The organism is Macrococcus equipercicus, from assembly GCF_004359525.2.
Classification (GTDB): domain Bacteria; phylum Bacillota; class Bacilli; order Staphylococcales; family Staphylococcaceae; genus Macrococcus; species Macrococcus equipercicus.
In genome coordinates this window covers 1-115,343 of record NZ_SCWC02000001.1, presented here as the reverse complement: position 1 = coordinate 115,343, position 115,343 = coordinate 1, and the positions used below count along the sequence as shown (strand labels likewise).

At 42.7% G+C, this 115,343-nt stretch carries 116 protein-coding genes, 1 riboswitch and 1 other annotated feature (1 of these 118 running past the window's edge); of the genes, 29 read left to right on the top strand and 87 right to left on the bottom strand.

Going from position 1 to position 115,343, the window contains the following annotated elements; translation table 11 throughout:
* From ERX35_RS00575 to ERX35_RS00555, 5 genes are all read right to left on the bottom strand, one after another.
* Nucleotides 1–1,898, bottom strand: the 5' portion of a protein-coding gene (locus ERX35_RS00575) for a PTS fructose transporter subunit IIABC (protein ID WP_149457961.1). It extends 31 nt beyond the left edge of the window; only the first 1,898 of its 1,929 coding nucleotides appear in the window; it begins with the start codon at nucleotides 1,896–1,898; its stop codon lies beyond the left edge, outside the window.
* Nucleotides 1,895–2,821: a 1-phosphofructokinase gene (pfkB, locus tag ERX35_RS00570; protein ID WP_149457960.1), complete on the bottom strand. Its 927-nt coding sequence runs from the start codon at nucleotides 2,819–2,821 to the stop codon at nucleotides 1,895–1,897. The genes ERX35_RS00575 and pfkB overlap by 4 nt, the downstream gene beginning before the upstream one ends.
* A gap of 11 nt (nucleotides 2,822–2,832) precedes the next feature.
* Nucleotides 2,833–3,564 carry a DeoR/GlpR family DNA-binding transcription regulator gene (locus ERX35_RS00565; RefSeq protein WP_149457959.1) on the bottom strand — a complete coding sequence of 244 codons (732 nt, stop codon included), beginning with the start codon at nucleotides 3,562–3,564 and terminating at the stop codon, nucleotides 2,833–2,835.
* A gap of 130 nt (nucleotides 3,565–3,694) precedes the next feature.
* Nucleotides 3,695–4,585: an aldo/keto reductase gene (locus tag ERX35_RS00560; RefSeq protein ID WP_170234492.1), complete on the bottom strand. Its 891-nt coding sequence runs from the start codon at nucleotides 4,583–4,585 to the stop codon at nucleotides 3,695–3,697.
* A gap of 25 nt (nucleotides 4,586–4,610) precedes the next feature.
* Nucleotides 4,611–5,510: a CobW family GTP-binding protein gene (locus ERX35_RS00555; RefSeq protein ID WP_149457957.1), complete on the bottom strand. Its 900-nt coding sequence runs from the start codon at nucleotides 5,508–5,510 to the stop codon at nucleotides 4,611–4,613.
* A 197-nt stretch (nucleotides 5,511–5,707) separates the two neighbouring features.
* Between ERX35_RS00555 and ERX35_RS00550 the strand changes: the two genes are divergently transcribed.
* Nucleotides 5,708–6,148: a MarR family winged helix-turn-helix transcriptional regulator gene (locus ERX35_RS00550; RefSeq protein ID WP_149457956.1), complete on the top strand. Its 441-nt coding sequence runs from the start codon at nucleotides 5,708–5,710 to the stop codon at nucleotides 6,146–6,148.
* Between the two features lie 20 nt (nucleotides 6,149–6,168).
* Here ERX35_RS00550 and ERX35_RS00545 read toward each other — a convergent pair whose 3' ends face one another.
* From ERX35_RS00545 to ERX35_RS00535, 3 genes are all read right to left on the bottom strand, one after another.
* Nucleotides 6,169–7,020, bottom strand: coding sequence for a DegV family protein (locus tag ERX35_RS00545; protein WP_149457955.1), 852 nt, complete (start codon nucleotides 7,018–7,020; stop codon nucleotides 6,169–6,171).
* Between the two features lie 61 nt (nucleotides 7,021–7,081).
* Nucleotides 7,082–8,701, bottom strand: a complete 1,620-nt coding sequence (locus ERX35_RS00540) for an amino acid ABC transporter ATP-binding/permease protein (protein ID WP_149457954.1) — start codon at nucleotides 8,699–8,701, stop codon at nucleotides 7,082–7,084.
* Entirely contained in the window at nucleotides 8,698–10,290 is a 1,593-nt protein-coding gene (locus tag ERX35_RS00535) for an ABC transporter ATP-binding protein/permease (protein WP_149457953.1), read from the bottom strand. The genes ERX35_RS00540 and ERX35_RS00535 overlap by 4 nt, the downstream gene beginning before the upstream one ends.
* Before the next feature lie 136 nt (nucleotides 10,291–10,426).
* On the opposite strand from ERX35_RS00535, the gene ERX35_RS00530 reads away from it, so the two are divergent.
* The 4 genes from ERX35_RS00530 (at nucleotide 10,427) to ERX35_RS00515 (ending at nucleotide 13,089) form a co-directional block, all read left to right on the top strand.
* On the top strand, nucleotides 10,427–11,269 hold the full coding sequence (locus tag ERX35_RS00530) for an undecaprenyl-diphosphate phosphatase (RefSeq protein ID WP_149457952.1): 843 nt from the start codon (nucleotides 10,427–10,429) through the stop codon (nucleotides 11,267–11,269).
* A 162-nt stretch (nucleotides 11,270–11,431) separates the two neighbouring features.
* Nucleotides 11,432–11,854, top strand: coding sequence for a MarR family winged helix-turn-helix transcriptional regulator (locus ERX35_RS00525; RefSeq protein WP_149457951.1), 423 nt, complete (start codon nucleotides 11,432–11,434; stop codon nucleotides 11,852–11,854).
* A gap of 120 nt (nucleotides 11,855–11,974) precedes the next feature.
* Nucleotides 11,975–12,637 (top strand): hypothetical protein, encoded by a 663-nt coding sequence (locus tag ERX35_RS00520; protein ID WP_149457950.1) that lies wholly within the window; start codon nucleotides 11,975–11,977, stop codon nucleotides 12,635–12,637.
* On the top strand, nucleotides 12,637–13,089 hold the full coding sequence (locus ERX35_RS00515; protein ID WP_342779899.1) for a YaiI/YqxD family protein: 453 nt from the start codon (nucleotides 12,637–12,639) through the stop codon (nucleotides 13,087–13,089). The genes ERX35_RS00520 and ERX35_RS00515 overlap by 1 nt, the downstream gene beginning before the upstream one ends.
* On the opposite strand, the gene ERX35_RS00510 is transcribed toward ERX35_RS00515, so the two are convergent.
* Nucleotides 13,081–13,545, bottom strand: coding sequence for a GNAT family N-acetyltransferase (locus ERX35_RS00510; RefSeq protein WP_170234491.1), 465 nt, complete (start codon nucleotides 13,543–13,545; stop codon nucleotides 13,081–13,083). The two genes, ERX35_RS00515 and ERX35_RS00510, sit on opposite strands and share 9 nt — an antisense overlap.
* Nucleotides 13,546–13,596: 51 nt before the next feature.
* On the opposite strand from ERX35_RS00510, the gene ERX35_RS00505 reads away from it, so the two are divergent.
* The gene (locus tag ERX35_RS00505; protein WP_149457948.1) at nucleotides 13,597–14,133 is read left to right on the top strand and encodes an LOG family protein; all 537 of its coding nucleotides are present in this window, start codon (nucleotides 13,597–13,599) and stop codon (nucleotides 14,131–14,133) included.
* Nucleotides 14,134–14,161: 28 nt separating this feature from the next.
* On the opposite strand, the gene ERX35_RS00500 is transcribed toward ERX35_RS00505, so the two are convergent.
* From ERX35_RS00500 to ERX35_RS00465, 8 genes are all read right to left on the bottom strand, one after another.
* On the bottom strand, nucleotides 14,162–14,614 hold the full coding sequence (locus ERX35_RS00500; RefSeq protein WP_149457947.1) for a 2-thiouracil desulfurase family protein: 453 nt from the start codon (nucleotides 14,612–14,614) through the stop codon (nucleotides 14,162–14,164).
* Nucleotides 14,611–15,150, bottom strand: coding sequence for a GNAT family N-acetyltransferase (locus tag ERX35_RS00495; protein WP_149457946.1), 540 nt, complete (start codon nucleotides 15,148–15,150; stop codon nucleotides 14,611–14,613). Before ERX35_RS00495 ends, ERX35_RS00500 begins: the two co-directional genes overlap by 4 nt.
* A 172-nt stretch (nucleotides 15,151–15,322) precedes the next feature.
* Nucleotides 15,323–17,707 carry an immune inhibitor A domain-containing protein gene (locus ERX35_RS00490; RefSeq protein WP_149457945.1) on the bottom strand — a complete coding sequence of 795 codons (2,385 nt, stop codon included), beginning with the start codon at nucleotides 17,705–17,707 and terminating at the stop codon, nucleotides 15,323–15,325.
* 189 nt (nucleotides 17,708–17,896) lie between these two features.
* The gene (locus tag ERX35_RS00485) at nucleotides 17,897–19,594 is read right to left on the bottom strand and encodes an immune inhibitor A domain-containing protein (protein ID WP_149457944.1); all 1,698 of its coding nucleotides are present in this window, start codon (nucleotides 19,592–19,594) and stop codon (nucleotides 17,897–17,899) included.
* 12 nt (nucleotides 19,595–19,606) lie between these two features.
* A complete protein-coding gene (locus tag ERX35_RS00480; RefSeq protein WP_149457943.1) occupies nucleotides 19,607–21,043 on the bottom strand; it encodes a motility-associated ABC transporter substrate-binding family protein in 1,437 nt (478 codons plus the stop codon).
* An 87-nt stretch (nucleotides 21,044–21,130) separates the two neighbouring features.
* On the bottom strand, nucleotides 21,131–21,388 hold the full coding sequence (locus tag ERX35_RS00475) for a hypothetical protein (RefSeq protein WP_170234490.1): 258 nt from the start codon (nucleotides 21,386–21,388) through the stop codon (nucleotides 21,131–21,133).
* A gap of 98 nt (nucleotides 21,389–21,486) precedes the next feature.
* Entirely contained in the window at nucleotides 21,487–22,314 is an 828-nt protein-coding gene (locus ERX35_RS00470) for a DUF5068 domain-containing protein (RefSeq protein WP_170234489.1), read from the bottom strand.
* 108 nt (nucleotides 22,315–22,422) lie between these two features.
* Nucleotides 22,423–24,459 (bottom strand): cation:proton antiporter, encoded by a 2,037-nt coding sequence (locus ERX35_RS00465; RefSeq protein ID WP_149457940.1) that lies wholly within the window; start codon nucleotides 24,457–24,459, stop codon nucleotides 22,423–22,425.
* A 113-nt stretch (nucleotides 24,460–24,572) separates the two neighbouring features.
* Between ERX35_RS00465 and ERX35_RS00460 the strand changes: the two genes are divergently transcribed.
* A complete protein-coding gene (locus ERX35_RS00460; RefSeq protein ID WP_149457939.1) occupies nucleotides 24,573–25,073 on the top strand; it encodes a cupin domain-containing protein in 501 nt (166 codons plus the stop codon).
* 55 nt (nucleotides 25,074–25,128) lie between these two features.
* On the opposite strand, the gene corA is transcribed toward ERX35_RS00460, so the two are convergent.
* The 4 genes from corA to ERX35_RS00440 all read right to left on the bottom strand — a co-directional run bounded on the left by corA (nucleotide 25,129) and on the right by ERX35_RS00440 (nucleotide 28,640).
* Complete coding sequence (corA, locus tag ERX35_RS00455; RefSeq protein ID WP_149457938.1) at nucleotides 25,129–26,076, bottom strand: magnesium/cobalt transporter CorA; 948 nt, start codon at nucleotides 26,074–26,076, stop codon at nucleotides 25,129–25,131.
* Nucleotides 26,069–26,509 (bottom strand): GNAT family N-acetyltransferase, encoded by a 441-nt coding sequence (locus ERX35_RS00450; protein ID WP_170234488.1) that lies wholly within the window; start codon nucleotides 26,507–26,509, stop codon nucleotides 26,069–26,071. The genes corA and ERX35_RS00450 overlap by 8 nt, the downstream gene beginning before the upstream one ends.
* A 449-nt stretch (nucleotides 26,510–26,958) precedes the next feature.
* Nucleotides 26,959–27,441 (bottom strand): DUF456 domain-containing protein, encoded by a 483-nt coding sequence (locus ERX35_RS00445; protein WP_149457936.1) that lies wholly within the window; start codon nucleotides 27,439–27,441, stop codon nucleotides 26,959–26,961.
* Entirely contained in the window at nucleotides 27,438–28,640 is a 1,203-nt protein-coding gene (locus tag ERX35_RS00440; protein WP_149457935.1) for a sugar efflux transporter, read from the bottom strand. Before ERX35_RS00440 ends, ERX35_RS00445 begins: the two co-directional genes overlap by 4 nt.
* An 80-nt stretch (nucleotides 28,641–28,720) precedes the next feature.
* Here ERX35_RS00440 and ERX35_RS00435 point away from each other — a divergent pair, with 80 nt between their 5' ends.
* Complete coding sequence (locus ERX35_RS00435; RefSeq protein WP_149457934.1) at nucleotides 28,721–29,383, top strand: MOSC domain-containing protein; 663 nt, start codon at nucleotides 28,721–28,723, stop codon at nucleotides 29,381–29,383.
* Between the two features lie 4 nt (nucleotides 29,384–29,387).
* Here the strand turns inward: ERX35_RS00435 and ERX35_RS00430 are convergent, their stop codons facing one another.
* Together ERX35_RS00430 and ERX35_RS00425 are read right to left on the bottom strand one after the other, a co-directional pair.
* A complete protein-coding gene (locus ERX35_RS00430; protein ID WP_149457933.1) occupies nucleotides 29,388–30,245 on the bottom strand; it encodes a LysR family transcriptional regulator in 858 nt (285 codons plus the stop codon).
* Nucleotides 30,232–31,011, bottom strand: a complete 780-nt coding sequence (locus tag ERX35_RS00425; protein WP_149457932.1) for a TatD family hydrolase — start codon at nucleotides 31,009–31,011, stop codon at nucleotides 30,232–30,234. The genes ERX35_RS00430 and ERX35_RS00425 overlap by 14 nt, the downstream gene beginning before the upstream one ends.
* 137 nt (nucleotides 31,012–31,148) lie before the next feature.
* Between ERX35_RS00425 and ERX35_RS00420 the strand changes: the two genes are divergently transcribed.
* The gene (locus tag ERX35_RS00420) at nucleotides 31,149–32,018 is read left to right on the top strand and encodes an SDR family oxidoreductase (RefSeq protein WP_149457931.1); all 870 of its coding nucleotides are present in this window, start codon (nucleotides 31,149–31,151) and stop codon (nucleotides 32,016–32,018) included.
* Between the two features lie 43 nt (nucleotides 32,019–32,061).
* Here ERX35_RS00420 and ERX35_RS00415 read toward each other — a convergent pair whose 3' ends face one another.
* The 3 genes from ERX35_RS00415 to ERX35_RS00405 form a co-directional block, all read right to left on the bottom strand.
* Nucleotides 32,062–32,601: a ribonuclease FAU-1 family protein gene (locus tag ERX35_RS00415; protein WP_149457930.1), complete on the bottom strand. Its 540-nt coding sequence runs from the start codon at nucleotides 32,599–32,601 to the stop codon at nucleotides 32,062–32,064.
* A gap of 85 nt (nucleotides 32,602–32,686) precedes the next feature.
* Nucleotides 32,687–34,540 (bottom strand): DHA2 family efflux MFS transporter permease subunit, encoded by a 1,854-nt coding sequence (locus ERX35_RS00410; RefSeq protein WP_149457929.1) that lies wholly within the window; start codon nucleotides 34,538–34,540, stop codon nucleotides 32,687–32,689.
* A 12-nt stretch (nucleotides 34,541–34,552) separates the two neighbouring features.
* The gene (locus ERX35_RS00405; protein WP_149457928.1) at nucleotides 34,553–35,203 is read right to left on the bottom strand and encodes a biotin/lipoyl-containing protein; all 651 of its coding nucleotides are present in this window, start codon (nucleotides 35,201–35,203) and stop codon (nucleotides 34,553–34,555) included.
* A gap of 148 nt (nucleotides 35,204–35,351) precedes the next feature.
* Between ERX35_RS00405 and ERX35_RS00400 the strand changes: the two genes are divergently transcribed.
* The 4 genes from ERX35_RS00400 to ERX35_RS00385 all read left to right on the top strand — a co-directional run bounded on the left by ERX35_RS00400 (nucleotide 35,352) and on the right by ERX35_RS00385 (nucleotide 39,308).
* Nucleotides 35,352–35,900: a TetR/AcrR family transcriptional regulator C-terminal domain-containing protein gene (locus tag ERX35_RS00400; RefSeq protein WP_149457927.1), complete on the top strand. Its 549-nt coding sequence runs from the start codon at nucleotides 35,352–35,354 to the stop codon at nucleotides 35,898–35,900.
* A gap of 78 nt (nucleotides 35,901–35,978) precedes the next feature.
* Entirely contained in the window at nucleotides 35,979–37,355 is a 1,377-nt protein-coding gene (locus ERX35_RS00395) for an N-acetylglucosaminidase (protein ID WP_149457926.1), read from the top strand.
* Between the two features lie 170 nt (nucleotides 37,356–37,525).
* The gene (locus ERX35_RS00390) at nucleotides 37,526–38,338 is read left to right on the top strand and encodes an alpha/beta fold hydrolase (RefSeq protein ID WP_170234487.1); all 813 of its coding nucleotides are present in this window, start codon (nucleotides 37,526–37,528) and stop codon (nucleotides 38,336–38,338) included.
* A 64-nt stretch (nucleotides 38,339–38,402) separates the two neighbouring features.
* Complete coding sequence (locus tag ERX35_RS00385; protein WP_149457924.1) at nucleotides 38,403–39,308, top strand: nuclease-related domain-containing protein; 906 nt, start codon at nucleotides 38,403–38,405, stop codon at nucleotides 39,306–39,308.
* Nucleotides 39,309–39,488: 180 nt separating this feature from the next.
* On the opposite strand, the gene ERX35_RS00380 is transcribed toward ERX35_RS00385, so the two are convergent.
* From ERX35_RS00380 to ERX35_RS00360, 5 genes are all read right to left on the bottom strand, one after another.
* On the bottom strand, nucleotides 39,489–40,718 hold the full coding sequence (locus tag ERX35_RS00380; protein WP_149457923.1) for an aminopeptidase: 1,230 nt from the start codon (nucleotides 40,716–40,718) through the stop codon (nucleotides 39,489–39,491).
* Between the two features lie 110 nt (nucleotides 40,719–40,828).
* Nucleotides 40,829–41,668 (bottom strand): MetQ/NlpA family ABC transporter substrate-binding protein, encoded by an 840-nt coding sequence (locus tag ERX35_RS00375; RefSeq protein WP_149457922.1) that lies wholly within the window; start codon nucleotides 41,666–41,668, stop codon nucleotides 40,829–40,831.
* Between the two features lie 14 nt (nucleotides 41,669–41,682).
* The gene (locus tag ERX35_RS00370; RefSeq protein WP_149457921.1) at nucleotides 41,683–42,348 is read right to left on the bottom strand and encodes a methionine ABC transporter permease; all 666 of its coding nucleotides are present in this window, start codon (nucleotides 42,346–42,348) and stop codon (nucleotides 41,683–41,685) included.
* Nucleotides 42,338–43,354 (bottom strand): methionine ABC transporter ATP-binding protein, encoded by a 1,017-nt coding sequence (locus tag ERX35_RS00365; RefSeq protein WP_425463245.1) that lies wholly within the window; start codon nucleotides 43,352–43,354, stop codon nucleotides 42,338–42,340. The genes ERX35_RS00370 and ERX35_RS00365 overlap by 11 nt, the downstream gene beginning before the upstream one ends.
* Before the next feature lie 68 nt (nucleotides 43,355–43,422).
* A riboswitch (SAM riboswitch) is annotated at nucleotides 43,423–43,527 on the bottom strand.
* A 56-nt stretch (nucleotides 43,528–43,583) separates the two neighbouring features.
* Nucleotides 43,584–45,149, bottom strand: coding sequence for a phospholipase D family protein (locus ERX35_RS00360; RefSeq protein ID WP_246143093.1), 1,566 nt, complete (start codon nucleotides 45,147–45,149; stop codon nucleotides 43,584–43,586).
* Nucleotides 45,150–45,237: 88 nt separating this feature from the next.
* Nucleotides 45,238–45,443 (top strand) — a binding site (T-box leader).
* Nucleotides 45,444–45,488: 45 nt separating this feature from the next.
* Here ERX35_RS00360 and ERX35_RS00355 point away from each other — a divergent pair.
* Complete coding sequence (locus ERX35_RS00355) at nucleotides 45,489–46,583, top strand: 5-methyltetrahydropteroyltriglutamate--homocysteine S-methyltransferase (RefSeq protein WP_149457919.1); 1,095 nt, start codon at nucleotides 45,489–45,491, stop codon at nucleotides 46,581–46,583.
* Nucleotides 46,584–46,628: 45 nt separating this feature from the next.
* Here the strand turns inward: ERX35_RS00355 and ERX35_RS00350 are convergent, their stop codons facing one another.
* The 14 genes from ERX35_RS00350 to ERX35_RS00285 form a co-directional block, all read right to left on the bottom strand.
* A complete protein-coding gene (locus ERX35_RS00350; protein WP_149457918.1) occupies nucleotides 46,629–47,408 on the bottom strand; it encodes an SDR family NAD(P)-dependent oxidoreductase in 780 nt (259 codons plus the stop codon).
* A 146-nt stretch (nucleotides 47,409–47,554) separates the two neighbouring features.
* Nucleotides 47,555–47,932 (bottom strand): GNAT family N-acetyltransferase, encoded by a 378-nt coding sequence (locus tag ERX35_RS00345; RefSeq protein ID WP_149458331.1) that lies wholly within the window; start codon nucleotides 47,930–47,932, stop codon nucleotides 47,555–47,557.
* A gap of 1 nt (nucleotide 47,933) precedes the next feature.
* Nucleotides 47,934–48,347: a VOC family protein gene (locus ERX35_RS00340; RefSeq protein WP_149457917.1), complete on the bottom strand. Its 414-nt coding sequence runs from the start codon at nucleotides 48,345–48,347 to the stop codon at nucleotides 47,934–47,936.
* Nucleotides 48,348–48,424: 77 nt separating this feature from the next.
* Nucleotides 48,425–48,892, bottom strand: a complete 468-nt coding sequence (locus ERX35_RS00335; RefSeq protein WP_149457916.1) for a cupin domain-containing protein — start codon at nucleotides 48,890–48,892, stop codon at nucleotides 48,425–48,427.
* Nucleotides 48,893–48,983: 91 nt separating this feature from the next.
* Nucleotides 48,984–49,703 carry a YebC/PmpR family DNA-binding transcriptional regulator gene (locus ERX35_RS00330; protein ID WP_149457915.1) on the bottom strand — a complete coding sequence of 240 codons (720 nt, stop codon included), beginning with the start codon at nucleotides 49,701–49,703 and terminating at the stop codon, nucleotides 48,984–48,986.
* Between the two features lie 81 nt (nucleotides 49,704–49,784).
* A complete protein-coding gene (locus ERX35_RS00325) occupies nucleotides 49,785–50,417 on the bottom strand; it encodes a Bax inhibitor-1 family protein (protein WP_149457914.1) in 633 nt (210 codons plus the stop codon).
* Between the two features lie 83 nt (nucleotides 50,418–50,500).
* Entirely contained in the window at nucleotides 50,501–51,868 is a 1,368-nt protein-coding gene (locus tag ERX35_RS00320; protein ID WP_149457913.1) for a gluconate:H+ symporter, read from the bottom strand.
* 18 nt (nucleotides 51,869–51,886) lie between these two features.
* On the bottom strand, nucleotides 51,887–53,440 hold the full coding sequence (gntK, locus tag ERX35_RS00315; protein ID WP_149457912.1) for a gluconokinase: 1,554 nt from the start codon (nucleotides 53,438–53,440) through the stop codon (nucleotides 51,887–51,889).
* A gap of 1 nt (nucleotide 53,441) precedes the next feature.
* Entirely contained in the window at nucleotides 53,442–54,134 is a 693-nt protein-coding gene (locus ERX35_RS00310; RefSeq protein WP_149457911.1) for a GntR family transcriptional regulator, read from the bottom strand.
* A 148-nt stretch (nucleotides 54,135–54,282) separates the two neighbouring features.
* Nucleotides 54,283–55,281, bottom strand: a complete 999-nt coding sequence (locus ERX35_RS00305) for an inorganic phosphate transporter (RefSeq protein WP_149457910.1) — start codon at nucleotides 55,279–55,281, stop codon at nucleotides 54,283–54,285.
* A 12-nt stretch (nucleotides 55,282–55,293) separates the two neighbouring features.
* Entirely contained in the window at nucleotides 55,294–55,911 is a 618-nt protein-coding gene (locus ERX35_RS00300) for a DUF47 domain-containing protein (protein WP_149457909.1), read from the bottom strand.
* Between the two features lie 297 nt (nucleotides 55,912–56,208).
* A complete protein-coding gene (locus ERX35_RS00295) occupies nucleotides 56,209–57,114 on the bottom strand; it encodes an NAD-dependent epimerase/dehydratase family protein (protein WP_170234486.1) in 906 nt (301 codons plus the stop codon).
* A gap of 58 nt (nucleotides 57,115–57,172) precedes the next feature.
* On the bottom strand, nucleotides 57,173–58,153 hold the full coding sequence (locus ERX35_RS00290) for an alpha/beta hydrolase (protein WP_149457907.1): 981 nt from the start codon (nucleotides 58,151–58,153) through the stop codon (nucleotides 57,173–57,175).
* A gap of 26 nt (nucleotides 58,154–58,179) precedes the next feature.
* Nucleotides 58,180–59,253 carry a YkvI family membrane protein gene (locus ERX35_RS00285; RefSeq protein WP_149457906.1) on the bottom strand — a complete coding sequence of 358 codons (1,074 nt, stop codon included), beginning with the start codon at nucleotides 59,251–59,253 and terminating at the stop codon, nucleotides 58,180–58,182.
* Between the two features lie 191 nt (nucleotides 59,254–59,444).
* Between ERX35_RS00285 and ERX35_RS00280 the strand changes: the two genes are divergently transcribed.
* Nucleotides 59,445–59,819, top strand: coding sequence for a hypothetical protein (locus ERX35_RS00280; protein ID WP_149457905.1), 375 nt, complete (start codon nucleotides 59,445–59,447; stop codon nucleotides 59,817–59,819).
* Between the two features lie 29 nt (nucleotides 59,820–59,848).
* Here the strand turns inward: ERX35_RS00280 and ERX35_RS00275 are convergent, their stop codons facing one another.
* The gene (locus ERX35_RS00275) at nucleotides 59,849–60,346 is read right to left on the bottom strand and encodes a hypothetical protein (RefSeq protein WP_149457904.1); all 498 of its coding nucleotides are present in this window, start codon (nucleotides 60,344–60,346) and stop codon (nucleotides 59,849–59,851) included.
* Nucleotides 60,347–60,530: 184 nt separating this feature from the next.
* On the opposite strand from ERX35_RS00275, the gene ERX35_RS00270 reads away from it, so the two are divergent.
* Nucleotides 60,531–61,445, top strand: coding sequence for a metallophosphoesterase (locus tag ERX35_RS00270; RefSeq protein WP_149457903.1), 915 nt, complete (start codon nucleotides 60,531–60,533; stop codon nucleotides 61,443–61,445).
* Between the two features lie 30 nt (nucleotides 61,446–61,475).
* Here the strand turns inward: ERX35_RS00270 and ERX35_RS00265 are convergent, their stop codons facing one another.
* The 4 genes from ERX35_RS00265 to ERX35_RS00250 are packed head-to-tail and all read right to left on the bottom strand — an operon-like array spanning nucleotide 61,476 to nucleotide 63,944.
* Nucleotides 61,476–62,618, bottom strand: coding sequence for a DUF418 domain-containing protein (locus tag ERX35_RS00265; protein WP_149457902.1), 1,143 nt, complete (start codon nucleotides 62,616–62,618; stop codon nucleotides 61,476–61,478).
* 36 nt (nucleotides 62,619–62,654) lie between these two features.
* On the bottom strand, nucleotides 62,655–62,984 hold the full coding sequence (locus tag ERX35_RS00260; RefSeq protein WP_211359956.1) for a CHY zinc finger protein: 330 nt from the start codon (nucleotides 62,982–62,984) through the stop codon (nucleotides 62,655–62,657).
* Nucleotides 62,977–63,483: a methylated-DNA--[protein]-cysteine S-methyltransferase gene (locus tag ERX35_RS00255; RefSeq protein ID WP_149457901.1), complete on the bottom strand. Its 507-nt coding sequence runs from the start codon at nucleotides 63,481–63,483 to the stop codon at nucleotides 62,977–62,979. The genes ERX35_RS00260 and ERX35_RS00255 overlap by 8 nt, the downstream gene beginning before the upstream one ends.
* 11 nt (nucleotides 63,484–63,494) lie before the next feature.
* The gene (locus tag ERX35_RS00250) at nucleotides 63,495–63,944 is read right to left on the bottom strand and encodes a GNAT family N-acetyltransferase (protein ID WP_149457900.1); all 450 of its coding nucleotides are present in this window, start codon (nucleotides 63,942–63,944) and stop codon (nucleotides 63,495–63,497) included.
* 118 nt (nucleotides 63,945–64,062) lie between these two features.
* On the opposite strand from ERX35_RS00250, the gene ERX35_RS00245 reads away from it, so the two are divergent.
* Nucleotides 64,063–64,755: a type 1 glutamine amidotransferase domain-containing protein gene (locus ERX35_RS00245; protein WP_149457899.1), complete on the top strand. Its 693-nt coding sequence runs from the start codon at nucleotides 64,063–64,065 to the stop codon at nucleotides 64,753–64,755.
* Between the two features lie 46 nt (nucleotides 64,756–64,801).
* On the opposite strand, the gene ERX35_RS00240 is transcribed toward ERX35_RS00245, so the two are convergent.
* Both ERX35_RS00240 and ERX35_RS00235 read right to left on the bottom strand, forming a co-directional pair.
* Nucleotides 64,802–65,497, bottom strand: a complete 696-nt coding sequence (locus ERX35_RS00240) for a C40 family peptidase (RefSeq protein WP_149457898.1) — start codon at nucleotides 65,495–65,497, stop codon at nucleotides 64,802–64,804.
* A 330-nt stretch (nucleotides 65,498–65,827) separates the two neighbouring features.
* Nucleotides 65,828–66,283, bottom strand: a complete 456-nt coding sequence (locus ERX35_RS00235; RefSeq protein WP_149457897.1) for a C40 family peptidase — start codon at nucleotides 66,281–66,283, stop codon at nucleotides 65,828–65,830.
* A gap of 187 nt (nucleotides 66,284–66,470) precedes the next feature.
* On the opposite strand from ERX35_RS00235, the gene ERX35_RS00230 reads away from it, so the two are divergent.
* Nucleotides 66,471–66,920, top strand: a complete 450-nt coding sequence (locus ERX35_RS00230) for a DUF4385 domain-containing protein (RefSeq protein WP_149457896.1) — start codon at nucleotides 66,471–66,473, stop codon at nucleotides 66,918–66,920.
* Nucleotides 66,921–66,966: 46 nt separating this feature from the next.
* On the opposite strand, the gene ERX35_RS00225 is transcribed toward ERX35_RS00230, so the two are convergent.
* Nucleotides 66,967–68,403, bottom strand: a complete 1,437-nt coding sequence (locus ERX35_RS00225) for an NAD(P)H-binding protein (protein WP_149457895.1) — start codon at nucleotides 68,401–68,403, stop codon at nucleotides 66,967–66,969.
* A gap of 228 nt (nucleotides 68,404–68,631) precedes the next feature.
* Here ERX35_RS00225 and ERX35_RS00220 point away from each other — a divergent pair, with 228 nt between their 5' ends.
* The gene (locus tag ERX35_RS00220) at nucleotides 68,632–69,114 is read left to right on the top strand and encodes a DUF805 domain-containing protein (protein ID WP_149457894.1); all 483 of its coding nucleotides are present in this window, start codon (nucleotides 68,632–68,634) and stop codon (nucleotides 69,112–69,114) included.
* Nucleotides 69,115–69,151: 37 nt separating this feature from the next.
* Here ERX35_RS00220 and ERX35_RS00215 read toward each other — a convergent pair whose 3' ends face one another.
* The 6 genes from ERX35_RS00215 to ERX35_RS00190 all read right to left on the bottom strand — a co-directional run bounded on the left by ERX35_RS00215 (nucleotide 69,152) and on the right by ERX35_RS00190 (nucleotide 79,790).
* Nucleotides 69,152–70,189: a family 20 glycosylhydrolase gene (locus tag ERX35_RS00215; protein WP_149457893.1), complete on the bottom strand. Its 1,038-nt coding sequence runs from the start codon at nucleotides 70,187–70,189 to the stop codon at nucleotides 69,152–69,154.
* Between the two features lie 136 nt (nucleotides 70,190–70,325).
* A complete protein-coding gene (locus tag ERX35_RS00210; RefSeq protein ID WP_149457892.1) occupies nucleotides 70,326–71,840 on the bottom strand; it encodes a malate:quinone oxidoreductase in 1,515 nt (504 codons plus the stop codon).
* A 183-nt stretch (nucleotides 71,841–72,023) separates the two neighbouring features.
* The gene (locus ERX35_RS00205; RefSeq protein WP_149457891.1) at nucleotides 72,024–72,848 is read right to left on the bottom strand and encodes a class C sortase; all 825 of its coding nucleotides are present in this window, start codon (nucleotides 72,846–72,848) and stop codon (nucleotides 72,024–72,026) included.
* Entirely contained in the window at nucleotides 72,848–73,723 is an 876-nt protein-coding gene (locus ERX35_RS00200) for a class C sortase (protein ID WP_246143092.1), read from the bottom strand. The genes ERX35_RS00205 and ERX35_RS00200 overlap by 1 nt, the downstream gene beginning before the upstream one ends.
* Before the next feature lie 66 nt (nucleotides 73,724–73,789).
* Nucleotides 73,790–75,283, bottom strand: coding sequence for a SpaH/EbpB family LPXTG-anchored major pilin (locus ERX35_RS00195; RefSeq protein ID WP_149457890.1), 1,494 nt, complete (start codon nucleotides 75,281–75,283; stop codon nucleotides 73,790–73,792).
* A gap of 52 nt (nucleotides 75,284–75,335) precedes the next feature.
* Entirely contained in the window at nucleotides 75,336–79,790 is a 4,455-nt protein-coding gene (locus tag ERX35_RS00190) for a SpaA isopeptide-forming pilin-related protein (RefSeq protein ID WP_170234485.1), read from the bottom strand.
* Between the two features lie 548 nt (nucleotides 79,791–80,338).
* On the opposite strand from ERX35_RS00190, the gene ERX35_RS00185 reads away from it, so the two are divergent.
* On the top strand, nucleotides 80,339–81,349 hold the full coding sequence (locus ERX35_RS00185) for an NADP-dependent oxidoreductase (RefSeq protein ID WP_149457888.1): 1,011 nt from the start codon (nucleotides 80,339–80,341) through the stop codon (nucleotides 81,347–81,349).
* Nucleotides 81,350–82,210: 861 nt separating this feature from the next.
* Here ERX35_RS00185 and ERX35_RS00180 read toward each other — a convergent pair.
* Both ERX35_RS00180 and ERX35_RS00175 read right to left on the bottom strand, forming a co-directional pair.
* Nucleotides 82,211–82,726: a DUF805 domain-containing protein gene (locus tag ERX35_RS00180; protein ID WP_149457887.1), complete on the bottom strand. Its 516-nt coding sequence runs from the start codon at nucleotides 82,724–82,726 to the stop codon at nucleotides 82,211–82,213.
* 75 nt (nucleotides 82,727–82,801) lie between these two features.
* Complete coding sequence (locus tag ERX35_RS00175; RefSeq protein ID WP_149457886.1) at nucleotides 82,802–83,326, bottom strand: DUF805 domain-containing protein; 525 nt, start codon at nucleotides 83,324–83,326, stop codon at nucleotides 82,802–82,804.
* 268 nt (nucleotides 83,327–83,594) lie between these two features.
* Here ERX35_RS00175 and isaB point away from each other — a divergent pair, with 268 nt between their 5' ends.
* Entirely contained in the window at nucleotides 83,595–84,167 is a 573-nt protein-coding gene (gene isaB, locus ERX35_RS00170) for an immunodominant staphylococcal antigen IsaB family protein (RefSeq protein WP_149457885.1), read from the top strand.
* Between the two features lie 107 nt (nucleotides 84,168–84,274).
* Here the strand turns inward: isaB and ERX35_RS00165 are convergent, their stop codons facing one another.
* Entirely contained in the window at nucleotides 84,275–84,748 is a 474-nt protein-coding gene (locus ERX35_RS00165; RefSeq protein WP_149457884.1) for a DUF805 domain-containing protein, read from the bottom strand.
* 2 nt (nucleotides 84,749–84,750) lie between these two features.
* The gene (locus tag ERX35_RS00160) at nucleotides 84,751–85,107 is read right to left on the bottom strand and encodes a hypothetical protein (protein ID WP_149457883.1); all 357 of its coding nucleotides are present in this window, start codon (nucleotides 85,105–85,107) and stop codon (nucleotides 84,751–84,753) included.
* Between the two features lie 167 nt (nucleotides 85,108–85,274).
* Between ERX35_RS00160 and ERX35_RS00155 the strand changes: the two genes are divergently transcribed.
* Both ERX35_RS00155 and ERX35_RS00150 read left to right on the top strand, forming a co-directional pair.
* The gene (locus tag ERX35_RS00155) at nucleotides 85,275–86,285 is read left to right on the top strand and encodes a GTP-binding protein (protein ID WP_149457882.1); all 1,011 of its coding nucleotides are present in this window, start codon (nucleotides 85,275–85,277) and stop codon (nucleotides 86,283–86,285) included.
* A 175-nt stretch (nucleotides 86,286–86,460) separates the two neighbouring features.
* Nucleotides 86,461–88,107, top strand: a complete 1,647-nt coding sequence (locus ERX35_RS00150; RefSeq protein ID WP_149457881.1) for a peptide ABC transporter substrate-binding protein — start codon at nucleotides 86,461–86,463, stop codon at nucleotides 88,105–88,107.
* A 52-nt stretch (nucleotides 88,108–88,159) separates the two neighbouring features.
* Here the strand turns inward: ERX35_RS00150 and ERX35_RS00145 are convergent, their stop codons facing one another.
* The 8 genes from ERX35_RS00145 to ERX35_RS00110 form a co-directional block, all read right to left on the bottom strand.
* Complete coding sequence (locus tag ERX35_RS00145; RefSeq protein WP_149457880.1) at nucleotides 88,160–89,179, bottom strand: HoxN/HupN/NixA family nickel/cobalt transporter; 1,020 nt, start codon at nucleotides 89,177–89,179, stop codon at nucleotides 88,160–88,162.
* 78 nt (nucleotides 89,180–89,257) lie between these two features.
* Complete coding sequence (locus tag ERX35_RS00140) at nucleotides 89,258–90,070, bottom strand: urease accessory protein UreD (RefSeq protein ID WP_246143091.1); 813 nt, start codon at nucleotides 90,068–90,070, stop codon at nucleotides 89,258–89,260.
* Between the two features lie 11 nt (nucleotides 90,071–90,081).
* Nucleotides 90,082–90,693 carry an urease accessory protein UreG gene (gene ureG, locus ERX35_RS00135; RefSeq protein WP_425463242.1) on the bottom strand — a complete coding sequence of 204 codons (612 nt, stop codon included), beginning with the start codon at nucleotides 90,691–90,693 and terminating at the stop codon, nucleotides 90,082–90,084.
* Nucleotides 90,694–90,706: 13 nt separating this feature from the next.
* On the bottom strand, nucleotides 90,707–91,396 hold the full coding sequence (locus ERX35_RS00130; RefSeq protein WP_149457878.1) for an urease accessory protein UreF: 690 nt from the start codon (nucleotides 91,394–91,396) through the stop codon (nucleotides 90,707–90,709).
* Nucleotides 91,389–91,841 carry an urease accessory protein UreE gene (gene ureE / locus ERX35_RS00125; protein WP_149457877.1) on the bottom strand — a complete coding sequence of 151 codons (453 nt, stop codon included), beginning with the start codon at nucleotides 91,839–91,841 and terminating at the stop codon, nucleotides 91,389–91,391. Before ureE ends, ERX35_RS00130 begins: the two co-directional genes overlap by 8 nt.
* Nucleotides 91,842–91,853: 12 nt before the next feature.
* Nucleotides 91,854–93,569, bottom strand: a complete 1,716-nt coding sequence (gene ureC / locus ERX35_RS00120; RefSeq protein ID WP_149457876.1) for an urease subunit alpha — start codon at nucleotides 93,567–93,569, stop codon at nucleotides 91,854–91,856.
* Between the two features lie 44 nt (nucleotides 93,570–93,613).
* Nucleotides 93,614–93,946, bottom strand: coding sequence for an urease subunit beta (gene ureB, locus ERX35_RS00115; RefSeq protein WP_149457875.1), 333 nt, complete (start codon nucleotides 93,944–93,946; stop codon nucleotides 93,614–93,616).
* A gap of 12 nt (nucleotides 93,947–93,958) precedes the next feature.
* Nucleotides 93,959–94,261, bottom strand: a complete 303-nt coding sequence (locus tag ERX35_RS00110; RefSeq protein ID WP_149457874.1) for an urease subunit gamma — start codon at nucleotides 94,259–94,261, stop codon at nucleotides 93,959–93,961.
* Nucleotides 94,262–94,525: 264 nt separating this feature from the next.
* On the opposite strand from ERX35_RS00110, the gene ERX35_RS00105 reads away from it, so the two are divergent.
* Nucleotides 94,526–95,431: an urea transporter gene (locus ERX35_RS00105; protein ID WP_149457873.1), complete on the top strand. Its 906-nt coding sequence runs from the start codon at nucleotides 94,526–94,528 to the stop codon at nucleotides 95,429–95,431.
* A 194-nt stretch (nucleotides 95,432–95,625) separates the two neighbouring features.
* Here the strand turns inward: ERX35_RS00105 and merA are convergent, their stop codons facing one another.
* From merA to ERX35_RS00090, 3 genes are all read right to left on the bottom strand, one after another.
* On the bottom strand, nucleotides 95,626–96,954 hold the full coding sequence (merA, locus tag ERX35_RS00100) for a hypothiocyanous acid reductase MerA (RefSeq protein WP_149457872.1): 1,329 nt from the start codon (nucleotides 96,952–96,954) through the stop codon (nucleotides 95,626–95,628).
* Nucleotides 96,941–97,372 (bottom strand): redox-sensitive transcriptional regulator HypR, encoded by a 432-nt coding sequence (gene hypR / locus ERX35_RS00095; RefSeq protein ID WP_149457871.1) that lies wholly within the window; start codon nucleotides 97,370–97,372, stop codon nucleotides 96,941–96,943. The genes merA and hypR overlap by 14 nt, the downstream gene beginning before the upstream one ends.
* Nucleotides 97,373–97,715: 343 nt before the next feature.
* The gene (locus tag ERX35_RS00090; protein WP_149457870.1) at nucleotides 97,716–99,170 is read right to left on the bottom strand and encodes a glycoside hydrolase family 1 protein; all 1,455 of its coding nucleotides are present in this window, start codon (nucleotides 99,168–99,170) and stop codon (nucleotides 97,716–97,718) included.
* 98 nt (nucleotides 99,171–99,268) lie between these two features.
* On the opposite strand from ERX35_RS00090, the gene ERX35_RS00085 reads away from it, so the two are divergent.
* Nucleotides 99,269–100,021 (top strand): arylamine N-acetyltransferase family protein, encoded by a 753-nt coding sequence (locus ERX35_RS00085; RefSeq protein ID WP_149457869.1) that lies wholly within the window; start codon nucleotides 99,269–99,271, stop codon nucleotides 100,019–100,021.
* A gap of 31 nt (nucleotides 100,022–100,052) precedes the next feature.
* Here ERX35_RS00085 and ERX35_RS00080 read toward each other — a convergent pair whose 3' ends face one another.
* Nucleotides 100,053–100,877: a S1 family peptidase gene (locus ERX35_RS00080; RefSeq protein WP_149457868.1), complete on the bottom strand. Its 825-nt coding sequence runs from the start codon at nucleotides 100,875–100,877 to the stop codon at nucleotides 100,053–100,055.
* A 246-nt stretch (nucleotides 100,878–101,123) separates the two neighbouring features.
* Entirely contained in the window at nucleotides 101,124–101,684 is a 561-nt protein-coding gene (locus ERX35_RS00075) for a hypothetical protein (RefSeq protein ID WP_149457867.1), read from the bottom strand.
* Between the two features lie 157 nt (nucleotides 101,685–101,841).
* On the opposite strand from ERX35_RS00075, the gene ERX35_RS00070 reads away from it, so the two are divergent.
* The gene (locus tag ERX35_RS00070) at nucleotides 101,842–102,255 is read left to right on the top strand and encodes a hypothetical protein (protein WP_149457866.1); all 414 of its coding nucleotides are present in this window, start codon (nucleotides 101,842–101,844) and stop codon (nucleotides 102,253–102,255) included.
* A gap of 95 nt (nucleotides 102,256–102,350) precedes the next feature.
* Here ERX35_RS00070 and ERX35_RS00065 read toward each other — a convergent pair whose 3' ends face one another.
* Entirely contained in the window at nucleotides 102,351–102,905 is a 555-nt protein-coding gene (locus ERX35_RS00065) for a hypothetical protein (RefSeq protein WP_149457865.1), read from the bottom strand.
* 360 nt (nucleotides 102,906–103,265) lie between these two features.
* Nucleotides 103,266–103,946, bottom strand: a complete 681-nt coding sequence (locus ERX35_RS00060; RefSeq protein WP_246143090.1) for a FusB/FusC family EF-G-binding protein — start codon at nucleotides 103,944–103,946, stop codon at nucleotides 103,266–103,268.
* 154 nt (nucleotides 103,947–104,100) lie between these two features.
* On the opposite strand from ERX35_RS00060, the gene ERX35_RS00055 reads away from it, so the two are divergent.
* The 3 genes from ERX35_RS00055 to ERX35_RS11690 all read left to right on the top strand — a co-directional run bounded on the left by ERX35_RS00055 (nucleotide 104,101) and on the right by ERX35_RS11690 (nucleotide 105,267).
* Nucleotides 104,101–104,523 (top strand): hypothetical protein, encoded by a 423-nt coding sequence (locus tag ERX35_RS00055; RefSeq protein WP_149457863.1) that lies wholly within the window; start codon nucleotides 104,101–104,103, stop codon nucleotides 104,521–104,523.
* 149 nt (nucleotides 104,524–104,672) lie between these two features.
* Nucleotides 104,673–105,086 (top strand): hypothetical protein, encoded by a 414-nt coding sequence (locus tag ERX35_RS00050; protein WP_170234484.1) that lies wholly within the window; start codon nucleotides 104,673–104,675, stop codon nucleotides 105,084–105,086.
* Complete coding sequence (locus tag ERX35_RS11690; RefSeq protein WP_149457861.1) at nucleotides 105,058–105,267, top strand: integrase core domain-containing protein; 210 nt, start codon at nucleotides 105,058–105,060, stop codon at nucleotides 105,265–105,267. The genes ERX35_RS00050 and ERX35_RS11690 overlap by 29 nt, the downstream gene beginning before the upstream one ends.
* 23 nt (nucleotides 105,268–105,290) lie before the next feature.
* On the opposite strand, the gene ERX35_RS00040 is transcribed toward ERX35_RS11690, so the two are convergent.
* The 9 genes from ERX35_RS00040 to ERX35_RS00005 form a co-directional block, all read right to left on the bottom strand.
* Nucleotides 105,291–107,594: an ATP-binding cassette domain-containing protein gene (locus tag ERX35_RS00040; RefSeq protein WP_170234482.1), complete on the bottom strand. Its 2,304-nt coding sequence runs from the start codon at nucleotides 107,592–107,594 to the stop codon at nucleotides 105,291–105,293.
* Nucleotides 107,584–108,675, bottom strand: a complete 1,092-nt coding sequence (locus ERX35_RS00035; protein WP_149457859.1) for a HesA/MoeB/ThiF family protein — start codon at nucleotides 108,673–108,675, stop codon at nucleotides 107,584–107,586. The genes ERX35_RS00040 and ERX35_RS00035 overlap by 11 nt, the downstream gene beginning before the upstream one ends.
* A gap of 2 nt (nucleotides 108,676–108,677) precedes the next feature.
* On the bottom strand, nucleotides 108,678–109,763 hold the full coding sequence (locus ERX35_RS00030) for a HesA/MoeB/ThiF family protein (RefSeq protein ID WP_149457858.1): 1,086 nt from the start codon (nucleotides 109,761–109,763) through the stop codon (nucleotides 108,678–108,680).
* Nucleotides 109,756–110,211, bottom strand: coding sequence for a JAB domain-containing protein (locus tag ERX35_RS00025; RefSeq protein WP_149457857.1), 456 nt, complete (start codon nucleotides 110,209–110,211; stop codon nucleotides 109,756–109,758). The genes ERX35_RS00030 and ERX35_RS00025 overlap by 8 nt, the downstream gene beginning before the upstream one ends.
* 78 nt (nucleotides 110,212–110,289) lie before the next feature.
* Nucleotides 110,290–110,478: a hypothetical protein gene (locus tag ERX35_RS00020; RefSeq protein ID WP_149457856.1), complete on the bottom strand. Its 189-nt coding sequence runs from the start codon at nucleotides 110,476–110,478 to the stop codon at nucleotides 110,290–110,292.
* 275 nt (nucleotides 110,479–110,753) lie between these two features.
* Nucleotides 110,754–110,894, bottom strand: a complete 141-nt coding sequence (locus ERX35_RS11370; RefSeq protein ID WP_170234481.1) for a hypothetical protein — start codon at nucleotides 110,892–110,894, stop codon at nucleotides 110,754–110,756.
* Nucleotides 110,895–111,163: 269 nt separating this feature from the next.
* Nucleotides 111,164–111,433: a hypothetical protein gene (locus tag ERX35_RS00015; protein ID WP_149457855.1), complete on the bottom strand. Its 270-nt coding sequence runs from the start codon at nucleotides 111,431–111,433 to the stop codon at nucleotides 111,164–111,166.
* 293 nt (nucleotides 111,434–111,726) lie between these two features.
* On the bottom strand, nucleotides 111,727–113,484 hold the full coding sequence (locus ERX35_RS00010) for a nuclease domain-containing protein (RefSeq protein WP_149457854.1): 1,758 nt from the start codon (nucleotides 113,482–113,484) through the stop codon (nucleotides 111,727–111,729).
* Nucleotides 113,468–115,343, bottom strand: a 1,876-nt coding sequence (locus ERX35_RS00005) for an McrB family protein (RefSeq protein ID WP_149457853.1), incomplete at its 5' end; no start/stop codon positions are given. The genes ERX35_RS00010 and ERX35_RS00005, both read right to left, overlap by 17 nt.

The following is a 115,343-nucleotide window of genomic DNA, read 5'->3' as shown; positions in this document are numbered from 1 at the left end:
TCCTGTGCCAGCTCTTCTTCAGATAACTTCGGCTTAATCAAGCCGTAAATAACTGCTGAAATCAGTGTACCGACTACTAAGGAAACAAGGAAACCAAAGAGATGGCCTTTATCAAGTCCTGCGACCCATAGACCGCCGTGCGGTGCCGGAATACGGCAGCCGAACGCCATTGCCATCGCGCCTGCTGTTGCACTGCCGGCAATCATGGACGGGATGACGCGCAGCGGGTCAGCTGCTGCAAACGGGATCGCGCCTTCTGTGATGAATGAAGCTCCCATAATTAAGTTCGACACTATAGAACCGCGCTGAGTTTTCGTGTATTTACGTTTGAATAACATCATCGATACCGCAATCGCAAGCGGCGGTACCATACCACCGATCATCGCTGCTGTAATCGGTGCGTAGTTGTTCCCAGCAATCGCTGCAATACCGAATGCATAGGATGCCTTATTAATCGGTCCACCCATATCTATTGCCATCATGCCGCCTAAAATCAGCCCTAATAACACAATGTTGGCACCGTTCATGCCGCTGAGCGTTGTATTCATCCAGTCATTCAGCCACTTTGTCGGCGGATTGATAATATAGTACATAATGAGTCCTGTACTCAATACACCGAGCAATGGATAAAGCAGTGTCGGCTTAGTCCCTTCAAGTGCCCGGGGCAGAAAGCTCAGTAATTTCTTAATGCCCTGCACTAAATAACCCGCAAGGAAACCGGCAATCAGACCGCCGAGGAACCCTGAGCCGCCGCTCATTGCCAACATACCGCCGACCATACCCGGTGCAAGACCTGGACGATCTGCGATACTCATCGCGATGAATCCTGCTAAAATCGGAATCATCAGCGCAAAGGCACTGCCGTTACCAATTGTCCATAACGCTTGTGCAAACGGATTGTAATCACTCTTTGTTGGGTCAAATGATGTAATACCGAACATGAACGCAATCGCCATTAAAATACCGCCGGCTACAACAAATGGCAGCATGTTGGATACACCGTTCATTAAATGCTTATAAAATCCTGTTTTTTCGCTGCCTGTGCTGGACGTGCCTGCACCGCCTTTAGCAACGAATTTAGGACGCGACTCATCCTGAGCCATAGTGATTAGTTCTTCCGGCCGCTTAATGCCGTCTGCTACCGGCACCATGACGACATTCTTGCCATGGAAACGCGCTGTATCCACATTGACGTCAGCTGCGACGATAATGCCTTTTGCACGTCTGATTTCGTCAGCAGTCAGTTTGTTTTTAACGCCGCCGGAACCATTTGTTTCAACTTTGATCGGTACACCCATTCTCGCCGCTTTATTTTTCAGTGAATCTGCTGCCATATACGTGTGCGCAATACCAGTTGGACATGCAGTAACCGCCAGGATAAGATTTTCATCCGGCTCCTGCGTAGGGGCTGTCACTACCGCCGCTTCTTTATGGCGTTCCTCCGGTTCGTCGTGTGCATCAATAATAGCGAGCACTTCTTCTTTGGAGCGTGCGTCAAGGAGCTGACGGCGGACGTCTTCATTCATCAGCATTCCTGAAAGCTTTGCCAGCGCGTCGAGATGCGTCTGTGCACCGCCTGCCGGTGCCGCGATCATGAAGAACAAGTGTGCGGGAGTGCCGTCAAGTGACTGATAGTCTACACCTGGTTTAGATTTACCGAAGGCGATGGCCGGTGTTTTAACGGCATCAGTCTTCGCATGAGGGATGGCTATTCCTTCGCCGATTCCTGTCGTACTTTGAGCTTCACGTGCGTGAATCGCCGCGTGATATTTTTCTTTATCGTTTAGTTTCCCTGCTGACCACAACGTGTCAACCAGTTCGTTGATTACTGCATCTTTCGAGGATGCTCTTAAGTCCAGAGCGATGGTTGACGCTGTCAGTAAGTCTGTTATTCTCATTCTTTAGCCTCCATTAAAGTCGTTATTGTGATCTGTTCCATTATTTTGTCTATATCATGCTGCTGTGCTAAATCTTCTGTAAATGCTGTTGCAGTACCTGATGCTACGGCGCGTCTGAAACTGTCCTCCAGTGATTCATTGTTCGCGAGTCCAGCAATCATTCCCGCTACAGTCGAGTCACCTGAGCCGACTGTATTGATGACCCGGCCTGACGGCACAACTGCTTTCAGGACCAATGTATCAGTGACAAGAAGCGCGCCGTCGCCCCCGAGTGAGACGAGTACTTGCTTCGCACCTTTAGCCATTAGTTTGCGGGCGCACTGCGTAATTGAAGTATCGTTATCCAGTGTCTCACCGAACATTTCTTCGAGCTCCACTTTGTTAGGTTTGACGAATTCCGGCCCGTATGACAGGACAGAGTCAAGCAGTTCTTTCTCTGCATCAACGACGAACTTAACATCGCGGTCTGTGCAGCGCTGTGCAATCTTGCTGTAGATAGTCTGGTCAAGCGTCCCTGGCACACTGCCGGAAATAATGACGAGATCATCACCTGTCAGCTGCTCCAGCTGTGCCAGAAACGCTGCTTCCTGTGCTTTTGTCACCTCTGGTCCTGGTGCATTGATTTCTGTCTCGCTGCCCCCTTTTAATTTCACGTTAATACGCGTGTCTCCATCAACATTCACAAATGCGGTCTGAATGCCGCTCTCTATCAGCTCGTGCTCAATGAATTTCCCGGGAAATCCACCGGTGAATCCTAATGCCACAGAATCAACGCCATGTTCTTTCAGCACTCTTGAGACATTGATGCCTTTACCGCCGGCAAACTTATAAGTCGCTGCCGCCCTGTTTAACGCACCAAGCTCAAACTGTGATGTGAACATGACATAGTCAATGGACGGATTTAATGTCACTGTGTAGATCATATCGTTCCTCCTTATTTAATAAATGCTTTGTACTCTGAATAGTATGGATTGCTGCTGTTAGTAATTAACTGGACATCTTCAAGATCACATATTTTAGCAAATGTAATTTCGTTGAACTTTGAGTCGTCGACAAGGAAATAGCTCTTCCTGCTTTTCTTGATGGCTGACGACTTGATCGCTGCTTCTTCGAGGTCTGGTGTCGTCAGTCCCTGCATAAGATCGACGCCATTCGCACCGAGAAATGCTTTGTCAAAACTAAAGGCGTCAAGCATCAAACGCGCCTGGACACCGACGTGAGCATAAGTACTGCTCTTGACATAGCCGCCGACCATGTAGACTTCTATCCCCTGCTCGACGAGCGGCGGTACATGAGTAAGACCGTTTGTGACGACTGTAATATGCTGCTGATTCAAATACGGAATCATAGCAAGCGTCGTACTTCCTGCATCAAGATAAATACAGTCATTGTCCTGCACGAGTGCCGCCGCCTGCTTTGCAATATCATTTTTCTCCGCGACAAATTTCGTCGTCTTAACTGCAAGCGCCATATCGCGATGCTTCTCAACGACACGCTTCGCCCCGCCGTGGATACGGATGAGCTTCCCCTCATCTTCTAAACTGGATAAGTCCCGTCTGATCGTTGATTCACTGCTGTTCGTTTCATCCATAAGCAGCTGCAGCGATACAACATCATGTGTGCTGAGCAGGCTCAGAATCATATCATGTCTTTCAATCGTCAGCATAAAATCAGCTCCTTTATTCCTCTATATATTAATGTCAACGCTTTCAAAAGTCAACCACAAACATTCAAAAACGTTCAATTACGATTATGAAAAAAGAAGCAGTGCGTATTTTCAGCATACTGCTTCGTTATTATAATATATCACGGCCGAGACACCGCTTGTAAATTTCGAACCATTCATTGTCAGTCAACTTGACGTGCTTTGCTTGCAGCGCAGCCTCTGCACGTGCTATCGACCGTGAGCCGACAATCGGTCTGATACGATAAGGCATATGATAGAGCCAGGCATAAGCAATGACATCTGGTGTCGTTTGATGTTTTTGAGCGATTGCTTCAAGTTCTTTCCGCACTGCAGCGGTCGGCTTATGCTCAGGATCAAACAGTCTGCCTCCCCCGAGAGGACTCCATGCCATAATAGTCACATCATCCTGCAGCATTCTGTTCACCGTCCCATCTTCCAGGTTTTCAAGTTCAGCTGCTGAAATTTCCAGCTGATTGACTTTAACGGCTAACTTTTGACGAGTCATCGCTTCTTTAAACGGACTGTACTGATGCAGTTTAAAGTTAGAGACACCGAATTGTCTCACTTTCCCTTGCTGCTGCAGCATTTTTAAAGTATGTGCCACTGCTTCCGGATCCATCAATGGTGACGGCCGGTGCAGAAGCAGCGTATCTATCTCATCAATCTGAAGTTCTGTTAAACTTCTGTTGACCGACGCCGTAATATGCTCCGCTGAGTAGTCATATTTGTGATAGTCGAAACCCATTTTGTCTGAAGGAAGGACAATGCCGCATTTTGTAATGATATGCATATCTTTTCTCAACTCAGGTGTCACACTCAGCGCTTCACCGAACAATGTCTCACAGCTGTAGCCGCCATATATATCGGCATGATCCATCGCAGTGATTCCTCTGTCAATCAGCTGATGCAGCAGTGCATTCGTTTCTTTCTTCGTATAGTTCCAGTCCGCAAGACGCCAGAACCCTTGAATAACATTTGACATTGGTACCATTTCACTCATCATAACACCTCATTGTTATATTTTTTCAACCGAACTGCAGCTGATCCAGCTGGTCCAGCAGACGACTCTTATCCAGTGCCTCTCCAATAATCACGAGCTTGAGCGGCAGATTCATCGCTTCAGGTTCATATTGAGGAATGCCGTAAGCATACTGGAAGAGAACGACCTGTTCTGGATTCTCCTGAAATTTAATAAATCCTTTCACTCTTAGTATAGAAGATGGCATGCTTCTAAGCCAGTCAACGAACCTTCTGCTGTTGACCGGCCCTGTGAAAGTGTAGACCAGTGACTGAATACCGTGATGGCTGTGTGGACCTGCCTCAAAAGCTGCTCCCGATGCTGCAAGCTGAACAGCGTCCACTTGTGAGTAAGTAGTCATTATCAACTCAGCCCGTTGATTGATGGCCGTGATGTCACTTTGCAGCCGGCCGACTTCTTGTTCATCCAGCAGGTCACACTTATTCAGCAGCACAATATGGGCGTACTGCACCTGCTCCTCCATCAGCCGTTTTGTCATTACACTCAACTTGCCGCGGTCAAGGAACCTGGGACCGTCTACAAGTGTCACAACTGCCTGGATGTCAAGTATCTCTGTCAGCGACGGCGCCGAACAGGCATCATATATTTCCACAGGATGCGCTACGCCTGTCGCTTCAATGATAATAATATCCGGTTGATACCGATGTTTCATGTCATGAAGCTGCACTTCAACGTCGCTCTTTAAATCGCAGCAGATGCAGCCGTTCAGCAGTTCATGCGACGGCACAGCGTCGCCCAGTATTTTGGAATCGACGTTGAATCCACCGTATTCATTCATAAGAATCGCTACTTTCTGATCCTGCCACTGCTTGATCAATTGAACGAGTAATGTTGTCTTACCACTCCCGAGAAATCCACTAATAATATAAAGCTGTATTTTTTTCATCTCAATCCCCACTTTTATTCGCTGAATTTTCTTGCACATAAAATGCTTCACTTTTATAAATGATATTACTTGAAATGTCTACCTTATTATAATATGTTAAATAAGTGACATGTTTTGCACAGTATAATTTCGTAAAAAATTTCCATCATTATCATTTTTTATATGATTTCATATATAATTATTATCGGAGGAACCATATGACCAACAATTTAAAGCTTGATAAACAGCTTTGTTTCAGTCTATATAATGCACAGCGGCAGATGAACCGTTATTTTTCGAATAAAATTTTCAAGAAACATAATCTCACTTATCCGCAGTACCTTGTGCTGTCTATTCTATGGGAAACATCACCGGTCAACGTGAAGACGCTGGTCAATGAACTGGCTCTTGATACAGGTACTGTCTCTCCTCTGCTGAAGAGAATGGAATCCAATGATTTAATCAAGCGTGAACGCTCTGAGCTTGACCAGCGGGAAGTGTTCATCCATCTGACGGATAAAAGTCAGCTGATACAGCCTGAACTGGAAGACTGTACAGAAGTCATCCAAGAAGCAGCTGACCTGACAGATTCAGAGTTCTCCACACTTAAAGAGCTGCTGGACAAGCTGATCCACAATATTTCAAACACAAAAAATTAAACCCTGGCATAAGCCCGGGTTTAATTTTTTGTGTCGAGCCAGCCGATACCGACTGTGCCGTAACCTGTATGGACTCCCGCCACAGGAACAAGCCGCTCTTCATGAATGAGCAGCTCAGGATGAAGGGCTTGTAACGCTTCTACATACTTCTTCGCCTGTTCCAGGTCCCCGGCATTCATAACAGCAATTTCTGTCAGCTGGTGATTCTCAATATTTTCGCTCGCAATAGCAATCAAGCGTTCAAACACTTTCTTTTTAGTGCGCATTTTTTCGAATGGCGCTACTTTCCCTTCTTCAAAATGCAGAATCAGCTGTATATTGAGCAGCCCTGCCAGGAAACTTTGAGATGCAGTCACACGTCCACTTCTTTTCAGCTGATGCAGGTTTTTTGGCTGCAGCAGCAGCTGGGCCTTCGGTGGAAATGATTCAACCAGCTGGACAACGTCGTCGAAGGACCGGCCGTCTTCTGCCGCTTTCATTCCTTCCAGCACCATCTTTTTGTATGGATAAGCGCCAATCTTTGAATCTATGACAGCTGACTGAATATCAACTTCCTTGCTTGCAGCGACTGAATTCTGGTAGGAACCTGTCAGTTCACTTGATGGATGCACTGCAATGACCGCATCATAGCCCTCCTGTTTAATCGCTTCATAGGCTTCAAGCATCGACTGGAAATTAGGTTGTGATGTCTTTGCACCTTCGCCGTATTCATTCAGCAGTTCATAAAACCGCTCAGTCGACAGCTCCTGCTGGTCGACGTAATGTGTACCATTGATAATGACACCCATCGGCACGACAAAGAGAGGATACTGTGCTGTCTCTTCTTCTGTGAAACCTGCCGCCGTGTCAACTAACCATGCTAGTTTAGTCATTTTCTACCCCCATTATTTTTTTTATCATATCATATTTTATTTGTGATGAATAATACTATTTCTATAGCATGTGCTGTTCAGCCGTCTTGAATCGACCAGTACTATGCAGCTGATGATAGGAGCCTTTCGCGGTCAAGCGGCCTTCCTCCATCACATAGATGATATCAAAGTCTTTCAGCACATTAACATCATGACTGATCAGTATAACAGTGGCATCGAGTGTCAGCAGCTTGTTAAGCATTATACTTCTGTTGAGTACATCTACGCCATTGAATGGTTCATCGAGCAGCCAGAGTCTGCTCTCTCTCAGCAGCATTCTAATAAAATGCAGGCGTCGTCGTTCTCCGCCTGACAGCTGTGCCCCGAATTCATTGAGTTCACTGTCTGCTGTAAAAGAAAGATTGAGCATTTTTAAATAAGTGTTCACTTTATCTTGATCAGCGCTGAATAAGTTCTCCTGCACGGTCCCTTGAAAGAAATGGTTATGCTGCTGCATGACATTCAGCTGCTTGAAATAAGCTTCACGGTCAAGCTGACTGAGTGGCACGCTTGCTGCTGTCATATCACTTTCATATAACCCGGCCAAAAGATGCAGTAATGTAGTTTTGCCGGAACCACTGCTGCCGATGATGCCGACTTTCTGCCCGGCAGTCACTTTCAGCGAAATATCTTTTAACGTCGGCCGCTGCTGACCGGCATAAGTAAATGATAGATGATCCAGTTCCAGCGGCAGCAATTCAGTCGGCACCAGTCCTGCGTGCGGCTCGTGCTCAGCTAATGAGCTGACATTCATCAGCGCCCGCTTAGTTTCCTGATGATAGAACGGAAAGTTGGTCATCGGAATCGCCAGTTCAAACAATGTGATCGTCACCATGACGACACTTGCATACATCATTGTATTTGTATTTCCGGCCATGACATAAAGGACACCCCATATCGCAAGCATACTCATACTGTTCAGCAGAAAGTCATAGAAGACGACCGCCCGTTTTTCCTTGACGACTGACCGCTCATAATGCAGCTGATTTTCCTCGAGCAGCGTCAAATAACGGCCTGTCTGATCGAACACATCAATATCTTCACGACCCAGCTGATAATCGGCCAGCCGCTTCATGAACGCTGAACGGGCCGCTTCTGACTCAGTGGTCAGGCGCGCCATATAGCGGCTGAAAATAAACGGCAGCACACCGAGTATAATCCCCATAGCGGCTATGATGACGAGCACGGCTGCGATACTATAAAACGCGTAGATGATACATACAATGATTGTCGTCAGCAGTGCGACGACAGGCGGATAGATGACTCTCAGCAGTATATTCTGCAGTTTTTCTATATCGTTGACTGTGCGTTCAAGCAAAGTCGACAGCTGCCACTTCGCATGCAGATTGACGAAATCGCTGACAAGCCGTTCAAACGTCTCAACGCGAATGTCCTTCAGCATTGTAAACGTCGCTTCATGGCTGACGAGCCGTTCGAAATAACGGGCAAATGCGCGCAGCACACCGAACAGCTTGATTGTCGCAACGAGCACCATCAATGTATAGAGCGGCACTTTAAAGGCACTTCTGGAAAGCATGAGACCGCTTAAGCTGAACATGCCGATAGCGGTCAGTCCACCGAGCGTCCCGATAATAATCGCTATCATGAGCGCTTTCTTCGTGTCTTTGTTGATTATTTTCATTTCATCACCGCCTTATAAAATGGCTCCTGTTTCATCGCGCTGTGCGTCCCCTGCACGACTATCCCCTTGTTAAAGATCATTAAATACGGTGCCTGCCTGATCGTCTCCGCCTGGTGAGCGACTGTCCAGACGACAGCAGTCTCTTTCAGCTGTGCAATCGCTGCTTTGATCAGCTGCTCAGTGTCATGGTCAAGCATTGCTGTCGGCTCATCAAAAATAATGAGCTTCGCTGGATTTAATAACATACGCATCAACATCAGCCGATGCGTCTCACCGCCTGACAGCTGTTCGCCGCCTGCACCAATCAATGTATCATAGCCTTCTTTAAAGGCCATAATACGGTCATGCATATTCACTGATTTGGCGACTGCCACTATTTCTTCTAATGAATGGTCATTGAACATTGTAATGTTGTTCATAATTGTGTCACTCATGACAAACGGCTCCTGGGCCATATAGGCGATGTCGTGATGAAAAGCTTCAGGAATTTCCACTGCCCCATGACCGCTCTCAATGACGCCTGCAATCACTTTGGCAAATGTGGACTTCCCGGCGCCGCTCGGACCACAGATGACTGTTTCTCTTAAAGAGAAGGCATCATCCACTATTAGCTTGAAATGACCGTAGTCCACAGAGAAGTCAGCGTTAATTGTCGGCACACGTTCATACTGCCTCACTATTTTTTCAGCCGGCTTATAATCGAGCAGCTCTGCATAGCCTTCTGACTGCTTGCCTGTATGAAAAGCCATCCCGAGATCTTTCAGCGCATTATAAAATTCAGGTGCGAGCATCAGCGTGACGACCGCCGTATAGAAAGAAATTTTATTCAGGACAATGAGCCCGATTCCGATTTCAAGGGCGATAATACCAATTGACAGCATCGCAATGAATTCCAGCATCAACGTAGAAAGAAACGCTGTTTTTAAGATGACCATCGTTTTATCTTTGAACTGCTGTGACTTGTCACCAATAGCCTGTTTCACTTTATCTTCATGACTGAACAGCTTAATCGTCACGATACCGCGGACTGCATCAAGAAAATAAGCGGAGAACTGATTCAGCACAGTCATCTGTTCAGCCGCTTTTTTTGACGTGTTGATTCCGATGATAATATAGAAAATAGGGATAAATGGTGCAGTGATAAGCATGATAAATGCTGCGTTACGATGAAAGAACAGCAAAAAAACAATGATCAGCAGCGGAATGAAAGTTGACCGGTACACTTGCGGTAAATAGTCACTGTAGAAGCTGTCGATACCTTCAATACCTTCTGTCGATAAATTAAGTGTTTCAGCAGTGTCCCGTCTGTCGCTCAGCAGCTGACGGCGAAGCAGTGACTTCACTTTTCGGCTGAGCATGACACCGATGCTCTTCAGCAATGTCTGCAGCACACTCCGCACGATTAATATAAGCAGTACTGTCGCTATAACGAAGCCGAAATTTATATGATGATTCAACAGCACGCTATCGATGATTTTACCGATCTGTACACTCTGCATGATGATGATGCCTGCAAGCAGTACAGCCGAGACAACCATCAGTATATGGAAGTAAAAATAGCGCCCTGATAACTTTGTTAAGTATTTCACATTATCACATCCTAACTAGTATTATATAGTATTTCGCTGAAAACTAAAGGAATATGTTTGATGATTAGGCAAGAGAATTTTAAGTACATATGCTATACTTTTGGAAGTATTTTATTTCATATAAGGTGGTAACATAATGGAACTGTTTGAACTAGTAAAAGCGTTTATTCTAGGCATTGTAGAAGGGCTCACAGAGTTCGCTCCTATCTCTTCAACTGGTCATCAAATCTTAGTGGATGACATGTGGCTGCACTCACAAGCAGTGTTAGGCTCAAAAGAATCAGCCAACACATTCAAAGTAGTCATTCAGCTCGGGTCAATTTTCGCAGCAGCATGGATATTCAGACACCGCTTTGTCGACATGCTGAGCGTTAAAAACCAGAAAACTGCTCATCGGCTTAAATTATCTCATGTTTTTATCGGACTGTTACCGGCAGGTATCGCAGGACTGCTGTTCAACGACTTTATCGACGAGTATTTATTCTCTGTCCCTACTGTACTGGTCGGCCTTGCACTCGGTGCCCTATTAATGATTGCCGCTGATCTATATGCCAAAAACGTCAAACATCCAATCAGCGTCGACAGCATTACGCACAAGCAGGCTCTGATTATCGGTCTGACGCAAGTACTTGCTTTATGGCCGGGCTTCTCCCGCTCAGGCTCCACTATTTCAGCGGGCGTGCTGACTAAAATGTCTCATAAAGGAGCGTCTGATTTCACGTTTATTATGGCTGTACCGATTATGGCAGCAGCGAGCGCGAAAAGCCTGCTGAGCAATTATCACTATATTACCCATGATACTTTATGGTTTTATATAGTCGGCTTTATCGCTGCCTTTGTATTCGGCTTATTGTCCATTAAATTATTCCTTGAACTGATCAGCCGGGTTAAGTTGATACCTTTCGCGATTTACCGACTTGTGCTCGTCGCTATTATCGCTGTCCTGTATTTTGGCTTCGGAATCGGCAGACATATATAACAAAAAAAGTGTAAAGGAATTTCCTTTACACTTTTTTACATTGATTGTAGCTGGTGAAAATTGAATGATGACATAGTTACTCAGATATAACTTTATATTCATACTTCTGCATGGTATCATTAAAATATTATTTAAAATGCATAAATACATAAAGGAGTGCTCATGACAATAGAAACCAGTGTCGCCTATAAGATGTATCTCGTTCAACGTGAAGTGATTAAACATTATAACAGAAATAAATTAAAACCTTATAATATTAGCTATCAGCATTATCTTGTACTTATGGTACTGCTTGAATCAGGCCCTCTTCCAGTCCTCAGACTCGGCGAAAAACTGGCATTTCAATCCGGGACCATTACCCCGATCATCAAAAAAATGGAACTGCGCGGTCTGATTGAACGTGCCCGTGCACAAGAAGATGAAAGAATTGTTCATGTGCTTCTGACAGCGGAAGGCCGTCATTTAATTGAGCAGTTGAATCATGTGCCTGAAGAAATGCTCGCTGTCGCTAAATTGACGCCCCGTGAATTTGCATCGCTTATGCACATTTCCCGGAAGATAGTCAACAACATGCGGTATTACTAGCAGTAAAGCTCTTCTCCATGAAACAAAATCAGACAGTCTTTCGGGGCTTTTCGGTCTCGTTTATAGTATATATAATGAGGGTACAATTAACTATTCAGTCATCACTAAGGAGAGGTTACCATGAACCAGAAAATCAAGACGGCAGTCAATGTCGGTGCTATTGTTCTTGTACCATTAATTACCGAACGTCATCGTCTGACGCATAACAAGGACTATATCAGAATGCGCAACAGAACGATGCACACATTATCAACGACTAAAGATCTCGCTGCCATGACTATCGACAAAACAACTGCGACCGGCCGTAAGCTGTCCGATAAAGCAGGCAGCGCTAAAGATAAGACAGTCAGAACAGCTGAATTTATCTCTCATACCACTCACCAGCTGCAGCATAAAACAGCCGCCTACCAGCATGACCATGCAGAGAAGAAGAAAGAACACGAGGACCAAAAAATGATTCAGACATTGTCAAAAGAAGTCGAGAGACGTCATGCTCAGGAAGAGAAAGCACTGAAACAGCGCCAAAAAGAAATGAAAAAAGCACTGAAAGCTGCAGATAAGCGCGAGCAGCAAATTCCTGCGGCCCATAAGCAGGCCACACAGTTCCTGCATCAGCAGATCGCAAAACAGCAGACAGAACATGATGCTTTCCACGATGTCAATGACTACATAGAGAATCGTGTACTCGCTCATGAATATGAGGACAATACAGCCAATGCGCCTTTATTTAACCGGCACCGGCTTGAAATGGCTGAACATCTCAGAAGACTCGGCAAGTATTAATGATCAAGCGCATTATCATCGATGCTGATGCTTCACCTGTCATCAATGAAGTAATCGATACAGCACAGCAAAAAATGATTGAAGTTCTGCTCGTCAGAAACTTCAATCATTTTTCTCATCATACCTATCCAGATTTTGTCACTATTCAATATGTCGATGACGGTGCTGACAGTGCCGACTATAAAATTGTTCAGTTGTCCCGGCCAGGTGACCTGGTTGTCACACAGGATTACGGGCTGGCAAGTCTGCTGCTGAACAAAAACATCATTGTCATGCACCATAACGGCAGCGCCTATACTCATGATAACATCGACCAGCTGCTGATGATGCGACACCAGTCCAGCCAGCTGCGTCAGGCAGGAATACGTACAAAAGGCCCTGCTAAATTCACGGCCCAACATAAGAAACAGTTCAAAAAAGCTTTGCTGGCACTGATCGAGACATCACAATGATTTTGACAGTACTTTAAGAGTGACCAGACTTTGCTTCACTGTTTTCTGCCGGTCAATAAACCCTGATTTGATGAAGGCATAGTAGCCGTTGTCGTTGTTGACGTTGACCATTAAATAAAGGTCAGTAATGTCAGGATCCTGTTCGTTAATATAGCGTTCTAATTCCTGCAGCACTTTTCTGAAGTAACCTTTCCCCTGATGACGGCTGTCTAAAGACAGGCCTCGGAGATAGATAGCAGTTTTCGGTGCATCCATGACTGAGAGTATGGCACCACGTTCAAGAGCGAACGCGCCGATAATTTCGTCGTCCTTCAAAATGACGAAAGGAAAGTAGTTGGAACGCTTACGGTTAATAATATAGGCCGGATGACCCGCAAAGAACATCTGCTTTAACGACAGCTGATAATGACGGAATGAAATTTCCATCGAAGGGTCGACCTGCATAATTCTGAGCATTGTAACACCTCGTTTCAATAATCTTATCATATCATATAAAGGAGAGTTAATATGAAAACAGTCGCTGTATTCTGCGGATCCCGCACCGGAGCCCCCATTTACGAGGAACATGCGAGACGTCTCGGGGCACAGCTTGCTGCAAGAGATATCACTTTAGTCTACGGCGGCGGCAAAGTAGGATTGATGGGTGCGATCGCAGACAGCGTTATGACTCATGGCGGCAGCGCCATCGGTATTATACCGAGCTTCCTGCATTCTAGAGAAATCGCTCATACCGGCATTACTGAGCTGCATATTGTAGAGACGATGCATGAACGCAAGAAAATGATGGCTGACCTCGCTGAAGGGTTTATTATGATGCCGGGCGGTGCCGGAACTTTAGAAGAATTTTTCGAAATATTCACGTGGGCACAGATCGGCCTTCATCATAAGCCGGTCGGCGTGCTGAATACCCATGCCTTTTATGAGCCGCTGCAGAACATGCTCCGTCATATGAATCAGCAGGGATTTATTGATACACCGCAGCTGGACATCGCCGTGTTTGACGATGATCCGGTTCGACTTCTCGATCATTTGACACAGCAATAAAGCGGTATGACTTAATCGTCATACCGCTTTATTTGTTGATGAAATTTTTCTCACTGTAAACTTTGATGCCGTTAGCAAGCAGCAGGGCAGTTGTCACGCCCTCCCCCGCAATTTTTTCGCCTGAGAACGTGCCGTCGTATATCGCCTGGGATCCGCAGCTTGGACTGTTTTCTTTTAAGATGACTGTTGTGATATGGTGTTGCAGACATATTTCAAGGAAACGTTCAGCACCTGCCTTGTAGTCAGCAGTGACATCTCGACCATCGCGTGTCATCACTTGTGCTGTCCCCTGCCAGACATCTTCTCCTGCACCCCCGATAATCTCAGCAGGTGTACGCGGCACTAGCAAACCCCCCATGAGTTCAGGACAAGCAGCGATGGCTTTCCCGTCATCAACGAGTGTCTTTAAGCTGCTATTCAATTGGTGCCTGCCATCATATCTGACTTCTTCGCCGATCAGACAGCTGCTGACTAAAATCATTGTGCCACATCCTTATAGAGCACCTGGAGACTCATCGGATGTCGTGGATCGACTAGCGGGTGCTTGAATGTCGTCACTTGCTTCAACCCTAACTTCTCCATCACTTTCATGCTCCGCTTATTATCAATGCTTGTAAAACTATAGATCGGCAGGTCAATTCGCGGCCGGACATAGTCGAGCACGGCCCGTGCCCCTTCTGTCGCGTAGCCTTTTCCCCATGCTGATTTAATGAGACGCCAACCAATTTCGTAGCACGGCATAATATCAAGTGAATACATCGGTGTCGCTTCCATATACTGGACACCGATGAAGCCGATGAATTTCCTGCTCTTCTTCTCTTCTACGGCATATAAGCCGAGACCTGTGGCATCAATCTCCTGCTGCATATGCCGGAATGCCATTTCCGAGCGTTTAAAACTCATAATGTCCGGAAAATATTGACGGACATCAGGATCCACATTCATCTCTTTGAATGGCTGCAGATCTTCCGGCACGAAATCCCGCAGCTGTAATCGGTCAGTCTCCAAATAAATCATCTACCCACCCCTTTTTTACTATTATAGCAAAAAGACACCCGTCAAAAACATTCCCTCGTCAGTTTTCTTATGAATGCAGCTGTTCTCACAAAAAAACACCTTGAACTCATACGGACGAAACGAAGTTAACTTCGTTTCGTCCGCAGGAATTTCAAGGTGTGGAATGCTCATATTACTTGTAGATGACTATTTTACCTGTCGATTTATCTTTAGATTCGCTTACGACCTGTACTTTAAGCCCTGTATGAGGCAATACTCTGCCCGCATGAGGCTGTGCCGGGTCTGAGTAATCTTTTGAGTCGTCGAACAATGGATTAGACTGCAAGTTTTTGTCGACTAATGTTGAACCATCTGCAAGTTTCAGGCTGACTGGATCCTGTGGTGTCAGACTGAATGCTGCATCGCGTACTTGATACTGTGTAAAAGCGACTGAAGGTACTGTGCCTTCCCACTTCACTGCATTCTGGTCCGCATCAACGATTCCGATGAAGCCGTAACCTGGGTGCTTACCTACATGGTTGTCTGTGTAGCTATTGTCAACATAGTAAACGTTCAGGCCAGTATTGAAGCTCATTAATGACCCGTTTCTTAAAATATGTGCCAGTCCTTGGTCTACTTTATTATGGCTTCTCCATTGCAGCAAGTAGTAGTTTTTGGCATACGTCTTACCATCGCTTACTGAGAAACCATTCAGTTCAAGTTTTGATGCTCCTTCAGCATTATCAGCAAATACAGTAGCACCGTCTGCTGTCACTTTAATATCATCAGCATAAAATCCAGGTGCTGTATAACCACCGTCAGTTACATAAAGGTAACGTAACTGTACTTTTTTACCTGCAAAGGCATCAAGGTTGAACTTAGCGTCGACCCAGCCGTTGCTCTCGCCGTCAATACCATTGCCGGTGTTAGCCCCTGTACCTTCAGAATCATCATTATTAGTAATGTTACCTGCGATATTTGTCCAGTTTTTACCATCTGTTGATGCTTGAACATATGCATAGTCATAGCCTTTTTCAATGTTATACCATGCTTTAAATGTCAGGTCAGCTGTTGTTTTTCCTGTTAAATCAACTGATGCTGTCGCTGTGTTCGTTAAATCATCGCCGGCACCACTGAAGTAAGCTTTTTCTCCTTCAGCCGGTTTCAATACTTGAGTGACTTTGTCTGGAAGATTGATACGGACTGCATCATTGTTTGTTCCTTTAGTTGCTGCTTCGTCCAGCAGGAATTCCTGCGGTGCAGCAGTGACATCAGCGGCATCGATTTCAGTGCCCGTCTGCCAGTTACCACCGTGCATTTCCTGCAGCTGCTCTTTCATGTAAGCATCGAATCCAGACGGCTCTGTCCCCGGGATTTTACCTGCCCAGCTGCCGCTTGACATAATAGACCAGTAAGATACAGGCTCACCTTTCCCTGAGTAGATTGTATCGTATTCATCAGGTAGTCCTAGATCATGACCATATTCATGGGAGAAGACACCGGCCGCTCCATCTTCAGGCTGGATTGTGTAGTCGATGACTGCCAGTTTACCGCCGAACTGCTTCTGGCCGGAGTTCGTGCCCGGGATTGTATAAGGCTCACCTGTATTCGTGAAGTCCAGGCTCCATCTGTGAGACCAGATAGCATCTGGTCCTAATTTACCGCCGCCTGCTTCTTCACCTGGAGAGGCATGGATAATCATCACGTGGTCAACGATACCATCTTTTTCGTGCAGCACGCCGTCACCATCAAGGTCGTAGCGATCCCACTGGTCGTAGTCTGCCAGGTTAAGACTCGGGTCTTTGGCAGCCTGCTCCAGTGCTTCTTTGACGAGCGCTCTGGCGTTAACATCTTTACTCGAACCGGCATGACCGCCGTAGTATTTTGCAGGGTATTTGGCTTTGTACCAGCCATGCACTTGACCGTCAATATCATAGCTGCCGCCTGACTGATTCTGGTAGAACTGCTTCATGCTGATCAAGTTCTCGCCGTTCGGCCCTTTATAGCCGTTTTGTCCGAACACCATGTCCTGGAAGTGACTCACCGGATAATCCTCATAGAACATATCCGTCTCTTCTTTTGTAATGGTTGAGTTCTGATAATCCGGGAAATCAATCGCGAGAATCAGCACTTTGTCCGTGCGTTTTTCTCCTGTATAGTTTTCTTCAACAACAGGTTTCAAGTTGCCGGCATGACCTTTTTTCTTGCCCTGGCCTTTTGTATATTTGTTTAGTTTGCCCTTGCCATTTTTAGCATCGACTTTTTTATATTTCTTAACGAATTTGCCTTCATTCTTTACTTTTCTATCTGTTGTCTCCTGTTTGCTGTTCAAATAATCAGAGACTGCCTTTTCTGCTTCGGCACGGGTTGCATTTTTGCTGATGATTCCTTCATCTTTCAGCATCTTAATCAGCCGCTCTTCATTAGCGATGACGCGGTCAAAGCTTTCCCCTGTAAATGCATCAGCAGACTTCACTTTCAGCGCTTCGTCAGCATAAGCTGCGCCGCTCGTCAATCCTAGACCCGATACCCCTAGACTCAATGCCAGTAACGATGACACTACTGCTTTTTTCTTCATTGATTTTCCCCCGTTTTGATAGTGTTTAGCTTACTTAATCCCATTATGTATAGAAAATGGAAGAATGTAAATAACTATTTGAATTTTCTGATATTAATATTGTGTTACAAAAATGATTAAAACGGTATATTTATTCATTAGAAATATGCACATTATCATAAAAGATAATGTGCATTAATGGCTGCCGGCTTATTTATATATTTTGATTTTTGCTACAGTGCCGTCGCTATTCTGATCGACCACTTTAATTTTCAGGCCGAGCTGCGGCAGGACTCTCCCTGCTTCACGCAATGTTAAGTGGTTTAAAGCGGTCTGTGTGTAGTTGCTGTCACTGAACAATGGTTTAGGAGCTGTCGTTGGTTTTTTGAAGAAGTAATTTGGATTTGAATTATAGTTTCCATAATTCCGTGTGTTAAATGCGGCGTCATATATTTGGGTATCTGTCACAGGGCTGTAGCCATCTTTACTTCTTATCGACTGAGGATTGGCATCGACAACGCCGAGCAGACTTTTTCCGGGATGTTTAATGATATCGCCGTTATCCCTATAGGATTCATTGACATACCAGATGACCAGCCCTTTGCCATAGCGGTTTTTGCCGAACGGATCGTATATATAACTAAGTCCTTTATCGAGTCCGTTATGACTGCGCCACTCCAGCAGATAATATTGATTATAGCGCATGACTTTGCCGGCCTGTATTTTTTTTATAGGCGGCAGGTTCACTTTGACTACATCATTATTTGAGCCTTTAATGCCGGCCTGATCCAGCAGGAATTCCTTGCCCTTTGCAGTGATTGTCCCGTAATTGATCTCACTGCCGAGCGTCCAGTTACCACCATACAGCTGCTGCAGGTCAGATTTTGCCAGAGGGCTCAGACTGACCGGCATCGTTCCGTGAATTTTACCGGCATCTGCACCGTAACTCATCAATGACCAGTAACGTACCGGTTCGCCGCCGTGTTCCACGGCACTTGAAGAAACATCATATTCATCAATCAGCCCGAGCATATGTCCAAACTCATGAGCAAGCGTTCCTACAGTGCTGTCTTCAGCCATTATCCCGTATTCAGCAACTGCCAGACGTTTTTTATAGAATTTTGAGTAGTTGCTCGTTGTACCGGTAATAGTCTGGGGATGGCCCGGACTTGTGAACGGGACTTCACTGACGTGTTCCCATATAGAGCGGCTTCCAAGTCTGCCTCCGCCTTCACTTTCACCCACACCGCTGAATATAACTACCATTTTATCGATAATACCATCAGGCTCATAAATATTGCCGTCTTTATCCAGATCATAATAATCATAACGGTCATATTGCTTCATATTGACCTTCGGATCTGTTGCTGCTTTTACTGCAGCTTCCATGATCAGTTCACCTACATTTTTATCGTTGGCATCACCATAATATTTCAGTGGATGTTTCGCACGATACCAGCCGGTGACCTGCCCCTTAATGCGCAGACTGCTGCCGGAAGCTTTTTCGTAGTAAGTCTTCAGTGTATTGTAATAACTGCCATCTGGTGCTTTATAAGTATTGCCGAAGAACAGTGTGTTGTAATACGCCTTTGTGTAGTTATCATAATAGTTCTGCGTATCACCTTTCGTCAGTGTCGACTGCGGACTATCCGGGAAATCCATCAGTACAACGAGAACATTCTCCTCTCTCACTTTACCCTTGTATGTTCTCGGTTTAAAAGCAGGCACTGAACTTGTCCGCGCCATCTTATGGATATTGACGACCGACTCGTTAACTTTCAGTTTTTCACTGCTTTTCAGCTCTACTTTGTCACCGTCAGCCTTTGTCTGCATGTAATCTCCCTCAGCATGAGCTGCATTCCCGGTCAGAGGAGAGAGCAGCAGGGCAGCTATCACTATTTTTTTCATAGTCAAAAACTCCTAATTTATATTCAGCATTTGAGTAGCAACGACTTTTTTATTCTGAATCACCTGAATCGACAGCTGACCGTGTGCTTCTCTGGCAATCCTGCCATTAAAATAACACTCATAATCATTATTAACACGTCTCGGCGTATATATATTGGACACACCTGGCGGCCTGCCGCTGAAAAGTCCGACCTGCTGACCGTCCGACATAACTAAGGCGATGCTTGTCGGCACTGCCCGGCTTGCTCTCACTTTGATCTGGAAATTTTCTGACGGCGCGGCACTGTCCGGGCTTATGATCTGAACGTCATCCTGTGCTGCATCGGATGCAGAAATATCGGACCCTTCAGCCCCGTAACTGCCTTCTGCAAATGTCGTCCGGTCGTACCATAAATAACCTTGTTCAGGACGCGCCCACGGTTCTTTCCGGGGCTCAACAGAAGCTGCCGGTTCCTCATCGCGATGGAGCGGCGTTTTCTTATCCTGTTCCTGAAATGACGTATAGTCCTCCTGGCGTGCGAGCCATGCTGTCAAATTCATCAGCAGTGTCTCATGGTCCGCCTCATCAAAGCCGTCATGAGTCTGCTTCGTTCTGCCGTTATCTTCACGACGGTACTTCGGTGTCGCATCTTCAACGATGGAAGAGTCGCCGATAAAAGCAGCTTTCCCTTTCCCCGCCTTACTGATCGCGACAACCGGCCCTTCGTCCTGACCGCCGCCGTTATAGACACCTTTATCTACTGCATGAGACCAGGCATCCCGATGCGTTAATTCAGGCAGATAGACAAGCCCTCTGGCTTTCGACGGATCCGTGATTGCCATCGTTGAACCCGCATGCATCTCTACTTTCTTCACGCCGTCCGTAATATTGAAGACATCTTTCATTGTTGTCATCGTGACATTATCAATGGCATTATAACGAAACCTGACACCAAACGTTTCACTTAGGAAGTCACTGGATGAGACACCGGACATCATCGCAGAATGCCGCTCACCGTCTGTCATTCCTTTCGCCGGGTCTTCATAGGCACCCCTGCGATAACCGTTCAATACTTCTGAAGCATCGAACCGGTTCAAGTTGCGGTCAGCGTTATAATGATCACTGATGAACAATATGCTGCCGCCATTTTCAGCATATTGTTTAAGCGCCGCCTGTTCGCTTTCTTTCAAAGGAATATTAGGTTCCGGCAGCACAAAGATATCATGTGATTTAAGTGTCTTATAAGTGATCAGTGCATCAGCCTTACTCTCGTCAAGGCGGTAGCCAGCACGCTTCAAGGCGTCAGCATAACTTGAAAATGCACCGTCAATGACCCAGTCAGCTTCACCGGCTGTTTCTTCGTGTGCTGTATCAAATAATATTGTTGCGTGAGACGTTGATGCGGTAAAATGCTGCTGTTCACTACAGCCACCTGTTAATAATAAGCTGAGCATCCATAGTTTTTTCATTCATCTTCTCCAAATTGACTGCCATAAAAAAAATTAACACTTTAATTAAACAACCACCTCTGTTTAAAGTAAAGTGTTAAATGATAGTTACCGCGATTTATAAGATAGCAGCCGCAATTTAACTTCTGCTATTTTTAAGTCTATATTTTCGTGCCGCGGCGTTGTGATGGTCGCATCCACAATATCATCAGACTCATTAAACTCGTAAGTGACTAGAAAACTTTCAAAATCATCATCGAAATTAGGTTTCTGTGCCACGATACGGTTCACATCGCCAAAGCTGTCTTTAACTGTATAGCCGGTAATCGCTTCTAACTCCTGAGCGATCTCATTTAATGTCATCATCTGGTTCTCAATTAGAACAAACTTTTCCTCATGCATCACTATCAACCTCTTCTCAATTTGTTTCTTATAAATTCCCAAACACTCATTTGTACAAACATTTATTTAAAGGCGTACGGTTCAGATGTTGTCCCCGATTTATCTCTGAATAATTTATCAGCAGATATTCCGCCTTGAATGACTAAAGTCGCCTGCCCTGCTTTCAGCTGGTCATAATCATCCGTTGAAATCGCCAGTGACTTGTAGCTCGTCGTTTTTTCATGGGGGGAATATTCGTTGAAATTGGTCCTGCTCTTCTTCATGCTCATTTCCTGATAATCACTTGGGATGAATGATGCAAAATCTGAGAACTTTGTATGATCTCCCGCTGTCAGTTTCGTATTGTTATTGTAGTACAATGTCTGATCTGACGTATTTTCAGCTGTCACCTGATAAATGATGACGTAGCCTTCAGTGGCGCCGTCAAACAGCAGCACCTGCCCCTCAGGCATGTCTTTAACATTAAAAATCTGAAGCTGTCCGATATCCACTTTCATCCCGCTGTCGTCAAGTTTCAACGGCACATCATCTTTCTTCATCACAAGTTTGGTCGTACCATTCGTTGACGCTTCGATTGTGTTAGGCATCACCGCTTTGACAGCTGAAGCAGTTTTTGCCTGTGCAGCCGCTTTTTTTGTCTCTTCAGCCTGTCGTTTCTCGGCCTCTGCTTTTTGCTTCTCTTCTTCAGCTATCTGCTTTTTCAGCGCTTCTTCTTTAGCTTTTTTAAGCTTTGCCAGCGCTTGCTGTTTATTCTGTATCTCTTTATTTTTTTGTTTGTTCTGCTCTTTTAATGCTTTATATTCCTTTTTTGCTTCAGCTTGTTGTTTTTCGAGCGTTTTAATGTTCTCTTTGATTTTTTCACTGTCGCTGTTTCCACATGCTGTAAGCATGAGAGATGCTGAAACTAGGCTTATCATTAGTCGCTTCACTGCGTTTCTCCACCTTCTATTTCTTTAATTTAATTTTATCATAGAAGGCATGTTTCAACTAATGATACATCAGCGCTCGTTTGAACTTAACATCACCATCTCATCATAGTTAATCGATTGTCTGAGCTCAACTGCGACTTCTGATGAGATCTTCTCCTTGTCGACCAGCTGATGAATATAATCGCGTTCTACATTCAGCACTTCGAGCGCTAGTAATGTTTCACTGTTATTCATGTCCTCTGTCGTAGCATTTCTTTTCAGCTGAATCATGCGGTTCAAATAGCTGTCAGTCACCATTGCCATTTCAATTTTGTTGCTTTTCACCAGTTCTCCTGACAACCGTTCTACAATTTTATAGTGAACGACTTGCGCTACCTTTTCTATTTCAAGCAGATTATTTTTGAAGGAAAGTGAGCTTGCGGCATTCACTTGATTCATAAACTGCGTCCTTCTTTTCCGCATTCTAAAAATAAACGTTAGCTTCGCAAAAAAACTTAACGAAGCGAAATTTCTTGTGCGTTCTGTATAGGTGATGTAATTGTTGAACGTGCTTTCAGTAATTTTACCGGTCTGAGTTAATTCCTCCAGCGTCTCCATCTCTGTCTGAAGCGCAATGGACTGTAATCTTGAAAGCTCCTTCAAACTCTGCTCGTTATCGTCTGCTTCCTTGAAGAAGCTGATCTGTGTGGCATATTGGTGGGTGAGACTGCTGGCTGCCACACTGTTTTCCGGGCCGGAATTACGCTGGATATAGAACAGGCCGTGCTCTTTCATCATCATTCGCGCTTCCCGGAATGACAGCTTCGAGACACTGACGCGTTCTTCAAATGTCGTTAACAGCGGCAGAACAATCTGCGCTATAATCAGACTGATGACGACGACACCTGCTGTGATAAAGAGCATATCATCTCTCGTCGCAAACGGCTGATCATGAAAGACTTTCATCGGCAAGGTCAACGCAATGGCCATCGAAATCGTTCCATGAACACCGCATACGGATGCCAGCAGTGCATATTTAAAGCGTGAAGGTCTTTTCTCGACATTTGCAACAGATTCATTGTTCAGTATACGTTCGAACCTGCTCTCCGGAATAAAGAAACGGTCGTACAGCAAGTAGACCCAGACAAACCTGAATATATAGACAAAAAGTGCAATCAGCAGTGTATAGAAAATAATCCTGCCGAGATGGCCTGACTCAGTATTTATCATATGAACGGTTACTTCCGGGATAATATATCCGAGTATCGTGAAGACAAAGCCGTTCAGGACAGTGGATAACAGCCCCCACGTATTGTCGTAGCCCAGCTGCAGCCGTGTTGTCGCCTGGCTCAGTCTATCGCGTTCCATTCCGTGGATGATCCCGCCGATGACTGCCGCTATGACACCCGATACGTGAAAAGATTCAGCAGTCATATATATAATGAATGGTGTCAGCAGCTGAATCAATATAAAGACGAACTCATTGTAGAACCCGGTGCGGATGAGAAACATCCGGAACTGCACAAAAGCAACGCCGATTATCGCACCGACTATAAGACCGCCGAAAGTCGACATGACGAACTGCAGTACTGCATGAGTTGCACTGAATTCACCTGTCGTCAGTGCCACTAATGCAATATTGAAGCTTAAAATTCCGGCGGCGTCGTTCAGCAGAGACTCTCCGCTAAGAATCGTCATCAGTCCTTTAGGCAGTTTCCGCCCTTTGGCAATAGCCTGCACAGCGACAGCATCTGTCGGACAGATAATGGCAGCGAGCGCGAAACAGGCTGCAAAAGGAATGACAGGAAGCATCCACTGGATAATATAACCAAGTCCGATAACAGTCGTAAATACGAGCCCGATGGCCATCAGTATGACCGGCTTCAAATATTTCAGCAGGTTGATCCGTGAGACGTGATTGCCTTCCAAAAACAGCAGCGGTGCAATGATACCGATGAGAAACAGTTCCGGTTCAAACTCCAGTTGAATCGGGAGGGGCGTCAGAAAAATCAGCATGCCGATACCAATCTGAATAAAAACAAGCGGTATTTTGCTGAAATAATGATGGATGACAGCTGATATAATGACAGCTACAATAAAACTGATGATTACGATAAAACTTTCCATAGTTCACCTCTCCAGTGTTTTCTTAATCATCTAATAGAGTTAAGTCATAAGTGGTTAATTAATAATTGATCAGGGAATAGTTTTTATTATAACAATAAACGGGAGGTTTTTTTATGTCCTACAAAATTATTCATGCCCCGGTGTCCCCCTCTGCACCTAATCACATCATCTATCCAGCCATCGTCTATTCACAGGCAGTGACTGATCCCGCTGAGACGTTTAAGAATAACGGCTGGCAAGGGATATGGGAGAACGGCGTATTTGATTACCATCATTTCCATCCGAACGCCCATGAAGTGCTCGGCGTCAAATCGGGTGATGCTGAACTGATGATCGGCGGGGAGAACGGCCAGAAGCTCAAAGTTCAGACGGGTGACGTCATACTGCTGCCGGCGGGTTACGGCCATAAGCTGTTAAGCCGGTCCGACGACTTTAAAGTAGTCGGCGCTTATCCAGAAGACAAGAAAATAGAGCTGCTTACTTCCTATGACAACTTAACAGCCATACAAAGCAGGATTAATCAGGTGATGATTCCACCAACCGATCCTGTCGAAGGCAAGAGCGGTCCGATGTTCAAAGAATGGGCAGGCATTTACCACTGCAGCACAGTATAATACAGCAATACAAAACACTTTGCATATTTGCAAGGTGTTTTGTATGGAAAAATATTTAAAACCACTTCTTCTTTTTGAAATAATAAATCATCCCAAGCGATATACCGATCATCAACAGCCAGACTGCAAGATAACCATATTTCCAGTGCAGTTCAGGCATGACATCAAAGTTCATGCCGTATATTCCCGCAATCAACGTCAGCGGCATGAATATGACAGAATAAATGGTCAATATTTTCATAATATTATTCATTTTAAATGAGTTGAGCGATATGTAGTTATCTCTTATGTCCGCTGTCATCTCCCGTGAAGAATCAATCATCTCCGCCTGCTTCACAAGGTGGTCATTAATATGATGCAAAAAGATTTTCTGCTTCTTTGACAGCTCCATAATACGTCCTTCAAGCAGCCGGTAGACCAGGTCTTTCATCGGCAGCACGGTCCGCCGGATGATGAGCAGGTCTTCTCTTAAATCGAATGTCTCTTCAATCAGCTCCTCCGTCGAGATATCAACAGAGTGCTGGTCCTCGAAGGAAAACACTTTGTCCTCCAGCTCATACACAAAAGGAAAATAGTTATCGACAATTGCGTCCAGCGTGCGATACATCACTTCAGCCGTCGTCAGCTTTTCATTCGCCCGCTTACAGATGACCGAGTTCCATACTTTATCTACTTCTTCTGAATGTTCCTTATGATAGGTCACAACCATGCTACTGTTGATGAAGACATCGATCTCTTCAGGAAGCATTGTTTTTAAGTCAATGGCATGAAAGACAAAGAACAAGTAATCATCATATTCCTTATACTTCGGACGCTGTCTGACTGATACTGCATCTTCTATCGATAATGGATGGAAGTGAAAGTACTGACTCAGCAGCAGATTTTCATGGGCCGTCGGTTCCGACAGATCGACCCATAACCATTTTGCGGTCCCCTCCATATCATACGGGGAGTCACAAGTCCTCAGTTCATTCAATTCATCGATATATAGCGTTCTAATCATTGTGCACCTCTAACTTATAGATCATTTCGTTCCCCCGGTGGCTGTAGCCGAGTTTTTCATTCAACTGCCGCATCTTACTGTTAAGCGGATGGACATGACTTCTGATGACTGTTACTCCAGCAGCCAGTGACTGCTGTCTGACATAATCCTTCAGCTCTGTCGCAATGCCCTGTCTTCTTCTTGCAGGCGTCACCCACAGTGACTTAATCATTGTCTCGTCATTAATAACATACCAGATAAAAGCAATGACGTCTTCTTTATCGACGACGGCTATAATTTCATCGCCGTTATGCATCATTAATAGTTTCATTGATTCAAACCGCAGTGCTAAGTCCATCGAACTGACATGCCATTCTTTATAGCCTGATGGAATCGACTCATGAATAGCAGCGATTGTTTTCAGCTGTTCATCTTCTATAGTAAGCTTCTTCATGGTTTCACCTGTCATCTGTTTATCGTTCTGTACACAAAAGCTTAAAGCATCTGCTTTAAGCCTGTATTTTAACTATTCTGCATCACGGGACCGCCCGTAGATCGAAGGCACATGCAGTCCTGACTGCCGCATCAGAACAGTCATCCCCGGTGATGCGTCTAGTGAAGAATAGTGGCAGACAGCAGTGCGCCTCTTTGTATCGACCGGCCAAAGAACCAGCTGTCAATTCCTTTAAGCATGACCACGTTAACTCACCTTCATGCCAGAAAACTTTCTTTTGCCTGGACCATCGTGTGCCCTCTTTCATTAACTCCTTTTCTAGTTTAGAGTATTAATTGAACACTTCGCAACTGATTGACATTATATTTGAAGGTTATGCTCCGTTTATTGTTTCTCTTACATCTAACTGCACCCACCATAAAACCCCTTCACCTAACAGGTGCAGGGGTTTATACGTTGATAGCTATTAAGAACCAGATGACCATGATCAGCAGTATTAAGAATTTGGCAAGTGTACTCGCCAAAAATCCAAACAGTGAACCGATGCTTGCCTTCACCGCACGTACAGGGTCTTTTAACATAATGAGCTCTATCAGCAATACAGCAATCAACGGCACGATGATGACGCCAAACGGCGGAATGACGAAACTCCCGACGATGACACCGACTGCTGCGGTGATTTCCCCGGCTTTACTGCCGCCGTAACGTTTAACGAAATAGCTTCCAGCGACATAGTCACTCACTAAAGTGGCGATGGTGAGTATCATCATGACTATCCAGAAAAACCATGATAACTTACTGTCATCAATCATAAAGTGATAAAGAAAAAAGCCAATCCACATCAATAATATTCCTGGTATCACCGGCACTACGAGTCCGACAAAGGCCAGTATAAATGCAGCGATAATCAGTAGCCAGATGATAGCGCTCATAGCATATCCTCCCTTGTCACAGGTTTTGTAAAGCTCAATAGAACGAACGCGATGGCGATGAATGCCGCGGATACATAGAACACATTGCCTAAACCGACGATATCACTCATTACGCCGCCGAGCAGATTGCCGATCAACTGTCCTGCAATCATCGCATTTGAAAACAGTGTTGACGCATAGCCCGGGAAATCAGGAAGTATATCCTGGAAATAACTGATGCCGAGTCCAAGCAGAATCGCGAGAAAGAACGCCAGTGCCAGCTGACCGACGAGCATGGCTGCGACAGAGTTGAAGACACCGATTGACAAGAAGTAGCCGCCGCCTAAAACCGCACCGAGCATCAGCAGTGTTCTTGTCTGAAACTTACTTGCCAGAATACCGAGAATAATCATAAAAGGCACTTCCAGTCCTGCACATAAACTCGCCAGGTAGCCGACGTTGTTCTCTGATTCATGCAGGTGCTCTGTCACAAAGAGCGGCATATTCAGTGTATACATCCATTGCCCGACGTGCAGCATGACAAATCCGAGAAATGGGATCAGCAGCTGGCTGTCCTTTAATAAGTTAGGGGCGACTGGTTCAACGTAATTCTGCGTTCTCGCCGGCTGCACCGTCACTATATCGCGGAAGAAGATGATCATTGACATCAGAACGATCAAATAAAGAACGATTGTGCCGCCGAACAACCCATCATAGCCGAAACGACTGAGCAGTACAGTCCCGACGAGCGGCCCGAACAAAAACCCGAGGCTGAACATTGAGCGGAGCACAGTATTTGCGAATACTGAATTTTTACTTGATGCAGATGCATTGATGCTTTCGCGGGCTGACGCGTACATCTGCGGCATAGCCGGGGCCGCGAAACCAGTGAAAATAGTATAAAGGACAATAAACCACAGCACGCTATGGACATAGAAATAGACACCGAACGCCATACTCGCCATCAGCAGCGAGAAAATAATCAGCCATTTCCGGTTAACTCGGCCCGTATCAGAAATACGACCGATCAATGTGTTCATCAAAAAACCTGCCAGCGCAGCTGATGCCATCAACAGCCCATACTGCCCTTTCGTCATGCCGAGCTCCTGCGTGGCATAAAGGATAAAGAACGGAACGGTCACAGCAAGGCCCATGCCGAGCAGCGCCATATTGACGAGGAATAACTTGTAGTTTTTAATACTCAACAGCTGCCTGAACATAGTTTCACAAACTTTCTATTTAATGATATTGTTTAATTATATAAGAACTCACTGAATTGCAAAAGAGCGGAGGAATAATTATGGAGTATGAAGTCATCAATATATGCACCGGTAAAATCAAAACCGAAATTTTCGGCTCGAACCGTCCTAAAAAGACAGCTGTCTCTAAATATCCTATCCAGCAGCCGACGTTCCTGTCTTTTCTCGGGCTTGAAGGCGATGAACATGCGTACCAGGGTCACGGCGGCCCGAACAAAGCAATCTGCCTTTACGACAAGCTGGACTATGATATGTGGCGGCCTTATATTCAAGACATGCCGGAATATGCCATGTTCGGTGAGAACATTACAACTATCGGACTGACGAAAGACCAGCTTGCCATCGGCGATCAGTTCAAATTCGGTGAAGCAGTCATTCAAATCACTGAAGGACGCGGCCCGTGCAACACCATCGCAAAGAAGTATGATGTCCCTGACCTCGTCAAGCTCATGAGTGCCGCCCATGCAACCGGCTGTTACTTCAGAGTGCTGCAGGAAGGCATCGTTACACCAGACAGCCGACTTGAGCTGCTGGAGAAACATCCAGCGCAGTTTACACTGAACGCATTCAATGCACTTAAATATACGGATAAGAAGAACAAGGCACTGCTCGAAAAGGCACTGACTGTAGATGCACTGCCTGAAGAACATCAGCTCAAATTCACAAAGCAGCTGCAGAAGCTTACCGGGCGGATAAATTATTAGCCGATTAAACAGCCGCCTCCATCTTCATTAAATCAATAAATGCCTTGACCTGCGGCAGAGCCAGCACATCATTCTCATAACTGATATACGTCTCCCGCAGCAGCTGATGATGATTGACTTCAAGCAGCTCCACTTCAAACTGCTCACTGTCAATATCACCGATGACAATCTCAGGCAGCACAGTGACACCCACCCCTGACAGCAGCAGCTCCTTGCACGTTGCAATCTGATCGGTCTTAATCTGCGGGGCATAAGTTTGATTGAACTGCTCGGTATACCACAGTTCAATCTCCTTCAGATAGACGGGGTCCGCCTGGAATTCAATCATCGGTAATGTCTGCAGCTGGTTTTTCTTTGCCTTCGGATAAATGAAATAATGTTTATCCGTGAGCAGTACGTCATTATTCATGTTCATGATCTTCATACCGCGGATAACTGAGATATGAAAATCATGTCGATTTGCCATAATCCGGCTGCTTGAACCGACCTGCAGCTGGATTTTCACTTCTGGATACAGTTCTACATAATGTCCAAGTACGCGTGGCAGTATCGTGTGCCCGATCAATGACGATACACCGATAGACAGCTTGCCGTTGACAATTCCTTCAGAAGACTGAATCATTTCCTTCAAGTTGGTCTCTTCTTTCAGCATTTTACGGGCATGCTGAAGAATAATCTCTCCGTTCGTTGTCACAATCAGCTTTTTCTTTGTCCGGATGAAAATATCAGTCCCCCATTCCCGCTCAATGGATTTCAGGCGCTGACTGACAGCCGGCTGGGAGATGTAAAGTGTATCAGCAGCTTTTCTTAATGTTTCCTCATCCGCCAGCGCTACAAGCAGGCGGTAGTCATCGATTTTCATTAATAACCTCATTTCCATAGAACAGCACAGTGTTACGCGTCACTACTTCACGCACAATGGCTGGTTCCAGCTGTTTGATTACTGCTATTTCATCTATTATAACAGATAACATTCCAGGAATATCAGTCGCTTCAAAACCTGCATGCGGCCATGGCCCGTCCGTTTCAAACATCAGCTGACTAAGCGGCGCTGCAGTCAGCACACGCCTTGTCTTGTCATTCCACAAAACGTCCGGTGTTACACTGACCATGTAACCGGACTGGATGACAAGCCGGATGACGTCGTCACTTGCCTTAAACCAGTGGAAGTGCGCTCGTGTCACTCCATGTTTCTGCAGTAGATCCACTGCAGTTCCTGCATCTTCATAAACCGCATGAAGAACGACTGGTAGGTCATAGCGCTTCGCTATGATGATCATTCTTTCCAAAAGATAGACATAACGGCTCATATCGTGCACTTTACCTGCCCGGTTCAAATAGTGCGGCAGACCGACTTCACCAATCGCTGAGAGTGACTCATGATGTTCAGTTAGCCACTGCTCAAGCGCACCCAGTTCTTCATCATCAGGAAGCTCCTGTTCCGGATGAAATCCAGCCGCTATTTGAATGGCAGGAGCTTGCTGCTTCAACCTCAGCAGCTTAACCGCACTATCCAAGTTCATGCTGACCGCAATAACACTGTCTAATTTCCCGTCGTCCAGCTTATTTAAAATAGTATTAATATCCTCAGTATCAAACTGTTCAAGATGAATATGACTATCTATCATAATATCCTCCTACTTTCCAGCCAGCTTAACTTCTTTATCATGTCATTAATGATTACCCGATAATAGTAGTACACATTGTTTTACATATAAAAATTGAGGTATAGAACACTAACAAATCATTTAAATGAGGTGTCATAATGGATAAATTTGAAAAGATTGATCAGGAGATTAAAGGCTATACTCAGGATAAACAGCCCGGTAGTGAGCGCGATATGAATCCACGTCCGATTGCTGAAGATGACGACTATAAGGCCGGCGGTAAGCTGACAGGCAAAATCGCTTTAATTACAGGCGGCGATTCTGGTATCGGCCGTGCCGTAGCGATTCTTTACGCTAAAGAAGGCGCTGATGTTGCTATCGGTTACTACGACGAGACAGCTGATGCTGAAGATACCGTAAAACGTCTTGAAGAGCTCGGTGCTAAAGCGAAGGCTTACGCATTTGATTTAAAGGACGTTGAGCAGTGCAGAAAATTAGTGTCGGATGTAGTGACTGACTTCGGCGGGCTGAACATTGTTGTCAATAACGGCGGGGTTCAGTTCCCGCAGGAAGATTTTCTGGCGATTACGCCTGAACAGATTCAGACGACGTTCTCGACTAATATTTTCGGAATGATGTATGTCTCGCAGGCTGCCATTCCTCATCTGTCTGCAGGTGACACCATTATCAACACAAGCAGCGTGACCGCTTACCGCGGCTCTGAGTCACTTATTGATTACTCAGCGACAAAAGGTGCTATCACAGCGTTCACCCGCTCTTTGGCACAGAATTTGGCACCGAAGAAAATCCGTGTGAACAGTGTCGCGCCGGGTCCTATATATACCCCGTTGATTCCTGCTACATTCCCTGCTGAAAAAGTAGAGAAGCATGGACAGGAAACAGCGATGGAACGCCGTGGTCAGCCTAGTGAAAATGCTCCAGCCTATGTTTTCCTTGCCTCTCAGGATTCTACTTACATTACGGGTCAGGCTATTCACATTAACGGCGGAGATTATCTTTCAAGCTAAATCATCTTGACTGTTAATATAGAATTAAAATAACACCGTCCGGCTACTCGCCTGACGGTGTTATTTGTTGTCTGCAGTAATCGATTGTCTTCTTGAAAGTCTCAAAATCCTGCTGAATGATAGTCATAATATAGTGCGCTGTCTGATAGGCTGAATCATACTGCTTTTTTGTAATGCTGCCTTTTTTCAGCGCAAACTTCAAGTCCGCTTCATCTACAAGCTCATATTCTCCAGTCGGCAATACAAGGACATCCAGAAATAAGTCGTTCGCCCGCGCTTCACCGAGTTCAATGAAATTGTGATCATTGACGTCAATATAGTACTGAACTGGGCGGCCGTAGTTGTCATACATCGCTGTAATGCTGTAAAGTTTGTCTTTCGGCAGCAGCTGCAGCCACTGGTAACCTGCGTCTGCCACTGTAATACACTTTCCTACTACTTCAACTTGTAAGGGAGATTTGACTTTCTGCATTGTCACAAGACCGACGATTCCATCAAACCGCGTGTCTTCCAGTCGTATTTCCTTGTAGTCACGTCTTTGCAATCTACGCCAATGCCTTTTATCGATATATTTTATCTTCAAGTCGCCCAACTCCTCACAAATCATTATATAAAAATAAACAAGTTGAAGAAATACTTAATTTCAACTTGTTTATAATTATACTTATTTAAGCTTCATCTGAACGATAATGGTCTTTCCCTTTCAGGAAGAACGCCAGGATGAATGCGAGCAGACTGAAGGCAGTAGCTAACCAGAAAGCATCTGTAATACCATTCACTGTTGCCAGCTGCTGCAATTTGCCCATTAAGACCTGGATTCCTGCTGTGCTTGAGCCGAGTGACTGGCCAAGCTGATTCAGCTGAGTCGCAGTCGACGGCAATGTTTTATCCATTGCGTTAGTCATATCACCGATATGAGCAGTCGTCTGCTGCGTCATCACCGTTACAAGGACTGCTGTACCGATTGAACCGGCAAGCTGACGTACTGTGTTACTGATCGCATTACCATGAGGAATCATACGCCCAGGCAGTGCGTTCATACCTGCTGTCATAATCGGCATCATAATGAATGACATACCGAATGAACGCAGAATGTAAATACCAAGAATCGTTCTATAAGATGTATCAAGATTAATACGTGTCAATTCCCATGTTGCATAAGTCATAATCGCCAGACCAAAGATGGCAAGTGGTTTAATACCATATTTGTCGAATAATCGTCCGGCAATCGGTCCCATAATACCCATCAATAGTGATCCAGGCAGTAATAACAGACCAGAATCAAGGGGTGAGAAACCGCGGATTGACTGCAAGTAGATCGGCAGCAGAATCATACCCCCGAATAAACTCATCGTTACAATGATGTTAATCAGTAATGGGAATGAGAAGCCGGAATACTTAAGAACATGTAAGTCCATCATCGGATTGTTCATCGATAGCTCTCTTGCCGTAAATGCTGCGATGAAAAGCAGTCCAATGATAATGGTTGAAACAACGACTGGTGAATCCCAGCCTTTGTTTCCTGCTTCACTAAAGCCGTATAAAACACTGCCGAAACCGAGTGTACTGAAGATAACACCTGGCACATCAAGTTTTGCTTTGAATGTCGGCTGCACAATCTTAAACCAGAACATACCAACGGCTAAAGAAATTAAACCGACTGCGAACATCCCGTAAAACATCACATTCCAGTGATAGCTCTGAATAACCCAGCCTGTCAATGTAGGACCGATCGCTGGTGCCAGGATGAAGGCGATACCCATCGTCCCCATCGCTGCCCCGCGTTTATCAGGCGGGAAGATCGTCATAAATACGTTTGTTCCAAGCGGCATTAATATCCCTGCGCCGACTGCCTGCACGACACGTCCGGTCATCATCATCGGGAAGTTGCCGGACATAGCACAGATCAATGAACCGATTGTAAAGAAAGTCATCGCTGATAAGAACAGCTGACGATAAGTAAACCGTTGAATCATGAATGCACTGATCGGTACAAGAATACCATTTACCAGCATAAACCCGGTAGTCAGCCACTGCGCAGTTGATGTTGAGACATTGAAGTCACTGATCATGACCGGCAGGGCGACGTTGATTAACGTCTGGTTAAGAATTGCGACGAACATCCCGATCATTAATGCCGTGACGATTTTGCCTGTCGTAATCCCTTTGCCTAACGTATGTGATGGTTTAGTCGCTTTATGATGAACCGCTTCTTTCTCAAGTTCTTCTTCATAAGGCTGCTCTACAACAAGGTCTTCTTGCTCATCATTGTTATAAAGATCTGCATCTTCACGATGTGCTTCGCTGTTGTAAATCACTTCGTTGTCAGTGTGATGTTCAGGTCTTGGTGCTGGTTCTGGACGAACTGATCGTTCAGGTTGACGTTCATATGTTTCGTGTGTCTGAGTTGTCTCTACTTCGGGTTGGACCGCTTTTTTACCTCTGCGATTAAGCAGGAAGCGGTTCAATAGGAAGAAGATGACCAGTGACAGAAGGACATAGCCTATAATCATTGAGGTCATACAAAAACCTCCTTAGTTTTTATGAATGCGTACAGTTACATTCATTCCTGGAATAACGTCTAAAGATTTCTCTTTTGATAATTTGATTTTTACTGGAACGACTTGAGTGACTTTAGTGTAGTTAGCGTTACCGTTAGATGATGGTAGTACTGAGAAGCTTGAAGCAGTCGCTAAACCGATTTTATCTACTTCACCGTCAAGTGTTGTATCTTTGTAGCCGTCAACATAAACATCGACATCTTGTCCTTCTTGAATGCCGTCAAGTTCTGTTTCTTTAATGTTAGCTGTAACATATAAGTCATCCATATTATAAGCGTAAGCAACAGGAATGCCTGCTCCAACAAAACCATTTTCAGTTGCCTGTGTTTTAACGATTGTTCCATCTTGAGGCATAGTGATGTCCATTTTAGCTGGTTTACCATCTTGGCCCATACCTTCTACTGAACCGATCACTGAATCTTGAGAAACTTTGTCTCCCGCTTGCTTTTTAAAAGAAGTTAATTTACCTGCAACCGGGCTTGCGATTGAGATTTGTGTACCGTCGATCTTTGCATTGTCTGTTTTTACATAATTCGTTGCTTCATCATAGAAATGAAAAGCAGCAATACCGGCGATAGCCAGAATAACTAATGTAAGGATGTTGATTAAAAGTATTTTCTTCATTGTGATTCCTCCATTTAATTTTTTTCACATAAGCTATATTATAGTTCCCCTATGAAAACTTTCAACCAACAATATTTGTTTAAATGTCGGTTTTACTTTAAAATAATGCTAGCAGTGACAAATAAATTAATAAGAAAAGTGATTACTTATGAAAGATAAACATTTAATAATAGAAGCAGAATTTTTAAATTTGCTTGAAAAACATCGATTCAGAGAAATTACTATTAAGATGATATGTGAAGCGGCCCATATTAACCGCTCTACTTTCTACGCCTATTATTTAGACAAATATGATCTGCTGGACCGGATGATTGATACGCATCTGACAGCTATCGGTCAGTTTGTGGAACAGACTTCAAATGATATGCAGCATACAGAAGATATAAAACCTTTGGTTAAGAAATACTTTTTAAATCTCTGTCATTATATTTATGCTCATCAGCAGTTTTTTAAGACATTAATGACGGTCCATCCGGCACAGAACTTCACCCAGAAATTAATTGAAACGCTGCGCTCAAATTATTTGGCATCGATTGAAGCAAATAGCTCTTCTTTAAGAGAACCGAAATACTTCGTGAATTATACGCTCGGAGGACAGTTCGGCATTCTCTTCTTCTGGCTGCAAAATGACTGTTTGGAACCGCCAGAACTAATGGCAGACATCATTTACCACAATATTCTCCGCTCCAACAGATAATATTAAAATCTTGTAAATCGAATCAAAAGAAGTAACGATTCATGTATAATACAGATAACGAGCTGATGGAGGGGAAACATGAAGTATTTAAAAAGAACATTAGGCGTTACCGCAGTAGCTATGATGCTGTTATCAGATTATGCCCATGCTGCCGAACAGTTAAGAATCGGCACTATAAAGAGCAGTAATGCTGTCATTATTACAAACAAAACGATGATGGCAAAGAAAGTAGCAGGCGATTATGCAAATTACACATTATATGTTAACGATAAGGTGATGATTGAAGGTCAGCCTTACTATCGCGTGCAGACATCAGAAAATATCGATAATGCAATCGGTTATGTCAAAGCAGGCGATTTAACCATTCAACCTGTAAAAACAGTATCCCCTGCTCAGCAGACAGTGACATTTAAAACGACGACTAAATTTTACAGTTTCCCGGGCGGAACAGAGCGTCAGGTGATTGACCGTGCTGCCAAAGATGAATCGATGACGGTCGATGCTGCACTGAAAATCGGCAGCAGCACCTACTTGCACGGCACATTGGTCACAGGTGCCACCGGCTGGGTGGAGGCACCTGTCACAAAAGCTGAAGTCACTCCCCCTGTTCAGCCGCAGAAAAAAACTGAATCAACGGTGCAAGTAAAAGCAGCGGTCAAACCGACTGTGCCGGCACCACAGCCTACAGCACCACAACCAGCCAACCCCGCTGTGCCGGCACCAAAGTCTACAGCTTCAGCTGCTGTTACTCACACTACAGTCAATGCCACTCTGCAGGATGCTGTGAACCGTCAAATGCAGCTATCACCGAAACCGCAAGTTTCTGATGGTGTGAAATGGAAAAATGCTCCTACTGATTTAGTGAAACGTTATATAGATATTGAACCGTTAATCAATGATGCAGTCGGAAAATATCAGTTCCTTGTCCTTAACGAGCCGCAAGGTTTAACTGCTGATCAGCTGAACATCCTGCTCCAGGGCAAAGGGATTCTTGAAGGCCGCGGACAGGCGTTTAAAATCGCCAGCGAAAAATATCATATCAATGAAATTTATTTGATTTCGCATGCTTTTCTTGAAACGGCTGAAGGCCGAAGCAAACTCGCTAATGGTGTAACAGTTAAAGGTGAGCCGACCGGCAAACGCTTCTACAACATGTTCGGCGTCGGTGCATATGACCACAACGTATTGAAGTACGGCGCTCAGTACGCAGCCAACGTCGGCTGGGATACGCCTGAGAAAGCAATTATCGGTGGCGCTCAGTTTATTTCACAGGGCTATCTGTCAGAATCACAGAACACCCTTTATTCGATGCGCTGGAACCCGGCATCACCTGGAAACTCACAGTATGCGACTGATATAATATGGGCTTCTTCCAATGCGAGCTACATCGCAGGCTTTTACCAGCAGTTAGGGATTGAAGGCGGAAAATACCACTTCATCCATTACGCGAAATAACAGCTTATGACCGTTATATGAGTGCAGCTTCCTAGTCCATCTTTTATCATTACATCAGCTGCAGCAGTTTCTTGATTTTTTTGACAGAAGTCGTTTTGAGAAGAAACGAAGTTCTGCTAAACTGATGAAGTAAGAACATCATAATGACAATTTATGATATGGAGGTAGAGATGTTTATAGAAATTGACGGTCATCAAATTTACTACGAGATAATCGGTCAAGGGACACCCGTATTATGTCTCCATGGATACGGCGTCGATCACCGAATTATGAAACACCCTATAGAATCAGTTGTTGCTCAGACAGACTATGCTTATTCAAGAATTTATATCGATCTTCCCGGGATGGGTCGGTCAGAAGTAAACCCAGCCATCATTAATGCTGATGATATGCTGGATGTACTGATGAAATTCATTCGGAAAGTCATTAAGAAACAGCAGTTTCTTATCATCGGCAACTCGTATGGTGCCTATTTATCAAACGGCGTGAATTATAAGATGGACGGCTGTATTAACGGCATGTTTTTCTTCTGTCCTGTCATTATTGCTGACAGTGAGAAACGTAAGCTGCCTGTCCACCAGCATATTTTACTTGAGGATATCCAGCCTGATGATCATCAAAAAGAGTTCAAAGAATTTTTAAATACCAATGTCATCATTACGCGGAAAAACTGGCAGCGCTATCTGGATGAGTTAGTGACAGGCATGACACTTGCTGACAACGAATTTAAAAAGCGCTACTTTGATGATGGTTATTCTTTCAGTTTTGAACGTCAAATGCTTGCTGCCCGGCATGATTGCCCGATGACAGTGCTTGTAGGCAGACAGGATTCCACTGTAGGTTATGACGATGCCTATAATTTAGTGAAAGATAATGAGTCCGGCAGCTTTATTTTGTTAGATGAAGCAGGACATAATCTCCAGATTGATCAGCCAAAATTGTTCGATGCTCATTTACTGCATTTCTTCAAGATACATCAATAACAAGCTGTCACTATGGTGATGGCTTTTCTTTTGGCAGTGATTAAATTCTTTTATGAGGTGAAAGATGCTGCTCAAGACACGGTCTATTCCTCAGAAAATTCACTATTACAATGCTCTCCATAATCGTACTCCGTTATCTGACAACCAGCGTGAAGACTATCACACCCATTTTAAAGGTTACGAAGGAGAGAAACAGTTTATCAGACTGCTGAGTGAGTTTCCTGACGCAGTAGTGCTCTGGGATTTAACGTTCCGCTCTAAATATAAAGGAATGGCCCAGTTTGACATCATTGTCATACACGGGAATACAGTCACTCATTATGATATCAAGAACTATAAAGGGATATTCACTATGAATGACCGGCTGCTCGTCAATAGCTACGGCCGTAACTTCAAAAATCCAGATGACCAGTTATCTCGGGCTCATCATATTTTAGAAGACGTTATCGCTCAGTCCGGTGAACGTTATATAATTGAGAGTTACCTTGTTTTCATCAACGAGTACTTTCATCTGCGTAGCAACAATGACAATCCACGCTGGTTGTTCCGCAGTATGGTGCACAGTCACCTCAAAAAGTTCCGGGAGCCGAATTTATTAATTGAGGACAATAAGTCGCTCGGCAGTTACTTCCTGGCAGCTAATATGCCAGAGCTTGATTTTAACCCCATCGAACGCAGTGAGTTTTCTATGCAGATGAAAGGAATGAAATGTCTCCACTGTAACTACATGATCAAGGCAATCACCAGCCGGACAAAATATCATACATGTACTAACTGCGGCAGCTCAACTGCCATCAAGCGCATTACCTTTCACAATTTAAGAGACTTGTATCATTTGAAAGGAGACGCTTTTACAATCAATGAAGCAATGGAATGGTGCTGTGGAATAAGCCGTGCCTCTATTTCACGAGTTTTGGCTGAACACTTCAAGAAAACCGGATTGAGTAAAGCGACTAAGTATTATCTATAGAGAGTCGTTCCCTCTCACGTTTATCTTTTCTTGAGAGGCAAACGTTGTTCCCTCTCACGTTTATCTTTTCTTGAGAGGCAAACGTTGTTCCCTCTCACGTTTATCTTTTCTTGAGAGGCAAACGTCGTTCCGACTCGTTTTAAATAAAGAATCCCTTTCGTCGAGAAAGGGATTCTTTATTTATTCGACCCACCGGCCTTGTCTGAAGATAGGTTCGCACCGGTCATCTGCATAAACACCATCTATATCAAGTGATTCGCTTCCTATCATAAAGTCCACGTGAGTCAGACTGTCATTGATGCCGAGTGCGACCTGCTCTTCTATTGATTGATCTTCAGCACCATTTATCACTTCAGCAAATCCACTGCCGAGTGCGATATGACACGATGCATTCTCATCGAACAACGTATTGTAAAACAATAAGCCGCTTTCATAGATCGGTGAGTTGACCGGTACTAGCGCAATTTCGCCGAGACGTTTTGCGCCGTCATCAATCTCCAGTAAATTCTTCAAAGTTTCATAGCCTTCACCCGCTTCAAAATCAGTCACTACTCCGTCCTTGAAAGTCAGTTTGAACTGATCGACTATTTTACCGGATAAGCTGAGCGGCAGTGTATTTGATACATAGCCGTCCACACGTCTGAAGTCAGGTGTCGTATAGACTTCCTCGGTCGGCATATTGACGATAATCTCTGTCCCCTGCTTATTGACTTTTCCTGCCTTCAGCCAGTTACCGCCCTGATGAAGTCCGACTGTCAGATCAGTGCCGGGAGCTGTATAGTGAAGCTTGTCAAAGCCTTTCTCCGTCAGCCAATTGGCACGCTGGTTAAGATGTTCAATATGAGATTTCCATGCGGCAACAGGGTTCTCCTGATCAGCCCGGACCGCTTTAAATATAGCATCGAACAAGGCATTCTGTGCTGCTTCTCCGCTCAGTTCCGGAAAAACAATCTCTGCCCATTCAACAGATGGATAGGCGACAATACACCATGTCTGTCTGAAGTTACCGAAGCTGTCTGAAAGGCTTTCATGCGCTTTCATCATGACTTTTGCCCTGGCGTTGATCTTTTCCTCAGACTGATTTTTCAGCGCTTCCGGCGAAACACTTACAATGCTTAAAAGTGCTGCTTTTTCTTCTTCGTAGTATTTCAGTTCCTGCTTCAAATATTCAGGCACTTCCTGCAGTGTCTCAACTGACTGATAATCATATGTATATTTTGCCACTTCACTATCAGAATAATTGACGATGACTTTTTTGGCTCCTTGTTTATAGGCAGCTTCTACAACAGGTCTGACTAAAGGTGCGGTATTAATGTCTGACTCGATAACTAAAATTTCATTGTGCTGGATGTTCAATCCTATTTTAACAATGACATCTGCGTACTTCTTCAATAAATGATGCTGACTCATTCAAACATCCCCTCTCTTAATTTTCTGACTATTTAATCATACCGAACTCCCCGTTATTTTCCAACTGAATTAACATATAAAAAATAACCACCGCACGGGTGGCTATTTGACTACTTCAAGCTTTTCTCGATGTCATTGATTTGTTTTTGTGATAGTTTCTTTACAATCTCACCATCATTTGAATCTTTTTCGATGGCTTTCACTGCTTCAGCTGAATGGTAGTATTCCACAATTTTTTTGTAGTCTTTATTGTCTTTTTGGCTTGTTTTAGCAGCAATGACGTTGATGTATGGTTTAGCAGCTTCAGAATTCGGGTCTTCCAGATAAATAGGGTCATCTTTCGGATTTAAACCTGCTTTACCTGCTACACCGTTGTTAATGATTGACAGAGCGACGTCAGGCAGCACACGTGGTGTCTGCTGTGCATCGATTGCTTTGATTTTTAAGTTCAGTTTGTTTTCTGTGATTTTTGATGGGTCTCCGAATAATCCGAAGTCATCGGCTAACTTGATGACACCTGCTGATTCAAGCAGTCTTAATGCACGTGCCTGGTTTGTCACATCATTTGGAATTGCGATTGTATCGCCTTTTTTCAAGTCTTTAATATCTTTAATTTTATTTGAGTAAGCGCCAAGCGGTGCAAATACTGTTGTACCGATAACTGATAATTTTAAGTGATGGTCTTTTTTGAACTGATCTAAGAATGCGAAGTGCTGGAAGGCATTCAAGTCGATATCACCTTCGCTTAAAGCGTTGTTTGGTGCTGTATAATCCTGGAATTCAACTAACTTCACTTTAATGCCGTCCTTTGCCGCTTTCTTTTTAACAACATTCCATACTTTGCCATCGACACCAGTGACCCCGATTTTAATTGTTTTATCGTCCTTCTTGTTGCCGCATGCCGCTAATACAAGTAATGCACTTAATACGAGTAATAATAATCTTTTCATCAGTTGTTCTCTCCTTATAATCTGCCTGTATATATATTTGCAATCTTATTGCCGATAAACTGGGTGATCTGCACGAGGATGATGAGTATGAGTACAGTGACAAACATCACAGCCACGTCAAACCGCTGATAACCGTATGTAAATGCCAGATAACCGATACCGCCTGCGCCGACGAGTCCTGCCACTGCAGAAAACTCTATCAGTGAGACCGTTGTAAACGTCAGGCCGAGAATCAATGAGCCGGCCGCTTCCGGTACAAGCACTTTAAATAAAATGTCAAACTTGGATGATCCCATCGCTTCAGCCGCTTCGATGACGCCTTTATCCACCGAGATGATGTTGTTCTCAACAACACGGGCGATTGATAACGATGCTGCAAGCGTCATCGGGAAAATGGCCGCCCAGATACCGATCGTCGTCCCGACAAGAAATCTTGTGATCGGGATTAACGCGACTAAGAAGATAATGAACGGAATCGGCCGGATGGTATTGATGAAGAAGTTCAAAATGACATTGACCGCCTTATTTTCGAGTACATGACCCCGGCCTGTCGCGTAGAGAATGATACCGAGCGGCAGTCCGATGAGTACTGCCAGCACCAATGTAATGCTGACCATAATGAGCGTATTGATGGTCTCCTGAATAAGCACAGGATAAAACTCCGTTAAATCAGTTTTCAAAGCCATTGACCTCCTTAATTTGAATACCGTGACTGAGTAATGAATCAAGTGCTGCATAGATGCTGCTGTCACTGCCGACTGCTTCAATCAGTAAATTACCGAAAAGTTTATCGGTTAACTCAGTTATTCCGCCGTACAAAATATTGAAATCGACATTGAACTGTCTGCCGACTTGACTGAGCACCGGGCGCAGTATTTGCTGATGGTTGAAGATGAAGCGGTAAATTTTTCGGGCTCTGACATCGACTTCGCCCGGAATATCATCATTCAATACTGAATGCACAAAACGTTTTGTCGTCGGGTGAACAGGATTTGTGAACAACTCGAACACTTGATTCTGCTCAACGATTCTGCCCTTTTCCATGACGGCTACTTCGTCACAGATGCTTTTGACGACTTCCATTTCATGAGTGATCATCACAATCGTAATGTTCAGCTCATCGTTGATGCGTTTCAGCAGTCTCAATATTTCATCGGTTGTCTCAGGGTCCAGTGCAGAAGTGGCTTCGTCACAGAGCAGTATATCAGGATTAGTCGCCAGTGCTCTTGCGATACCGATACGCTGCTTCTGGCCGCCGGACAGCTGACTTGGATAATCGTGCTTCTTATCCTGCAGTCCGACGAACTGCAGCAGCTCGTCCACCCGCTTATCAATCTCAGCTTTCGAATATTTCTTTGTCAGCTTGAGCGGGTACTTGATGTTGTCTTCCACCGTCTTTGCACGGAACAAGTTAAACTGCTGGAAGATCATGCCGATGTTCTGACGACGTCTCCGTAGTAACTTCTGACTAAGGCGCGTGATATCCTCACCTTCAATAACGACTCGGCCGGACGTCGGTTTTTCCAGTTTGTTGATCAGCCTGACGAGTGTTGACTTACCCGCACCGGAATAGCCGACAATACCGAAGATCTGCCCTTTCTCAATGGTCAGTGAAACATCTCTCAATGCTTCGACCACACCTTTTTTCGTCTGGAACTGCTTGGTCACGTGCTCGATTTCAATAATTGCCATAATTCCCTCCCGAATATAAAAAAAACGACTTCTTAGCAAGCGCTAAAAAGTCGTTTTACGTCCCTTTATCTGCCAAGCTAAGCTTGATGGAATTAGCACAGTGCTCATAAATGAGTCCGCTGCTGAGATGTCATCGGGCCATATCCCTCAATCTCTCTTGATAATTTTTTTATTAAGTTAACTAAATTATTGCAGACGTCCATACAACCTGTCAACGATTTTTTTAAAAACTTGATAATCCCGTGAATTCCTGCACGCGGTACAGCAGTGTTTTCAAGAATGATGCGTCTTTTTTCACTTCGTAGTGATCCGTGACATGACTGTACTCATTCGTCCATTTGGCATCGAAGTCAGCCGCTAATTCCCGGAAGACCGGAAGAGTCGATTTCCCGGTGATAATGGCATCGGTCTCCATGTTGTAGTCACCGATATTGCGGCGCGTCAAGTTGGCACTGCCGACAAAGAGCGTCGCCTGCTGCTTACGGTCATCAGTGATCAGCACATATTTCGCATGGAACTGCTCGCCGTGGGAAACAGCCCATTTGATTTGAATCCTATCGTCACTTTTTGCGACCAGTTCGTGTGCCACTGGTTTATTCGGCACACCCGGCTTCTCTTTGCCGAACGCTTCTTTGTTCACATCGAGAATCAGTTTAATCTTAACGCCCCGGTCTGCCGCATCAAGCAGCGCACGAATGATATCGCGGTCTGCAAGATAGAACATCCCCATCTTCAGTTCATCTTTGTCGTTGGTCCGATTGATCGCCTGAAGAAGCGTCTCTTTAATCCTGCCTTCAGTGACAAGCGTCGTCCCGTAGTCCATCATGTTGTTATAAGCATGATGATTGATTGGAAATTCCTCATGGTCGAGTTTACCACCGCTCATGTTGATCGCTGCCACTTCACTCCGAATTACGTCCTCCTGCAGCTGACCGCTCACTTTCACGGCGATATTCTGATGGTGGCCGCTCGGGTCATGGGGATTACTGCTGGCAATAATCGCTGCTTTTTCTGATACAATCGTCTTCCGGTGATTCGCCTTGAAGTTCAGCATACGGGCGTATCCCCTTACAGTAACATCCGGGGCATTTTTTGAGAAGATGTTAGGCAGTGAACCGTTCTCACTGTTCCCCAGCCAGCGGACAGTCGAACGCCATAAGCCGGAATAAAGCGGATTGGAATCGCGCAGTTTCGTCAAGTCCGTCTCGTAGACTAATATGCCGTTGTCACGCAGTCTTTTATAGTTATCCGGCGTATAGCTGCCGTAAAACGAATTGATCGGGTCGGTCAGCACATAAATCGGCATGTCCGGATGCTGCCTTTTCTTCGCGATCAGGTGATTCGTAAGCTCACTTGACAGCTTCGGAAACTGGATGCTGCCATCATAAGCATCATTGAACAAAAACATATCCATGATGATAAAGTCATCCGCCTCATCAATCAGCCGGTATATTGCCGGAAAAATAGTCTGCTCATAATGCATCCCGCCCTGCTCATAGCTGTTGTCGAGCAGCAGCTTGACATCATTTGTCCTGCTCGGTTCGTAGCGCTTCGAAATACCGGCAGGCAGCGGCTTAAAGACATTCCATATGGACACGAGCAGTACGATGAAAAATAGTATACCACTGACCCATTTAATATTGATCCTCGTCTTCTTTGGTTGTATTTTCTTAGAGCTCATCTGTTTGACGGCTGTTTTTTTCACCGGCTGTTTTTTAGGTGCTGTCTTGTTGACCGTGCTTTTTTTTACAGGTTGTTTTTTTCGCGCTTTTGTTGTCGTCCGGGCCACTGTCATCCCTCCATTTCTTTAATTATAACAAATTGATTTGACAACTTCTCATGATGGTGATAAATTTATAGGCAATTCAATATACGCAATTTTCACAATAAAAAGAAAAGTAGTAAAACGTTCTTTTGCAGCGAGCTTGTGGCCGGTGAAAACAAGCACTGAACTTTTATGAAGATGGTCTTTTTGTGATGTCAGTGTGAGTCATCGATAAGCACTGCACGTATCCGTCGTTACCGGTCAGAGGTGACTTTCAGTCATGAATTAAGGTGGTACCACGAAACTTTCGTCCTTGTTAAGAGGAGAAAGTTTTTTTATTTTATAAAGAAAAGAGGAACATCCATGTCAACGATTCCATTCAAAGCAGATCATGTCGGCAGCCTGCTCCGTCCGACAGAATTATTGCAGGCAAGAGAAGATTTCAAAAAGCAGCTGATTTCAAGAGACGAACTGGCTCGTCTTGAGAACAGGCTGATTCAGGATATCGTAAAGAAACAAGTGGACACGGGCTTAAACAGCATTACAGACGGAGAGTTCCGCCGCGCATGGTGGCACTTCGACTTTCTCGAAGGACTGAACGGTGTGACCGGCTATATTCCTGATGAAGGACTGCAGTTCAGCGGCGTGCAGACGAAAGCATATGATGTCAAAGTGACAGAACAAGTAACAGCGAACTTGAACCACACCCACTTTGAACATGCTGATTTTCTGCTGCAGGCAGTCGGCAGGCAAGGGACAGCGAAAGTCACGATTCCAAGTCCTAACCAGCTGTTCCATCCGAATATTTTAAATCATGATATTTATCCTGACATCAATGATTACCAGCGCGATGTCTCTAAAGCTTATAATGCCAGCTTGACTGCACTCTATGACCTCGGCATCCGCTATGTGCAGCTCGATGATGTTTACTGGGCAGGACTGGCAGCGACTGAGCATAGAATTAAACGCAGACTGCGCTCTCAGGCAGAGAAGCAGGCAGCAATCAAGCTCGCAGTGAAGACCGTGAACGATGCGATTGCCGGACTGCCCGATGACCTGCATATCACGACCCACATATGCCGCGGCAACTTCCGTTCAAGCTGGGCGATGAAAGGCGGCTACGGTCCGATTGCAGAAGATTTGTTCAAAGAAAATCTTACCGGTTTCTTCCTGGAATATGATGACGAGCGGTCAGGCGATTTTGAGCCGCTTCAGCACTTCAAGCGTGATGACTCCAAAGTTGTGCTCGGCCTGTTCACATCAAAGCACGGTGCGCTCGAAAATAAAGAGACAATCATCGAACGCGTCGAAGAAGCAAGCCGGTATGTACCGAAAGAGCAGCTGGCACTCAGCCCGCAATGCGGCTTCAGTTCAACCGAAGAAGGCAACCTTCTGACAGAAGACGACCAATGGCGCAAACTGAAATACGTCGTCGATATTGCCGAGGAAATACTGTAGGTGACTTCGAATAAATAAACCTGACAGCAGTCAGGTTTATTTTCGTTATAAGGACGGTGCACTGCCGCCGTCGATATTGACGGCAGTGCCTGTAACGTAGCTTGCAGCGTCTGATACTAAAAATGAGATCACGTTCGCCGCTTCTCTTGTATCGCCGATGCGCCCGAGCGGAATGTTGAACTTCGGATCACGCGCATAGTCTTCCCATGACTGCTCCGGCGCCTCTGCCTGCCAGCGTCTTTCGATCTGACCGCTGCGGATAAGACCGATGCAGACGGCATTGACGCGGATGTTGTAAGGGGCAAGGTCTTTACTTAATGTGTTCGTCAGAGCGAGGCCTGCTGCTCTTGACACAGAAGTCGGAGACGTATTAGCGGGCGGTGTCTTGCCTGCCACTGCTGTTAAATTCAAGATGGCCCCGCCCTGCTTTTTAAGTTCCGGGAGTGCTGCATGAATCATATGGATCCAGCCGAACAGTTTCAAGTTCAAGTCGTTCTGCCAGTCATCAAGCGACACATTCTCAAAGTTTTCAGCGAAGGCAGAGCCTGCGTTGTTGATCAGTATATCAAGATGACCGTACTTTTCAGCGGCAAACGCGATGACTTTCTTCGCATCTGCTTCGTTCGTAACGTCTGCTGTGACGTAATCGACTGTCCTGCCTGTTCTGTCTTTTATATACTGCACGGCGTCTTGTAAGCTTTCCTCGTTACGGGCAGTGAGTATAACGACTGCGCCCTCTTCCGTCAGGACGGCTGCTGTTTCTCTGCCGATCCCTTTACTTGAACCTGTAATGACTGCTACTTTGCCTGCTAACTTTAAATCCATCTCAATCACTCCTTTTACTTTATTATAAAGAAGCAGCGCACAAATTTTAAACTAAAAGGAATCGTCGAATGTATATCCAGAAATATATGAACCACTGCATAAAGATTTAGCGCCATCAAAAAATCCGCAGACGAAGGTCTGCGGAGTTATTCATGATATGTTCTTCTGAACCCGTAAAATGGTCTGAACCGGTTCTCGTAATAGCTTTTGGAGCTGCTTGTCGCCAGGAGTTCCATACGGGTCGTCGGATATAAGCTGTGAATGTGATCAAGCAGCATTCTGCCGTACCCTTTTCCCCGCTGATCATGCCGGATGATTAATTCACATATATATAAAGACACATGACCGTCTGTCAGCGCACGGATGCAGCCGATGACGTCTCCTGCCTCTTCGATGACATATGCTTCACTGCCAAGCCAGCTGTTCAATGTCTGCTCATGACGCACGACTAAATTATCCCAGCCTTCGTCACGGTTCAGCTGCTGGATAGTCTCAATATCAGCAGCTTTAAACTTGCGGATCATTCTACTCACCGAATGATGGCAGATTCAGCTGCCAGCTGATACCGAAGCGGTCTTCTACCCAGGCGAACTTTCGTGCGATCGGCTCTAACGGTGCGAGTTCCATCAAAACTTTGCCGTTAGTCGACAGCCGGGCATACAAATAGTCGATTTCTTCTTCACTGTCGCAGTTAATAGCAAAAGACATGGCAGGAGTGAACGGAATCGCTGTACTATCCGCATTATCAATCGCCATGAACTGCTGGTTATTCAATGTAAATATACTGTGATTCACGGTTCCCGGTGCACCCGGACCTTCTTCGCCGTATTTATTGATCGAGATGATCTGACTGTTTCTAAATATCGTCGTGTAAAAATCGACCGCTTCTTCCGCCCGGCCGTTAAACATTAGAAAAGGCACTACTTTTTGCATTCTCATTGTTTAGTCCTCCTTCAGTGTAATGAAATGTCAGGGAAAATGCGACAGAAACGCACAGTCACTCAGACCGGCGTTTCTTAAAGTGCATAACGTCTGATCACTGCTTCATGCTTAGGATAGAGCGGCAGCAGCTCTTCAGCTTTAAAGAGCTCGAAGTCATCGAATGTAAAGCCGGGTGCCACCATACAGCCGACAAAGCTCCAGGCTGCATCTTCTACCGTTGATGCAAAGATCGTGCGGGCAGGCACTAGAAACTGCGGCACTTCGCCTTGTTCAAGGTTCATACCCAGCTTGACCACCTCGTAGCGGCCGTCCGGATGGATCATGTGGATTGTAATCGCATCGCCGCCGTGATAGTACCACAGTTCATCAGAAGTGAGCCGGTGAAAGTGTGAGATGTTGCCTGACTCGATCAAGAAATAAATACTGGTGAACAGCTGTTTATCTCCAGTGGTTTCGGCTGAAGCATAGGACTGATGAAAGTATCCGCCCTCAGGATGAGGCTGCAAGTTGAGCCGGTTAATAATCTCTTCTTTTGTAGTCATAAAGACCTCCTAAAGTACTGATATATAAAGATGAATGAAACACGTTATGCTCCATTCATCAGTAAGCAGACTATTTAATCAATAAGTTTAACTACTCAGGCAGTGCGACGTTATGGTGCACAGTCTGGACATCTTCTAAGTCTTCAATCGCATCTACCAGCTTCTCAAACACTTCAAGATCCGCTTCAGACAGCTCTAATTCATTTTGAGCGACCATTGACAGTTCAGCGACCGTGAACTCTTCAATCCCTGCATTTTTAAGTGCCGTCTGCACCGCTGCAAACTGGTCGGGTTCTGCATAGACGATTGTCTGCCCGTCTTCTTCCAGCACGTCACGGACATCGATATCTTCTTCCATGAGCAGTTCGAGTGTTTCGTCGGCAGACTTACCTTCAAAGCCGAAGATCGCCGTGTTGTCGAACATATAGGCAACAGAGCCTGATACACCCATGTTGCCGCCGTTTTTACCGAACGCTGCACGGACATCACTTGCTGTCCGGTTGACGTTGTTGGTCAGCGCATCAACAATCAGCATAGAACCGCCCGGACCGAAGCCTTCGTAACGCAGTTCATCGAAGTTCTCCTCTGCGCCGCCTTTTGCTTTTTCAATCGCACGGTCAATGATGTGCTTCGGCACTGAGTATGTTTTTGCGCGCTCTAAAGTGAATTTCAAGTTCTGGTTGGATTCCGGATCCGGTTCGCCAGATTTAGCAGCCACATAGATTTCACGCCCGAATTTCGCATAAATCCGGCTTGTATTTTTATCTTTTGCAGCTTTTTTCTCTTTAATATTGTTCCATTTACGACCCATAATGTCATCCTTCTTTCAACTAATATAGCTCTATTATACACCAAATATACAACAAAAAAAGAGACGGTGTCACCGTCTCTGTTAATCCTTCAATATACTTGCAAGTCTCAATACATCCATGATGATGTTGAGCAGGTTGATAAATAAGTTGAAGCCCATTTCCCGTGCCGAGAAGTTACCCCGCTTCATTCTGTTGAAGTCATAAATCGTATACAGCAGGAAGATCGCAAGACCTGCAATCGTCAGCACTAGCTGGAACATCGGAATGTGAATGAACAGTCCCGCGAAACTTGCCAGTACGAGGACAATCAGCGCCGGGAAGAGCAGTCTGCCGAGATTCGTCGCATCACCGACAACAAAGTAGCCGAGAAATCCGAATGCAAAGAATGAACCGACTGCAAGCCCGATGTTCTGATAAAACGACATGGCGCCTAAGTCAGCGATATAGTACGTAAATGCCGTATAGCTGACGACACCGAGCAGAAATGCCAGTACATTCGACAGCAGGGAATCAAATTTTCTAGAAGCTTTGACAAACAATGAAATCATAATAATCGCAAAGATCAACATGGTAATTGGAAATCTCAAAGCATCCGGTACAAACTGTCCGACAAATGTTCCTGCTAAAAAGACCACCCAGTAATAGACGAAGTAAAGCCAGGCTTGTTTAACGCTGCTTGAGCGTGAATTTGAATAGGTTGATTGATAGTTCATAGCATAACCTCTTTAAAGTGAATTCATCCGGTAGGATTAATTCATATTTTACATGGTCAGCCAGACAATTACAAACTTTCAAATTAGACGAACATGCTGAGCAGCAGAATGAAAATCAGACCTGTGACAGAGATGATTGTTTCAAGCAGTGTCCATGTCAATAATGTCTCTTTAACAGATAGACCGAAGTACTCCTTGAACATCCAGAAGCCGGCGTCATTGACGTGAGAGGCAATAACACTGCCGGCGCCGGTCGCAAGAACGACCAGTGCCACATTGACATCACTTGCCGCCAGCAGCGGAATGATAATACCGGTCGTAGAAATCGCTGCGACAGTGGCAGAACCAAGTGCAATCCGCAGTACAGCAGCGACCAGCCACGCTAAAATAATCGGAGAGAAGTCTGAATGTGTGAACAGTGTCTCAACATGCTTACCGACACCGCCGTCAATCAGCACTTGCTTAAAGGCGCCGCCCGCTCCGATAATGAGCAGCATCATGCCGATCGGATAGATGGCGTCAGTGACTGACTGCATGACATCTTTCATCGGACGTTTACGTCCAAGACCCATCGTAAATATGGCAAAGATAATAGACAGCAGCATAGCAGTCGATGCATCCCCTAATAAGTAGAGCGCTTTAATGCCATTGCCCGGTGTTATATTTTGTGCGCCGACAATCAGTTTAACGATTGTCGCCATAAGCATTAAGATGACAGGAAACAATGCGGTCAGTGTACTGATACCGAATCCCGGTGTGTCTTCAAGCTTGAAGTGGACATTCTTTCCTAATGACGAAATATCCCCTTCTTTCGTGAAAGCAGTTGGTGCGATTTTCTTCGCGAGCTTATTGAACACGGGACCTGCGATAATCGCGACCGGAACACCGACGATGAAACCATACAGCAGCACTTCCCCTAGATTCGCACCGTATTCCTTGGCGATGAGCACAGGCCCTGGATGCGGCGGCAGGAAACCGTGAGTGACAGAAAGAGCAGCCGCCATCGGAATACCGAGATGAAGCGCCGGTAGTTTTGTTTCTTTCGCGATTGTATAGACAATCGGAATCAGTAAGACAAGACCGACTTCGAAGAATAAGGCGATACCGATAATGAACGACGCAATGACAACTGCCCACTGGATATTTTTCAGGCCGAAGCGGTTAATCAGCGTGTTGGCGATACGGGTTGCACCGCCGCCGTCAGCCAGCAGCTTACCGAGCATGGCACCAAGACCGAAGATCAGTGCGATATGACCGAGCGTCCCGCCCATCCCCGTTTCAACTGTGACCACGACTTTATCAAGCGGCATCCCGAGTAATAAAGCAGTGGTGAAAGCTGTGATGATAAGAGCGATAAAGGTGTTGAGTTTGAACCCCATAATTAATACAAGCAGCAAAATAATTGCGATAGCTACTGTGATCAGCGGCCACTGTTCTACAAAAAAGTTCATTTAATAGTCCTCCTGTTTTCAGTTCTCTTCGAGCAGCTGTTCATGACGGCGCTGGAAGGCGGCGATTGCCGCGTAGTTCTCTTCCAGGCTCTGCGTCAAGTTAATATAGAGCGGAAGTATTTCCCGGTAAATCTTTACGTTGTCAAATGCCGGCGTATGTTCGAACGAAGCACCGACCATGTCGCTGATATGAGAGAAATCCTTTTTCATGCCCAGTGCGACCTGGCCAAGTGCCATCGCACCGAGACATGAGCTCTCATGGCTTTCCGGCACGATCAAGTCGTGCTCGAAAATATCCGCCATCATTTGACGCCACAGTTCACTTTTAGCAAATCCACCGGTCGCCTTCAATGACTTGACCGGCTCATCCATCAAAACATTCAGCGCGATGAACACGGAATACAAGTTAAAGATGACACCTTCCAGTGCTGCACGGATCATGTGTTCTTTCTTATGGGACAATGTCAGCCCGAAAAATGAACCTCTGACGTCAGCGTTCCAGTGCGGCGCCCGTTCTCCTGCCAGGTATGGATGAAAGAGCAGACCGTTACTGCCCGCAGGTACGCGTTCAGCAATCTTCATGAGGACATCGTAGCTCTCAACGCCGAGGCGTTTTGCGGTCTCTGTTTCGCTCGCTGCAAACTCATCGCGGATCCATCTGAGGACGATGCCGCCGTTATTCACCGGCCCGCCGATAACCCACTGGTCTTTCGTCAGAGCATAGCAGAACAATCTGCCCTGCTTATCCGTCTTCGGCCGGTCAATGACTGTGCGGATCGCACCGCTTGTACCGATAGTGACCGCAACTTCACCCGGTTTGAAGGCATCGACACCAAGGTTGCTGAGGACACCGTCAGAAGCACCGATAACAAACGGTGTTCCGGCATCGATGCCCATCACATCCGCAAATCGTCTGTCCATATCTTCATAATACGTTGTCGTATCCACAGGTTCAGATAACTGTGAGTCATCGATGTCCAGCAGCTGCAGCACGTCCTTGTCGTAGTCAAGCTCATGAATATTGAACAGCCCGGTCGCTGAAGCGATGGAATAATCAATGACGTAGCGGTTGAACAGCTTGTAGAAGACGAACTCCTTAATGCCGATGAACTTCTTCGCCCGCTGGAACAGTTCAGGCTTCTCTTCTTTCAGCCACATGATTTTAGAGAGCGGGCTCATCGGATGAACGGGCGTCCCGGTCCGGTGGTATATATCAAGCCCGTTATATTCTTTATTGATCTTCTTCGCATACTGATAGCTTCTATTATCCGCCCACGTGATGCTGCGTGTAATGGGTTCATTATCATCATCCATGACAATCAGACTGTGCATCGCACTTGAGAAACTGACAAAAGCAATCTCGTTTTTAGCGGCACCTGCTTCCCTGACAACATGCTTGATCGTCATTAACACCGCATCAAATATTTCATTCGGATCCTGCTCAGCCGTATCAGCAGTCGGTGTATGCAGCGGGTATTCTACGTGATGGACGGCTTTAATCGTCCCCTCGTCATCGTAAATGACAGCTTTCGTACTTGTCGTACCGATATCGGCACCGATCATAAACTTCATGTTACTCACCCTTCCTCTGTTTACTGGAATGCCATAAGGCGTCAATGTGACTGTCGACATCATCAAAGTTCAGATGCATCGCCTGCTTGAATAATGCTCTGTCCTTCGTGACAATCGCCTGGATATATAACAGATGATTATCAATCACCCGGGCAAAATCATGCGCGTCCTCAGTCATCCGCTTCCTCATCGAAATCAGGATGAGCGTCTCCATGATCGGCTTTAAGTTCTGCCATAAATAAAGGACCTGCTGATGATTGACGAAGCGGATGACGGTCTGATGGAACAATATGTCCTGCAGACTGAACTCATCAGCATCCTTGAACTTAACGGCCACTTCCATCATCGCGATAATTTTGTTCAGCTGATTCAACAGTTCAGCTGACTCGAGCTTCATCAGCTTTTCAAAAACGAACCCTTCAATCAGCAGTCTAATATCATAGATCTCTTCAATATCTTTCGAAGACAGCCCGATGACTGTCACGCCCATCCGTTCGCTGCTGATTAAGTTATCAGAGGCGAGCATCTTAATAGCATCTCGTATCGGCGACCGGCTCGTTCCATACATTTGTGCCAGCTGGTTTTCAGTCAACTTATCACCCGGCTTGTAGCTGCCGTCGATGATTTTCAGCCGGAGGTCAGCTGCAATTCTCTCTCCAGATGATGCTTTATCGAGCCATTGTTCAGGAAACATGTCATCCCTCCCGCATACTTGTATACAAGTATAGTAATGTAAAAACGCTTTCTTGTAAACGGTTTCTTTTTTTCTTCTTGCTAGAGCTGATAAAAATCTCCATAAAAAAACAGGCAGACTATTATAAGAGTCTGCCCATTAATTATCATTATATGAAAATATTCAGCACCCAGAACATCAATGCTGCAATCACGGCTGAAATCGGCAGTGTGATTACCCATGTAATGATCATACGCTGTGCCGTCGTCCATTTCACACCTTTAACACGATGAGATGAGCCGACACCTAAAATAGATGATGAAACTACGTGTGTTGTTGACACCGGCAGATGAACATGCGTCGCACCGAAAATAATCAGCGCTGAACTTAAGTCAGCTGCCACGCCGTTCGCCGGACGTATTTTCATAATATTGCCGCCGACTGTCTTAATGATTTTCCAGCCGCCGATCGCTGTACCGAGACCCATTGCCGTCGCACATGAAATCTGTACCCAGTGCTGGATGTCATCGCCGGTCTGCAGTCCTGCTGTAATCAATGCCATCGTGATAATACCCATTGCTTTTTGAGCATCGTTAGTCCCGTGTGAGAACGCCTGCAGTGCTGCAGTGAAGATCTGCACGAAACGGAAGTTGCGGTTCGTTTTTGTTAAGTTGTTGTTCTTGAATATAACCTTAAAAATTGAATACATAATATAGCCGATAACAAATGCAAGAATCGGTGATACAAGTAAGGCAATGATGATCTTGATGAAGCCGGAATAATGCAGTACATTGAATCCTGCTGAGGCTATAGCTGCCCCTGCCACTGCACCGATAAGCGCGTGTGAAGAAGAGCTTGGTATGCCGTAATACCATGTGACTAAGTTCCAGACGATTGCTGCAAGCAGTGCTGCCAGAATCACGACTGGCCCGTTATTAAGTGTAAACGGATCGACGATGTCTTTAGTGATTGTTTTCGCGACACCTGTGAACATTAGTGCACCGAGGAAGTTCATCACCGCTGCCATTAAGATTGCATGGCGGGGCTTCAGTGCTTTTGTTGAGACAGCAGTCGCAATGGCATTCGCCGTATCGTGGAAACCATTGATGAAGTCAAAGACTAACGCACAAACAACGATTGCCATCGTAATGATTAATATAGGTTCCATCCTAAAAACTCCTTAGCTGTTCTTCATAATGATTGATTCAAGATTATGCGCCACAGTCTGACATTTGTTTGCGATATCTTCAAGTGACTGATAAATGTCTTTTATCTTCATAATCACTACAGGGTCGGATTCAACAGACAGGATATGTTTGATAGATTGACGGAGAATGCCGTCACAGTTTGTCTCATGCTCTTTAATATTGATAGAATGCACGCGGATATGTGAGAATTTCTTCTGCGCTACTAATCCTACTGCAATTTTGATTTCTTCTGCGCAAGCTTGAATATTTTTAACGAATTCAGCAGTGAATTCATCTGTATAATCGATAGAATACATTTCGAACATGGCAGCTGTCTCTTCCATACCGTCGAGTACATCATCGATCGCATTAGCCAGTGCTAAAATATCTTCACGTTCAATTGGTGTGATAAATGTCTGGTTCAAATCAGAGATAATCTGATGCATTAAGTTATCACCATTTTTCTCGAATGCTTTAATGCCGTCTGCATATTTCTTCAGATCAAAAGCACTGTGGAAATTCATTTCTCCGAATGCTAATGATGCACGCTGCAGATTTTCAGCCATCGCTTCAAGTTGAATTGCAAATTTATCTTTTTTTCTGTTAAACATTAAATAATGCCTCCTATGGTTTAGCCACCTATTCTTGTATCAGGTCAACGATAATATTTTATATGAAATCGGACGGGAACGATAGCCTCTTTGTAAACAAAAAGTAAATTTCGTATAGAAAATATACTAATATTGAATAAATTTTGTACTTTGTAAATTATATATTTATTTTATGTTACAGTTTTGTAAATTGATTTATTGTAATTATACTGTTCTGTCTAAAAGAGCTGTTCTACTTATTAGCAATAATAAAGAAAGTGAGCGCAGTTACAGCCCGGCGCTCACTTTCTTTAGCTATTAATCTTTTGTATAGGACTTGACTACACCGCGTGTTTTCTCCTCATTAAATGCCTGAATACGCATCTCGACATCGAACACATGCATGGTCACCTGATGAAACGGGGACTGGCAGAACTGATAAAACCATTTCGGCATGGACGGGACGTAGTCATTAATGCCGACGATGACTTCATTCGTATCAATCAGCCGTCTGAACTCCAGCCGTCCCTTGTTATCACAGCTTTGTTTGACAAGTGTCCCGGCAGAAATCTCAAATAACTGCCGGTCGTTATTCGTTACATCGGTCAGCTGGGTCAGTATGATTAGGTCATTAGAGCACGCCTGCAGATGATAAGCCCCGTTCTGATGTTCAACATTCGATATTTTAGGAACGATATCGTTATAGTAATTAAAGTAGTGCGTGACGAAGCGTTCAAGCGTCCATGACTGCGGCAGTTTATATCTGACCAGCACTCTGACATCGTCTTGTTTTGAAGTCTGATCCTGTGCCATTATCCCTTTACGCCGGATTTTGCTCGTCGTCACTTTGACAGGTGTTTTATAATGTCTCAATATTTTCAGCGTCTCTTCATCTTCTGTAGCGCCAGCGATATAGATGATTTCCTTGATCTGGTTCTTCTCTGCAGCCCGGGCATAGTTGTCAGCAGCGATAGCGTTTAAATCGCTGAATTTCGCTTCAGTCGTCTTACTCGACCGTTTAGTCGGATCAAGAAAGTAAACAGCGAAATCTATGCCTTCCATCGCCCGCTCCACATCTTCCAGATTAAATATATCGCCTTGTGTCCATAATGACTCTTCCGGATACTTGGACATCGCCGTCACAGCCATCTCTCCGCTCAGCACTTTATATAAATGGCTGCCAATATAACCAGTGATGCCTGATAACAATACTTTTGGTCGCATATAAACTGCCTCCGTCTCATTCAGCATAGTTTTATTTTATCATACCAGCCATACATCGCTATATACCTGCGCCTGTTCCTTTAGTTCCTGCATCATACGGGACTTGGTTCGTATAGCGTCCTAAAAACATCAGCAGTTGCTGATAAGTCAGCTGGGACTCCTTGAGCTGCATATGGAATTGGTATTGATGCGGCAGTCGATGTGTCCTATCAAAAAAAGCTGTCTTGTAAGGCACCTGGTTTTTCTTCAGCACAGCCACAAGTTCCTTACCTTGTGAGTCGAACGGATCGGCATCTCCGACCGTCAAAAACGTCGGCGGATATTTTGCTGTCACTTGTTTAACTGTAGACATTTGATCAAGCGGCAGAAAGTTCTTTTCCCAGTCCGCTTCCCCGGTATAGCTTTCCATAAACAAATTAATCCGAGGGAATTTTGTTGCTCGGACACTATTCATGTCGTAAAATCCGCCGAATAAAATGACTGCTTTCAGCTGGCTTTGTGAAAAGCTCTGGCTGACAGCCATCTCTTTTCGCAGCAGTGGATTTGTCTGAATGGCTGCAAACTGGCTCGCCAGCTGAGCCCCCGCTGAATCACCGCCGATCACAATCTGCGTTTTGTCAAGCGGCAGTCTGAGTGTATTGCGCATCATATAGCCCGCCGCTGCTATCTGCTGCTTAATCGGCGTCGGATACTGATATTCTGGTGCCAGCGCATAGTTCATATTCGCAATGATGAACCCTTTTTCTGCGAGCTGTGCCAAGTATGGGTTTTTATGCTTTTTATCTCCCGCAATAAACCCGCCGCCGTGCGTCCATAAGATGAGCGGCAGTTTGTCCCCTTTTTTCACTTTCTTCGGCATCAGTATATCAAGCTGGCTGTCATGGATTTTGCTGTAGGTGATATTGCGGTACATTGTAATGTTGTCATTCTTGAAGACCGGCCCGGTAATCTGCGCAGAATCCCGTGGAATCTGATCGGCGATCAATCCGATGACAAACAGCCAGAGTATACTCCCGCCCATCCACAATAATTTTTTCATCGCTGTAACTCCTTTGTAGTTGAAGGTTATGCTATATGTTTCTTACCCCGGCTTTTTCTGACAAAGTATTTGACGAGAATACCGACGCATAACAGCAGCCCGATATACCCCATTGCCGGATACAGTTTGCCGACGAGGTCGACAAAGCCGATGAAGCTCAGGAAATAGCCGATAACCATCGCACCGACGAGCAGCAGCACATATTTTTTTGAATACGGCTCTGTAAAGCGCGCGACAAATGAATACATCAGGCCGACGATTGTATTATAGATGACGGTCAGCATAATAATACTGAGTGCCAAACTCAGCGCCGGATGTATCATGCGGCCGAGCACAAGTGAGGGAATCGGAGAATCTTTCACTTGATCGAGCTCAGTCAAAAGACCGGAATTCACCATCATCAAGAGAATCAGCAGCACAATACCGCCGATTGTCCCGCCGCGCCCTGCAATCACTTTCCGGCTTGAATCACCGCCGATTGCTGTCAGCATGCTGAAAGCTGTGGAGAACGCAAGGCCGCCGTACAGAATACCATCCCACCACCAGCTTTTAGACGGCTGCTTCGAGACATCGATATGCCTGTTCACTTCATTGAACGCCAAGTCGCCGTTAAAGAAGAAGTAGACCGCAATCGTTGTGACGACAGCAATAAGAAAGGGCGTCACTAAACCGAGCGCTCCGACGATTTTATTGAAATCCATCATCAATGTAGCAATGACTGCCAGCAGCATGATCAATGAGCCGAGCCATATCGGAACGCCGAAGCTTTCATTGAAAGCACTCCCTGCCCCGGCCAGCATAATAATAGAAATAGCGTATAGGAAGAATACGAGTACATAATCGATGACTTTTCCAAATTTTTCACCAAATAGGTAGTTGATCGCACTTTCGTGACTGTCTGCCTCTAACCCCCGGCCGATCTTAGTAATCTCACGCCCGAAAAAAGCGAGCATCAGCCCTGCAATCAAAATGGCAGCATAACTGTATGTACCGTAATTCGTGAAAAACTTCAAAACTTCCTGTCCTGTCGAAAAACCTGCACCAACAACGACCCCGACATAAGCAGAGCCGATTTTAATGGCTTCTTTATTCTTTGACACTTTATCTCCTCCTTCTATTTTTGAAACATACGTGTCCCATTTAAACAGATAACCGGCTTAATAGCAAATAATCCTCCTTTCATATCGTGTGCAATTTTAAGCGACTTTAGTTAAATACCCTATATTTATAGGCCTGAAAACCTATTTATCTGTATAATAAAAATGTAACCACTAATTGGAGGGATGACTAAATGGAATTGAACAAACAAGTAGTCCATATGTTTGTCAGAGAACTGCATGTCAGAGATTTTGAACAGACATCAGCGGATATGACGAAAATGCACCGTATTGATATCGAGCAGCACCCGAATGACCCGCACGTCTTTGAATTCACACTGAACTTTATGTTTGCGCATTTCGGCACTCAAGTGGACGGGGTAATCGAAGCGACCATACTTGCCAGCAGCGCTGATGAGGATGTTGACGTTCTGGCGGAACTGCAGAGTGACGAGAAGATGTACGCTGTACCGCTATTTTCCAAGGCTTCCGCACTCATTGTCAAAATGACTGAAGACAGAGGTATGTTCCCGGTCATTCTTCCGGTTGAAGTATGGCTTGAAGATTAAGAATAAAACAAACGCCTGAAGGCATGTCTTCAGGCGTTTTTCATGTGATTGAAGTGATTAATGTCGACTACTACTGAGTCGAGCTTCTTCGCTGTCTGCTTTAATATAGTTCTCGCAACTTTGTTGTTCGGGTCCTGCTTCAAGATCTCTTTTGCAACAGTGAATGCTTCTTTGTCAGAAACGACCGGGTCAGGCACAGCATATAGGAACAACAGCTGCAGCAGGCTTTTAATTTCTTTATATCCGGTCATCACAACAGAGCGTTTTGCATGATAGTATGCTGCGTTGAATGCACCGTTGACATCACTTAAAGGATAGACGAGGAGCAGGAAAGCAAGGTCATGGAGTTCGACTGTCTCCTCCGCTTTAATCATCTCGGCGATAAATGTATAGAACATAATGGATTCGCTGTCATAAGCTGCGCTGATAAATGCTTCTTCAAATGCCATAAAGTCCGTTTCAGACATCATCTGGTACACCGCTGCGAAATTTCCATCTAAAATCAAATATTCAATTTCGTCTTTCATGATGTCCTCCTTTAAGATTATAGCTTTTTTATTTTACCATATGGCATGGTAATTTCCTATGAGTAACCTACAACCTATTTTGTAAATTAATTATATTTATTAATAAGTAATATTAAAGATTACGTAAAAAACCACTGTTCTCACACTCAATATTTTATACTCAGACTGCAGAGGAGGTCTGACGATGCTGGAGAGAATACTGCGCTTAATTATGACTGTCATCATATTCTTGATCATCCCGTCAAAACTGCCCGTGCCGCTGCTGCAGTTCGGCATGTTTACTGATGCCCAGTACTGCGACTGCGCACCGGAATATATACCGAGCTATCAATCACATCGGTATTTCCTCGCTACTCCGGCAAAGATGACTGAAGCAGTCAGGACATTTAACAGCAGGCCTCTCGCTTTCACCATCCAGCTCGGCGATACCATCGACCGCGACTATCAGTCGTTCAGCAAGATGATACCCCTTTATCAGCAGCTGAAATCACCCCGCTATGATGTACTCGGTAATCATGATTTCCCGGGTCATAACAACGCAGCAATGAGCGCGCTCCATATGGAACATAACTACTATACATTCGTTAAGCAGAACATCCGCTTCATCGTTCTCGATACTAATGAAATCAGCACATATGCACATCCAAAAACATCGACGTCCTATGCCCTGGCACAGCACTATCTGACACAGGCGAAAAATTCCGCCAGACCGTATGCGCTTGAATCGAACGGGGCGGTCAGCAGCCGGCAGTTAGCCTGGCTTAACACGGTGCTGAAGACGGCGAAAACAGCCAGGCAGCCGGTCATCCTATTCAGTCATCATGCAGTCTATCCGCTTTATAAAGATAATGTGCTGAACCGCGAGAAGATTCTGGAGCTGATCGATAAATATGATAATGTGCAGGTGTATTTCAACGGACATACGCATAACGGAAAATATCACGTCAGAAAAGGCGTCCACTACGTCAACTTAAAAGGGATGGTTGAAACGCCTGACCAGAACGCCTACAGCATCATTAAGCTTTACGACAATCATATGCAGATCGACGGTTACGGACGGGAAGTGACAAGAACACTGCAGTTCAGGAAAATCTATTGATGGTATAACTGCCGTCAAAGCAATAGCCGTCTATTTCAAATAAGTGATTTTACGCCATATATATTCAAGCGGACCTTGCTTGAATTTCTTCAAATAACAGACCGCAAATATAATATTGAACAAATAAATCAGGACAGCAATCGTATATGTCTCCAGCAGATTCAGTGTGCCGAACAGCTGGAACCCATAGACAATGATGAACATGAGTATGCTCTGCATAATATAAGTCGTAAAGCTGAGCCTGCCGACTTTGCTGAGAGGCGCCGTCCATGTTCTGAACGTCGCGTGCTCACTCAGCAGCACAAGTGCAATGACATAGGCGGCGGCTAAAATAATACCGCCGCTGTATACGCCGACTTGATCCAGACTGAAGCGTCCGTAATAGATGAGCGGCAGACTTTTAATCGCAAGGCCGCTGACAAAGAACACTGCTGCAAGCAGTACAGCATATTTGCGGTATCGAATGAGACGCTCGAACAGCCTCACCCGCTTGGCAAACATTCCAAGCAGTATGAGCGGCAGCAATGACGTCGCTCTGAAGAGAAATGAATCAGCATCCGTGACAAAGAAGTAAGTGAGAAAGTTATCGCCTGTCAGCTGAATGATTTTAACTAGATCATGACTATTAAGTACAGCCATCATGTGACGTGCGGCCTGCGTGTTGCTGCCCATGTAGTCAAGCTCGGGCCGCTGCAGCGCCAGTGTCAGTGTCGGTACCCAGTACAATGCAGCATACAGCAGCCAGAGAAAAAGTGCCGCGATTAAACTGAAGGCACGATCGATAAATAAAAACAGTACGCCGACTAGTGTCACAATCGCATACGACTGCAGAATGTCCCCTGAGAAAATCAGCATACCGTGAATGACACCGAAAATAATCATCGCACTGAGCCTTCTATAAGCAATCGGCGCAAAGCTGCTGCCTCTTGCGGCGGCGCTCTCATGCATCATTGCAAGCCCGTAGCCGAACAGAAAGGCAAAGATCGGATAGAAGGAGTTCTGCACGAACAATACTTCTATGCTGTACAGCACCCGGTCCCAGCCATGGCGGAATATCAAATAAGGATTCATATGAAACGTATCATGCGTGAAGCCGACAATATTCATTATAATAATGCCGAACAGGCTGAATCCACGGAGTACGTCCAGACTATAGATGCGTTCTTTCGTCATCTTATGTCCGGAACTTTGTGATGACTGCTGTTCATATTAAAGGCCCTCTCCTCTCATATCAAAATATAGATGGTAGTGATTGCTGCATCGTGGATTGAACGGCGCCGCACAGTGCGGGCACTGTACTGCTGCCATATAGTCATTGATTGTCAGCTCCATTTTGCAGCTGCCGCACAGTATCGCCTGTTTATCCCAGTCATCTTTCGGCCATGGAATAATAGAATGTGCCTCGTTTTCTTGATGACATTTGTAGCACGGATAATATTTGCTGCAGCAGTTAAACTTGATGGCGATGACATCTTCCGGCTGATGATAATGAATGCACCGCGTCTCATTATCGACTGTGCTGCCGAACACTTTAGTCATGATAAGCAATCCCTTCAATATCAAGCAGCTGTCGTTTAATATCAAGTCCACCGGAAAAGCCGGTCAACTTACCATTCCTGCCGATAATACGATGGCACGGTATAGCGACCATGACCGGGTTTCTGCCGATAGCGCCCCCTACTGCTCGTACCGCCTTGCTGTTATTAAGACGCGCTGCGATGTCGCCGTAAGTCAGTGTCCGGCCGTAGGGCACGGTCAGCAGCTGTTCCCAGACAAGCTGCTGAAACGGCGTCCCTTTTAAATCAAACGGCCAGTCAAAAGCGGTTAAGCTGCCGTTAAAATAATTCGTCAGGTCATCCATGTATTTCCTGTTATGTGCATCAGCAGGAGAACCCAGCAACACATCTTCATTAAAGTGGCGCCCGAGCCACGTCATGACGACTGCCCGCTCATTATTGCCGAAATAACATACCCCTTTCTTTGATGCTGCCAAATAGTAGACAGTAGCACCGTGCTGCCATTCGCTTAAATAAATCATACGTTCACCCCTTAAAATTGATCGGCTGCCTTAAATGCCGGTCGCTCCATATCTATGTGCGGAATCATGTCTTCAAAATAAATATCAGACATGGCTTTAAAACCGTATGACGCATAGAAATCATGAAGATGCGCCTGCCCCTGAAGATGCAGCGGCGTATGGGAATGATGCGTTTCAATATAGTTCATGACTTTCTCCATCAATACACGGCCGGCTCCGCTGCCACGCTGTGCCGGCGCCACAATCACTCTGCCGATATGCACAGGTTCATCGATAATGAGACGGGCATAGCTCAGGACGTCATCGTTTTCCCAGTCAAAAATATGAATGGACTGTAGATCCTTGTCGTCAATCTCCGGATAGGCGCACTGCTGTTCCACAACAAATGTATTGACGCGCAGCTTATAAATCTTAAACAGTTCTAATGTCGTCAGTCGGTCGAATTCTTTAAACTTCCACATAGTCGTCACCTCAGCGAGTTTTCTTTATTCTACTATATTCCAAGTTCACTTACCTTAAATTTAAAGCATAATTTCTCGTCAGACGGGTAAACAGATAATAACTAGTTTAACGAGGAGAATGATCATGGCTAAAATACTAGTAGTAGCAACTAATGTCGAAAACTATGAGACGACTGACCGTGCAACCGGTGTCTGGCTCGGCGAAGTGACACATTTTGTCGAAGAGATGGCAGCCGCAGGTCATGAAATTGATTACGTCAGCCCGAAAGGCGGCTACGTGCCGATTGACCCGGCAAGCTTGAAAGCGGCAAACGATACTGACTGGAAATGGTATGGCAATGATATCTTCAAACAGCGTGCACTTGCTGCTACAATGAAGCCGTCAGCAGTCAATCCATTAGAATATGCGGCAATTTATTACGCCGGAGGCCACGGCGCCATGTGGGACTTCAAGGATAATACCGAGCTGCAGGAAATTGCAGAGACTATCTATGCTAACGGCGGCTTTGTTACTGGTGTATGTCACGGCGTCGTCGGTCTAGTCAATGTAGTCGACCGGCAGACAGGTGTCCCGGTGCTGCACGGGAAGAAAGTCACCGGTTTCAGCACGATGGAAGAACGCCTGAACGGCACTAAGAAACAGATGCCTTATTTGACGCAGGATGCGATGACTGCAGCCGGCGGGAAATATAAAGCGAAGCGTCCCCTGAAATCGTATGTGCGGATTGACGGCCGCGTTATCACCGGGCAGAATCCACCGTCCGCACAGAAAGTCGGTAAAAAGTTAGCTGCTGCTCTTGAGGCAAAATAAAAAATCAGGTTAGACCTATATAGGTCTAACCTGATCTGACTGTTTATTAGAATCGGTAGTAGCCAGTGACTGTACCATCAACATATGATACTGCACGTTCGCCAACGCCTTCAGCAGGATTAAGTGCATCGACCATGATACCGCCGCCGATGTAGACACCAACGTGTGATCCGTCGTTAAAGAAGACTAAGTCGCCTGGTTGCGGGTTAGATACCGGTGTACCTGCTGCCATTTGAGCGTATGTTGTACGTGGAATTGATTTACCCATCGCTGCCAGTACTTGCTGTGCAAATGATGAACAGTCTACTGCAGTAGAAGTGTTAGCACCGTAAACGTAGATACGAGTTGCAGCCATGCTGTTTGCTACTGATGCTACATTGTTATTGACTGCAGCAGATGTTGTTGTAGAAACTGCTTTTTGATAAGTAGTATTTTGGTTGAAGTTTCTTACAGTTGTCTGTGTAGTGTCAGCATTCGCTTCAGTAGTGACTGAGTTAGCTCTGAAGTTGTTATTTGAACCATAGTTATAGTTGTATACAGTGCTTCCATCTGCATTAGCAGTATAAGTGTAGTTATATTTGTAGTCATTTGAATAGTTATAGTTGTAAGAAGTTGAAGTAGTATTGTTCATATGTGCTTGTGCTTCCGGAGTTCCTTTTCCGTATGCAGCTGCATCCGCATGATGATTACCTGCTACTGTTAAACCTGCTAATGTAGATAAAGCAATAATAGTTTTTTTCATTTTGTAATTCCTCCGTTATATATGGTTAATTCATTAAAAGTTACGAGTTATTTAGGACAGATAGAATCATACCATATAACAATTAATAAAAGGGCCTTGTTATAGTATTGTTACGACACTGAAAATTATTAAGCCAGATTGTAATAATATACATTTTACACTTTCCTCTTCTCAAAGCCGTCATAGCAACGTTCATTTTCCTATTTATTCCTTTTAATTTACAAATTAAGGAATAAATATTACAGTGCATCTTTTTCTCTGTCATATTACTTAACACTGTATTAAAAAAATTCCTGCCGCATCTGCGGCAGGAATTCATTAATATAGCAGCTAATAATATCTGTAGAAACCAGTGATTGTGCCGTTGATATAATAAATCGAACGCTCTTTAACACCTTCTACTGGATTTAGTGCATCGACCATCTGGCCGTTGCCGATATAGACACCAACATGAGTCCCGCGATTGAAGAAGACGAGATCTCCTGCTTGAGGATTGTAGACACGTCTGCCTGCTTTTATTTGAGCATGAGTTGTTCTTGGCACGCGTTTGCCGACAGCACTCATAACTTGCTGAGCAAAGGCTGAGCAGTCCACTGCATAATTGTTGTTCGCACCATATTTGTAAATACGTTTTGCAGCGATGCTTCTTGCGACTGATGCCACAGAGTTACCGGATGCTTTCTTGTATGTCACTGTCTGTCGTACAGCATCTGCCTCATGTACTGGTGCAGCAATCCCGGTCGTCAATAAAGCAGCAGTCGTTACAGCGAGCAATGTCTTCTTCAAGCTGGTAGTCCCCCTTAGTTGATTAGTAGTATTAGCTTCTCTTTATAAGTTAAATTAATCATAGCACGACAAATTCTTGAAACGCTTATTGTCATTTATTTGTTACATAAGTGATATACAACATGTTCCATTGTTACAATATGAAGAAACGATTGACAGTGATGACAAGTGATATAGGAGGCATAAGATGAAATTTAATTATGAACAGGATTTCAAGAAGATTGACTTTCGCAAGCATCCCGAGCTGTACCAAGTCGGGCGTGGTGAGCAGGGTGTGCTGCTCGTCGAACCGTATAAAGGCGAAATACTTCCCCACTGGCGCTTTAAGACGCCGGACATCGCGAAGAAATCAAGCGCAGAAATTTATCAGTTATACGAGGCTTATAAAGAGGCAGACGATTTTGTCGGCATGGATATGGCGAGAAAATTCATCCAGATGGGTTACACACGTGCCATGCGTTATGCGCATCATAAGTCTGGCCGGAAATATGATGATGACCGTAAAGTCATGCCGAATGAAGATGATGATATTAAACGGCAGTCGGCACTGATCTTTAAAGAATACTGGGATAAAATCCGGGCCGACGCAGATTATCAGCGGATGAAAAAAGAGCATAAAGACCGCTATGAACAGTAAACGGTCATAAAAAACCACCTTGGCGTTTCTCCAAGGTGGTTTGTGATTAACGGTCTGCCAGCTGTTTCGTCCGGTCTACCAAATATTTGGAATCAAGTGTTTTAGCGAGCAGCTTTGTTTCATAGCCGAACAGTGTCATGACGATGATATGTACTCTCGCCTGTGTGAATTTATAGATGAACCATGGCAGTGTCGGCTCATATTCGTGGATGGCGATCAAACATTCATTCGTATCAAGCACACGCCGGAATTCAAGACGCGCACGGCCGCCTTCTACAGACCGCGCGAACTTACCGCCTCTAATATAGAAGAGCACCCGGTTTTCGCTTGAACGTTCCTTTGATTTCTCAAGGATGAGAATCGGCTCTTTAAAGATCGGCAGACTGATCATCAGCTTTTCATTTTCAATTGATGTATTGATGAAGGAATAACCGATACGCGATAACCAGTTGGCATAGTAGTTCGCTGTCTGGTCAATCGTCCAGCTGGATGGAATCATGATACGCTGCACTGATTTCACATCGCTCTTCTTCAGTTCATCACCAATGGACTTCGATGATTTCTTTTTCTTCTTATCATCTTTATCTTCTTCGAGTGCTTTTTTGATGCTTTCTTTGATCGGCGTCGGCGCATTGGAAATACCTTCCATGTAGTTTTTCTTGCTCGGCACCATGTCGTGGACCAGGCTGTCAAGCAGCGGATAGACCAGTTCTTTCGGTTCTCCGGCGATCAGGCGAACGACGGGTTTTGACAGCCAGACAGGAATAATCGGAAGATTGATCATCGGCAGTTTCTTATTCATCACTGCTGCTGTTTCTTTGAACATCTCTTTGTATGTCGTCACGTCATGACTGATATCAATCACTTCGTTCTCTGTTATATCCCGGTCAACTAGTGCCTTCAGCCCTGCTACGACATCGTCCAGTGCGACAGGCGCTGTCTTGCTGTACGCCCATTTCGGCAGCACAAGCGCCGGCAGCCGTTCCGTCAGTTTTTTCAGAATCGGGAACGACGATCCTTTTGGTCCGATAATGAGTCCGGCACGCAGTGTCGAGACCGGCACACCGTAAAACCCGAGGATTTTCTCGCATTCTTTCCGGCTCTTTAAGTGGTCTGATAAATCTTCTTCATCTTCATCAGGCGGCATAATACCGCTCATGAAGATGATATGTTTGACCCCTTTTGTTTTCGCGGCACGGCCGAAGTTATCAGCAAGTATCGCATCCATATCCATGAATGATGCCTGCGTCAGCTTAGCTGACGGCATCATTGAATGGACAAGATAGATTGCCGTATCAATGCCTTCCATCGCGTCCTCCACATCTTTCAGCGAGAACAAATCGACTTTTTTCCATTCCACATTTTCTTCATTCTCTTTGTTTTTAGTACTGCGCGACGCGGCAACGATATGGTGATTTTTCTTCAGTTCTTTCAGTAAGTGGCCGCCGATATAACCGGAAGCACCTGTCAGTAATATGTTCATGATTATCGTCTCCTATATCCAGATAGTTGTTTATACCCATACTGCGCATTAATAGTTCATGGAAAAGTGACAGTTTTAAAATAAGTTGATGACTCTGTGCCTCGTACTTTTCTATCCATTATAACACGTCCGCTTTCTTAAACTTTTCTTAAATACCGCCTTGGTTCAGTCGCTTTCATAGGCAGCTATGTTATCATCTTCATATCTCACACTAGAAGGAGGTTAACTATGGAGATCAAAATGACAGCCCGTGAAGCATACAAACGATTCTGGACGCAGGCCTTTGTGCTCAATCAGCGGGCAAGACGAAAAGAATTCTGGGTTCCTTTCATTATTCATATGACAATCGCTGCAGCAGGTTTACTGCTGGCTGTATTAATATCCCCCCGCTATCCTCATGCACTGCTGTTCAACCTGCAGCTCATCAGTGACACTGTACTGGTGATTCCTTTCTTCTCGGTCTTATTCAGACGGCTCCAGGATTTGAATATAACCGGCTGGACTGCACTGCCCGTCTTTATATTCACAGCACTGTTCAATGCTACAGAATTCATGACTCTTGATGACACAGCAGATGGCGCTGTTGTCTTCTGCTACGCCATCGTTTCTATTCTCTTCTTTATAGTGCTGGCGTTTGACGGGACAGAAGGTCCGAATAAGTACGGTCACGACCCGAAAGAAGTGATTGATGAATTAAATCCAAGACAATAACCGGATGGTCGGTGACTATCCGGCTATTGTTTGACGATTACTGCACCGTTAAATAACTTCTGATCAACGGCAGTTCCTGCTCCAGCAGCTGCTGCTGTGAGAGTTCCCCCGCATGCTCCCCCCAGAACGTCAGAGCAGAGCCGGCGATGTTAAAGGTTGTGACAGGATAGTAGTACTCACCGTTCTCATAGAAGTGATTAATCTTGTAAGCACGTTGAATATAACCAGCCTGTTCCGTTATATCTGCTGCACAACGGCTGTCAGGAAGGAAGTATAACGACATGGCGTTATAGTTGTAAACGCTGAGACCCGCCTGGGCGAAATCTTCAACAGTGACGTTAGTGTCCCCGCGCTGTGACCAGTATAAGATGGATACTGATTTGTTCAGGCCGCTTAAGCCGCTCTTAGTCAGGCTGTCATTCCAGAGCTGGGGTTTATATCCCGCCTGCACGGTATGTGCCGCTAACTGATTGATGTAAGTGAGCAGCTCATCCTGGAAAGCGTAACCACCTGTCACTTCATCACCGCCGATGACGATGCGCTGGCGGCCATAGAACTTCGGCTGCTTGAACTGAGTCATGACTTCTGTCAGCAGTGCTTTTGAGTGCGTGAGTGCGACCGTATTGCCGAAATAATCGACGACGCTGCTATCAAAGTCAGTCGTGATGCGCTCACCTGCTTTTAATCGCGGTGCCACTTTAACCGTCCAGGCAGCAGAATGAGCCGGCATATCGATGTCAGGGATGACTATAATGTCACGGTCGTTACAATAAGTGATCAATGCCGCTAATTCACCGGCAGTCAAGTAACGCGAGTTGGTTATATTACTCGTCTGATATAAGTAAGGGGAAGCAAGCGCATAGTTTTCATTGTCTGAGAAATGCAGCTGCAAGTAGGCGGCATTGTTCGCTTTCATCTCATCGACAATCGCTTTCAGTGTGCTGAGGGAGTGATACTTACGGGCGATATCAATTGTAACGCCTCTGTCATACGCTGCAGCTTCGGCTGTTGACAGAGAAGTGACTATAAAACTTATCAAAGTCAGGACGGTCGAGAGAATCGTTTTCTTAATCATGAGCAGCTCCTATTATATTGTATGGACTAAATTATATAAATCATCATGCCATTTGACTACTCTTTCCGGCAGCTTTTACAGAAAAATTACAAACATAACAAACGGGATACCAGTCATGACATCCCGTTTGTTTATATTATACTTCTTGACTGACTGTTTCTTTCTTCTTAACGAGGTTCAGAACTGCTGACGTCTCTTCGTTCACTTTACTGAACAGTTCTTCATTGTCGCCCAGCTGCTGACCGTAAGACGGCACCATCTCTTGAATTTTCGGTTGCCATTCAGCCATGTAGTCCTTGAAGCATTTGTCCAGTACATTCAGCATGACATGAACAGCTGTAGAGGCACCTGGTGACGCACCGAGCAGTGCCGCAATCGAGCCGTCTTCAGCACTGATGACTTCTGTACCGAACTGCAGCGTGCCTTTTCCTTTGTCCGTATCTTTAATGACCTGCACGCGCTGACCGGCAACAACAATCTCCCAGTCTTCTGACTTCGCCTCAGGAACGAATTCACGCAGTTCTGCCATACGGTCTTCGTGCGACTGGATGACCTGGCTGATCAAATACTGCGTCAGCTTCATTTCCTTCGCGCCGGCAGACAGCATCGTCAGCACGTTATTCGGCTTCACTGAGCCGATCAAGTCGAAGTATGACCCTTCTTTCAGGAACTTCGGCGAGAAGCCGGCATACGGTCCGAATAGCAGTGAGCGCTTACCGTCGATGTAACGCGTATCTAAATGCGGCACAGACATCGGCGGCGCGCCGACTTTTGCTTTGCCGTACACTTTCGCGAGATGTTTGTTGATGACTTCTTCATTGTTGCACACTAAGAACAAGCCGCTGACCGGGAACCCGCCGACGTGCTTGGATTCCGGAATGTTGGTCTTCTGCAGTAATGGCAGACTGTAACCGCCTGCACCGATGAAGACGAAGCGCGCTGTATGCTCTTCTGTCTTACCGCTGCCGGCGTTATGCACTTTCACTTTCCAGCCGCGCCCGTCGCGTTTCAAGTCTTTCACCGCGTGGTTGTAGTTCAGTTCAACGCCCTGCTCAGCCAGTAGATTGAAGAGATCAACCGTCAGCCGGCCGAAGTTAATATCTGTCCCTGAATCCATCTTCGTGATCGCGATTTTGTCTGACGGATCACGGCCTTCCATCATGAGCGGCACCCATTCTTTCAAGACGGCATGGTCTTCAGAGATCTCCATGCCGCGGAACAGTGGATTGTCCTGTAGCGCAGCAAGACGGCGCTTCAAGAAATCGATGTTGTCCGCGCCTTCCACAAAGCTCATGTGCGGTACTGTCTTAATGAAGTTCTCAGGATTTTTCAGCTTTCCTGTCTTCACTAAATGCGTCCAGAACTGTTTAGACAGCTGGAACTGTTCATTAATGTCCAGTGCTTTACTGACATCGATATTGCCGTCAGCTGATTCAGTCGTATAGTTAAGTTCGCACAGTGCTGAGTGACCAGTTCCTGCGTTATTCCATGCATTGGAACTTTCAAGAGCCGGCTCACCGAGCTGCTCGAACATTTTAATGTTAAGATCAGGCTTCAATTCTTTCAATAATACACCGAGTGTTGCACTCATAATTCCGCCGCCGATTAAGATGACGTCAGTTTTAGCAGAACTGCTGTTAACAAAATTCATAACCCCGTTGCCTCCCAAAATAAATATCACATGCTTAAACCCTTTGACTTTTATTATAGACCTTTTACAGAGAAATCAATAGGGAAACAACCAACTTTCTCGCGAAAAATGTACGCGGTTACATAGAATGTTCTTATTAAATAGGAAGAAAAACAAAAAACCGTCCCTCGCAAGGAACGGTTTTCAGCTTTCTTTCTGGCGAATCAGCATAACAATGAATAAGAAAGATAATAAGGCTGCAGCAGCAATGACAACCCAGGAATCCGATAATACTTTCATCTTCTCCCATATCGATTTCTCGACCATAGGCTGCGGCAGGACCGGCTGCGGCGTCACTTTCTTCCCGTCTTTCGTCGTCCGCTCGGCATAGATGAGCAGGCGCTCTGCTCCTGACGGTGTACACGTGAGAAGTGTGAGGACATCTTTCCCCTGCCTGACTGCCATCGCTTCCACTTTGTCGGGTGTCACAATCACACGGTCATACACTTTATAGTACAACGTCTCTTTAAAGTTATTGATGATCACCTGGTCGCCGTTTTCCAGACGGTCAATATGCGTGAACCACTCATGGTAAGGCGAATAGCTGTGCGCGGCAAGGACGCTGTTTGTCGAGCGGCCGCCGACAGGATAGCTCGTGCCTTCAACACGTGACACACCGCGGTTCAAGTTTTCCGGCGTCGCTTTGTCGTATACCGGGTAATGTAAGTTCAGCTTCGGAATCTTCACTGTCGCAATGACGTCATCGGAAATCATCTGCTCATCATCACTGTCATTCTTCTTCACTTGTACTGCCGGCGCTTCAATCGTCTGGTTCATCGTCATCTGCCGGTTGTACTGCTCAAACTGCGTATATCTATTCTTCTGGTCGTCGGAATCCACCTGAAAATGTTTATTCAGCGCGTCAGACTCCTGCGACATATCATAGTTATAGTACACTTTCGCAGCGAGGGGATAGAGACAGATAAAGAGCCCCGCGCAAAACAGCACGACAGCAAGCCACTTGTTCATTACGTTACCTTCTTCTTCCGCTTATTCCAGAGACGGTACAATAAGTATAAGATAAGCGCTACAGCAAGACCAATCAAGTAATTTCTGTAGACATTCAGAAATTTATACCACCACGGTTCCTGTGCTGCCTCATGTTTCTTCGCTTCTTCAGGCGTATACGGCACGCGGTGACCGGTGACAATCAGACGGTGCGAGTTGATCATATACGGCGTGCAGGTGAGCAGTGTCAGCTGGTCCTTGCCTTTCACAATCTTCAGCTTGCTGAAATCACTCGGCTCGATCACGTCAATATGGTCCACTTTATAGGCAAGAACCCCCTGAATATTATGGACGTAGATCATATCGCCAATCTTCATCTTATCAAGATCCGTGAACAGCTTCTTGTCCGGCAGACCTCTGTGACCGGTGATAACCGTATGCGTCGACTCACCGCCGACCGGCAGCGATGTGTTCTCCAGATGACCGAGCCCTTCCTGCAGCACCCGTTCAGTCGTCCCCGCAAACAGCGGCAGATCCTGATGAATCCTCGGAATCTCAACGTGCCCCATCTTCTCATGCACTTCAAGCATCTTCGCATACTCCCGCTTACCCGCCGCTTCCTCTGCCTTGCTGTAAGCGTCGTGCAGCACTTCATTGCCGCTCAGTGATTCATTATAGGCCTTCGCCCTGTTAATCCGTGCGTCAATCTCCTTATCAGACAATAACTCCACTTCTTTATTGAAGTCGTTCACTTCAGTCCCTGATTCATAATCATAGTATACAGCGCTGATCATCGGGTAGATCAATATACCAAGACCAATAAGAAATATAAAGGCAAATATTAAATTAGAAAGACGATTGTTCTTTTTCTTTTTCTGTTTTTTCTCGGAGCTCAAAATGACTCTCCTCCTTATAAAAAATAAGGCAGACTAAAGTCTACCTTATTATTATATAGCATGATGTTAAGCTTGTTGTCTTCTTCTTAATAATACGAACGCAAGTAACATCAGTGCAAGACCTACAACAGTGAAGATCACTGTACCGATACCACCTGTGTTAGGGATTTCAGTCTTTTTGTTGACGATTTCTTTAGGTGTAGCACTAGTTAACTGAGCCGCAGTAGGATCTGCATAGTAAGATGTTGCATTTACTGTGAATGATGTTTCAGGATTAGTCGGTAATGTATAGTCTGCTGGTGCTGTTACCTCTTCAATTGTATAGTCAGTTGCACCTTTATTGTTAGAACCATCTGTACCGTAAGATAGTCCTTTCACTTCGAATGAACCATCTTTTTTAGAAGTGAATTTTGTTGCCGCATCTTTGCTGTCAACCCAAGTTGTATTCAACTTAGCATCTTGAACTAAATATTTACCGGCTGCATTTTTAACAACGAATACAGCTCCTTCAAGATTAGTACCTGAGCCATTTGTTTTAACAAACTTCTTACCACCAGTGTAAACGATAGGTGTATCAGTGGACGGTACTGTTGGCGGTGTCACTGGTGGATTCTGACCACCAGGCTCTGTCGTCGTACCATGACCGTTATCAAATGTTAATGTAGCATTATTTTGAATAGGTAATCCCATGACTGCTGTGTCATTGATGACTGTAGGAATGAAAATGTTCAGCTTAGCGGAATCTCCAGCAGCAGCTAACGCCTGACGGCCTGCATCAGTGAAATCTATTACTACTTTGCCATCAGGATTAGAAACAGTGTAGTTGTCTGCTGCAAGTTTAGTTCCATTTACTTCTACATAGACTTTATCAGTTCCTGCAAATGTTAATTGAGAAGCAATCGTATCTGTAACAGTAAACTTAGTATACTCATTGATACCTTTTGGTACTGACGGTTGGATGATCCAGTTGAAAGATTCGCCTACTGCAAATGAAGCTGATTTAGTACCATCTGCTTTGACGTCTTTATCAATCGTCGGTAAGTCTTGTAATGTATTTTTCGGGAATACATGTAAATCTGTAATGTAACCATTACCCGCTTCATTTGTAATCGGTAATTCAAGACCGAAAGGAACGGCGTTTGATGTTTTAACTGCAGTACTTACATCTTCAATGAACCAGTAGAAACCTTCAGCTAAGTTTGGAGCTGTCGTCGTACCATTTGCTGAAGTTTTAGCAGTTGTACCTAATTTAGCTCCCGCTAATCCTGTTACTTCTGACTCTGTATCAAAGCTGCCAGGTACAGCTTTCATTGTTGCTAATTGTTCCGGAGTGACTTTCCAGTAAGTAAATGAAATATTGGAGATTGGTTGAGAACCAGCTGGCGCTGTACCGTTAACTAACTGATCATAGGTTGCTCTTATTTCTGATGAACCGGTCACTTTGTGAATAGTCAAGTTAGTTGCAGGACTTGCTGCGAATGCTTTACCGAGCGGAGCTACTATACTTACTAGTAATGCTAATACTAAAAACAGGGACAAACGCTTAAATAATTTTGACATAAATGCCTCCTAATAATTTTATAATTTATTTATATTAATCCGCAGATGCGGCTTAATTCATATGTGCAAATTTTTTCCTTGAAAATAGTGACGCTATAATGACTAAGATGCCAATTATTGAAAACCACAAAGGTCCTGGCCCACCTGTATTTGGTAATACTGCTGAATTACTTTGGTTCGCTACCTTTACAACTACTTTAGTGGCAGATGTCACATCTATCTTCACAGGTGTTGTTTTCAGCTGGTATCCAGCTGGCGCCTTTGTTTCTACAAGTGTGTAACTACCAAGCGGCAATGCACTGAACAATGCCTTACCATCTGTGCCAGTCGTCAATGTCACTACTTTACCTGCCGAATCTCTCAGTTCAAAAGTAGCTCCAGCAAGCAACTTGCTTTCATCACCACTTTGATGTTTAACAACTTCAATAGAACCGAGCACCTTCTTATTGATGACTTTGAATACATTTGTGCCTGAGTAAAGTACATTGTCAACTTTAATATCGCCGTTACTTGCAATAACAACCGTATATGTCTTTGGATCTTTACTGTAGTTCGACGGTGCTGCAGTCTCGGTTAATGTATACGTCCCTTTTTTCAGGTTATCGAATTTAACCAGACCGTTTGTACTGGAAGTCTGAGTCATAATCTTTCCAGTTGAATCTTTCAGTTCAAAAGTAGCACCGCCTAGTGGTGTATTAGAATCACTTAATTTATTGAAAGTGAAACTGTATACCGGACTTGCAGCTCTTGCTTCAGGAACGGGATATTCTCTTAACAATGTAGAAGTTGCTGTTGGTTTCAAGGTTGTTGTACCATTCATTGGATACCACTGATTTTCAACAAAGTTGTCATCAGTCACACGCAGCTTGACTTTATAGTTGATGTTGACCCATTCGCCTTTACCTAAAGTTAATCCGTTCAATTTAATAGTCCTTGAAGCAGTGTCGTATGTTACTGTGACACCATTTAACAGGGCAGGATCAGATGCTGTTAATGTATAGTCAGAACTATCGAATACATTATTGCTTCCTAAATTCAGGTCATACATAGCGCCGATTGGGTCAGTAACGACACCTTTTGAGATACTGTTGGAAATACTTTGTGAAATATTTGATAATACTTTAGACAATTCAGATGAAGAATCAGCAGTAGCATACGCATATTCCGGCTTTGATGCAATATTGGTAAGAACTTTGTTCATTTCAGCCACTGTAGCACCTGCTGATGTTACTTTAGTATCCAAACCAACTGAAAATATATTAAATGATGGATTGTTAGCTTTAATGAGTTTAGCCTCAGAGATAGTTGGCTGGCCATGATTTGAAATCACATAGCTACCAGCGTAATAAGAGTCATGGTCATAACCATATTCAATAGTATTGTTAAGTTGGAAATAACTACCACTACCCTTAACATAATTATCAAATTCAGTAATATTTTCTGATCCAGTTGCTTTTATACCTCTATAACTTAATGTCGGTGCTCCATCTGTTAATACAATCATCACTTTTTTATTAGATGAAGTAGCAAGCATATTTCTGCCTTCTCGTAAACCGATCTGAGTAAATGTACCGGCATTATTTCCTGACACAGGGGACGTAGGAATTCCTGCTTTAATAGTACTGGCATTCTCAGAAAAATTTTGAGTACTTACTAAAATAGAGGCAAAGTTAACAACACCGATTCTTGTTTTGACGCTCGATGTACTATTATTTTTAGTGACTTCATCGATAAACGCATTAACATTGGTTTTCATATTTACCCAGCGTGTCTTTCCGTTGGACCCTGTTTGAGTCATACTTCCAGAGTTATCTACAACAAGAACAATATCTAATGGTTCTTGAGAGACACTTGCTCGCCCTTGGGTTTTTAAATCAATGGCATATTCATTAGTCGCTCCAGTTGGTTGTGCTGCTTTCCATTGGAACGATTCATTATATTCAACAGGCTGCGGCACCCGGTTGCGGTATAACCCTCTCTCATCCCAACTCATATCAGATATTGGTCCTTTATAGGTAGGACTAGGTTCAACGATTTCCTTTCCTGTTCCAGGCGTACCACTTGAATCAGCAGCAAGTACAGTTGTTGTTGCTGTTTTCGAACCATTAGTAGAAACAGCTTCAGCAGTAATGACAGTTCCTGCACTTAAAGGACGATAGAGTTCAACGAAATATAATCCATCTGTTGATGCTTTTGTACTGCCAAGCACTGTCCCCATTGAATTTTTAATAGTAACCAAAGCGCCTGGTTCAGCTGTTCCCGTTACATACGTCTGATCGCTATAAATGTTATTTATAGTAATCGGCACCGAACTACTAACCGTAACGTTTGTTGGATCACTCACCCGTTTGTTTGATTCCGTAGAAGTAACACTCAAGACTGTCCCCGCTGACTGCTTAGGAATAGTTACTGAATAAGTCCCCGCACTATCAGCAGTAGCTGTTCCAAGTTCAGTCGTACCATTCATCACCTTAACAACAGCACCCGGAGCTGCCGTTCCTTTGACTGACGTGTCATAAATAGACACTGGTTTCACTGTAGGCGTTGCTGACTTTGCATTTAAAGTAAACGTGCCAGTCAAATTCATAGGATAATCACCTGAAGAATATAATGACCCTAGAGTTATTGAGTAACTGGACTGATTTGGGTTAGTGATAGGTGTTGAAAACTTAAACGTTGAATCGTTTGGATATAAATAAAAACTATTTGAATATGCACTTGCACTTCCTTTTGTAATCGAAAGACTCTTCGAATAACTGTAAGAAGTGTTATTTAAATTCATAGAAGTCATATATTGTAAATTATTAACAACTATATTTTCCAAATTAGCAGTATATATATATCCTGTTTTATTTGTAATTGTCATTGTCCAGTCTATCTTTGATTGATCAGTAGCCATAACACCAGTTAATGTGGCTGAGAAACTACTGCCATAAGTATAAGTGTTACTTGTATACGTATAGTCGCTCGGTGTATAACTTGTAGCAGCTGCAGCCAACGTTGTTGGTGCAAGTGTTGGTGCCAGGCTAAAAGTTCTTAAGCTGAACGTTTTAGTTTTTGGTGGTGTATAAACAACAGAATCTTCTACAGGTGCTTTTACGACTGGTACATTAGTAGAAGCGCTTTTTGCATCCGGCATTTCCGTCGCCGCTTCTTCTGTCGTCGCTTCTTCTGTCGTCGCTTCTTCTGTCGCCGCCTCTTCTGTTACCGGCTCTTCGGTCGTTGACTTCTCCGTCGTCGCTTCTTCTGTCATTGCTTCTTCCGTCGTCGTTTCTTCTGTCATTGCTTCTTCTGTCGTCGCTTCTTCCGTCGTCGCTTCTTCCGTCGTCGCTTCTTCCGTCGTCGCTTCTTCCGTCGTCGCTTCTTCCGTCGTCGCTTCTTCCGTCGTCGCTTCTTCCGTCGTCGCTTCTTCCGTCGTCGCTTCTTCTGTCGTTGACTTCTCCGTCGTCGCTTCTTCTGTCGTCGGCTCTTCTGTCGTCGCTTCTTCTGTCGTTGACTTCTCCGTTGTCGGCTCTTCTGTTGTCGGCTCTTCCGATTTCGTCAGCGCTATGTTGTAGTCATTGATCTTTTTATCATATCCTTCAACATCTGGAACGCTTACTTCGTATGCAATTTTCTGTCCTTGTTCATCATTCAGAGGCAGTTGGTCGGCAACATATGTTTCAGCATCTTTATCCACTGTCATTGAGTCGACCGCTTCTTTCGTCGCCTGATTAACAAACTCAATCGTCAAAGGTTTACCGGTCTCATTGGTCACTGTCCCTTTGACTTCAGTCGTCATGTAAGTCTGCTCGATATCGAATTGATTGACCGTCGTCTTATAGTTACCAAGCGGCTCTGTCTTAACTTCATATTCAACTAGCTGGTTATCGTCATTCAGCTTGTTCACATCTTTAAAAGTATAAGTCGTTTCATTCGAACTTATTGTCTGCTGCTGAACAATTGCACCTGAAGTTTTATTGATCAGCGAGATGACGACTGCTGGCTTCGTCACTGTTTCCGGCACGTTCTTATAGACGATATTGCCTGTCACGTCCATCTTCTGATAGACGGTGTCGCTCGCCTGCTTTTTCTGTCCTGCTACGGTCGTTGTCAATGAAAGTGTATAGTTCGTATTGTCATCAAGTGTTTCAGTAGTCATTGCTATACTGATCGGCTGATCGAGTTTACTAAGTTTCAGTACATACTTACTTTGATTCACGTCAGGTTTTGTGAGTTCAATACCTTTAGCATTTAACGCTTGTGCTAATTCTACTTCGTTAACTTTATGATGTCCTGCTAAAGTCAGAATGATAGTGTCGTTATCCAGTTTTTGACCTCGCTCATTAATCATTAAGCTCCAGTTCACTTTATTACTAATTTCCCCTTTTTCCTCTACTCGTATAACGTCGGCCTGATCAGTTTTGAGCGTTGTACTATCAGCCGAAACATCTTTCTGGAAATAATCTACAATAAACATATTCAACAACACGACTATAAGGGTGAATATTGTTACTTTTTTTATCATAATTTCCTCCATAATCGATTTAGCTTCTTGATATTACCATTTATTAATTTGCTATGGCAATACTTATTTCACAAAAAATTTTAATAAACTGATTTTCTTATGACTTTTAATAAAGTTAAATTTTATTTAACATTTAGATTTATTATATCAGTATAGTTATAAAATAATAATTTTTATTAAAATCTGCATATTTATCGTAAATTTGAAGTCGTGCCAATGTCTAAATTGTAATAATTCCATCTGTCATATTTTAATCTTAAAATATTTATCTGATTTTATAACTTTATAATTTATAAAATTTATTTTTGTTAACATTTGTTCTATTTTATTAATATATTTAGTCGCTTAAAGTTAATATACGAATTTTCAATTTATTTTCTGTATATTTATAACTAAACACAGAGATGGACTGCTGATTTTAAAACACATGCCTTTGTACAGCAGGCGATTTTTAGATCTCGTCATAGTCATCTGACTCACTACTCCAGACCTTATGACTTAAGTTTTCTGAAGCTTCCATTTATACTTGGACATAAGGAGATGATCATATGAAGGCGATGGCAATTGAGAAGTACGGCAGGAAAGTACCGCTTAAGTTAATGGAGTTACCGGTGCCGAAGATTGGCGCGCATGATGTACTTGTGAAAGTGTATGCTGCGAGTATCAATCCGGTTGACTACAAATTGCGCGATGGTCAGTTACGAATACTGAGAAGCTATAAGATGCCGCTTATTCTCGGCGGAGATTTTGCGGGTGTGGTGAAGCAGGTGGGCATGCATGTGACGAAGTTCAAAGAAGGTGATGCAGTATACGGCCGGGTTGAGAATGATAACTACGGGACATTTGCTGAATATGCAGTCATCGGTGAGAATAATCTCGCCTTGAAACCTGAAAGCCTGTCGTTTGTCGAAGCAGCTGCCATTCCGCTCGCCGGTCTGACTGCTTATCAGGCATTGACTGAGAAACTGCATGTCCAGCCTGGCGATCATGTGCTGATTCATGCGGGGGCAGGCGGTGTCGGCAGTTTTGCTGTACAGCTCGGCAAGGCACTCGGCGTTCATGTGACGACTACTGTCAGCAGTAAAGGCGAAGCACTCGCTAAAGAGCTCGGTGCAGATGAGCTGATCAACTATAAGGAAGTCGATTTCAGTGAACCAGCCGGTCGTTTTGACAGCGTCTTTGATACCGTCGGCGGCGATACAACTAAGCAGTCGTTCAAAGCTGTGAAAGACGGTGGTCATGTGATCTCTATAGCGGCTGTTCCGAATGCAAGATTTGCGGTCGAGAATAACCTCGGCTATTTGCGCCAGGGACTGTTTAAAGTAGCTGCTATGAAATACGAAAAATCGGCTAAAGAATACAACGCCCATTACAGCTATATGTTCATGCATCCAAGCGGCGAACATCTTGAATATTTCAATGACCTCATTGCAGAAGGCAGACTCCGTCCAATCATCGACCGCGTCTTTCCGTTCAGTGAAACACAGAAAGCTTTAGACTACGTAGAGAACGGCAGTACTAAAGGTAAAGTCGTTATTCAGATGAAAGAATTAGATTAATATAGAGGAATTTTGGCCTTCAGGAGCAGTTTGAAGGCCACTTCTCACCAATTTTCGTCAATTTTTTAGAATTTTGGCCTTCAGGAGCGGTTTGAAGGCCACTTCTCGCCGATTTTCGTTGATTTTATAGAATTTTGGCCTTCAAGAACAGTTTGAAGGCCACTTCTCGCCGATTTTCGTTGATTTTTTAGAATTTTGGCCTTCAGGAGTCGTTTGAAGGCCACTTCTCATCGGTTTTCGTCGATTTTTTAGAATTTTGGCCTTCAGGAGTCGTTTGAAGGCCACTTCTCATCGATTTTCATCAATTTTTTAGAATTTTGGCCTTCAGGAATAGTTTGAAGGCCACTTCTCGCCGATTTTCGTTGATTTTATAGAATTTTGGCCTTCAAGAACAGTTTGAAGGCCACTTCTCATCGGTTTTCATCAATTTTTTAGAATTTTGGCCTTCAGGAATAGTTTGAAGGCCACTTCTCGCCGATTTTCGTTGATTTTATAGAATTTTGGCCTTCAAGAACAGTTTGAAGGCCACTTCTCACCAATTTTCGTCAATTTTTTAGAATTTTGGCCTTCAGGAGCGGTTTGAAGGCCACTTCTCATCGGTTTTCGTCGATTTTTTAGAATTTTGGCCTTCAGGAGTCGTTTGAAGGCCACTTCTCATCGATTTTCGTTGATTTTGTAGAATTTTGGCCTTCAGGAGTCGTTTGAAGGCCACTTCTCGCCAGTTTTCGTCAATTTTTTAGAATTTTGGCCTTCAGAAGTCGTTTGAAGGCCACTTCTCGCTAATTTCAACAGATTCTACAAAGTTTTGGCCTTCAGAATTTCCATTAAAAAATCTCTCATGACCAGGTCATGAGAGATTTCTCAATATTTCACTCTGTTTTTAGGATCTTCTCCGTATTTATTAGCTCCGCGTGTACCATCAAGCGCAAACATAATGATGAAAACAAGACTCATAACAAGCAGGACAGCTAACACAAGTAACGACGTTGTGACTACACCTGCAGGATTAGCTGCTTCCTTGAAAATGCTAAAAATAATGGCCCCTAAGCCTACCAGTGATACGATAAGCGGCACAAGATTCACCCAGCCGTTAATGTTGATATCCTGAAGCCGTCGTGCACCGACTGTAAAGTTAGGAACAAGCAGAATGAGTCCTGTGAGCCCTTGGACGACTTGAGAGACAGAACCGAGATCTTCTGTATTCCGGCCCATACTAGAATCAATAAAGCCGGCAAGCAGGCTAAGCACAATGGACAATGCTATATGTACCAGCATAGGAACCCAGTATTCTTTACGCCTCGCTCTCCCCTTCATCACAAATGCTTTCCGCCAGAAATTCAAATAAGCATCTTTAAACGACATTTCTCTCTCCAACATTACCACCCCTTATATATTATTCTATTTAATGGTAACATAAGCCGTATTTTCTTAATCTTAAAGTTTCCTTAAAAATTAAATACTGTTATCTTTATCAATCATCCACCATTTCGGATAAGTTTTATGTTCATAGAAAATAAGCTGCGATATCAGCAGCACAAGAAGGAGTATCGGCACGCAGACGACGGCAGTGATAATGATTTCAGCAAGCAGTGAATCAGCAGGCAGAAATTGACCGATTGTATTAGCAAGCAGCGTGACAATTATGAAGATAATCGGAAATCCGATGATATAAAGCGACCACCAGCCGTTCATCTTGAGATCCTGGAATCTTCTGAATGTGAGCGTTGCAGTCGGTACAATTAAGATGACTATCAGCAGCCATGTTAATTCATTACCATTAAACTTCACTTCAGTGCTCAATATATAGAAGTCAGTATGATAAGCTTCCCCGCTGATTCCTAGCAGTTTAGCGAGCAGCGGCATAATGAACCAGATGATGACGAGATGCAACAGAAAAGGTACATTGAACTCTTTCCTCGTCGCACCATCTCTTATATTCAAAGCATTCTTCCAGAACGCCATGTAAACTTCCGCCATCCCGCTGTCCTCCTATCTGCTTTCCTATTACCTGCACTGTAGCTGCTTAGTGAATAAACAGCATCAACAATTACATATTACCCATAAATCTCAATAATTTATCCTGAAGAATAAAATGACTATAAAAGCGTGAGGTGTTTTATTGCTGCAGTCTTATGGATGACTATTCTTTGAAATCTTAAAGTTACCTTAAATATACAATAATTTCATATATTTTACATAGGTTGTATAGTATGCTGAAAACAGTTAAAAGAAAAGAGGAAAACTTATGAAAATCTTAATTAAAATAGGACTTGCAACGTCATTATTATTTGCAGCAGTGCCCGTCGTTCATCACAGTGCAGCCGATGCCAAAACAGTCACTCCTTACTATAACTGGAGCGGCTATACAGGCAGCAGCTATCAATTTGTGCTTGATAAACACTTCAAGAATGCGCTGTTGAACAGCAATGTGACAATTAATGGCTACAAAGTAGTGAAACAAGTGAAAGAAGCCGATATTATGGCAGGTTTTGATCACTACTATGACATCGCAGCCACTAAAAAAATCAACAAAAAATACGCTCTGAAAAAATTTGATACAATCGCATTGAAATCCGCTAAAAATCAAATCTTCACCGTAATTCTTCCTGTCCAGAAAGGAAAAATCTCAATCAAGCAGTTCCAGCAGGTTTACGGCACAAACTTCAGCACTGAAGCAGAAACGTATTCAGAGCGCGGCGATATTATAGAATATACGTATTCTTATCAAACTAAAAACGGGACATTCGAAGCATTCTTCGATAAAAACAAAAAACTGACTGAGCTGTTCATCATCTCTGACGGCGGCATTGAATTCTAAATTTATTGTCATAAAAACAGCTTCCTTTTAACTCGGAAGCTGTTTTTAATATTAATAGTAACTCTTCTTCAATTCTTGACATCAACCATCTTCACTCGGCAGTCCTCCTACACTCTATCCTTCTTCTTCAGCATGAAGTCAGTTGGCAGCATGAGAATGATAGTAGATGTTATAACCGCGAGCGATACGGCGGTGCCCTCTATATTAAATAACAGCTCCCCTATCTTATTGTCATGAAGTTCTGTAAAGGCGCCATAAATTATAAATAGTAGAAATGCCGAATTAAATATTAGTGTAATCAGCATAATATTTTTATCGGTTAATCCGACGTCACGGAAGCGGCGTAGTGCACTGTTCGCAACTGCTGCAAATACAATGATGTAGAGCGGGATAAAGATAAACAGCAGTTCAATTGATAGGCCTTCCCCGTTGTTATAAAAGCTATTCACTTTGACGAGCAGATAAGTGATCAAAAAACAGGCGGCTATTGAACTGAGTGCTGGAAACCAGTACTCAAAACGCGAATCTTTACCTTTTCCTGAAAATGCATGCAGCCAGAAATCATAGAAGCTATCTTTCACTTCTATCTCCCCTTTTCATTCACTTTTCGGTCGAGCAGTCTGATAAAGCTGTCAGCTGCATAGCTGAACGTTAAAAATACAATCACTGTAAACAGCAGTCTTTCTGTAAATGATTCATCCGCCTCGGGTATGAGCACGATGACGAGCAGTGACAGCAGTAAATGCACGGGTAAATACAGAAAACATTTTTTGCCATGCTGCCAGCGGTCATATTCATTTCTGAATAAAGTCAAAGTCATCAAATTCAGCACGACTAATAATGACACGGGACTTTCTGCATTATTTAAGTCGAACGGCATGTAAGGTACGAGCATCAATAACAACATGTTAGAAAATAGCGAGACATAGAAATATCCCATCTTCAGTCCTCCATCGTACATATGTAATAAAAAGTATATTATTCTACTCATTGTATCACATCTTCTGCAATCGACTCATCAGTTTTCTGATATTTAAGAAAGATTAAGATTTTATCTTCAGCGGTGAAAACTGCTATGATAATGATATAAAACTTAGGGGTGATGAAATGGCGGAGAATGTGAATAATCAAGACTTCAATAGTACGTTTGACCAGGTGTTTAAAAGTGAATCAGAAAAAATCAGTGCGCAGTTGTCACAGAAGATTATGATTGCCTTAGTCGGTGACGTGAACAGCGGCAAGTCATCAACAATCAACAAACTGATGCAGCAGGACATTGCCTCAGTCGGCGCAAAACCCGGGGAAACAGTTGCTGTCAAAGAAATTCCGTATATGGATAATATTCTGTTTGTCGATACGCCGGGACTTGATGACGTGAATGCGGTGAATTCACAAGTCACACTTGATTACTACAAACAAGCGGATGTCATTCTGTTCTTCTTAAACGCTGCAGGCACTGTGCTGTCAGAGAATGAACTGAAGAACTTGAAAGATATCGCGAAAACGAACAAAGACATCATTATTGTGCTGAACAAGATCGATGCAGCTGATGATGTGCCTGAACAAGTGAAATATATTGAGGATAAAACAAAGAATCAATTTCTGATTGCTCCGATTTCCTCGCGCACCGGCGAGAATATCACTATGCTGCAGAAGCAGCTGCTGGACGTGCTGCAGAAGAAATCAAAAGACCTGCTGATGGGAAAGCACATGCAGGACAAAAGTCATATCGCTAATAAATGGATACTCGGTGCAGGAGTCTCAGCGACGGCAGTCGGTGCCCTACCTGTTCCGGGCTCTGACTTCGTTCCGCTGACGTCGATTCAGATCGGCATGATGCTGAAGCTTGCCAGTCTCTACGGCAAACCGTTATCGAAGGAAAATGCCCGTGAACTGATCATCGCGACCATCGTCGGCAACGCCGGCAAAGCAGCATTCCGCCAGCTTGTGAAGTTTATTCCGGGTGCCGGCTCTGTCATCGGTGCCAGCGTCGCCGGTGCCACGACTGTGTCACTCGGCTACGCCATGAAATATATGTATGAGCATGACATCGAGATCACTGATCAGCAGCTGACGCTTATTTACAATAAGTTTTTGAAAGAACAGAAGACTGAGTAATGATGTACGCGCCTGAGCATTTCTGCTCAGGTTTTTTCTTTGCCCAGCGGCTCATTCTGCTCCTCTCTTAGGCAATATTAAAAAATTGTTATTGTATTAATATGCTTATTTGCCTATAATAAAAATATTCAGAAAATATTGAAAATAATCTAAAATATGATACGGGGGAAATTGAATGAAAAAGAATAGTCGTTTATTTTTAGCGTCATTAATTGCGGTATCAGGTTTTACAGCGGCATGTTCAGGCGGCAATAGTTCTGATAATAAGGATTCAGCTTCCGGCAAAGATAAGAAGCAAGTGCTGAATTTAGCATCACTGTCTGATATTCCGACGTTAGATACATCTCTTGCGACAGATATGGTCGCATTCAACGTATTCAATCAGGTGATGGAAGGTCTGTACACGCTTGATAATAAAGATAAAGCCGTGCCGGGTGTGGCAGAAGGCGATCCTGAGAAGTCTAAGGATGGCAAGACATGGACGATCAAGCTGCGTGATGATGCTAAATGGTCTAACGGTGACCCTGTGACGGCACAGGACTTTGTCTATTCATGGCAGCGCACTTTAGACCCTAAAACCGGCTCTGAATATGCTTATATCATGTATGACGTTAAAAACGCGGAAGACGTGAACTTAGGTAAGAAGAAACCTGAAGAACTAGGCGTTAAAGCACTAGATGATCATACGCTGCAAATCCAGCTGAACACGAATGTCCCTTATTTCCAGGAGCTCCTTGCTTTCGGTACGTTCAACCCGCAGAACAAGAAGTTCGTCGAGAAACAAGGTGAGAAGTACGGCACGACTGCACAAAGCACGTTATACAACGGTCCTTTCGTATTGTCAGAATGGAACCTCGAGAAAAACTATAAACTTAAGCCGAATAAAGAATACTGGGATAAAGATAAAGTGAAGCTGGATGAAGTCAACTACGACGTCATCAAAGACCAGCAGACAGCGGCGAACCTATATGACACCGGCAAACTGGATGTCGTCCAGTTGACTGCTGAACAAGTGGATAAATATAAAGACAAGAAAGAGTTCGACACTCAGCTTGAGGCACGCACTTATTTCATCCGCTTCAATCAGGACAAAGTGCCGGAACTGAAAAACAAGAACTTGCGTCTTGCTCTTGCTAAAGCAGTAGACAAAGATAAATATGTCCGCAACTTATTGAATAATGGTTCTGCGCCGACCGATGTCCTGACACCTAGTGAATTCGTCAGAGGTTCAGATGACAAAGATTATGTTAAAGGCGTGAAATCACCGCTGAACTATGACAAAGCAGAGGCGAAGAAATATTACGAACAAGCGAAGAAAGAACTTGGTAAAGATCACTTCGACTTTGAGTTTTTGACTTATGACCAGGATACCGCGAAGAAAGAATCCGAGTATGTTAAAGAACAGATTGAAAGCAACCTGCCGGGCGTCAAGCTGAAGATCAAGCAGCAGCCGTTCAAGCAGAAACTTGCACTCGAATACAAGCAGGACTACGAAATGTCGTTCGGCCGCTGGGGTGCAGATTATCCAGACCCGATGACTTACGTCGACCTCTTCTTATCTGACAGCCCGAACAACGAAATGGGCTGGAAGAACGCTGAATTCGACAAGAAAGTTAAAGACGCTAAAGGCCCGCTCCTTTCAGACCCGGATAAACGCTGGACAACACTGCAGGAAGCAGAATCTATCCTGCTCGAGGACGCTGCTATCTCTCCAATGTACCAGAGTGGTATGGCACGTCTTGTGAATTCTAAAGTAAAAGGTTTAGTGCTGCATAAGTTTGCCGGTGATACTTCACTGAAAAATACGTATATCGAAAAATAAAAGGAGCAGCCCGATCATTGATAATCGGGCTGCTACTTTTATTTACAGAGCCTCAGCTGTACCGCTCCTCTATTTTAAATACTTTCCATACGACGTAAGACACAATCCATGAGACAAGAAATAACGCAACTAACAAATAGCCCATGTATTCAAGAGAAATGCCTTGAACAGATGTCCAGAATCTTCCGTTCAGATGCAGATTCTCTGCTGTCAGCTGGAAGATTTCGATTAATCCGATGACAATAGCTGCAATGACTGAAATCATTGTAATAGTAATATTGTAGTAAAGCTTGCGAATCGGCTTGATAAATGCCCAATCATAGGCACGCGTCATGAAAATTCCGTCCAGCGTATCAAAAAGTGACATCCCTGCTGCAAATAATATCGGCAGCGCGAGTATTCCAGCTAATGAGAATGATGATGTTGAAGCAGAAGCAGAAAGTGCCAGTAATGCTATCTCACTTGCTGTATCGAAGCCGAGTCCAAACAGGAAGCCGAGCGGATATAGATGCCATTCTTTATTCAGTACTTTATAGAAAGGCCCGATAAGACGTGAGAAAAACCCTCTGCTCTTCAGCAGTTCTTCCAGTTTATCATTACCTGGGTCACTGTCCTTTACGTCTTTGAACAACCGGATTAATTGAACAAGAATGATAAGATTGATGATGCCGATGATCAATAGGAATGTCCCTGAGACACTCATCCCGATAATACCGCCGATATGCTGCAGCTGTGGTAGATGCCGCTGTGCCCATCCGGCAGATACTCCAAGAGCGATAGACATCAGCAGGACAACGCTCGAATGGCCGAGCGAGAAGTAAAACCCGATGCCAAGCGTCTTCTTATTCTCCTGCAGCAATTTACGAACACTGTTATCAATCGCCGCGATGTGATCCGGGTCGAAGGCGTGCCTCGTGCCCAGCATATATGCAACTAGTGCCATGCCGACCAGCATTTTATTGTCACCGGAGCCGATCCACATCAGTATTAAACCGAGCATATGCAGCAAGACAACAACAGTAAGATAAGGCCACGAGGACCTCAGTTGATTTTGTTGATTGATTTGTTTCATTGAAACACTCCTTGATTCATAGTGAATAAGCTATCCATCTTAACAGGTGATGAATAGCTTAAACTGTTAAATCTATTATTAATATTTTCTTAAAAATGCCACGGGACGCTGATAATGCAGTTCATTAATATGCTTTTGCACTTTCAGCAGCACATGTTCAATATCAGCTGTCCGGTTACCGAGTATTCTTAGCGTAAAACCGCTGATAGTCATCATGCTGATACCGAAACGAATATCTCTATCTTCATGTTTAATCAATTCCACCAGCTCATCAAGCAGCGACTGGTTGATTTCAGGATGTATGCAGTAGCATGAGCCAAGATGCGTATAACCTTCCATGAAGCCAATCTCACCGATTTCATTCTCATGCGGCGTCAATTTCATATTGTCGAATAATACAAGCTGGTCATCCATATATATTTCATTCAGCAGATGGAGCTGTTTATAGCTGAAATGGGTCGCCTCACTGTCGTAACCAGGCGTCAGTATATCAGTATAAAACAGGGCGCTTGTCAAGGTCAGACGAAAGATATTCTGCTGAAAATAATCCGCATCTTTATAAGCAATAATTGGATCAGCTACATATTCAAAGTAAGTGTCTACCCCTAAATTAAATGTCTGGTACTGCTTGACACAATCTTTCAATGTTTTGTAGATTTTTGTCGCACCTTGCGTCGTCAATGACAATGACGCATTGTCCTCAAGCGTAATTTCTGTACGATAGCGATCGCCATCCAGAAATCCGCCTCCTACATTTGACAGATAAAACGTCGGAAAATTGGAATCGTTTAAATAAATGGGCTTTATTACCTTAAGTGCACCCTGGTAATAAATCTTATTAGCGACACTACGACCTTTTTTGTTGATGACCGTTATGTCAAGTTCTCCCATCCAGTCCGTCATTACTTCAGCCCTTTGAGCAGACAGTGGTGTTCAATCCACTCGATTACATTATCCAGTCCTTCTTCTGTCTTTAAGTTGGTAAATGTATATGGCTTCTTCCCTCTGAATGTTTCCGTATCAATTGCCATCTGTTCAAGAGATGCACCGACGTATGGTGCTAAATCTGTTTTGTTGATGATAAAATAATCGGATTTGATCATCCCTTGTCCACCTTTACGTGGAATTTTCTCACCTTGGGCAACGTCAATGATATAGATGGAGAAGTCAACAAGTTCAGGGCTGAATGTTGCTGCCAGATTATCGCCTCCTGATTCTATGAAAATCAGCTCGATATCATCATGACGGTCAAGCAGTTCATCAATAGCAGCGAAGTTCATTGATGCATCTTCACGAATTGCAGTATGTGGACAGCCGCCTGTCTCTACACCGATAATACGGTCTTCCGGCAGGACGCCTGTTCTTACAAGAATCTTCTGGTCTTCTTTCGTATAGATGTCATTAGTAATGACACCAATGCTGATCTGATCAGCCAGACGACCTACTACTTTTTCAATTAACTGTGTTTTACCTGCACCGACAGGCCCGCCGATACCTATTCTTACTAAACTCATAACTTTCTTCCTCCTATGAAATAAAGATTCTGACACCGACATGTTCATGCTCAAGCTGATTGATTTCAAGACCTGGAGCTGTAATGCCGAAGTCTGCATCATTTAATGTAAATACTTTTTCAGTAATCGTGACAATTTCTGGAATGATTGTTGTGATCATCTTCTGTCCTTCTGTCTGACCGAGCGGAATCGCACGGACAGCATTCTGAGTCAGACTCGCAACGTTCTGGTATATATAGTACTGAATAATCTTCTCGATAGACACCCCGAGATGATGGCCGAGCATAACAAAGCAGAGTGCCGGATGTGCATTGGCCTCACGTTTTGTTACATACTGCTGATACTTATTCAGCTGCGGTGAATCATATAATTCAAGTATCAGCTTCAGCATGCGGTTACCCATCTGTTTACTGCCGACCCGGGTCTCTTTCGGGATATTCTGCACGAACAACAACCGGTCGTACTTCAGCACTATATCAAATTCCTCTGCTTCCAGTGCTGCATGTACCCTTATCATCGCCAGACAGTCCGAATATATCAGCTGTTCTTTCAGAAACATTCCGAGCCATTTCGTGAAGCTCGGTCCGTCATGGACGGAACCGTGCTGAATGTATGTTTCCAGACCAAAGGAATGGCTGAAAGCACCTGTTGGAATCTGGGAGTCACAAAACTGGAACAATCGTAACTCCTGCTGATTAATCATGAGAGTGTCCTATATGTCTGAAAGCTTTATTCACCTTTCTCTCCGTATGTTCAAACGGAATTTCTAATGATTTCAGCAGATCTTCAACTAAATAATCATACTGGACCAGCATCTCGTCACCTTCAAACTGCGCCGGCAAGTGACGATTGCCTAATTGATGGGCGATTTCTCCCATCATTTTAATAGATGTCGGCTTAATGACCAGGATATCTTCACTGTTCACGTCGACAACAATCATGTTTTTCTCGTCACGATAAAGGATGTCACCATACTGCAGGTCAACCGGCTTATTCAGCCGAATGCCGATTTCCTTACCATGATCTGTCGTCACGCGCTGAATCCGTTTTACTAAATCAGAGTTCTCCATATATACCTTTTCTATATGGATATTTTTCTCGTCGTTCGATAGATTGGCAATATTGCCTTGAATCTCTTCGATAATCATAAAGTTCTCTCCTTAGAATAAGAAATAACGTTGTGCAAGTGGCAGCTCTTTCGCTGGTTCACTCTTAATCAGTTTGCCGTCCACAAATACTTCATATGTCTGTGGATCAACATCAATATGAGGTGTTTCACTGTTGTTCTTCATATCTTTCTTCGTCAGATTACGGATGTTCTTTACAGGTCTTACAGTCCGCTGTAATTTCAGATCATTATGGATTCCTTTATCGTAAGCTGCCTTAGAGATAAATGTTATCGCTGTCTGTGCGATATTTGAACCGTATTGACCATACATCTTCTGGAATTTAATCGGTTCTGCCGTCGGAATGGATGCATTGGCATCTCCATTGATAGCTGCACTGATCATACCACCTTTAATAATCAAATCAGGCTTCACTCCGAAGAAGGCTGGATTCCATAAAACGATATCTGCCAGTTTGTCAGGCTCAATAGAACCGACATATTCTGAGATGCCATGAGTGATGGCAGGATTAATCGTATATTTAGCGATATAGCGTTTAATGCGGTTGTTATCATCATGCTCACTGTCTCCTTCAAGGAAACCGAACTGCTCTTTCATACGATGCGCGACCTGCCATGTACGCGTGATGACTTCACCGACACGTCCCATCGCCTGTGAATCCGAGCTGACCATACTGAATACACCCATATCCTGCAGTACGTCTTCTGCTGCAATCGTCTCTTTACGGATCCGTGAATCTGCGAACGCGATATCCTCCGGCACTGAAGAATTCAAGTGATGTGTGATCATTACCATATCTAAGTGTTCATCAATTGTGTTGATAGTATAAGGTAATGTCGGATTAGTAGATGACGGCAGAATGTTCGGATAACCTGCTGACTTGATTAAGTCAGGGGCATGACCGCCGCCTGCACCTTCCGTATGATACATATGAAGCACACGATCTTTGACAGCAGCCATTGTATCTTCCATAAATCCTGCCTCATTCAGTGTATCCGCATGCAGTGCGACCTGCACATCGTATTCATCAGCTACTTCCAGAGCATGATCCAGCGCTGACGGTGTTGCTCCCCAGTCTTCATGGACTTTCAGGCCGATTGCACCTGCTTCCACCTGCTCGATTAGTGCCTGTTTGTTAACCGCCTGGCCTTTCCCTGTGAACCCGATATTAAGCGGGAGTCCTTCTGCTGCCTGCAGCATGCGGCTCATATACCATGACCCTGGTGTCACAGTCGTCGCGTTCGTTCCTTCTGATGTGCCTGTACCGCCGCCGATATGAGTCGTGATGCCGCTTTCAAGCGCAATCTGTGACTGTTCCGGATTGATAAAATGAACATGCGTATCAATCCCGCCTGCTGTGACAATTCTGCCTTCAGCCGCAATAATATCGGTAGAAGCGCCGATAACGATGTCGACATTGTCCATGATATCCGGGTTCCCTGCTTTACCGATGATACGGATAAAGCCGTCCTTCACACCGATATCTGCTTTGATAATTTTGTCGTAGTTGATGATCAAGGCGTTTGTGATGACTAAATCCATGACCCGTGGATCTTCACGCGTCACGTTCGGATTTTGCGACATGCCGTCACGAATCGTTTTACCGCCGCCGAACACAGATTCCTCACCATATACTGCATAATCTTTTTCAACTTTAGCAAACAAGTTGGTGTCGCCGAGACGGACAGATTCGCCTTCTGTCGGACCGTATAAACTGTTGTACTGCGAATTTTGCATTTCAAAACTCATGTTATGACCACCTTTATATAGTTTGAGTGCGTTAATTACAATGACTATTCAGGTCGATAAACTTTGCTGTCATCAATCGGACCGTCAACTAAGTTACGGAATCCAAAGATATTGCGTTCACCGGCGTATTCTATTAAGCTGACTTCTTTCTCATCACCCGGTTCAAAACGGACTGCAGCTCCTGCCGGAATATCCAGACGTTTCCCGTAAGCTTTATCGCGGTCGAATTCCAGACCTTTATTCGTCTCGAAGAAGTGGAAATGTGAACCTACTTGAATCGGGCGGTCTCCTGTATTTTTCACTCGGAGTTTTGTCGCCTGTTTTCCTTCGTTTATTATTTTAGTGCCTTCTTTAATAATTACTTCGCCAGGTTTCATCTTATCTCCTCCTTATACGATCGGGTGATGCACTGTAATTAATTTCGTTCCATCAGGGAATGTCGCTTCAATCTCAATGTCAGTGATCATACTTGCTACACCTTCCATCACATCTTCTTCGTTGAGAATCGTTTTACCGAAGCTCATAAGATCAGCTACCGTCTTACCATCACGTGCACCTTCCAGTAGTTCATAACTGATCAGCGCTAATGCTTCAGAATAGTTTAGTTTTAATCCTCTTTCCTTCCTTCTTTTAGCCAAGTCTGCGGCAACTACAATCATTAATTTATCTGCTTCTCTTTGAGTAAAACGCAAATAACTCTCCTTCTTTCTTAAAATATTTAGGAATCAACTGACAAATTCATATTATTCCTATCTCAAAAAAATTGCTAGCATTAATACATACACTTCACTCTTTTCATACAAAATTCATATAATATTCAAAAAGTATTACTAATTATTGTTAAATTTAACTATTTGAGTTGCAAAATTCACTTAAAATATTTAAATAAGTGTGTTCTCGGAAAAACGGGTGTATACTGATAGCGGTATAAAAAATTAACAAGGAAGTGTCCTTACATGAAAATCATTGACACATTGCTGAAGAATATTTCTCAAGTGCTGCTGATAGAAAACAAATGGACGGGTCTGCTTATTCTACTTGCTCTGACGATTGCAGACTGGAGAGTAGGCATTGCTGCACTGGCAGCAAGTGCAATCTCATTCTATACTGCACCGCTGCTTGCTTTCACTGAAGAAGAAATCAGCCACGGATTAGCAGGATTCAATCCTGTCCTGACAACCATTGCATTAACCGTCTTCCTGCATTTCCACTGGATTAATCTACTGATTATTATCAGCTCAATCCCTGTGACTATGCTGATTCATAAGGCACTGCAGATGCTGCTCGACCGCTTCGGTCTAAGCGTCTACACGATGCCTTTCATACTGACAACGTGGCTATTCATCAATACCGCTTATTCGACTAAGTTCGTCGACACTACACTCACTTTACTGCCGGAAACGATGAAGCATCCTGAAATAGCAGGCGGACACTTCCAGCTGCTGCAGGCGTTGCTTGAGAGCTTCACCGAAGTCTTTCTCGTATCAAATATCATTAGCGGCATCATTATGATTATTGCGATATGGATAGCGGATAGAAAGTTGTTACTCGTCACGTTAATCGGCACGCTGCTTGGCATCCTGCTCATCTTCGGTCTTGACGTCAGCACATCACAGCTGAACAACGGACTGTTCGGCTACAATTTAGTACTTAGTCTGATTGTCATCTGGATGCTCTTTAAACAAAGTCGTTACTCTATCGCCTATATGGCATTCGGCGTGATAGTAACTGTGATTATGAATCTATCGCTTGTTACCCCTATTGCGGTCTTCGGACTGCCGATCCTGACTGCACCTTTTGTCATTACTGCATGGATTTTCCAGCTATATGCAGAGGCTCTGTCGCGCCGTGCCGCAAATTAACTTCATTATATACTGAAAAAAAGTGTCTGCAGCATAAACAACTCTTTGACACAACAATACCGCTAAAAAGATTTCCATAATCTTGTTAGCGGTATTGTTGATTCAGCTGTATTGAATAGACATTCTCATGACTGAGGAAACGACCATCCACTAGCAGAGTGAGCTTATGTCCCAGACTCGTCGTGTTTTATAGGTTACTGCTTAATATTAAAGAGATCGTTGAATGATTCTATCATCGTCGGATGTGTATAAATGTTATCCCGTAATACTTGATAAGGGATGTTCTGATCAATTGCCAGCTTAACCTGGTTGATGAGCTCTTCTGACTGTGCGCCGTATAATGTAGCACCGAGTATTAAATCAGTTTTGGCATCGATCACTACTTTAAATAGACCGCGAGGATCATTATTGACTTTATGTCTTGGAATCTGATTGACTGGCAGTGTATTTTCTAATATTTCGCAGCCTTGCTCACGCGCTTCAGCAGCAGTCAGACCGACACGGGACAGCGGTGGATCAATGAACACTGTATAAGGCACGGCGCCTCTGTTAGCAGTCGTTCTTGTTCCTTCGCCGAACAATGCATCTCTGACAATTCTGAAGTCATCCAGTGAAATGTATGTGAACTGCATGCCGCCTTTCACATCGCCAAGTGCATAAATATGAGGAACTGTTGTTCTCAGCTGTTGGTCAACTTTAACCTGGCCGTGCTCGCCGAGTTTAACATCTGTATTTGACAGCGCCAGGTCTGTATTCGGCTGACGGCCTGTCGCAAGCAGCACAGCATCTGTTTCAAATGAGCCTTGTGATGTTTCGACGACTGTATAACCATCCTTGTCAGTAATACGTTCTGTTTGGGCGTCAAGCACAAAATTAATGCCGCGGTCTGTCATGTCTTTCACGACTTCAGCTGCAATCTCGTCATCTTCACGTGCCATTAAGCGGCCGCTGCGTTCGATGACTGTGACTTCAGTTCCGTAGTTCGTAAACGTCGCCGCAAACTCAAGCGCAATATAGCCGCCGCCGATAATCACAAGACGTTTCGGCTGTTCCGCTAAATTCATGATGCCTGTTGAGTCATAAAGGTATTTCGATGTCTTTACGCCGTCGATTTCAGGAATGACCGGTTTCGCTCCTGTATTAATGATAATGTGATCACCACTGATTGTCTCTACTACTTCATTCTGTTCATTAAGCAGCTCGATTTCATCATTGGATTTAAACTGTGCTTTATAGTTCAGCACTTTTATATTGTCATCTTCATTCAAGTTGTTGAAGTTCTTTTTGTTGAGTGCCTGCACAACTTGACGTTTTCTTGAAACGCCTTCGTCAAAGCTGATAGCCTGCCGGCTGCCGTGGAACAAAGTTTTTGATGGGATACAGCCGACATTGATACAAGTCCCGCCGTACATCTCTTCAGATTTCTCGATGACCGCGACTGATTGACCTTGTGCCGCTGCGAATTTCGCGATTGTTTTACCGCCTTTACCGAATCCTATAATTACTAAATCATACTTCATGATAATCCTCCTGTACTATGTCGTTCAGCACATCTCTTACTGTGATACTACGATAATGCGCTGCAATCACTTCCTGCTCCTTACGCTGATAATCAACCATAACATCTTTAATACCCCGGGAAATATCACACGGATTATCAGTACTACCCGTGAACAGCCGTCTTGTTGACCTGCCTTCCATAAACAGAAGATAAAGATCAGCAAGTGACACATCAATCGTGCCGGCGTTCGCCGTGTAGCCGCCGTATTTCCCATTGAATGACTCAATATAATGATGCTCATTCAGCTTACTGAGCACCCGTCTCAGCTGAGCCGGGTTGACACATATTTTAGCTGCGAGCTCGCTGCTGCTGAATTTATCCTCGGGATGCTTTGCCAGGCAGCTGAGAATATGAACCGCCATATTAAATTCAAGATTCATAACACTGCTCCTATATGAAAAAATCATCCATTTATCGAAAAAGTGGCCTTCAAACTGCTCCTGAAGGCCAAAATTATGAAAATATCATCCATTTATCGAAAAAGTGGCCTTCAAACTGCTCCTGAAGGCCAAAATTACGAAAAAATCATCCATTTATCCGAGAAGTGGCCTTCAAACTGCTCCTGAAGGCCAAAATTACGAAAAAATCATCCATTTATCGAAAAAGTGGCCTTCAAACTGTTCCTGAAGGCCAAAATTATGAAAATATCATCCATTTATCGAAAAAGTGGCCTTCAAACTGCTCCTGAAGGCCAAAATTATGAAAATCACAGAATTCATTAAGCTATAAGTTTTCACCATTCGTCGCGATCACTTCTTTGTACCAGTCAAATGAATCTTTTCTGATCCGTTCTCCTGTTCCACGGCCATCGTCATCTTTATCCACATAAATGAAGCCGTAGCGTTTGCTCATTTCGCTTGTTGACATAGACACCAGGTCAATCGGCCCCCACGCAAGGTAGCCCATAAGATCGACACCGTCTTTGACCGCTTCTTTCATCTGTTCTATGTGCCGCTTCAAATAATCAATCCGGTATGAATCATGAATGCGGCCCTCTTCTACTTTGTCATATGCACCGAGGCCATTTTCCACGATGAACAACGGCTTCTGATATCTGTCCCACATATCGTTCAGCAGCGTTCTTAAGCCGAGCGGATCAATCTGCCAGCCCCAGTCGGACGATTCAAGATATGGATTTTTAAGACTGTTCATTAAGTTACCTGCTGTCACTTCTCCTTCAGGTGCAGCAGAAGACAGCAGCGTCATGTAGTAGCTGAATGAAATATAATCGACCGGATATTGCTTCAATACTGCTAAATCTCCATCTTCCATCTGAATCGTTATATTATTCTCTGCTAAGTGACGCTTGAAGAAGTTCGGATATTCGCCGCGCGCATGCACATCTGTGTACATTAAGTTCAGCTGATTATCAACCTGTGCTTTTCTGACATCTTCAGGATGACATGTGTTCGGATAGGACAGCATTCTTGCAAGCATACAGCCCATCTGTGCCTCGGGATCAATTTCCTTCAGCTTCTTCGTCGCAAGACTGGACGCCACGAACTGATGATGGAGTGCCTGATAAGCTGCCTCTTCAGGATTCTCTTCAAGGTCGCTCAGCACACCGCCGCCTGTAAAAGGAGAGATATTGATGATATTGATTTCGTTGAAAGTGATCCAGTACTTTACCTGGCCTTTGTAACGATTGAAGACAGTCTCAGCGTATGTCACGAAGTGCTCAATACATTCACGGCCGACCCAGCCGTTGTATTTCTCAATCAGGCCGTACGGCGTCTCATAATGACTGAGCGTCACGACAGGCTCGATGTTGTATTTTCTCAGCTCCTTGAAGACCTCATCATAATGCTTCAGACCCGCTTCATTCGGCTCAGCATCATACCCATTCGGGAAAATACGAGACCAGTGGATCGACAGACGGAACGCTGTAAAACCCATTTCAGCAAACAGTTTAATGTCCTCTTTGTACGTGTGATAAAAATCAATACCTTCACGTTTCGGGAAACGCCCGGAATATTCGCCTGCAAGTGCTTTCTTGATGACATCACTTGTCACTTCCATATGGTTGTCTTTCGTGCGCTGCTCCTTCGGAATATATTCCACGAAGTCAGCTGCTGACAATCCTTTACCGTCTTCATCAAATGCCCCTTCTATTTGATTCGCTGCCGTCGCACCGCCCCATAAGAAATCGTCTTTAAATCCTTTAATTGTTTCCATCATTATTTCCCCCTCTTCTTATCACTGCCATTATATAGTAAAGCCCTTCATCTATAAAATATAAGGCCCGATGTTATAATAAGCATAAAGGATGTGACATAATGAATATCCATCAAATTGATCAGTATTTGAACGTTACAGCGGACGCTGCGCTTGAAGACTACATGCGCGCTTTCATGCTGAAAATACCGTTTGAAAATATCAATGTCCAAAATAATATACCCATTTCCACCAGCACTGATGACTTGTTCGATAAAATCATCATTAATCATAGAGGCGGCTTCTGCTACGAACTGAACACATTTTTCAGGGCTTATTTGACGGCGAAAGGATTTCACGCCTATAACGCTGCTGCGACGGTCAAATCGCCGCACGGCTGGGCGCTGGAAGGCTCTCATATGACGACACTCGTGCAGCTGGACCGGCTGTATATAGCGGACGTCGGTTTCGGCGATCTGCCGATGAAACCCGTCCCGCTGTCAGCACTAGAAGCACCTGACATCGTGGATGACATCAACGGCCGCTTCCGGGCGATTCAGACCGGCGGCCGCTTCGAGCTGCAGAAAGAGACAGACGGCAGTTTTAACACGCTTTATAAAGGGCTGACAGACGAGAAGTCTCTGGCTGATTTCGCTGCTATGATTGACTATAACCAGCACAACCCGCAGTCCATCTTCGTCCAAAATCTGCTTATCACGAAAGCTCAGGCGGACGGCCGCGTATCGATGAGCCAGGACCATCTGACGATTACAAAGAACGGCGACAAACAAAAAATAAAACTCACGGCAGAGAACTACCGTGAGTACTTAAAAACTTATTTCGGAATGGACATCACCATCAACCGCCTCGAATGAACGATGTATCTTTAGTCCAGCTGTTTTACTGTTAGTAACTATACTGCAGTACTTTAGCGCCGGAATAACCATACAATGACTCAGCGCCTGCCAGTTCCACCCGGCCGTACTTGTCATCATTGACGTTATAAAGCTTATGGCTGTAAGTTCTGACACCGTAAACGTTGAAGTTCGCATCGACGAGCGGTGAACCTGATGCCCCTGCTCTGAACCTGTCTTTCGTCATCAGTTCGGTCATATTCGAGCTGCGGCCGAGGAACACTGCCTGATTCCAGTAACGCGTCGTGTAATCATCTGTCCCGTGATACGGATAGCCGACAGAGTAAAGCGGCGTGCCTGGACGCAGCTGATTGATCTGCCAGTCAGTGGCAAGCTTCAGCGGTTTGACGTAAGCTGTCAGACGGTTCTTCGTATGCAGCACCGCAAGATCCGCCGACGGAATTTTGACGATATCCTTCACTTCGAAGTTATACGGGATTTTCTTGCCGTCGCGGTTCATCATGAAGCGGATGTACTTCGCCTGAACCTTATTCCCATTCTTATCACCTATGACATGGGCATTCGTCAGCACCGTGTAATCATCAATGACAAAACCTGTCCCCATCGATTCTTCGCCTTCACCTGCCCAGCCATTCTTGTTTGAAATATAGCCGACTGCTTTATAGCGTGATTTGCTGTCATTGTCCTGTAGTTTCATGATTGTTGTCGAGTTGCTGTAAGACTTGGCACGCTCATAACCGGTCTGTAAGTTGTTCGGCTTCAGGCCGTCATAATAATAATCTGTCTCCATCGCATGCGCCTGAGTCGTCAAAGAACATAACAGCACGCCTGTTATTACAAATAATCGTCGTTTCATCTGTATACCCCTGTTTTTATATTTGAAAAATGATTATTGATAGTAAATATACCACGGACCTAGCAGGAGGTATAGCGGATGTTTTAGGGAATCAGGGATGACTGGACATAGTGGGAGAGTTATGAGCGATATTCCGCGTTTATCAGTCATAACTCAAGCGTCCTCGGCGATTCATGGATGTCCCGGGAAAAACGCGATATAACGCTTTCTGACCAACAATAAAAAGCCAGCGCAGGCTGACTTTCATTACTTCGTATATAATCGTTTAATTTCTTTGATAGTCGCTTGATCTGCATATTGATAGCCGTAAAATGCGCCGTCCGCTGAATCATAAGTCAGAATGGTCTGCCCGTAAATATAGTTCTCAGTGTCTGCACTTGTGTAAACGAAATCCGCTTTCTTGCCCCAGTACTTCAGCATATCCTTATAACTGAATCTGATGCTCTCATTGTTATAATTGATGTAGCGCAGCTTGAACTGCGGATAAGTCTGCCGACGTTGACCCGTGAAATAAGTCTCAGCCAGGTCATAATAGTCATCTGACTCGAGCTCATAATCCAGCTCGTAATCATAATACTGGTTGACACTTTTATAAGAACTCGCCGGCTTCCCCCACTTCACCCGTGCTGTTTTCACTGTGTCACCCAGCTTGACCCCCCTGAAAGTCATCTTCCCGGATTTCAGCGCTGTGATGACTTTTTTGTCCTTTAAGTTGACTTGTCCCGGTATGTTCCTGGCAGCTTCTGCGTGATGGGTCCATGGGACAGCGATTAATAATACAAGTAAGAGAGAAACTAATTGTTTCATCATAAACACTCCTTGAAAAGTAATTTGGCGGCTGCCTGATTTCATTATACTTTGAAAACGCTTACATAACATAGCTTAAATGACAGAAATCTGTTGTATATTAGTCATAATTGTATAATATAGTAAATAAATATAATTATATGCTAGGAGGAGATCTATGCCGGCTAAAATCAAAAGAAATCTGGTCCTCACAGTCATTTTGTTTATTATACTGGCTGCTGTTATTTACTACATAGCGATGCCTGACCATCCCGTCATAGCAATTCTAGCAATCAGTTACTTAGTTCTATCATTACCTATATCTTATGCGGATGAATATGCCAGATATTATAAGAAAAACAACTTCAGCCCTGCCCTCGTCTATAAATGGCAGAAGCGTTCAACTATCCCTACTATTGTAGTGTCACTTATCTACTTAGTCATAATTTTTTCATCTTTTGGATTCTTGTCTACCACATCCGGAATGATGGGAGCAATTACCGGGTTAACTATTGGAAATATCATCAGATTTTTCAAATCACGTTCAGCTTACCGCAAAATGCTGGTCAGAGAGAGTCGAGATGATAGTTAGAATAAAAAAATGCAGGAAAACAACCTTTCAATTGGTCGTTTTCCTACATTTTTATTTTGTCGTCAAAAGAATGAGAAAATGGAACTATTTTATTGTTACTTAGTTAAGTGATAGTTCATTTCGAAGACTCTCCAACTACCTTGAGAGTTTTTGTGATAAGTCAGTTCAAAGAGATTTTTATAGTAGTGCTTAATTTCATATTTACTGACCAGCTGGCTAGTTGTTGGTTTACCGTAAACCTTTTGTACGGCGGTTGGTGAATATTTGAGAAGGTACCAGAATTTATAGCCGTCTACTTTAGCTGAATTAAAGTTATAAACAAATTGATTTGTACTACCATATACAGCAGCAGTTGGGTATTTGCCATAACCTGCTTCAAAACTCGAATTACCAGATATACTATAAGTAGAAAAATATGATGGTCTTCCCCATTGATATTTCACTGTCTTGAATGTATCTCCGATTTTAACGATTTTTCCTTGTTCACTTTTATAGATAAACGACTTTGCTTTCAATTGTCTGGCAACAGTAGTATTTAATAAGTCAGGCGCTTTAAACGTTTGAGCAGTAGCGGCAGAAGCATCATTATCACTGATAAGTGGTGTAACGAAAAGAGCAAAAGTCAGCGCAACAACAGCAAATTTTTTCATTTAATTGCCTCCTTGAATCTATTTTATCACAGTTACATTATACACTTAAAAGATCTTTTAAACTTCTTATATTTTAAATTTTACATAATTTACTTGAAATTTATATTACGGAGAATATATTCATTTTAGTTGCTATCTTTATCAGCATGAATCTTACATTAAACATAAAGAAGGCCGAGTTAAAAAATAGACACGGTACGAGAAAATCAAATAGATGGATCTATTAAAGCAAAAGAACCCGTTATTCCTTAATAAAGAGGAGAATAACAGGTTCTTGTCACACTATTCAGTTGTTAAAACTGATGACCTCATAGAAAGTCATTAGGTGTTCAGCGGACTCTCATAATAACAGGCTTTTAATTACAACACCGTCTTCGTCGCTGCCAGAAATTCATACAGTCCTGTCAGGTCATCCAGCTGTTTGTTGCAGCTCCTGCTGTCATGGCAGATGTAGTTGCCGTTCTTTGTATAAGTGCCGTCGCCTGACACTTTCGTCGTCGCAAGAAACATGGAGACTTTGCCGTCGTTTCTGCAGATCGGGCAGATGCCTTTGTTGACGCCTGGTGATAAGTCACCGTATAGCCCTCTCAGTTCACCTTCGTGGTAGAAGATGATGAATTTCTTCTGCTGGCCCGGATCATTCCAGCCGATATAAGTCGATTCAGTGAGCTCATAATCCGCCCAGTTAGGATACTTCAACTTCTTCACTTTCTTAAAGAGCTTATCCAGCTGCTGATTGGACGGTACTTTGAAGGGTTCGACGTAAATCTTCAGCAGTTCCAGCTGCTTATCCAGCTGGTGCCTGGTCATTGTGCGGTCCATCATGACGTTTAAGAATGCTTCCACTTCAGGCAGCAGTTTCGTAAAAATCTGCTCGACACTTTCCTGTATCAGACTCTGATAAGTCTCAATCATCTTCGGGTCATTCATCGTCTGGTAAGCCTTCATCAGACGCATACTCTGGCGCTTAATGCCGATATATTGGTAAGGCAGTATGTTGTTCATTAAAGTCAGTCCTTGTATTGTGGCTTGTGCATCCATTATATCATTCAGCACTTAATAACTAATAGAAACATGATGTCAGCTCAAATTATCAGTAGCTGAACCATCCTGCTACTTATATAATAAAATAAATTACATTGTTACTAGTAAATAGATTAACTGTTACTTCAAAGTTCACTGAAGGAGGAAAACTATGTCGAAAAGTGACGCTATCTCTTTTCTTGCTCAAAGTCTGATTGTCATCGTCGCTCTCTGCAGCTTACCTGGTATAGTCAAAGAAGGATTAAACAAAGATAATTACTTTACGCTCATTATGTTATTCGGTGCGCTTTCTCTTGTAGCCAGTTATTTTACCGGCATTTATACTAATACGCTCGACCGGGAAGATCCAGCAAAAGATTATCCGGTGGCTGTCAGTATTAAATGGTCTTGGATCAACACAGCCATCCAATCCGTATGCCTTATCGCTTTCATCGGCTGCCTGATATTTACGCTCACTTACTTCCCCGGGCAAAAGCTATGGCCGCTCTTCTGTGTCTTGTGGATAGGTATGTGTATCACAGTGATTTATAGAGAAACGAAGCGGCGGAAGTATTTGAAGGAGTCACGCTTCTAGGAAAATAGAAAAGTCACTTTCCATACTTATTTAAGCGCAAGTGGACATATTTATTCGTTAAAATTAATAGCTAGGATAACTCGATAATTAGAAAGGACATGTCCATGATACCCTCACTATTAGCAATTAGAGATGAAGACCGAAAGTTTTTGTTACAATATGGCTATGATCTTGCAGACAGTTTGGAAGAAGAAATGGATTATGTACTAAACATGGTTGATCACGCAGTCGAAGAGACTTTGATTGAACAGTTCGGCTATGACTATGACCTTGAACAAATAATGACGAATACCTGGGTCAAAGAATTATATGAACGTAAAGCATTGATTCAGCAGCATTTATCTGACGATAACGGCTATACACACTACCAGCCTTATCAGTTATGGATATACGGAGACAGTGAAGTCAGACTGACACTGCATAACAACCAAGTACTGATTGGGCGTATGGAAAGTCTGGATGAAGAAGATATAAACCATGCCTGGCTAGAATTCCGCCTCACTGCAACTGCTGAATTAAAACCGATAGCATTTAATGACATTAAAAGTATCCATAAGGTTTAAAACGCCTCGACAGTTGGTGATGAAGACCGAATTTATTAATCAATTTCATTCTATTAATCATTTGAATATTGAACTTTTTGATTATGTGAACCGGTATAACAATGTTAGACCGCACGGGGCGTTGAATAATCTAACACCGAAAGAATATAAGGAAATATTCTATAAAAACTGTCCAATATGATGTTGACAGACCACACCAATCCTTTAATTAATAGAACTTTTATTAATAATGTCACTGTAATGTCCTTCTAATGCTTGTCCTTCTATATTAGTGTTTGCTTTTAAACCTAAGTCAATAAGATAATCAACGGTATTTTCAATAAATGTTTCATTATGTTCAATTACTACCACTTGGTTATGCTTACTAATTGTATGTAAAACTCCAGAAAGTCTATCTATATCTTTCTTATTCAAGCCTGTTGTAGGTTCATCAAGCAAATATGCTACGTTCTCTTTCTTTGATTTACCAAGCACTTTAGCAAGCTTTATTCTTTGAGCTTCTCCACCAGACAAGCTTTGAGAAGCTTGATTTAACTTAATATATCCCATTCCAAGTTCTGATAAAACACTTAATTTTTTGTACAAAATACTCTTACTTGAAATAATCTCAATCAGTTTATCCACTTCTGTATTTAAAAAATCAGCGATATTTAATCCTTTATATTGAATTTCAAGCACTTTGGAGTTATAACCACTACCATTACATCTATCACATTTTATATATATATCCTCTAAATAAGACATTTCTATTTGAATTTCACCCATTCCTCCACAATGATTACAATTGCCTTTACTTGAGTTAAAGCTGAAATGGGATATATCAAAATCCCGTTTTTTTGCTTCTTCAAGTGTTGCATAAATATGGCGTGTATGATCAAAAACTTCCAAATAGGTAACAACTTTTGATTTTTTATTATTATGAATGGGTTGTTGATTTAAAATATATATTTGATTAATTTTTTCACTATCAGATACATCTTTAAGAATAAAATCATTACTTCTGAATTTATCATACATCATACTCATAAGAGTAGATTTTCCAGAACCTGATACACCAACTAAAGCAGTAAGCCCTCTAGTTGGAAGTGAACACTTAAAATTAGATAAGTTATTAGCATTTATATTTTCATATTTTATAAATCCTTTAAATTTTCTTTTATTATATTTTTTCATAGGGTTATTATTTAAATCGTAAAATTCTTCATAGCTTAATAACTTACCGCCCTTATAACCTCCTGAAGGACCCATATAAATAACATTATCCATTTCTGTAATAAATTTTTCATTATGTTCAATAGAGATTAAAGTATTATTTTTACTGACTAGCTTTTTAAAAGCATTTATTAAATATGGAATATCATTTTTATGTAATCCTTTGCAAGGTTCATCAAAGATATACATTACCCCTATCAATGGATTATTTAACTGGTTTGAAAGTCTCACTCTTTGTAATTCTCCTCCAGAAAGAGTAGGTATTATTCTGTCCAAAAATAAATAGTTTAGTTTCATCTCTATTAAAGGGTTCAACTTATTTTGAATTAAATTGATTAGCTTGTTGATATTATCGTCCATAAATTTTTCATTAACATTTTTAAGCCATTCTAATAATTCATTTAAGTTAAGGCGTTCAACTTCAGATATATTTTTATTCAATATTTTCAATTCTAACAAGTGATTATTCAATCTTAAACCATTACAATTTGAACACTCGCTTAATTTAATGTATGGCTTTATATTTTTATAAACTGAAGATTTATTAATATCGTTTAAGCTTTGGACAACTAAGTTATATGCGCCCGTAAAAGATGATTTTTTAGTTCTGTATTTTCCTTTTGCATTTTTAAATCTAATATTGTATTCTTTATGATCTTCAGAATAAAGAAGTTGTTCAACTTGTTTTTTACTTAAATTAACGAATGGTATGTCCATTGGTATATCATTATCATTACAATAACTTTTTAGTAATTCAAACTCACCTGTTTTTTTTGATGAGTTAAAATAAGGAAGGACACCTTCATTTAAGGTATTATTTTTATCACCTATTATGCTATTCAAATCAGCTACATATTCTAGGCCTGTGCCGTTACATTTTGCACAGCATGCCTTTGGATTATTAAACGAAAAGTCGTTATCTCTATAGTTTTCTTGATTCATACTATTAATTAAAATTGAAAATAGTGATCGTAAATAATTTGAAATGTCAGTGAAGGTTCCTAATGTCGATCTAGGATTTCGATTGAAAGAAGTTTGCGATACACTAAAAGCTGCAGGTAAATTTTTAATAGAATCAACATTTGCTGGAGTTTTAATAAGACTGCCAATTGTCTGAATAGGCAGATTCTCTAAGAAAGCTCTCTGACTTTCTTGATAAATGACATTATATACTAGAGAAGATTTACCGCTTCCTGACATCCCGGCCACTACAGTAGATTTGTAAAGAGGAATGTTTATGTTTAAATTTTTAAGGTTATTTTCTCTTGCTCCGCGGATAATTATTTCATTTTGCATAATATTCACCATCTTTACCACACCATTCACAATCTTTTAATCGCTCAAAATTTCTATATTCAATATCCATATTATAAATATTGAATTCTCCTCTTCTATTCAAATTTGCTGGCATTGTGCATTCTGATAAAACCTTAATTGCCTCCATCCCTATAAAACTAGCTATTATAGAACATGCAGGTCCAAAACTCCCTAATTTTCTGTTTTTAATTGTAAGTTTTTTTACGGATTTTGGATCAATTGCATTAATTATCTGTAATTGTTTTTCAAAACATTTCACACATGCGCTTTTGAAAGGTATTATCGTTTGACCAATTAAAGATAGATGCAGATTATATCCCCCTCCAACAATGTGAGGTATTTTATATCTCATACAATATTCACCAACTAAAAGTGAAGTTTGATCGACAGTTGGCTTGTCGGCACAATTTATTATTAGATTACTATTATTCATCCTATGTTTCTCTAACAGATTATTATCTAGCGGCTCATATATACATGTTATATTGCATTCTTTATTCATTCTCAGCAATTGCCTTTTTAATGCATCAGTCTTAAATTCACCAATGTCTTGTTCTTCATAACCCATTTGTCTATGTAAATTTGAAATTTCAATAATATCATCATCAATTAATACTAAATCTTTGACTCCATTTTGCACTAAGTTAATAGCAGTCCATGTCCCTACAGCACCTAAACCAATGATTACTACTTTACGATTTTGAATTTTGTTCCACATTTCGGCTAGATGGTCAGCTGAAGTGGAATAGTCTTCTAGAAAATGAATTACACGTCTAAATTTACTATAATTATTCATTGATTCTGGAAGAATATCAGACAAAATTCCTTTAGAAATTAAAAAATTAATGAATGTTTGCAATGCATTATATTGTTCTGATATATCATACTTTTTCACAAAATCATTTAAAGTAATTTCTCCATTCATTTCTGATAGTAATGTTTTCAATATGGGATGAAAAGACTTTATAATAACCTGTTCTCTTGTATTGGTCTTAAAAAATTCTATAACGTCATCTTTTCTATCTATTACTGAAACAGAAGATCTTAATTTTAGTTTCATTTTTACACCTCTATATGACTACAAATTTTGCATTCGGGATTTTTTTCAAGTGTAATATATGTCAAATCAAGATTTTTAAATATTAATTCTCCTCGAGTTTTATAGGAATCTTTGTCGACTATATTAGTAATATATTTAATAATTTCTATAACAGCAATTGAAGAAGAAAAAAGTGTCATTGATGATAACCCACCTATTTCTTCATGTCTATTTAAAACGGGATGAGGTTTTGGTTTCCATCCTTTTAACGCTTCTTTAAAGTGTGTCGTATAGCATTCTACACAAGGTGTGACTCCAGGGATAATTAATTCTCCTGTACTTGCTAAGTGCGCGTCAAAACCACCACCTATATAATGCGGGATATTTAATAAAGTGCATACTCGTGATATTTTTGCTGATGTATAACCTATATATGGTTCATCGAGAGTATTTATTACAAATGTAGCTTCATTAATATACTTCTCTATATCACTGGTAGGATTCATGAGTTCATTTATTGTCTCTACATTAACGTTTTTATTAATCTTCAACAATTTATGTTTAAGGCTATCAACTTTGAGTTTGCCAATATCTTTCCAATCAAAGTATAAGTGTCTTGTAATATCAGAATCCTGAACAATATCGTAATCGTATATAACTATGTTTTCACTACCTGCCATTACTAATTGGATAGCTATATTGCCGCCAATTGCTCCAGCTCCAAAGATTAAGAATCTGGTTTCCTTAATTTTTTTTTGAGCTAACATTACTTCTTCATTAGTTTCAAGAAATTCCATGAAATAATTCAATTGTCTATCATATCTAACGATTTCTTTTTCTGTTAAAACAGTTTGTCTTTCTTTTACTGCTACTATAATTTTCTTTTTAAGTAATTCGTTACATAATTTTGCAACTACACTTTCTTCTATATTAACTAATGCAGCTATTTCTCTAACTGAACTTTTCCCATGAATATTTTCAAGTATCTCAATAACTTTATTATTTACTTTAAATCTTTTTTGAATTCGAGTATTGATAAAATAGGCTGTAATAATATCATCAGTCAAATACAAATCAACTGAATCCTTTATTTTAAAGATTTTAGACATTAAATTTATCTCCTTTATTTTTTATATACGATCTAATCGATAACCACTTTTTTTCAGGCGTAACAATCAATGAATCTAATAGTTCAACATCTACAATTTTGCATAGTTTACCTATATTTTTAGTAGTATCTATATCAACTTGTGATGGTTTTAAATTATTTGATGGATGGTTATGGCCGATTATAATAAACTTAGCACAAGAAAGAAGGGCGGTTGTAAGAAGCACATTATAATCAACTGAAACTTTGTCAACTTTTCCAAGACTTATTACAGAATAGTTCAAAATTTCATTTTGAGCATTCAAGCATATCATACTAATAACTTCTCTAGCACACTCACTGATTTCTTCAATAAAAATAGGTGCTGCTTCTTCACATCCAAAAATATAGTTTTCATTTTGCATTATATAGTTTTCTGGCTTTAATGTAACTCTTACTATCGGTATCATTTTTCTCCCTTTATATAACAAAAAGACCTGTATTAATTATCAGGTCCTTTGAAAATTTTTTAATCTAAATAAGGTTCTTTAATACTGAATTACTCCTGATTCAACTTCTAGGAACTTACCCCATTCTTCTTCCGTAGCCATTTCATGATTTCGAGTGCATACTCGTGTACAACAATCAGATCGCGAGCCTGAACAACCATCTGAATACTCCGCAAAAATTTCTTCTTCTTTAAGTTCTTCAAATAACAAAATCGTATTTTCAGTCATATCGTCACCATCCCCTTAAGTTATAAGTATATTATATTAAATAGTGGTATTAAATGATAGAAATATTTCCAGTAATTTTCAAGCACTTATAAAATATCTCTTAATATTAAGTATAAAATAAAAGAGAAAAGAAATATGGTATGAAAATTTCTTTTTCTCTTTATTAACCTCTCTGCAAATATTTATAAAATGGATTCTTTTCTACAATCCTGCTGTCATTTGTTCTAGCTTAGAAACGAATCCACTATAACTGTAGACTCCTAAAGCATTCAATACTATACTTCACGACCTTCACTTACTTTATTTAAGTTTCTATAAACATCTTCTGCAGTTACATTTTCTATACCGAAATCTTGATCCATCGCACGAACCAATCTTATTACACGTTCTTCAGCTTCCGCTACTGTCAATGTCATAAAAAGACCTCCTTAATATTATTTTCTCAATTATAATATAAGTTGTTACTTTATTAATACTATTCTCTATTGTTAATAGACACATGATTATAGGAAAATGTTTCTTTGATGTAAATTTGTTGTATATGACATATAAAACGTCAATGCTATTTTTCACATAATTATAGTTATTTATATATTCCAAGGACGATTTTTCTAGAGTGGCACATCTTTATTAGGATGAAGTGGATAAAATTTCTCCGCAAAAAGAAAATTAGTATAACGGTTTATTAATAATATCCATTTTCAAATTTCCAGTTTGAAACAAAACTGTAACCGCAATCCTTGCATTCTATTTTGTAATATTCAGGCGTTGACTGCCATAAATTAGGACCGGCGTTATAACTTTTACATTTAGGACACTGATATTTAGTTATATTAGTTTCGGGATCTATAGTAGTGATAAATTTGTTTTCTTCATATTCTTTTTTAACTCGATCTGATTTTATTTCTTTATACACTTCCTCAATAGCTGAAATTAAGTCTGACAAAGTTCCCATTATTCACTTCCTTATTATTCTTTTATTGTCTTTATTATAATTTATGTTTTCAGGTTTCACTAATTTATTTTTATAATGTTTAACATTTAATCGATTTCTCTATTTGATTGTACAAATATACGTCTTATCCTTAATAAAATATAAATAAGCACATATAGAGGTTAATCTCTGAAAAGTTCCAACTTTATTATATTAATAATATCTTTATCCTCTTAATGTATGGTATCTATTGATATTAAAATCTTTTTTACAAAATATTATTCGAAGATATTGAGCTTTTCCACCAATTATGCCTATTTTAATTTTGAAAGTCGATTATAAGAATCTATTAAAGAATCTATTAAATTTGATAAACTTTTAGAAATGTATTCAGTCGAATTGTTGGGAGATATTTCATAAAAGTAAATTCCTTCATCTTCTTCAATAACCTTTTTTTGAGGATAGTTTTGTTCATCACTATGTGGATAAAACACCCAGACATTTTTAATTGGCTTTAGCAGCTCTCTGACCGAGCTAATTAATTCAGGATAGAAAAATGTTTTTGAATCAGGAGAATTTTTATAATTTCTGAGTTGTACCATTGAATGCTCTTTATATTCACTATTACCTTCAATAATTTTTCTTAAACTACGATATTTTGTATCTATTATTAATGAACCAATATAAAAATTTTGATAAAAAACGTCTAAGCGAATATCAGGCTTATTATTATTTACTTTAGTATGGAGAGGATTGTCTTTTATGGTAGATGAGCTTTTCTCTTTAATTCTTGTATTATAATGTAAATTAAGTTCCACTTCATTTTTTTTATATTTAATCATTGTTCCATCTAGAAGATCGGGTATTGGTTTATAGTTTGTAGAATATATCCAGCCATCAATTGGAATGAATTTTAATTCTTCTAATATCTTCATAAATTTAATATAAGTCCATATTTCAAAAAGTACATCTGTTCTTTTCCAAGTATACTGTATAGAATTAGGAAGAAAAACCTGCGACTCAGTTGTTTTCATTTTTTTTAGCCACTGATAGTAGAAATTATAATTTGAATTCATCATCATTTTAGAACTTGGATAAATAATTCCATTTATCTCTAATGATTGCATCCATTCCTGTTTTAACAAGAGTGAATTCGCAGCATTTATTTTTTTTAAAATCTCTGTTATATGAAGAATTTCTAATCTTTCTTTTTCAAGGTATTTAAGATTTTCTACGAACTTTGTATTCTTTTTAATTTCACTATCTAGTAACTCTAATCTGCTCCTAAAGTAATTTAAGTATTCAAAATTAATTTTATTTATTTTTAGTATTGTGCTTTTGAGCCATTGATTTTCATTTGAATTATAATTCAAGACTCTATTTGGAGAATACAGTTGCTGTTGCTTTTCAGGTTTTTCTAATTTTTTTCTTATACTTTTTCCATCGACAATAGGATTCTGACTGACATCTTTCCATTCATATGTTTTCTCTAATTTATAAATTGGTCTACTAACTAGTTGACGAGTAGTTATAATATATTTTTTATACATTGTTTTTATGAAGTCAATTTTATAATACAAATTATTACTATTAGTTGATGACTGAGTTACATTTCTTCGATTAAAACTAGTAGATAAACCTATTAAAGTTTCTTCAATCTCATCTTTCATAGCAATCCATTGTGGCTTAGAAAGTGACTTAGGACTGATTTCAAAAGTGCTATAATACTTTTGATCGTCTTCCACCAATGTAACCATATAATATCCAGGGACTAAGATGTTTTCTATAAAGTTTATTTGTTTATCTATAATAGATACCTTCTCATTAGAAGGATAGATATAATAATCGCCATCTTTATCCAACAAAACTCTAGAGCTGCTAGAAAGATCTAGACCATCTAAGTATAAGCGTGATTTATTGTTATTTGAAGTAAATAAAACAGATAAGTCATAATACTCATTAATCGTTAAAATATTATTTTCTTGCAAAAAAACTGATTTGATATCATCTGTAAAAATAAGTTCATTAGAATTTCCTTGGCTTATTAAAGATACTTTAGAAAGCATAGCCATGACTTCTCAACTCTTTTGCTTTTAATATTATAGTTTTAGTAGAATGTTTAAAATCAGAAATATCCTTATATTTTTCAAAAATATCAGTTAATGTTCCATTAGATGTATTTTTACTGTTTGAATTATAATTTCCGATAAGTTCACCAATTTCTTCTTCCGTTCCCCTTAGTTTAGTTAATATTCTTTGCTGAATTTGTAAATCTATAGCTTCGCTATATGTGAGAAATTCAGTAACAGGTAAGTTTTTCATATAAGCATCGATTTGTTTAACAACTCGGGGACCAAATCCAATATTTTTATTCGCGCTTATAAGCGCCTTATGAAGTTCCCAAAGACAATTTTTTACTTCTTCACTTAACTCTACGCCATCCTCTTTATTAGTAAAGTCTTTATAGTGTTCATAATATTTAATCGCTCCATGGGATAAGCTTTTTTTAATTTTATTTTTATCCAGATTTGCAAAGTTTAAGACTTCTAGTTCCAAAACATTAGCACGATCTAAAACCTTATTTGAAAAATGATGTGTTGATTCATCAATATTTACAGTTCCCACAAAAAATATATTATCTTTAATTTGAATTTTAGGAGGATATTTAGCAGTATTATATAAACGATTTTCTAAATCACTCACATAAAGTTGAATATATCTTTTAGACGCTTCCAATTCTAATTTTGATAAAAACTGTGAAAAATAATGTTCAACTCTCGCTAGATTCATTTCATCAAAGCACACTATATACATTTTTTCAGAGTTTTCTTCTTTTTCTGCTTCTATTAACGTTTCAATCAGTCCAGAGTCACTTGGTCTATATATCATATTCAAAGTATCTGCATAACCGATTAAATCACTATCTTCTGTCCAGCTTGGACTAACTGATATAAATTTAAATTGTTCATTATCTAAACCTAATGCACGCTGATAAGTATCAATAATTTTCGTTTTTCCTACTCCGCTAGTTCCTGAGAGAATTACCAGTGTTGATGATTTCATAGCGGTATGAAAATTGATTAAATCCTTTCGCGAATATGATAATCCACTATCAACGGTTCTTCGATACCATTCTTCAAGAAATTCAATTTCCTTATTTCTTACATTAGGTTTTTCTTCATCTTCTATTAAAGTATCATCAATGATTTCATCTTCATGCTCAAATTCACTACTATCCATTTTTTCTTCTATTTTTTTTATTATATCGAGAGAAAGAAAAGCTACACTGTCATCATTAGTAATCACTTGATTATGCCATTCAGTCTCAAAATCAATTTCTATTAAGTTTTCTATTTCAGTAAACTTATAACCTCCATGGGCATATTCATGATTATTAAAGTAACCTAGAACCTTTTTAGGAATCCCTTGACTTTCCTCCCATAATATAAATTGAGGGGTTTCAGCTTTTTCATTGATAATACCGTTTATCTGGCCAATAAATTGTTTATTTTTAATTTTAGTTAAAAATTCATGAAAATTAGAGACATTACTAATCTCTTTGTTGAACATAGGTAATGGGTGAAATGTCATCTCACTGCAATAACTATCATTCTTCTTTCTGAGTTTTATATTTTTTGCATTATATACTTTATCATGTTTTGGCGTAAACTTTTCTTCAACATTAAATACTAAAAAATAATCATGTAGAAAATCTTCAAATTTATCTATCCTTACATCTTTGTTTTCTAAAGGATCATCTCTAAATCCGAACTCGTCTTCCCAAGTACTCGTAAAGCAATTTACAAAATTTATGTTAGGAAATCCTTCAGGGTTAGTTGAAATAATTTTAATTAAAAATTGTAGCGAGTTTTCATTATTAATAAAAATAGCATCTCTACCATTCTCATCATAGACTTCTTGTCTAGTGGCT

Coding starts and splice junctions, on each gene's coding strand:
- pfkB (WP_149457960.1), bottom strand. CDS start 2,821: ATGATCTACACAGTGACATTAAATCCGTCCATTGACTATGTCATGTTC.
- ERX35_RS00565 (WP_149457959.1), bottom strand. CDS start 3,564: ATGCTGACGATTGAAAGACATGATATGATTCTGAGCCTGCTCAGCACA.
- ERX35_RS00560 (WP_170234492.1), bottom strand. CDS start 4,585: ATGAGTGAAATGGTACCAATGTCAAATGTTATTCAAGGGTTCTGGCGT.
- ERX35_RS00555 (WP_149457957.1), bottom strand. CDS start 5,510: ATGAAAAAAATACAGCTTTATATTATTAGTGGATTTCTCGGGAGTGGT.
- ERX35_RS00550 (WP_149457956.1), top strand. CDS start 5,708: ATGACCAACAATTTAAAGCTTGATAAACAGCTTTGTTTCAGTCTATAT.
- ERX35_RS00545 (WP_149457955.1), bottom strand. CDS start 7,020: ATGACTAAACTAGCATGGTTAGTTGACACGGCGGCAGGTTTCACAGAA.
- ERX35_RS00540 (WP_149457954.1), bottom strand. CDS start 8,701: ATGAAAATAATCAACAAAGACACGAAGAAAGCGCTCATGATAGCGATT.
- ERX35_RS00530 (WP_149457952.1), top strand. CDS start 10,427: ATGGAACTGTTTGAACTAGTAAAAGCGTTTATTCTAGGCATTGTAGAA.
- ERX35_RS00525 (WP_149457951.1), top strand. CDS start 11,432: ATGACAATAGAAACCAGTGTCGCCTATAAGATGTATCTCGTTCAACGT.
- ERX35_RS00520 (WP_149457950.1), top strand. CDS start 11,975: ATGAACCAGAAAATCAAGACGGCAGTCAATGTCGGTGCTATTGTTCTT.
- ERX35_RS00515 (WP_342779899.1), top strand. CDS start 12,637: ATGATCAAGCGCATTATCATCGATGCTGATGCTTCACCTGTCATCAAT.
- ERX35_RS00510 (WP_170234491.1), bottom strand. CDS start 13,545: ATGCTCAGAATTATGCAGGTCGACCCTTCGATGGAAATTTCATTCCGT.
- ERX35_RS00505 (WP_149457948.1), top strand. CDS start 13,597: ATGAAAACAGTCGCTGTATTCTGCGGATCCCGCACCGGAGCCCCCATT.
- ERX35_RS00500 (WP_149457947.1), bottom strand. CDS start 14,614: ATGATTTTAGTCAGCAGCTGTCTGATCGGCGAAGAAGTCAGATATGAT.
- ERX35_RS00495 (WP_149457946.1), bottom strand. CDS start 15,150: ATGATTTATTTGGAGACTGACCGATTACAGCTGCGGGATTTCGTGCCG.
- ERX35_RS00490 (WP_149457945.1), bottom strand. CDS start 17,707: ATGAAGAAAAAAGCAGTAGTGTCATCGTTACTGGCATTGAGTCTAGGG.
- ERX35_RS00485 (WP_149457944.1), bottom strand. CDS start 19,594: ATGAAAAAAATAGTGATAGCTGCCCTGCTGCTCTCTCCTCTGACCGGG.
- ERX35_RS00480 (WP_149457943.1), bottom strand. CDS start 21,043: ATGAAAAAACTATGGATGCTCAGCTTATTATTAACAGGTGGCTGTAGT.
- ERX35_RS00475 (WP_170234490.1), bottom strand. CDS start 21,388: ATGATGACATTAAATGAGATCGCTCAGGAGTTAGAAGCGATTACCGGC.
- ERX35_RS00470 (WP_170234489.1), bottom strand. CDS start 22,314: ATGCTTACAGCATGTGGAAACAGCGACAGTGAAAAAATCAAAGAGAAC.
- ERX35_RS00465 (WP_149457940.1), bottom strand. CDS start 24,459: ATGGAAAGTTTTATCGTAATCATCAGTTTTATTGTAGCTGTCATTATA.
- ERX35_RS00460 (WP_149457939.1), top strand. CDS start 24,573: ATGTCCTACAAAATTATTCATGCCCCGGTGTCCCCCTCTGCACCTAAT.
- corA (WP_149457938.1), bottom strand. CDS start 26,076: ATGATTAGAACGCTATATATCGATGAATTGAATGAACTGAGGACTTGT.
- ERX35_RS00450 (WP_170234488.1), bottom strand. CDS start 26,509: ATGAAGAAGCTTACTATAGAAGATGAACAGCTGAAAACAATCGCTGCT.
- ERX35_RS00445 (WP_149457936.1), bottom strand. CDS start 27,441: ATGAGCGCTATCATCTGGCTACTGATTATCGCTGCATTTATACTGGCC.
- ERX35_RS00440 (WP_149457935.1), bottom strand. CDS start 28,640: ATGTTCAGGCAGCTGTTGAGTATTAAAAACTACAAGTTATTCCTCGTC.
- ERX35_RS00435 (WP_149457934.1), top strand. CDS start 28,721: ATGGAGTATGAAGTCATCAATATATGCACCGGTAAAATCAAAACCGAA.
- ERX35_RS00430 (WP_149457933.1), bottom strand. CDS start 30,245: ATGAAAATCGATGACTACCGCCTGCTTGTAGCGCTGGCGGATGAGGAA.
- ERX35_RS00425 (WP_149457932.1), bottom strand. CDS start 31,011: ATGATAGATAGTCATATTCATCTTGAACAGTTTGATACTGAGGATATT.
- ERX35_RS00420 (WP_149457931.1), top strand. CDS start 31,149: ATGGATAAATTTGAAAAGATTGATCAGGAGATTAAAGGCTATACTCAG.
- ERX35_RS00410 (WP_149457929.1), bottom strand. CDS start 34,540: ATGACCTCAATGATTATAGGCTATGTCCTTCTGTCACTGGTCATCTTC.
- ERX35_RS00405 (WP_149457928.1), bottom strand. CDS start 35,203: ATGAAGAAAATACTTTTAATCAACATCCTTACATTAGTTATTCTGGCT.
- ERX35_RS00400 (WP_149457927.1), top strand. CDS start 35,352: ATGAAAGATAAACATTTAATAATAGAAGCAGAATTTTTAAATTTGCTT.
- ERX35_RS00395 (WP_149457926.1), top strand. CDS start 35,979: ATGAAGTATTTAAAAAGAACATTAGGCGTTACCGCAGTAGCTATGATG.
- ERX35_RS00390 (WP_170234487.1), top strand. CDS start 37,526: ATGTTTATAGAAATTGACGGTCATCAAATTTACTACGAGATAATCGGT.
- ERX35_RS00385 (WP_149457924.1), top strand. CDS start 38,403: ATGCTGCTCAAGACACGGTCTATTCCTCAGAAAATTCACTATTACAAT.
- ERX35_RS00380 (WP_149457923.1), bottom strand. CDS start 40,718: ATGAGTCAGCATCATTTATTGAAGAAGTACGCAGATGTCATTGTTAAA.
- ERX35_RS00375 (WP_149457922.1), bottom strand. CDS start 41,668: ATGAAAAGATTATTATTACTCGTATTAAGTGCATTACTTGTATTAGCG.
- ERX35_RS00355 (WP_149457919.1), top strand. CDS start 45,489: ATGTCAACGATTCCATTCAAAGCAGATCATGTCGGCAGCCTGCTCCGT.
- ERX35_RS00350 (WP_149457918.1), bottom strand. CDS start 47,408: ATGGATTTAAAGTTAGCAGGCAAAGTAGCAGTCATTACAGGTTCAAGT.
- ERX35_RS00345 (WP_149458331.1), bottom strand. CDS start 47,932: ATGATCCGCAAGTTTAAAGCTGCTGATATTGAGACTATCCAGCAGCTG.
- ERX35_RS00340 (WP_149457917.1), bottom strand. CDS start 48,347: ATGAGAATGCAAAAAGTAGTGCCTTTTCTAATGTTTAACGGCCGGGCG.
- ERX35_RS00335 (WP_149457916.1), bottom strand. CDS start 48,892: ATGACTACAAAAGAAGAGATTATTAACCGGCTCAACTTGCAGCCTCAT.
- ERX35_RS00330 (WP_149457915.1), bottom strand. CDS start 49,703: ATGGGTCGTAAATGGAACAATATTAAAGAGAAAAAAGCTGCAAAAGAT.
- ERX35_RS00325 (WP_149457914.1), bottom strand. CDS start 50,417: ATGAACTATCAATCAACCTATTCAAATTCACGCTCAAGCAGCGTTAAA.
- ERX35_RS00320 (WP_149457913.1), bottom strand. CDS start 51,868: ATGAACTTTTTTGTAGAACAGTGGCCGCTGATCACAGTAGCTATCGCA.
- gntK (WP_149457912.1), bottom strand. CDS start 53,440: ATGAAGTTTATGATCGGTGCCGATATCGGTACGACAAGTACGAAAGCT.
- ERX35_RS00310 (WP_149457911.1), bottom strand. CDS start 54,134: ATGTTTCCTGAACAATGGCTCGATAAAGCATCATCTGGAGAGAGAATT.
- ERX35_RS00305 (WP_149457910.1), bottom strand. CDS start 55,281: ATGGAACCTATATTAATCATTACGATGGCAATCGTTGTTTGTGCGTTA.
- ERX35_RS00300 (WP_149457909.1), bottom strand. CDS start 55,911: ATGTTTAACAGAAAAAAAGATAAATTTGCAATTCAACTTGAAGCGATG.
- ERX35_RS00295 (WP_170234486.1), bottom strand. CDS start 57,114: ATGCGACCAAAAGTATTGTTATCAGGCATCACTGGTTATATTGGCAGC.
- ERX35_RS00290 (WP_149457907.1), bottom strand. CDS start 58,153: ATGAAAAAATTATTGTGGATGGGCGGGAGTATACTCTGGCTGTTTGTC.
- ERX35_RS00280 (WP_149457905.1), top strand. CDS start 59,445: ATGGAATTGAACAAACAAGTAGTCCATATGTTTGTCAGAGAACTGCAT.
- ERX35_RS00275 (WP_149457904.1), bottom strand. CDS start 60,346: ATGAAAGACGAAATTGAATATTTGATTTTAGATGGAAATTTCGCAGCG.
- ERX35_RS00270 (WP_149457903.1), top strand. CDS start 60,531: ATGCTGGAGAGAATACTGCGCTTAATTATGACTGTCATCATATTCTTG.
- ERX35_RS00265 (WP_149457902.1), bottom strand. CDS start 62,618: ATGACGAAAGAACGCATCTATAGTCTGGACGTACTCCGTGGATTCAGC.
- ERX35_RS00260 (WP_211359956.1), bottom strand. CDS start 62,984: ATGACTAAAGTGTTCGGCAGCACAGTCGATAATGAGACGCGGTGCATT.
- ERX35_RS00255 (WP_149457901.1), bottom strand. CDS start 63,483: ATGATTTATTTAAGCGAATGGCAGCACGGTGCTACTGTCTACTATTTG.
- ERX35_RS00250 (WP_149457900.1), bottom strand. CDS start 63,944: ATGTGGAAGTTTAAAGAATTCGACCGACTGACGACATTAGAACTGTTT.
- ERX35_RS00245 (WP_149457899.1), top strand. CDS start 64,063: ATGATCATGGCTAAAATACTAGTAGTAGCAACTAATGTCGAAAACTAT.
- ERX35_RS00240 (WP_149457898.1), bottom strand. CDS start 65,497: ATGAAAAAAACTATTATTGCTTTATCTACATTAGCAGGTTTAACAGTA.
- ERX35_RS00230 (WP_149457896.1), top strand. CDS start 66,471: ATGAAATTTAATTATGAACAGGATTTCAAGAAGATTGACTTTCGCAAG.
- ERX35_RS00225 (WP_149457895.1), bottom strand. CDS start 68,403: ATGAACATATTACTGACAGGTGCTTCCGGTTATATCGGCGGCCACTTA.
- ERX35_RS00220 (WP_149457894.1), top strand. CDS start 68,632: ATGGAGATCAAAATGACAGCCCGTGAAGCATACAAACGATTCTGGACG.
- ERX35_RS00215 (WP_149457893.1), bottom strand. CDS start 70,189: ATGATTAAGAAAACGATTCTCTCGACCGTCCTGACTTTGATAAGTTTT.
- ERX35_RS00210 (WP_149457892.1), bottom strand. CDS start 71,840: ATGAATTTTGTTAACAGCAGTTCTGCTAAAACTGACGTCATCTTAATC.
- ERX35_RS00205 (WP_149457891.1), bottom strand. CDS start 72,848: ATGAACAAGTGGCTTGCTGTCGTGCTGTTTTGCGCGGGGCTCTTTATC.
- ERX35_RS00195 (WP_149457890.1), bottom strand. CDS start 75,283: ATGTCAAAATTATTTAAGCGTTTGTCCCTGTTTTTAGTATTAGCATTA.
- ERX35_RS00190 (WP_170234485.1), bottom strand. CDS start 79,790: ATGATAAAAAAAGTAACAATATTCACCCTTATAGTCGTGTTGTTGAAT.
- ERX35_RS00185 (WP_149457888.1), top strand. CDS start 80,339: ATGAAGGCGATGGCAATTGAGAAGTACGGCAGGAAAGTACCGCTTAAG.
- ERX35_RS00180 (WP_149457887.1), bottom strand. CDS start 82,726: ATGTTGGAGAGAGAAATGTCGTTTAAAGATGCTTATTTGAATTTCTGG.
- ERX35_RS00175 (WP_149457886.1), bottom strand. CDS start 83,326: ATGGCGGAAGTTTACATGGCGTTCTGGAAGAATGCTTTGAATATAAGA.
- isaB (WP_149457885.1), top strand. CDS start 83,595: ATGAAAATCTTAATTAAAATAGGACTTGCAACGTCATTATTATTTGCA.
- ERX35_RS00160 (WP_149457883.1), bottom strand. CDS start 85,107: ATGGGATATTTCTATGTCTCGCTATTTTCTAACATGTTGTTATTGATG.
- ERX35_RS00155 (WP_149457882.1), top strand. CDS start 85,275: ATGGCGGAGAATGTGAATAATCAAGACTTCAATAGTACGTTTGACCAG.
- ERX35_RS00150 (WP_149457881.1), top strand. CDS start 86,461: ATGAAAAAGAATAGTCGTTTATTTTTAGCGTCATTAATTGCGGTATCA.
- ERX35_RS00145 (WP_149457880.1), bottom strand. CDS start 89,179: ATGAAACAAATCAATCAACAAAATCAACTGAGGTCCTCGTGGCCTTAT.
- ERX35_RS00140 (WP_246143091.1), bottom strand. CDS start 90,070: ATGGGAGAACTTGACATAACGGTCATCAACAAAAAAGGTCGTAGTGTC.
- ureG (WP_425463242.1), bottom strand. CDS start 90,693: ATGAGTTTAGTAAGAATAGGTATCGGCGGGCCTGTCGGTGCAGGTAAA.
- ERX35_RS00130 (WP_149457878.1), bottom strand. CDS start 91,396: ATGATTAATCAGCAGGAGTTACGATTGTTCCAGTTTTGTGACTCCCAG.
- ureE (WP_149457877.1), bottom strand. CDS start 91,841: ATGATTATCGAAGAGATTCAAGGCAATATTGCCAATCTATCGAACGAC.
- ureC (WP_149457876.1), bottom strand. CDS start 93,569: ATGAGTTTTGAAATGCAAAATTCGCAGTACAACAGTTTATACGGTCCG.
- ureB (WP_149457875.1), bottom strand. CDS start 93,946: ATGAAACCTGGCGAAGTAATTATTAAAGAAGGCACTAAAATAATAAAC.
- ERX35_RS00105 (WP_149457873.1), top strand. CDS start 94,526: ATGAAAATCATTGACACATTGCTGAAGAATATTTCTCAAGTGCTGCTG.
- hypR (WP_149457871.1), bottom strand. CDS start 97,372: ATGAATCTTGAATTTAATATGGCGGTTCATATTCTCAGCTGCCTGGCA.
- ERX35_RS00090 (WP_149457870.1), bottom strand. CDS start 99,170: ATGATGGAAACAATTAAAGGATTTAAAGACGATTTCTTATGGGGCGGT.
- ERX35_RS00085 (WP_149457869.1), top strand. CDS start 99,269: ATGAATATCCATCAAATTGATCAGTATTTGAACGTTACAGCGGACGCT.
- ERX35_RS00080 (WP_149457868.1), bottom strand. CDS start 100,877: ATGAAACGACGATTATTTGTAATAACAGGCGTGCTGTTATGTTCTTTG.
- ERX35_RS00075 (WP_149457867.1), bottom strand. CDS start 101,684: ATGAAACAATTAGTTTCTCTCTTACTTGTATTATTAATCGCTGTCCCA.
- ERX35_RS00070 (WP_149457866.1), top strand. CDS start 101,842: ATGCCGGCTAAAATCAAAAGAAATCTGGTCCTCACAGTCATTTTGTTT.
- ERX35_RS00065 (WP_149457865.1), bottom strand. CDS start 102,905: ATGAAAAAATTTGCTGTTGTTGCGCTGACTTTTGCTCTTTTCGTTACA.
- ERX35_RS00060 (WP_246143090.1), bottom strand. CDS start 103,946: ATGGATGCACAAGCCACAATACAAGGACTGACTTTAATGAACAACATA.
- ERX35_RS00055 (WP_149457863.1), top strand. CDS start 104,101: ATGTCGAAAAGTGACGCTATCTCTTTTCTTGCTCAAAGTCTGATTGTC.
- ERX35_RS11690 (WP_149457861.1), top strand. CDS start 105,058: ATGACATTAAAAGTATCCATAAGGTTTAAAACGCCTCGACAGTTGGTG.
- ERX35_RS00040 (WP_170234482.1), bottom strand. CDS start 107,594: ATGCAAAATGAAATAATTATCCGCGGAGCAAGAGAAAATAACCTTAAA.
- ERX35_RS00035 (WP_149457859.1), bottom strand. CDS start 108,675: ATGAAACTAAAATTAAGATCTTCTGTTTCAGTAATAGATAGAAAAGAT.
- ERX35_RS00030 (WP_149457858.1), bottom strand. CDS start 109,763: ATGTCTAAAATCTTTAAAATAAAGGATTCAGTTGATTTGTATTTGACT.
- ERX35_RS00025 (WP_149457857.1), bottom strand. CDS start 110,211: ATGATACCGATAGTAAGAGTTACATTAAAGCCAGAAAACTATATAATG.
- ERX35_RS00020 (WP_149457856.1), bottom strand. CDS start 110,478: ATGACTGAAAATACGATTTTGTTATTTGAAGAACTTAAAGAAGAAGAA.
- ERX35_RS11370 (WP_170234481.1), bottom strand. CDS start 110,894: ATGACATTGACAGTAGCGGAAGCTGAAGAACGTGTAATAAGATTGGTT.
- ERX35_RS00015 (WP_149457855.1), bottom strand. CDS start 111,433: ATGGGAACTTTGTCAGACTTAATTTCAGCTATTGAGGAAGTGTATAAA.
- ERX35_RS00010 (WP_149457854.1), bottom strand. CDS start 113,484: ATGGCTATGCTTTCTAAAGTATCTTTAATAAGCCAAGGAAATTCTAAT.